The 111731-nt window shown below is 72.4% G+C and carries 103 protein-coding genes, 3 tRNA genes and 9 pseudogenes (1 of these 115 running past the window's edge); 57 read left to right on the forward strand and 58 right to left on the reverse strand.

Features of this window, described 5'->3' with window-relative positions; translation table 11 throughout:
• Positions 1–404: 404 nt before the first annotated feature.
• A pseudogene (locus tag V1L54_RS09845) lies at positions 405–788 on the forward strand (TetR/AcrR family transcriptional regulator); the annotation flags it as partial.
• Between the two features lie 305 nt (positions 789–1093).
• A pseudogene (locus tag V1L54_RS09850) lies at positions 1094–1452 on the forward strand (transposase); the annotation flags it as partial.
• Positions 1453–1470: 18 nt separating this feature from the next.
• On the opposite strand, the pseudogene V1L54_RS09855 reads toward V1L54_RS09850, so the two are convergent.
• Positions 1471–2562: pseudogene (locus V1L54_RS09855) on the reverse strand (IS110 family RNA-guided transposase); the annotation flags it as partial.
• A 1-nt stretch (position 2563) separates the two neighbouring features.
• Here V1L54_RS09855 and V1L54_RS09860 point away from each other — a divergent pair.
• From V1L54_RS09860 to V1L54_RS09890, 7 genes and pseudogenes are all read left to right on the forward strand, one after another.
• Positions 2564–2971 (forward strand): annotated as a pseudogene (locus tag V1L54_RS09860) (IS5 family transposase); the annotation flags it as partial.
• 447 nt (positions 2972–3418) lie between these two features.
• Positions 3419–4276, forward strand: a complete 858-nt coding sequence (locus V1L54_RS09865; protein WP_330117540.1) for an alpha/beta fold hydrolase — start codon at positions 3419–3421, stop codon at positions 4274–4276.
• A gap of 61 nt (positions 4277–4337) precedes the next feature.
• Entirely contained in the window at positions 4338–4895 is a 558-nt protein-coding gene (locus V1L54_RS09870) for a TetR/AcrR family transcriptional regulator (RefSeq protein ID WP_330117541.1), read from the forward strand.
• Positions 4896–4991: 96 nt separating this feature from the next.
• Complete coding sequence (locus V1L54_RS09875) at positions 4992–6083, forward strand: alkene reductase (protein ID WP_330117542.1); 1092 nt, start codon at positions 4992–4994, stop codon at positions 6081–6083.
• 625 nt (positions 6084–6708) lie between these two features.
• Positions 6709–6945, forward strand: a complete 237-nt coding sequence (locus tag V1L54_RS09880; protein WP_330117543.1) for a hypothetical protein — start codon at positions 6709–6711, stop codon at positions 6943–6945.
• 814 nt (positions 6946–7759) lie between these two features.
• Entirely contained in the window at positions 7760–8947 is a 1188-nt protein-coding gene (locus V1L54_RS09885) for a cytochrome P450 (RefSeq protein ID WP_330117544.1), read from the forward strand.
• Positions 8948–9109: 162 nt separating this feature from the next.
• Positions 9110–9845: pseudogene (locus tag V1L54_RS09890) on the forward strand (transposase); the annotation flags it as partial.
• Between the two features lie 482 nt (positions 9846–10327).
• Here V1L54_RS09890 and V1L54_RS09895 read toward each other — a convergent pair.
• The 4 genes from V1L54_RS09895 to cseB all read right to left on the reverse strand — a co-directional run bounded on the left by V1L54_RS09895 (position 10328) and on the right by cseB (position 14531).
• Positions 10328–11245, reverse strand: coding sequence for an endonuclease/exonuclease/phosphatase family protein (locus V1L54_RS09895; RefSeq protein WP_443076582.1), 918 nt, complete (start codon positions 11243–11245; stop codon positions 10328–10330).
• A gap of 82 nt (positions 11246–11327) precedes the next feature.
• Entirely contained in the window at positions 11328–12353 is a 1026-nt protein-coding gene (locus tag V1L54_RS09900; RefSeq protein ID WP_330117546.1) for a D-alanyl-D-alanine carboxypeptidase family protein, read from the reverse strand.
• Between the two features lie 137 nt (positions 12354–12490).
• Positions 12491–13747 (reverse strand): ATP-binding protein, encoded by a 1257-nt coding sequence (locus V1L54_RS09905; RefSeq protein ID WP_330117547.1) that lies wholly within the window; start codon positions 13745–13747, stop codon positions 12491–12493.
• A gap of 1 nt (position 13748) precedes the next feature.
• Entirely contained in the window at positions 13749–14531 is a 783-nt protein-coding gene (gene cseB / locus V1L54_RS09910; RefSeq protein WP_330117548.1) for a two-component system response regulator CseB, read from the reverse strand.
• Positions 14532–14790: 259 nt separating this feature from the next.
• Between cseB and V1L54_RS09915 the strand changes: the two are divergent.
• Positions 14791–15070: pseudogene (locus V1L54_RS09915) on the forward strand (helix-turn-helix domain-containing protein); the annotation flags it as partial.
• 12 nt (positions 15071–15082) lie between these two features.
• Here the strand turns inward: V1L54_RS09915 and V1L54_RS09920 are convergent.
• Positions 15083–15817 carry a S1 family peptidase gene (locus tag V1L54_RS09920; protein WP_330117778.1) on the reverse strand — a complete coding sequence of 245 codons (735 nt, stop codon included), beginning with the start codon at positions 15815–15817 and terminating at the stop codon, positions 15083–15085.
• Positions 15818–16727: 910 nt separating this feature from the next.
• Here V1L54_RS09920 and V1L54_RS09925 point away from each other — a divergent pair.
• On the forward strand, positions 16728–17051 hold the full coding sequence (locus V1L54_RS09925; RefSeq protein ID WP_330117549.1) for an AlbA family DNA-binding domain-containing protein: 324 nt from the start codon (positions 16728–16730) through the stop codon (positions 17049–17051).
• Positions 17052–17077: 26 nt separating this feature from the next.
• Here the strand turns inward: V1L54_RS09925 and V1L54_RS09930 are convergent, their stop codons facing one another.
• Positions 17078–17551, reverse strand: coding sequence for a cupin domain-containing protein (locus V1L54_RS09930; RefSeq protein WP_330117550.1), 474 nt, complete (start codon positions 17549–17551; stop codon positions 17078–17080).
• Positions 17552–17755: 204 nt separating this feature from the next.
• Here V1L54_RS09930 and V1L54_RS09935 point away from each other — a divergent pair, with 204 nt between their 5' ends.
• Complete coding sequence (locus V1L54_RS09935; RefSeq protein WP_330117551.1) at positions 17756–18406, forward strand: TetR/AcrR family transcriptional regulator; 651 nt, start codon at positions 17756–17758, stop codon at positions 18404–18406.
• A gap of 21 nt (positions 18407–18427) precedes the next feature.
• Here V1L54_RS09935 and V1L54_RS09940 read toward each other — a convergent pair whose 3' ends face one another.
• Together V1L54_RS09940 and V1L54_RS09945 are read right to left on the reverse strand one after the other, a co-directional pair.
• Positions 18428–18574, reverse strand: coding sequence for a hypothetical protein (locus tag V1L54_RS09940; protein ID WP_330117552.1), 147 nt, complete (start codon positions 18572–18574; stop codon positions 18428–18430).
• A 245-nt stretch (positions 18575–18819) separates the two neighbouring features.
• Positions 18820–19488 (reverse strand): annotated as a pseudogene (locus V1L54_RS09945) (MerR family transcriptional regulator); the annotation flags it as partial.
• Positions 19489–20039: 551 nt separating this feature from the next.
• On the opposite strand from V1L54_RS09945, the gene V1L54_RS09950 reads away from it, so the two are divergent.
• Complete coding sequence (locus V1L54_RS09950) at positions 20040–20219, forward strand: hypothetical protein (RefSeq protein WP_330117553.1); 180 nt, start codon at positions 20040–20042, stop codon at positions 20217–20219.
• Between the two features lie 375 nt (positions 20220–20594).
• Positions 20595–20867, forward strand: a complete 273-nt coding sequence (locus tag V1L54_RS09955; protein WP_330117554.1) for a GntR family transcriptional regulator — start codon at positions 20595–20597, stop codon at positions 20865–20867.
• A gap of 3 nt (positions 20868–20870) precedes the next feature.
• Here V1L54_RS09955 and V1L54_RS09960 read toward each other — a convergent pair whose 3' ends face one another.
• The 3 genes from V1L54_RS09960 to V1L54_RS09970 form a co-directional block, all read right to left on the reverse strand.
• Entirely contained in the window at positions 20871–21170 is a 300-nt protein-coding gene (locus V1L54_RS09960) for a hypothetical protein (protein WP_330117555.1), read from the reverse strand.
• A 212-nt stretch (positions 21171–21382) separates the two neighbouring features.
• Positions 21383–21456, reverse strand: a tRNA-Ile gene (locus tag V1L54_RS09965).
• Between the two features lie 246 nt (positions 21457–21702).
• Positions 21703–21775 (reverse strand) — tRNA-Asn (locus V1L54_RS09970).
• Positions 21776–21975: 200 nt separating this feature from the next.
• Here V1L54_RS09970 and V1L54_RS09975 point away from each other — a divergent pair.
• On the forward strand, positions 21976–22287 hold the full coding sequence (locus V1L54_RS09975) for a YtxH domain-containing protein (RefSeq protein ID WP_330117556.1): 312 nt from the start codon (positions 21976–21978) through the stop codon (positions 22285–22287).
• A 51-nt stretch (positions 22288–22338) separates the two neighbouring features.
• Here the strand turns inward: V1L54_RS09975 and ligD are convergent, their stop codons facing one another.
• On the reverse strand, positions 22339–23298 hold the full coding sequence (gene ligD, locus V1L54_RS09980; RefSeq protein WP_330117557.1) for a non-homologous end-joining DNA ligase: 960 nt from the start codon (positions 23296–23298) through the stop codon (positions 22339–22341).
• Positions 23299–23480: 182 nt separating this feature from the next.
• Here ligD and V1L54_RS09985 point away from each other — a divergent pair, with 182 nt between their 5' ends.
• The 3 genes from V1L54_RS09985 (at position 23481) to V1L54_RS09995 (ending at position 26175) form a co-directional block, all read left to right on the forward strand.
• Entirely contained in the window at positions 23481–24260 is a 780-nt protein-coding gene (locus V1L54_RS09985) for an IclR family transcriptional regulator (RefSeq protein WP_330117558.1), read from the forward strand.
• A 43-nt stretch (positions 24261–24303) separates the two neighbouring features.
• A complete protein-coding gene (locus tag V1L54_RS09990; protein ID WP_330117559.1) occupies positions 24304–25185 on the forward strand; it encodes an SMP-30/gluconolactonase/LRE family protein in 882 nt (293 codons plus the stop codon).
• A 78-nt stretch (positions 25186–25263) separates the two neighbouring features.
• Entirely contained in the window at positions 25264–26175 is a 912-nt protein-coding gene (locus V1L54_RS09995; RefSeq protein WP_443076569.1) for an SCO2400 family protein, read from the forward strand.
• A 29-nt stretch (positions 26176–26204) separates the two neighbouring features.
• On the opposite strand, the gene V1L54_RS10000 is transcribed toward V1L54_RS09995, so the two are convergent.
• A complete protein-coding gene (locus V1L54_RS10000) occupies positions 26205–26678 on the reverse strand; it encodes a MarR family winged helix-turn-helix transcriptional regulator (RefSeq protein ID WP_330117561.1) in 474 nt (157 codons plus the stop codon).
• Between the two features lie 85 nt (positions 26679–26763).
• Here V1L54_RS10000 and V1L54_RS10005 point away from each other — a divergent pair, with 85 nt between their 5' ends.
• The gene (locus V1L54_RS10005) at positions 26764–27780 is read left to right on the forward strand and encodes an NADP-dependent oxidoreductase (protein ID WP_330117562.1); all 1017 of its coding nucleotides are present in this window, start codon (positions 26764–26766) and stop codon (positions 27778–27780) included.
• Between the two features lie 482 nt (positions 27781–28262).
• On the opposite strand, the gene V1L54_RS10010 is transcribed toward V1L54_RS10005, so the two are convergent.
• From V1L54_RS10010 to V1L54_RS10030, 5 genes are all read right to left on the reverse strand, one after another.
• A complete protein-coding gene (locus V1L54_RS10010; RefSeq protein WP_330117563.1) occupies positions 28263–29438 on the reverse strand; it encodes an aldose epimerase family protein in 1176 nt (391 codons plus the stop codon).
• A 521-nt stretch (positions 29439–29959) separates the two neighbouring features.
• Entirely contained in the window at positions 29960–30967 is a 1008-nt protein-coding gene (locus tag V1L54_RS10015) for a hypothetical protein (protein WP_330117564.1), read from the reverse strand.
• A gap of 103 nt (positions 30968–31070) precedes the next feature.
• Positions 31071–32108, reverse strand: a complete 1038-nt coding sequence (locus V1L54_RS10020; RefSeq protein ID WP_330117565.1) for a zinc-dependent alcohol dehydrogenase — start codon at positions 32106–32108, stop codon at positions 31071–31073.
• Positions 32105–32938 carry an enolase C-terminal domain-like protein gene (locus tag V1L54_RS10025; RefSeq protein WP_330117566.1) on the reverse strand — a complete coding sequence of 278 codons (834 nt, stop codon included), beginning with the start codon at positions 32936–32938 and terminating at the stop codon, positions 32105–32107. The genes V1L54_RS10020 and V1L54_RS10025 overlap by 4 nt, the downstream gene beginning before the upstream one ends.
• 133 nt (positions 32939–33071) lie before the next feature.
• Positions 33072–34055: an SGNH/GDSL hydrolase family protein gene (locus tag V1L54_RS10030; protein WP_330117567.1), complete on the reverse strand. Its 984-nt coding sequence runs from the start codon at positions 34053–34055 to the stop codon at positions 33072–33074.
• Positions 34056–34496: 441 nt separating this feature from the next.
• Between V1L54_RS10030 and V1L54_RS10035 the strand changes: the two genes are divergently transcribed.
• Positions 34497–34991 carry a DUF3145 domain-containing protein gene (locus V1L54_RS10035; RefSeq protein WP_330117568.1) on the forward strand — a complete coding sequence of 165 codons (495 nt, stop codon included), beginning with the start codon at positions 34497–34499 and terminating at the stop codon, positions 34989–34991.
• A gap of 375 nt (positions 34992–35366) precedes the next feature.
• Here the strand turns inward: V1L54_RS10035 and V1L54_RS10040 are convergent, their stop codons facing one another.
• From V1L54_RS10040 to V1L54_RS10080, 9 genes are all read right to left on the reverse strand, one after another.
• On the reverse strand, positions 35367–36629 hold the full coding sequence (locus V1L54_RS10040) for a beta-ketoacyl-[acyl-carrier-protein] synthase family protein (protein ID WP_330117569.1): 1263 nt from the start codon (positions 36627–36629) through the stop codon (positions 35367–35369).
• A gap of 104 nt (positions 36630–36733) precedes the next feature.
• Positions 36734–36982 (reverse strand): acyl carrier protein, encoded by a 249-nt coding sequence (locus V1L54_RS10045; protein WP_330117570.1) that lies wholly within the window; start codon positions 36980–36982, stop codon positions 36734–36736.
• A gap of 66 nt (positions 36983–37048) precedes the next feature.
• Positions 37049–38053 (reverse strand): ketoacyl-ACP synthase III, encoded by a 1005-nt coding sequence (locus V1L54_RS10050; protein ID WP_330117571.1) that lies wholly within the window; start codon positions 38051–38053, stop codon positions 37049–37051.
• A gap of 10 nt (positions 38054–38063) precedes the next feature.
• The gene (locus V1L54_RS10055; RefSeq protein ID WP_330117572.1) at positions 38064–39020 is read right to left on the reverse strand and encodes an ACP S-malonyltransferase; all 957 of its coding nucleotides are present in this window, start codon (positions 39018–39020) and stop codon (positions 38064–38066) included.
• 100 nt (positions 39021–39120) lie between these two features.
• Positions 39121–40323 (reverse strand): PucR family transcriptional regulator, encoded by a 1203-nt coding sequence (locus V1L54_RS10060; RefSeq protein ID WP_330117573.1) that lies wholly within the window; start codon positions 40321–40323, stop codon positions 39121–39123.
• Between the two features lie 14 nt (positions 40324–40337).
• A complete protein-coding gene (locus V1L54_RS10065) occupies positions 40338–41306 on the reverse strand; it encodes a hypothetical protein (protein WP_330117574.1) in 969 nt (322 codons plus the stop codon).
• Complete coding sequence (locus V1L54_RS10070; protein WP_330117575.1) at positions 41264–41641, reverse strand: MFS transporter; 378 nt, start codon at positions 41639–41641, stop codon at positions 41264–41266. The genes V1L54_RS10065 and V1L54_RS10070 overlap by 43 nt, the downstream gene beginning before the upstream one ends.
• 49 nt (positions 41642–41690) lie before the next feature.
• The gene (locus V1L54_RS10075; RefSeq protein ID WP_330117576.1) at positions 41691–41948 is read right to left on the reverse strand and encodes a DUF397 domain-containing protein; all 258 of its coding nucleotides are present in this window, start codon (positions 41946–41948) and stop codon (positions 41691–41693) included.
• Positions 41945–42769 carry a helix-turn-helix domain-containing protein gene (locus V1L54_RS10080; protein WP_330117577.1) on the reverse strand — a complete coding sequence of 275 codons (825 nt, stop codon included), beginning with the start codon at positions 42767–42769 and terminating at the stop codon, positions 41945–41947. The genes V1L54_RS10075 and V1L54_RS10080 overlap by 4 nt, the downstream gene beginning before the upstream one ends.
• A gap of 202 nt (positions 42770–42971) precedes the next feature.
• Here V1L54_RS10080 and V1L54_RS10085 point away from each other — a divergent pair, with 202 nt between their 5' ends.
• Complete coding sequence (locus tag V1L54_RS10085) at positions 42972–43646, forward strand: pirin family protein (protein ID WP_100204976.1); 675 nt, start codon at positions 42972–42974, stop codon at positions 43644–43646.
• A 44-nt stretch (positions 43647–43690) separates the two neighbouring features.
• Positions 43691–44392 (forward strand): maleylpyruvate isomerase family mycothiol-dependent enzyme, encoded by a 702-nt coding sequence (locus tag V1L54_RS10090; RefSeq protein WP_330117578.1) that lies wholly within the window; start codon positions 43691–43693, stop codon positions 44390–44392.
• A 99-nt stretch (positions 44393–44491) separates the two neighbouring features.
• Here the strand turns inward: V1L54_RS10090 and V1L54_RS10095 are convergent, their stop codons facing one another.
• Positions 44492–45820: an SGNH/GDSL hydrolase family protein gene (locus V1L54_RS10095; RefSeq protein WP_330117579.1), complete on the reverse strand. Its 1329-nt coding sequence runs from the start codon at positions 45818–45820 to the stop codon at positions 44492–44494.
• A 184-nt stretch (positions 45821–46004) separates the two neighbouring features.
• Positions 46005–46826 carry a serine hydrolase domain-containing protein gene (locus V1L54_RS10100; RefSeq protein ID WP_330117580.1) on the reverse strand — a complete coding sequence of 274 codons (822 nt, stop codon included), beginning with the start codon at positions 46824–46826 and terminating at the stop codon, positions 46005–46007.
• 289 nt (positions 46827–47115) lie between these two features.
• Here V1L54_RS10100 and V1L54_RS10105 point away from each other — a divergent pair, with 289 nt between their 5' ends.
• Positions 47116–47625: a MerR family transcriptional regulator gene (locus tag V1L54_RS10105; protein ID WP_330117581.1), complete on the forward strand. Its 510-nt coding sequence runs from the start codon at positions 47116–47118 to the stop codon at positions 47623–47625.
• Between the two features lie 115 nt (positions 47626–47740).
• On the opposite strand, the gene V1L54_RS10110 is transcribed toward V1L54_RS10105, so the two are convergent.
• Entirely contained in the window at positions 47741–48658 is a 918-nt protein-coding gene (locus V1L54_RS10110) for a DUF4429 domain-containing protein (protein ID WP_330117582.1), read from the reverse strand.
• 232 nt (positions 48659–48890) lie between these two features.
• The gene (locus V1L54_RS10115) at positions 48891–49586 is read right to left on the reverse strand and encodes a TetR/AcrR family transcriptional regulator (RefSeq protein ID WP_330117583.1); all 696 of its coding nucleotides are present in this window, start codon (positions 49584–49586) and stop codon (positions 48891–48893) included.
• Between the two features lie 304 nt (positions 49587–49890).
• Here V1L54_RS10115 and V1L54_RS10120 point away from each other — a divergent pair, with 304 nt between their 5' ends.
• Positions 49891–50295 carry a peptidase inhibitor family I36 protein gene (locus tag V1L54_RS10120; protein WP_443076571.1) on the forward strand — a complete coding sequence of 135 codons (405 nt, stop codon included), beginning with the start codon at positions 49891–49893 and terminating at the stop codon, positions 50293–50295.
• Here V1L54_RS10120 and V1L54_RS10125 read toward each other — a convergent pair.
• Positions 50276–51082 (reverse strand): potassium channel family protein, encoded by an 807-nt coding sequence (locus tag V1L54_RS10125; RefSeq protein ID WP_330117584.1) that lies wholly within the window; start codon positions 51080–51082, stop codon positions 50276–50278. The two genes, V1L54_RS10120 and V1L54_RS10125, sit on opposite strands and share 20 nt — an antisense overlap.
• Before the next feature lie 60 nt (positions 51083–51142).
• On the opposite strand from V1L54_RS10125, the gene V1L54_RS10130 reads away from it, so the two are divergent.
• Positions 51143–51436, forward strand: coding sequence for a small hydrophobic protein (locus V1L54_RS10130; protein ID WP_330117585.1), 294 nt, complete (start codon positions 51143–51145; stop codon positions 51434–51436).
• A gap of 155 nt (positions 51437–51591) precedes the next feature.
• Here V1L54_RS10130 and aceE read toward each other — a convergent pair whose 3' ends face one another.
• Positions 51592–54324 (reverse strand): pyruvate dehydrogenase (acetyl-transferring), homodimeric type, encoded by a 2733-nt coding sequence (aceE, locus tag V1L54_RS10135; protein ID WP_330117586.1) that lies wholly within the window; start codon positions 54322–54324, stop codon positions 51592–51594.
• A 418-nt stretch (positions 54325–54742) separates the two neighbouring features.
• Between aceE and V1L54_RS10140 the strand changes: the two genes are divergently transcribed.
• From V1L54_RS10140 to V1L54_RS10165, 6 genes are all read left to right on the forward strand, one after another.
• Positions 54743–55183 (forward strand): DUF3052 domain-containing protein, encoded by a 441-nt coding sequence (locus tag V1L54_RS10140; protein WP_100204990.1) that lies wholly within the window; start codon positions 54743–54745, stop codon positions 55181–55183.
• 114 nt (positions 55184–55297) lie between these two features.
• Positions 55298–55756, forward strand: coding sequence for a peroxiredoxin (locus V1L54_RS10145; RefSeq protein WP_330117780.1), 459 nt, complete (start codon positions 55298–55300; stop codon positions 55754–55756).
• A 105-nt stretch (positions 55757–55861) separates the two neighbouring features.
• Entirely contained in the window at positions 55862–56437 is a 576-nt protein-coding gene (locus tag V1L54_RS10150; RefSeq protein WP_330117587.1) for a TerD family protein, read from the forward strand.
• 173 nt (positions 56438–56610) lie between these two features.
• The gene (locus V1L54_RS10155) at positions 56611–57189 is read left to right on the forward strand and encodes a TerD family protein (RefSeq protein WP_330117588.1); all 579 of its coding nucleotides are present in this window, start codon (positions 56611–56613) and stop codon (positions 57187–57189) included.
• Positions 57190–57262: 73 nt separating this feature from the next.
• Positions 57263–58420: a DUF475 domain-containing protein gene (locus V1L54_RS10160; protein WP_330117589.1), complete on the forward strand. Its 1158-nt coding sequence runs from the start codon at positions 57263–57265 to the stop codon at positions 58418–58420.
• A gap of 135 nt (positions 58421–58555) precedes the next feature.
• Positions 58556–59311, forward strand: coding sequence for a Tellurium resistance (locus tag V1L54_RS10165; RefSeq protein WP_330117590.1), 756 nt, complete (start codon positions 58556–58558; stop codon positions 59309–59311).
• A 40-nt stretch (positions 59312–59351) separates the two neighbouring features.
• Here V1L54_RS10165 and V1L54_RS10170 read toward each other — a convergent pair whose 3' ends face one another.
• Positions 59352–60278 carry a TerD family protein gene (locus V1L54_RS10170; protein WP_330117591.1) on the reverse strand — a complete coding sequence of 309 codons (927 nt, stop codon included), beginning with the start codon at positions 60276–60278 and terminating at the stop codon, positions 59352–59354.
• A 189-nt stretch (positions 60279–60467) separates the two neighbouring features.
• Between V1L54_RS10170 and V1L54_RS10175 the strand changes: the two genes are divergently transcribed.
• The 6 genes from V1L54_RS10175 (at position 60468) to V1L54_RS10200 (ending at position 68812) form a co-directional block, all read left to right on the forward strand.
• Complete coding sequence (locus V1L54_RS10175; RefSeq protein WP_330117592.1) at positions 60468–61628, forward strand: HpcH/HpaI aldolase/citrate lyase family protein; 1161 nt, start codon at positions 60468–60470, stop codon at positions 61626–61628.
• A complete protein-coding gene (locus V1L54_RS10180) occupies positions 61625–64288 on the forward strand; it encodes a phosphoribosyltransferase (protein ID WP_330117593.1) in 2664 nt (887 codons plus the stop codon). The genes V1L54_RS10175 and V1L54_RS10180 overlap by 4 nt, the downstream gene beginning before the upstream one ends.
• Positions 64285–65121 carry an HAD family hydrolase gene (locus V1L54_RS10185; RefSeq protein WP_330117594.1) on the forward strand — a complete coding sequence of 279 codons (837 nt, stop codon included), beginning with the start codon at positions 64285–64287 and terminating at the stop codon, positions 65119–65121. The genes V1L54_RS10180 and V1L54_RS10185 overlap by 4 nt, the downstream gene beginning before the upstream one ends.
• A gap of 14 nt (positions 65122–65135) precedes the next feature.
• Complete coding sequence (locus V1L54_RS10190; RefSeq protein ID WP_330117595.1) at positions 65136–65807, forward strand: O-methyltransferase; 672 nt, start codon at positions 65136–65138, stop codon at positions 65805–65807.
• Between the two features lie 167 nt (positions 65808–65974).
• The gene (locus tag V1L54_RS10195) at positions 65975–66523 is read left to right on the forward strand and encodes a TetR/AcrR family transcriptional regulator (protein ID WP_330117596.1); all 549 of its coding nucleotides are present in this window, start codon (positions 65975–65977) and stop codon (positions 66521–66523) included.
• A 123-nt stretch (positions 66524–66646) separates the two neighbouring features.
• Entirely contained in the window at positions 66647–68812 is a 2166-nt protein-coding gene (locus V1L54_RS10200) for an MMPL family transporter (RefSeq protein WP_330117597.1), read from the forward strand.
• A 106-nt stretch (positions 68813–68918) separates the two neighbouring features.
• Here the strand turns inward: V1L54_RS10200 and V1L54_RS10205 are convergent, their stop codons facing one another.
• The 3 genes from V1L54_RS10205 to V1L54_RS10215 form a co-directional block, all read right to left on the reverse strand.
• Positions 68919–69146: an FmdB family zinc ribbon protein gene (locus V1L54_RS10205; RefSeq protein ID WP_330117598.1), complete on the reverse strand. Its 228-nt coding sequence runs from the start codon at positions 69144–69146 to the stop codon at positions 68919–68921.
• Positions 69147–69231: 85 nt separating this feature from the next.
• Positions 69232–70491, reverse strand: a complete 1260-nt coding sequence (locus V1L54_RS10210; protein WP_330117781.1) for a coiled-coil domain-containing protein — start codon at positions 70489–70491, stop codon at positions 69232–69234.
• An 87-nt stretch (positions 70492–70578) separates the two neighbouring features.
• Positions 70579–71370, reverse strand: a complete 792-nt coding sequence (locus V1L54_RS10215; RefSeq protein WP_330117599.1) for a DUF4097 family beta strand repeat-containing protein — start codon at positions 71368–71370, stop codon at positions 70579–70581.
• 223 nt (positions 71371–71593) lie between these two features.
• Between V1L54_RS10215 and V1L54_RS10220 the strand changes: the two genes are divergently transcribed.
• Together V1L54_RS10220 and V1L54_RS10225 are read left to right on the forward strand one after the other, a co-directional pair.
• Positions 71594–71665 (forward strand) — tRNA-Val (locus V1L54_RS10220).
• Positions 71666–72044: 379 nt separating this feature from the next.
• On the forward strand, positions 72045–72413 hold the full coding sequence (locus V1L54_RS10225) for a hypothetical protein (RefSeq protein WP_330117600.1): 369 nt from the start codon (positions 72045–72047) through the stop codon (positions 72411–72413).
• Positions 72414–72498: 85 nt separating this feature from the next.
• On the opposite strand, the pseudogene V1L54_RS10230 reads toward V1L54_RS10225, so the two are convergent.
• Positions 72499–72914 (reverse strand): annotated as a pseudogene (locus tag V1L54_RS10230) (GNAT family N-acetyltransferase).
• Complete coding sequence (locus tag V1L54_RS10235; protein WP_330117601.1) at positions 72866–73408, reverse strand: HAD domain-containing protein; 543 nt, start codon at positions 73406–73408, stop codon at positions 72866–72868. The pseudogene V1L54_RS10230 and the gene V1L54_RS10235 overlap by 49 nt, the downstream one beginning before the upstream one ends.
• Positions 73409–73627: 219 nt before the next feature.
• Between V1L54_RS10235 and V1L54_RS10240 the strand changes: the two genes are divergently transcribed.
• Both V1L54_RS10240 and V1L54_RS10245 read left to right on the forward strand, forming a co-directional pair.
• A complete protein-coding gene (locus tag V1L54_RS10240) occupies positions 73628–73873 on the forward strand; it encodes a hypothetical protein (protein ID WP_330117602.1) in 246 nt (81 codons plus the stop codon).
• Positions 73874–73882: 9 nt separating this feature from the next.
• Positions 73883–74596, forward strand: coding sequence for a class I SAM-dependent DNA methyltransferase (locus V1L54_RS10245; protein ID WP_330117603.1), 714 nt, complete (start codon positions 73883–73885; stop codon positions 74594–74596).
• Positions 74597–74751: 155 nt separating this feature from the next.
• Here V1L54_RS10245 and V1L54_RS10250 read toward each other — a convergent pair whose 3' ends face one another.
• On the reverse strand, positions 74752–75132 hold the full coding sequence (locus V1L54_RS10250; RefSeq protein ID WP_330117604.1) for a hypothetical protein: 381 nt from the start codon (positions 75130–75132) through the stop codon (positions 74752–74754).
• A 205-nt stretch (positions 75133–75337) separates the two neighbouring features.
• Positions 75338–76363, reverse strand: a pseudogene (locus V1L54_RS29450) (sensor histidine kinase); the annotation flags it as partial.
• On the opposite strand from V1L54_RS29450, the gene V1L54_RS10260 reads away from it, so the two are divergent.
• The gene (locus V1L54_RS10260) at positions 76247–76720 is read left to right on the forward strand and encodes a hypothetical protein (protein WP_330117606.1); all 474 of its coding nucleotides are present in this window, start codon (positions 76247–76249) and stop codon (positions 76718–76720) included. The pseudogene V1L54_RS29450 and the gene V1L54_RS10260 sit on opposite strands and share 117 nt — an antisense overlap.
• Here the strand turns inward: V1L54_RS10260 and V1L54_RS10265 are convergent.
• The 7 genes from V1L54_RS10265 to V1L54_RS10295 form a co-directional block, all read right to left on the reverse strand.
• On the reverse strand, positions 76690–77409 hold the full coding sequence (locus V1L54_RS10265; protein ID WP_330117607.1) for a response regulator transcription factor: 720 nt from the start codon (positions 77407–77409) through the stop codon (positions 76690–76692). The two genes, V1L54_RS10260 and V1L54_RS10265, sit on opposite strands and share 31 nt — an antisense overlap.
• Positions 77410–77515: 106 nt before the next feature.
• The gene (locus V1L54_RS10270; protein ID WP_330117608.1) at positions 77516–79717 is read right to left on the reverse strand and encodes an MMPL family transporter; all 2202 of its coding nucleotides are present in this window, start codon (positions 79715–79717) and stop codon (positions 77516–77518) included.
• Positions 79718–79999: 282 nt separating this feature from the next.
• On the reverse strand, positions 80000–80350 hold the full coding sequence (locus tag V1L54_RS10275; RefSeq protein WP_330117609.1) for a DUF4387 family protein: 351 nt from the start codon (positions 80348–80350) through the stop codon (positions 80000–80002).
• Positions 80343–81728 (reverse strand): acyclic terpene utilization AtuA family protein, encoded by a 1386-nt coding sequence (locus tag V1L54_RS10280; RefSeq protein WP_330117610.1) that lies wholly within the window; start codon positions 81726–81728, stop codon positions 80343–80345. Before V1L54_RS10280 ends, V1L54_RS10275 begins: the two co-directional genes overlap by 8 nt.
• Positions 81729–81787: 59 nt before the next feature.
• Positions 81788–82774, reverse strand: coding sequence for a phosphoglycerate dehydrogenase (locus tag V1L54_RS10285; protein ID WP_330117611.1), 987 nt, complete (start codon positions 82772–82774; stop codon positions 81788–81790).
• 95 nt (positions 82775–82869) lie between these two features.
• Positions 82870–84147 (reverse strand): MFS transporter, encoded by a 1278-nt coding sequence (locus V1L54_RS10290; protein ID WP_330117612.1) that lies wholly within the window; start codon positions 84145–84147, stop codon positions 82870–82872.
• 244 nt (positions 84148–84391) lie between these two features.
• Positions 84392–85528: a tartrate dehydrogenase gene (locus tag V1L54_RS10295; RefSeq protein ID WP_330117613.1), complete on the reverse strand. Its 1137-nt coding sequence runs from the start codon at positions 85526–85528 to the stop codon at positions 84392–84394.
• Positions 85529–85719: 191 nt separating this feature from the next.
• On the opposite strand from V1L54_RS10295, the gene V1L54_RS10300 reads away from it, so the two are divergent.
• The 7 genes from V1L54_RS10300 (at position 85720) to V1L54_RS10330 (ending at position 95047) form a co-directional block, all read left to right on the forward strand.
• Positions 85720–86640 carry a LysR family transcriptional regulator gene (locus tag V1L54_RS10300; RefSeq protein WP_330117614.1) on the forward strand — a complete coding sequence of 307 codons (921 nt, stop codon included), beginning with the start codon at positions 85720–85722 and terminating at the stop codon, positions 86638–86640.
• A gap of 278 nt (positions 86641–86918) precedes the next feature.
• Positions 86919–89165, forward strand: coding sequence for an MMPL family transporter (locus V1L54_RS10305; protein ID WP_330117615.1), 2247 nt, complete (start codon positions 86919–86921; stop codon positions 89163–89165).
• A gap of 130 nt (positions 89166–89295) precedes the next feature.
• Positions 89296–90654, forward strand: coding sequence for a sensor histidine kinase (locus V1L54_RS10310; RefSeq protein WP_330117616.1), 1359 nt, complete (start codon positions 89296–89298; stop codon positions 90652–90654).
• Positions 90591–91271, forward strand: a complete 681-nt coding sequence (locus tag V1L54_RS10315; protein WP_330117617.1) for a response regulator transcription factor — start codon at positions 90591–90593, stop codon at positions 91269–91271. The genes V1L54_RS10310 and V1L54_RS10315 overlap by 64 nt, the downstream gene beginning before the upstream one ends.
• Positions 91272–91399: 128 nt before the next feature.
• Complete coding sequence (locus V1L54_RS10320; protein WP_330117618.1) at positions 91400–92068, forward strand: hypothetical protein; 669 nt, start codon at positions 91400–91402, stop codon at positions 92066–92068.
• Positions 92069–92244: 176 nt separating this feature from the next.
• A complete protein-coding gene (locus tag V1L54_RS10325) occupies positions 92245–94350 on the forward strand; it encodes a restriction endonuclease (RefSeq protein WP_330117619.1) in 2106 nt (701 codons plus the stop codon).
• A gap of 109 nt (positions 94351–94459) precedes the next feature.
• A complete protein-coding gene (locus V1L54_RS10330) occupies positions 94460–95047 on the forward strand; it encodes a tellurite resistance TerB family protein (RefSeq protein WP_330117782.1) in 588 nt (195 codons plus the stop codon).
• A 91-nt stretch (positions 95048–95138) separates the two neighbouring features.
• Here V1L54_RS10330 and V1L54_RS10335 read toward each other — a convergent pair whose 3' ends face one another.
• The 3 genes from V1L54_RS10335 to V1L54_RS10345 form a co-directional block, all read right to left on the reverse strand.
• Entirely contained in the window at positions 95139–95339 is a 201-nt protein-coding gene (locus V1L54_RS10335) for a DUF4236 domain-containing protein (RefSeq protein WP_330117620.1), read from the reverse strand.
• A gap of 186 nt (positions 95340–95525) precedes the next feature.
• Entirely contained in the window at positions 95526–96026 is a 501-nt protein-coding gene (locus V1L54_RS10340; protein ID WP_330117621.1) for a hypothetical protein, read from the reverse strand.
• Positions 96027–96344: 318 nt separating this feature from the next.
• Positions 96345–97532 carry a helix-turn-helix domain-containing protein gene (locus V1L54_RS10345; protein ID WP_330117622.1) on the reverse strand — a complete coding sequence of 396 codons (1188 nt, stop codon included), beginning with the start codon at positions 97530–97532 and terminating at the stop codon, positions 96345–96347.
• A 121-nt stretch (positions 97533–97653) separates the two neighbouring features.
• Here V1L54_RS10345 and V1L54_RS10350 point away from each other — a divergent pair, with 121 nt between their 5' ends.
• Positions 97654–98262, forward strand: coding sequence for a flavoprotein (locus V1L54_RS10350; RefSeq protein ID WP_330117623.1), 609 nt, complete (start codon positions 97654–97656; stop codon positions 98260–98262).
• A gap of 43 nt (positions 98263–98305) precedes the next feature.
• On the opposite strand, the gene V1L54_RS10355 is transcribed toward V1L54_RS10350, so the two are convergent.
• Positions 98306–98767 carry a hypothetical protein gene (locus V1L54_RS10355; protein ID WP_330117624.1) on the reverse strand — a complete coding sequence of 154 codons (462 nt, stop codon included), beginning with the start codon at positions 98765–98767 and terminating at the stop codon, positions 98306–98308.
• Positions 98768–98938: 171 nt separating this feature from the next.
• On the opposite strand from V1L54_RS10355, the gene V1L54_RS10360 reads away from it, so the two are divergent.
• Positions 98939–99805: an AraC family transcriptional regulator gene (locus tag V1L54_RS10360; RefSeq protein WP_330117625.1), complete on the forward strand. Its 867-nt coding sequence runs from the start codon at positions 98939–98941 to the stop codon at positions 99803–99805.
• Between the two features lie 149 nt (positions 99806–99954).
• Here the strand turns inward: V1L54_RS10360 and V1L54_RS10365 are convergent, their stop codons facing one another.
• Complete coding sequence (locus V1L54_RS10365) at positions 99955–100398, reverse strand: ATP-binding protein (RefSeq protein WP_330117626.1); 444 nt, start codon at positions 100396–100398, stop codon at positions 99955–99957.
• 170 nt (positions 100399–100568) lie between these two features.
• Here V1L54_RS10365 and V1L54_RS10370 point away from each other — a divergent pair, with 170 nt between their 5' ends.
• From V1L54_RS10370 to V1L54_RS10380, 3 genes are read left to right on the forward strand one after another with little or no spacing between them, the layout of a single operon-like run.
• Positions 100569–101408: a Sco1979 family transcriptional regulator gene (locus tag V1L54_RS10370; protein ID WP_330117627.1), complete on the forward strand. Its 840-nt coding sequence runs from the start codon at positions 100569–100571 to the stop codon at positions 101406–101408.
• 3 nt (positions 101409–101411) lie between these two features.
• On the forward strand, positions 101412–101648 hold the full coding sequence (locus tag V1L54_RS10375) for a DUF397 domain-containing protein (protein WP_330117628.1): 237 nt from the start codon (positions 101412–101414) through the stop codon (positions 101646–101648).
• 41 nt (positions 101649–101689) lie between these two features.
• Positions 101690–102511: an SAM-dependent methyltransferase gene (locus V1L54_RS10380; protein WP_330117629.1), complete on the forward strand. Its 822-nt coding sequence runs from the start codon at positions 101690–101692 to the stop codon at positions 102509–102511.
• Positions 102512–103034: 523 nt separating this feature from the next.
• Here the strand turns inward: V1L54_RS10380 and V1L54_RS10385 are convergent.
• From V1L54_RS10385 to V1L54_RS10395, 3 genes are all read right to left on the reverse strand, one after another.
• Positions 103035–103679, reverse strand: coding sequence for a DedA family protein (locus V1L54_RS10385; protein ID WP_330117630.1), 645 nt, complete (start codon positions 103677–103679; stop codon positions 103035–103037).
• A gap of 605 nt (positions 103680–104284) precedes the next feature.
• The gene (locus V1L54_RS10390; RefSeq protein ID WP_330117631.1) at positions 104285–106069 is read right to left on the reverse strand and encodes an alkaline phosphatase D family protein; all 1785 of its coding nucleotides are present in this window, start codon (positions 106067–106069) and stop codon (positions 104285–104287) included.
• 101 nt (positions 106070–106170) lie between these two features.
• Positions 106171–106842, reverse strand: coding sequence for an HNH endonuclease family protein (locus tag V1L54_RS10395; protein ID WP_330117632.1), 672 nt, complete (start codon positions 106840–106842; stop codon positions 106171–106173).
• Between the two features lie 488 nt (positions 106843–107330).
• Between V1L54_RS10395 and V1L54_RS10400 the strand changes: the two genes are divergently transcribed.
• Positions 107331–107912: a TMEM165/GDT1 family protein gene (locus V1L54_RS10400; RefSeq protein ID WP_330117633.1), complete on the forward strand. Its 582-nt coding sequence runs from the start codon at positions 107331–107333 to the stop codon at positions 107910–107912.
• 305 nt (positions 107913–108217) lie between these two features.
• On the opposite strand, the gene V1L54_RS10405 is transcribed toward V1L54_RS10400, so the two are convergent.
• Complete coding sequence (locus V1L54_RS10405) at positions 108218–109111, reverse strand: peptidoglycan-binding domain-containing protein (RefSeq protein ID WP_330117634.1); 894 nt, start codon at positions 109109–109111, stop codon at positions 108218–108220.
• A 253-nt stretch (positions 109112–109364) separates the two neighbouring features.
• Between V1L54_RS10405 and V1L54_RS10410 the strand changes: the two genes are divergently transcribed.
• Positions 109365–111428 (forward strand): MDR family MFS transporter, encoded by a 2064-nt coding sequence (locus V1L54_RS10410; protein WP_330117635.1) that lies wholly within the window; start codon positions 109365–109367, stop codon positions 111426–111428.
• Positions 111429–111576: 148 nt separating this feature from the next.
• Positions 111577–111731 carry the 5' portion of a bestrophin-like domain gene (locus V1L54_RS10415; RefSeq protein WP_330117636.1) on the forward strand. Its footprint extends 637 nt past the window's final position, so only the first 155 of its 792 coding nucleotides appear in the window; it begins with the start codon at positions 111577–111579; its stop codon lies beyond the right edge, outside the window.

Raw genomic sequence — 111731 nt, forward strand, 5'->3', positions numbered from 1 at the left:
AATGAAAACAGCTCAATGTCTCGTGTCCGGTGAGCCGGATGACGCCCTCGTCCTTGCGAACGACGAAGCGGCCGCAGACCTCCAGACCGGATCATCCTTGCCGGGGAGCGGTACGCGGAGAGTCATGATCATGATCCTTTCTCGCGACGTCGCCGGTCGGCCGACCGCGGCGCATGTTGAAGATGATTCATTGAAAAAGAATCAATCAATGGTGCCGACGCGGGGACCATCCCGCCCTCGCCTACGCTGCGGACGACATCGACCACTGCTGGGAAGGGGCCGACGTGACCGCACCCGAAGCAGGGAAACCGCCGACCCGGCGGCAGGCGGCAGCACAGGAGACGCGCCAGAAACTGCTGATCGCCGCACTGGAGTAGTTCTCCAAGCCCCAGTACGCCGAAGTCACCGTCGGGGACATCGCGCAGGCAGCGGGCGTCGCGCACGGATTGCTGTCCCACCACTTCAAGGACAAGGAGAACCTCTACGCCGAGGTGGTACGGAGGGTCGACCAGCAGCTCGGAGAAGCCACGAGGCTGGCCTCCGAAGGGCCCGTCACCGAACGGCTGCGATGGCACTTCACCGCACATCTGTGTTTCCTGGCCTCGTACGAGAACGCCGCGCTCAACCTCATCCTGAGCCGCGCTCGGGGAACCGACGCAGCGGCAGCGGCCTTCGAAGCAACACGGGAGGAAGGCACCCGGGCCGTCTGCGCGCTGCTCGGCCTCGACGCCGACGACCCCGGACTGCACCTGTCCATGCGGGGTTCAGTGCCGCCTGCGACGAGATGACCCTGCTCTGGCTGCGCTACGGGCGCCCGGTCGAGATCGCGCACTGGCCGATGCCTGGATCACCCTGCTCACGGGCGCCGTCCGCGCCGCGTACGGCTTCACCCCGACCCCCGAACTGGGTGAGGCCCTCGGCGCCCTGGACCAAGCCCCCCAGCCCGGGGCTGAACTGCGGGGAGAGGTGGCCGGGCGCTGCCGCCGACCGCATCACCGCTCACAGCCTTGCCCACCTGCCCAGCAGATACCGGCGTGGGACGGTGAACGGATTTACCGGCTATCTCATTTGACTTGTTCGATAGTCGGCCGGTGTGGGGATCGTGGAGCGGCTGGCGCCGGATGAGCTGTGGGAGTTGTTCCAGCGGGAGGTGCCGGAGGCGCCGACCCGTCCGCAAGGAGGTGGCCGGCGCCGGCACGGAGACCGGGAGGTGCTGGCCGCGATCGTGTTCGTCGCGACGTCGGGTTGTACGTGGCAGCAGGTGCCGTCCGCCTCGTTCGGTCCGTCGGGGGCCACAGCCACCGGTGGTTCACGGAGTGGTCGAAGGCCCAGGTGTGGGCCAAGCTTCAGCGCCTGGTCCTCGACGAACTCGGTTCCCGTGGCGAGTTGGACCGGTCCCGCTGTGCAATCGACTCGGTGAACGTGCGGGCCCTGAAAAGGTGCCTCTATGGCTTTCGTCAAGCCGTTGCCCGGTGTGGGCGTCTGGTAGAAGGTGCCGTCGCGGGGCACGGCGAAGAGGATGTCGATGCGGTGTCGTGCCAGCGCGATGAGAGCGGTGATGTGGTGTTTTCCCTCGCGGCGTTTGCGGTCGTGGTGGGTGCGTGACTCGGGCTGGGAGAGCGAGGCGAACGCGGGAGGTAGGAGGCCCTCTTCAGCTGTCTGTTACCGCGCTCGGAGGGGTGTTCGCCGCGGATGGAGGAGCCGGAGTCGCGGGTTACGGGCGCAAGGCCGGCGTAGGCGGCGAGATGGCCGGCGGTGGCGAAGCCGCTGGCGTCTCCGACGTCGATGAGGATGCGGGCTGCGGTCCTGATCCCGAGGCCTGGCATCGGGATCAGGACCTGGGAACGAGGGTGGGTCTCCAGCAGTTCCCCGATTCGGGCGGCGAGGAGTCTTCGCTGTTCAAGAACGGACCGGAGCGAGGCTGGGGACGATCAGCGCGGCAGCCTCGGTGCCCGGAACGACGACGGTCTGTTCGTCGAGTGCGGTGAAGAGGTCCTCGACCAGCCGCTCGGCCATCCGCGGCGCCTCGGGACGTATCAAGGTCAGGACGCGACGGCGTCCGGCTTTGCGGATCTGGGCGGGTGAGCCGGAACTGGTCGAGCAGTCTGAGCACGGCTGGGTGCTGGACGCGCGGGCCCAAGACCCGTTCCAGGGAGGGGTGGATCTGGGTGAGCAGGCCGCGGAGCCGCTTCGCCATCCGGGTGGACTCACCCGCAAGGTCGTCGTCGAATCCTGCGATCACCGCGAGCTCGGCGACGGTCTCGTCAGTGGGATCGATCGTCCTCAGGGTATGGGGCATCGCTCTGGCGGCATCCGCGATGACGAATGCGTCGCGGGCGCCGGTTTTGGCCTCACCGGGGTAAAGATCGGCGATCCGCCGCATCGTCAGTCCGGGCAGGTAGGCGACCTGACATCCCGCATCCCGGGCGACCGCCAGCGGCAGGGCCCCGATGGAAGCCGGCTGGTCGAACGACCACCAGCACCGTTCCGTGCATGGCCCGGAGCTTGTCGAACAGCTCTCGCAACTTTCGGTTCGCTGTTGAGCAGAGGCTTGTCCAACAACGGCTCGAAGATCCACTTGATCACCGAGCGGAGCGGTCTATCCCTGTCCGTCGGCATCTCGGGTGGCAACGTCCGTGACAGCCAGGCCCTGATCCCGTTGGTGCAGGGCATACCGCCGATCCGCTCCCGGCGCGGCCGACGACGGCGCAGGCCCGGAAAGCTTCACGGCGACAAGGGCTACGACTACAACCACCTGCGGCGATGGTTACGCGACCGACTCGTCACACCCCGGATCGCCCGCAAGGGGACGGATTCCAGTCAGCGGCTGGGCCGGCACCGCTGGACCATCGAACGCACCATGGCCTGGCTCGCCGGATGCCGACACCTCCACCGACGCTACGAGCGGAAAGCCAGCCACTTCCTGGCCTTCACCAGCATCGCCTGCACCCTCATCTGTTACCGCCGGCTCGTCAGATGCGGTGACCTGTTATGCAGCGCCAGGCGTCGATCAGATCCTTCAGCTCCCGTCCTGCCGCACCCTCGCCCCTCCGCCTCCCCCTGGCGCCGTGGCTGCTGGTTCCTGCGAGAGGCAGCCGCTTGGTCCTGCCGTACGGCGCGCCCGCCGAGTGCGACTGTGCCAGCGCTGGCGCTGGCACCGGCCGAACCTCCGGGGCGGTCGGCGCCTTTGCGAGTCCGGGATCCCGCACGTCGCCACCTGGAGCGGGATCACCTGCGTTGTGGACACCTTCTCTCGGGACAGGCCTTGACCCTGCCCAAGAATGCAATATATTGCATGTTGTACTCATGGTCGCCTCATTGACTGGACCGGCGCGGCAGCATCGGACCGGCGCGACCTGGATGCACGGCTGTCCAGCCCGCCCCCAGAACCGCCTCTCATTCCGGAAGGAAATCCGCCATGAACAGGACCTCACCGCATCGTTCCCTCGCCAGGCGCGCCGCCGTCGCCGCCAGCGTCGCGGGCGGCATCGCGGCGACCGCTCTCCTCGCAACCGCCGGCGCCTCCGCCACCAGCGCCACCCACCACCACCGCCCGGCGGCCGAGAAGCCGACGATTGTCCTGGTGCACGGCGCGTTCGCGGATTCCTCGAGCTGGAACGGCGTGATCAAGAACCTCCAGCGTGAGGGATATCCGGTCATCGCTCCCGCCAACCCCCTGCGCGGCCTGCACGAGGACGCCGCCTACCTGCGCAGCCTCCTGGACAGCACCCCCGGCCCCGTCGTCCTCGTCGGCCACTCCTACGGCGGCTCCGTCCTGAGCGAAGCCGCGGACGGAGCCGACAACGTCAAGGCACTCGTCTACATTGCCAGCTTCCAGCCCGACGTCGGCGAAAGCACCTCCGCCCTCGCCGCCAAGTTCCCCGGCGGCCAGCTCGGCGAAGCTCTCCACAGCGTGACCGTCCCCCAGCCCGACGGCGACACCGCCACCGACCTCTACATCCAGCAGGACAAGTTCCGCGCCGTCTTCGCTGCCGACGTCTCCAGGAACACCGCGAAGCTGATGGCAGCCACCCAGCGGCCCATCACCTCCGCCGCCCTCGACGACACGGCCACCAAGACCGCCTGGAAGACCATCCCCTCCTGGAGCCTCATCACCACCCAGGACCTCGCGATCCCCGCCGACTCGATGCGCTTCATGTCGAAGCGCGCCAACTCCCACACCACCGAAATCGACGCCTCCCACGCCGTCACCGTCTCCCACCCCCGCGCCGTCTCCAAGCTCATCGACGCGGCGGCCCGGGACACCACCGGCTGACCGCTGAGAGTCGCAGCACACAGGGAAACAGATCTGTTTCCAAATGTGTTATGGTTACATCATGCCGACTGAGGACACCAGGACTCGTTTGGTGGCTCACGCCACCAGCCTGTTTCATCGCGAGGGGTTCCATGCTGTGGGCGTGGATCGCCTGGCCGCCGAACTGGGCATCTCCAAGAAGACCCTCTACAAGCAGTTCCGTTCCAAGGACGCGCTCCTCGCGGAGGTCCTGGACCGTTGCGACGACATGGCCGTGCGGGATTTCCCCGACGAAAGCGATGACGCCTCACCGCAGGAGCGGCTGCTGGGAGTCTTCGACGCGCAGCGCGCCTACTGCGAGGCGCCGGAGTTCTCCGGGTGCTTCTTCGTGAACATCGCCACAGAGTTCCGGGACCCCTCGCACCCGGCGGTGCGGCAGGCGTGCTTCCACAAGAGCCAGTTGCACGCCTACGTCCGGCGCCAGGCAGAAATCGCTGGAGCCCTCGATCCGGAAGCGGTGGCTGAACAGCTCGTGGTTCTGCACACCGGCGCCGCCGATTACGCGCTGCTCACCGGCCGCTACCCGGCCGCGGTCCGAGGGGCGGTAGAGGCGCTCCTCGACGCTTGGGGCGTCCGCTGAACCGCTGACGTCACACGGCCTCTGTCACAACCCCCAAACGACACCGATCACGGACGGTCGGCACTTTCGGAGTCGGCCCCGTCCGAAGGGACAACCATGTCTACTCTGCGTGACCCACTCACCCTGCCGGCTTTCACCACGGCCAACCGCGTGTTCATGGCTCCCATGACCCGTATGCGCGCCGCCCAACCCGGCGACGTTCCCACCGACCTGATGCGCGAGTACTACACCCAGCGCGCCGGGGCGGGCCTGATCGTCACCGAAGGCTCACCGATCAGCCCCCAGGCCAAAGGATACTTCGCCACGCCCGGTATCCACACCGCCGAGCAGATCGCCGGATGGCGCCGGATCACCGATGCCGTTCACGAAAAAGGGGGAAAGATCACTCTGCAGCTGTGGCACGTGGGCCGCGTCACCCACCCCACGTTCCAGGGCGGCGAACCGGGCGTCTCCGCCAGTGCCCTGCCCTTCAGCGGAACCACCACCATCGAAGGCCCCGATGGAACACTCATCACGGCCGACTCCCCGACCCCGCGTGCCCTGGCGACCGAGGAACTGGCCGGTATCGTCGACGACTTCCGCCGCGCCACCGTCAACGCCCGCAGCGCCGGATTCGACATGGTCGAGATCCACGGCGCCAACGGATACCTCCTGCAGCAGTTCATGTCCATCAGCAGTAACCACCGTGACGACCAGTACGGCGGCAACCTCGTCAACCGTGCCCGCCTCGCCCTCGAAGTGGTCGACGCCGTCGTGGACGCCTGGGACGCGGCCCATGTCGGCATGCGGATCTCCCCCATGATCAAGTTCGGTGGACTCGACGACTCCGACGGCCTGGAGATGGGATTGCACATCGCCAGCGAACTCAGCCGCCGGGAGCTGGGCTACCTCCACCTGTGCGAGCCCGACTGGGCGGACGGTCCCGAACTCGACGACGACTTCCGCATCAAGCTCCGGGAGGCGTTCAACGGTGTCATCATCGCCGCCGGAAACTACACGGCCGACAAGAGCGCCCGCGTCCTGCGCGCCGGCTGGGCCGACGCCATCGCCTTCGGCCGACCCTTCATTGCCAACCCCGACCTCCCCCAACGCCTGTTCGACGACGCCCCGCTCAACGAACTGCGGCCCGAACTCATCTACGGCGGCGACGCCGCCGGCTACACCGACTACCCCGCCCTCACCAACTGACAGCGACAGACCGGGCCCATCTGCCAGTCCATCGACGGTGACGCCGACGGGCTACGCACCTCGCGAGGTTGCCGTCAGTCGGGTGAGGTACTCAAAGTCGCAACCCGCAGGCGCGGGGGTCACGATGCTCCCCCATCGTTGCCGCACTCGACCGGACCCACGTCTTGGTCGAGCGCGGCACGATGCTCATCGTCACCCCGCGAGGGGACCGCCGCTTCGGGAGCCCATCCCGCAGGTGTTCTCTGGCCGACCGGCCGCACCGTCGACATGCACGGCGGAGCGGCCCGGTACCAGCGAGGTGAGGCAGTCGCCGAGTCAGGCACGGCGCGTACGAACAGAGGGCAACCAGGAGTGATCTTGGGTTCGCCGACCGTTGTAAGCCGGTGAGAGTGCCGTACGTGCGACACCGTGTCCGCTCCGTCGACGACTTTCGGCTGACGGGTGGTCGGCGACGACGGGGGGAGGCGGCGTTTGCCGTGAGTCGAACCCTCGATCGGGGATGTTACTCAGGTTACCCACAGCATGTTCCCCGCGGGTCGCCTCCTGCTTGATGCGCCGATGGAGTGGCCTGGGCGCGCCGGCAATCGGTATGCCTGCCCGGCGGCCGACGGCTCACGTCCCCGAAGTGCGCCCTAGAGCTGCGATACGCTCCGCCTTCCCGCTGGCCAGTCTGGCGGAGGAATTGCGCGAGGGATGGGGAAGCCTCGATTCCTTCACCGATGCGGAGCCCGGCAGCACGACTGACGTACGGGCTGTGTTCACCTGGTCCTACAAGGCATTGACGCCCGCCACGGCTCGGCTGTTCAGACTGCTGTCCCTGCACCCGGGCCCCGACATCTCGCTGGCCGCGGCGGCGCGGTGAGTTGCCGGACATCGGTATCGCGCCCGAGACGCACGCTGGCAACTGCCGGTCCGCCGTTGGGTAGTGGCGCAGTGGCGTTACGGAGTGGTCGTCCTATCGATGACGTATCCCAGAATTGCGTCGCGAACGCGGTCGGACAGCGACCAGTCCACGGTGCCGTTCAGTTCCTTGATCATAGTGACGGCCACGCCACTGCTCGCGGCCATGATTGTCCTCACCGCGTCGGGCGGCGAGAGGGTGAGCTGGTCGGCAGCGCTTCGAGCACAGCAAGTACGCGGGAACCCCTCGCTGAGAGGGAGGCGGGGGGTGGTCGCGGGCGAGTTCTTGATGCCGCATTCCCCCGTCTTCAGAACAGGCGGGGATACGGCGACACCGGCGAGCTTTCTCCATGACAGGGGGCGTCGTGTGTTGCGGAACGTCGGCCCGGCAGGACCGTGGGCAGCCATGGCGTGGTCCCCTCGAAAGGGGCCGCCGTCCCAGCTGTCCGGTACCCGCCGGCTGGGAACGGTGAGTCGGATACTCCTTGACGTTACTGATTCGTATGCAATATATTGCATATTGCACTATCGATGCGACTGAAGCACTCGCGCGGCCGAGTGCATCCGGGCCGGTGAGCGGCCACTGTCCCGGTTGCTGCACCAAGACCGGGAGAACCGAAAACCACTGACGGAAGTCGCCGTAGCCGTCGGGAAGACACCGGTCGACCGGTCCTCGAGCAACTGTGACCGTGTCGCGGTCTGCCGCGCACGGTCGGCCGACGAAAATCCGCCGTATCAGCCCCTCTCGTGATTCACGATGCAACAAGGATTAGCTCATGACAGCCGAAGTGTTTCCGCTCGATCACACAGGTCGTTCTCTCCGTGAAGACGCTGCTGAACTTCAGTCGCTCGGCCCCGCGGTCCGGGTTGAGCTGCCCGGTGGCGTGATCGCCTGGTCGGTGACGAGGTATGAGCTGCTGAAGCAGCTTTCCGACGACGGACGACTGTCGCGGGACGCGCAGCAGCACTGGCCTGGGCTCCCGGACATTCCCGAGGGCTGGCCCCTCGCTCCCTTTCTCATCTCGCCCACCGTCCTCAACGCCTATGGATCGGATCGCCATCGACTGCGGGAGATCATGGAAGGGGCGTTCACACCCGAGCGTCTGGAAACGCTGAGGGAAAATCTCGGTCGGAGGGTGCCGCTGCATCTCGGTTCCCTTGGAGCGCCCGGCTCCCTGGTTGACATCCGCGCGAAGTATGCGCAGGTCATCGCCTACGACACCCTGTGTGACCTTTTCGGCGTTCCGGAGGCGGAGTGGCCGGAAGCCACGGGCGCCATGCGGAACCTCCTCAGCCCTACCGAGGACGCAGACCAGGCGAATGCCCAGCTCGAGTCCGCGATGGGATACCTCGCGAGGCTGCTTTCGGGGAAGAAGAACGCCCCCGGAGAGGACATGGCTACCACGCTGGCTCAGGCAGACATGACAGATGAGGAGCGAGTGCTGGCTCTGGCTGTCACCATTGCCGGCGGCGTTCCGGCGACCACCGAACTCATCACGAATGCCGTGTACAACATGCTCCGCAATCCGGAACAACTGGCCGCGGTCAAGAGTGGCGAGACGACATGGTCCGCAGTCGTCGAGGAGACGCTGCGCTTCGATGCCCCCGTGCAGCACATGCCTCTCAGGTACGCCGTCGAGGACATCGATCTCGGCGAGGGCGCAGTGATTCGTCAGGGCGATCCTGTGATCATGGGATTCGGGGCCGGGGGACGCGATCCGAAGGTCCACGGAGGCACGACCGAAGTGTTCGACGTGCACCGCGTGAACAAGGAACATGTGGCATTCGGCCATGGAGTGCACCACTGCATCGGCGCACCCCTGGGACGCATCGAAGCCTCCGTGGCACTGCAGGCTCTGTTCAGCTACTTCCCGTACATGAAGCTGGCCGAATCGCCCGCAGATCTGCAGCCGCTGCCCACCTTCATCTTCAATGGGAAGGCCGAACTGCCGGTTCGCCTGTGACGTCGCCGATTCGGCGGCCGCAAGCGGTGAAGGGCCGGCTCGCCCGTCGAACGACGGGCGAGCCGGCCCCGCTCTGGACAGGCTCACCGGACACCGCGACGGCCGCGAACCGACGCCTCCTGGCCGCAGTCGTGATCTGCCGGACGGCGTCCGGCAGCGGCCCTGCTCACCCAGTTCCACCCCAGCCTGGAACGCGTCCTGCGCCCCCGTCTCGACCACCAGGCCGTCACCTGGCTGCTGGAACGTACGGATCCCCGGACGCCCTGCGCAAAGCCGGCCGCCGCAGACACATCGAGCTCATCGCCCCAAGGCCCCGCGCATGGCCACCCGACTGGTCGACGACGTCTTCACCGCCCTCGACGAACAGACCGTCGTGGTCCCTGGGACCGCCACCCTCGACATCGTGGTCCCCTCCCTGGCCCGCTCGCTCGCCGCCGTCCATGAACAGCGCCGAGCTCTGGAAGCACAGATCAACACCCTCCTGGAGGCCCACCCTCTTTCCCGGGTCCTGACCTCGATGCCCGGAGTCGGCGTCAGGACCGCCGCAGTCCTGCTGACCACCGTCGGTGACGGCGCCAGCTTCCCCGCCGCCGCCCACCTCGCCCCCTACGCGGGCCTGGCCCCCACAACGAAGTCCTCGGGAACCTCGATCCACGGCGAACACGCACCCCAGGGCGGAAACCGGCAGCTCAAACGGGCCATGTTCCTGGCCGCCTTCGCCTGCATGAACGCCGATCCCGCCTCCCGCACCTACTACGACAAGCAACGCGCCCGCGGAAAGACCCACACCCAAGCCCTTCTCCGCCTCGCACGCCAGCGCATCAGCGTCCTGTTCGCAATGCTCCGCGACGGGACCCTCTACGAACCCCGAACCCCCGCCGTCACCCTCGCCGCATGACCAAGACCGACAGCACAGGATTGACGAACGATATAGAGGCACCCCCGCGACCTCGACGCCTACACCGCCACCGCCTACGAGCTGGCCGGCTTCACCGACCAGGACGACGCCTTCGACCCAACCGACCTGGAAAGCGAGGCGGATCTCGCCGGCGGCGACCTGGAGGCCGCCCTGTCCTGGGTCGCCGCCGCGGTCTACGTCCTGCAGCAGCCCCTCCCCTACCCCTTCCGCGACGTCCTGCTCCACGGCGACCTCGACAACCGGCCCGCGCACTGTGCCCTCTACACCTACGCGACGCTGCTGCGGCTGAAGCACCCGGAGCAGGCCGCGCCCTGGTTCACGGCGATGGTCTACCTCAGCCCGATGGACAAGACGGGTGCTCGCTTCCTCACCCCCGGTGGGCCTTCGCGCCACCGCTCACCCCCCGGACGCTGACCTAGCGCGACAGCGAGGAGCGCGGCTGCCGTTCCGGAAGCCCGCGCTCACACCCGCACCGACGCCGCCACCGGCAGGTGGTCGCTGCCGGTGGCTGGGAGGGCCCAGGCGGACCGCGGCTCCACACCGCGTACGAGGATGTGGTCGATCCGGACCACCGGGAACGAGGCCGGCCAGCTGGCGCCGAACCCCGCGCCCGACTCGGCCTGAACTGAACGCAGTTGGGAGGTGAGCCCGGACAGTCCCCGGTCGCCGGTCGTGCCGTTCAGGTCGCCCACGAGGATCGTGCGGGGAAGTGGCTCGGCGCGCACGGCGGCGGCGAGTCGCCGCGCGGCCGCGTCACGTGCGTCGGAGGTGAACCCCGAGCCGGCGGTGAAGCGGACGGACATCAGATGGGCGACGAAGACCGCGACCGGTCCCTCGGGCGTGCGGACGGTGGCGCGCAGGGCACGTGGCCAGGGCGCGATGTCGACCGCACGGGCGTCGGCGACCGGATACCTGCTCCACAGACCGACCGTGCCCTGCACGGAGTGGTACGGGTAGGTGTCGGCCAGCGTCCTCTCGTACGCCGCTGTCGACGGGCCGCCCAGCTCTTCGAGAGCCACCACGTCGGCGCCGGATGCGGCCAGGGCACGGGCGGTGCGCACCGGCCTCGGATTGCTTTCGTTGACGTTGTGCGTCACGAGGGTCAGGTTGCCGCCGTCCTCCCGTTTGTCGACGAGTGTCCCGCCGAAGACCGAGCACCAGACGACGGCCGGCAGCAGCACGGCCACGGGCCCGGCGGCCCTGGACCGGCGAGCCAGGGCGCACAGGAGCAGCAGCGGCACGGCCAGGCCCGTCCAGGGCAGGAAGGTCTCGACGAGGCTGCCGAGACGGCCGACCCGGTTGGGGATGAGGGCGTGGCCCATCATTACCAGCGTGGCCAGGACCGCGAGCGAGCCGAGGACCAGCGGCGGCCGCCGGATGCCGGTGCCCTGGTCCCGCGGGCGGACGGAATCGGGTTCCGGCCGGGCGGGCGCGGTGTCGAGGGAGTTTGTCACGGCTGTCTCACCGTGTTCCGGGCGAGGTCGTCGACAGCCATCGCCGTATGCCTTCGATCAGCGCGTGGCTCGTGGCGAGAGCGGCCCGCAACCCCTGTTGGGGTTCAGTGCCGCCGCGCTGGTGCAGCACCCCTCGAAGGGCCAACCGTTCCCGGCCGTCCTTGTCGGACGCGGTGGCCGCCCACATCAGGGCGCCGCTGGCGGGAGTGCCGGAGCCGGTCTTGAGGCCGACCACGCTCGCCGTGCCGAGCAGGGTGTTGGTGTTGCGGAACGTCCCGGGCGCACCGGGCGCGGTGGTGCTGGGCATGGCGACGACGGTCCGGGACACCTCGTCGCGCATTACTCGGCGGGCCAGCCTCACCTGGTTGGCCGAGGTGCTGGTGGTCGTGGGTTCGATGCCGCTGGCGCCGGTGTAGGTGGTGTGGCGCATGCCCAGGTCACGGGCGGCCCGGTTCATCTTCGTGACGAAGGCTTCCTGCGAGCCGGCGTTCCAGCGGGCCAGCAGCCGGGCGATGCTGTTGCCGGAGAGGAACAACAGCAGTTCCAGCAGCTGTCGTTCGCTCAACCGCATACCCTCTCCGACCGGCACGCTCGACTCCACGGCCGAGACGGACTCGTTCGCGGCGGTCCTGTCGACGGTGACGAGGGGGCCGTCCTCGCCCGCGCGCAGCGGACGGTCGCGGAGGATCACGTAGGCGGTCATCACCTTGGTGACGCTGGCGAGCGGCACCGGTGTCCGCTCGCCCCGCGTACCGAGGTCACCGTGGGCGCCGAGGCCCTTGACCACCACGCTCGTCTGCCCCTCCACCGGCCGTGGTAGCGAACCCGCGACGGTTCCCGGGCTGTTGCCGGAGGTGAGCACGTCGACGGCGAGGACCGCCAGGGCGACCAGTGCAGTGGCTCCGGCGGCGAGGCCGGCCGTGAAGCGCCGCCCGGACCGGTCGTACCGGCGGGGCGGGAGCCATGATCCGGTGGACCACGAGGGCTGGGCCTGGCCTGCGCCGGGATCTCCGGAAAAGGGAATCGGTGACATGGGGGGCACCTTCAAGGGGGCGGGTGCGCGGCGTTCACGCACGTCGACCACCTTCCGCGGGGCGGATCTCCGTGCGGCTTCGGCCACGGGTCGGGCACCGCTCGGCCGGGCATCCGTTCGGTATCGGCCGTTCGGCGTCAGCCCGCGGGCGGCAGCCGGAGGGTGGCGAGCGCCCCGCCGTCGGGAGCGTTCGCGAACTCCAGCGACGCCCCGATGACCCGCGCCTGCCCCAGCGCGATGGTCAGCCCAAGGCCGTGCCCGTGGCCGCGCTCCGACGCACCCGTTCGGAATCGCTGCGGGCCGTCCGCGAGCAGCTCCGCCGGGAAGCCCGGGCCGTGGTCCCGTACGGTCACGGCCGCCCCGGCCACCTCGACCTCGACGGGGGTGCGGCCGTGCCGGTGGGCGTTGACGACGAGGTTGGCGACGATCCGGTCGAGCCGGCGCGGATCGGTCTCCGCCGACAGGTCACCGGTGGCGGTGAACCGCGTGTCCAGCCCGGTGCGGGCCACGGACTCTCCGACCATCTCGGCGAGCGGTACGGGCCTGAGTTCGGCGCGCTCGGCGCCCGCGTCGAGCCGGGAGATCTCCAGCAGGTCCTCCACCAGCGTCCGCAGCACCCCCACCCGGTCACGCACCAGGTCGGTGGTCTCGCCCTCGGGAAGCAGCTCGCTCGCGGTCACCAAGCCCATGAGTGGCGTACGCAACTCATGGGCGACGTCGGCGGTGAAGCGCTGCTCGGTCAGCAGACGTTCGCGCAGACTGTCGGCCATCGCGTCGACGGTGGCCGAGATCTCGGTGATCTCGTCACCGCCTCGGCCACCGGCCGCGGTCCTGGCGGTCAGGTCGCCCCCGGCGATCCGGCGGGCGGTCCGCGCCACCCGGCGCAGCCTCCGGTTCGGCAACTCGGCGGCGAGCACCGACAGCGGTACGACGACCGCCAGCGCCGCAAGGGAGTACTTCCACATGTGCCGGTCCAGCGCCCGCCGGGTGAGCAGGTCGGAGGTCATGTCGGCGCTCACCGCCACGGGAGCGCCACGGAGGGTCTGCGCGGCCCACATCGAGGGGTGGTCGCCGGGGGTATCGCCGTCGTACCAGGTGACGGAGCCGACCGCCCTGCCCTGCCGGTCCTGGAGGCGGCGCAGTAGTTCTTCGGGCATCTCCCCGGGCGAGACGACCAGGCCGTCGGGCGGCACGCCGTCCCGTTCGTAGTCCTCCACAGCGACGGACAACTGGGTCAGTGCCTTGGCCGCACCATCGTTCATCGACCGTTCCAGGGTGCTGCGGTGGACCAGCAGCCCGACGGTCACCGCGACGGCACAGCACGCCACGGTGACGAGCAGCGCGATCTTCCAGCGCAGCGAACGCCAGTGCGGCAGCGCGTGTGCGGTCTCCACGTCAGCGCCGCAGCTTGTAGCCGAAGCCGCGGACGGTCTCGATCCGCTCGGCCCCGATCTTCTTCCGCAGGCGCTGCACGCACAGGTCGACCACGCGGCTGTCGCCGTCCCAGCCGTAGTCCCACACGTTGCGCAGCAGGGTCTGCCGGTCCAGCACGATGCCCGGGTTCGCGGCGAATTCCAGCAGCAGCCGCAGTTCGGTGGGGGCCAGCGCGACCGGTTCGCCGGCCCGGAACACCTCCAGGCCGCCCGTGTCGATGGCCAGGTCGCCGAAGAAGAGCCGAGCGTGCCGGTCACGGCCGGGCCTCCCCGACCGGTCCGACAGGCCCGGAGGATCGGCTACAGGCCCGGCCGCCGGGCCGGGGGCCGGGGTGAATGTGGCCCGCCGCAGCAGCGAACGGATCCGGGCCACCAGCACTGCGGTGTCGACGGGCTTGACCACGTAGTCGTCGGCCCCTGCCTCCAGGCCGGAGACGACGTCCAGGGCGTCGCCGCGCGCTGACATCATCAGGACGGGATCCACGCTGGTCTCCCGGATCCGGCGGCACAGCCCGATGCCGTCGAGACCGGGCAGCATCACGTCCAGCAACAGCACGTCGTGCCGGCCCTCCCGAAACAGTTCGAGTCCGGTCAGGCCGTCGGCGGCAGCGGTGACGCGGTAGCCATAGCGCTCCAGCGCCATCGTGACGGATCTGCGGATCACCTCGTCGTCCTCGACGAGCAGGATCGTCACGGGCGCGGGCATGGACACGGGCGCGCCCCCGTCGGCTGCTGAAGCGGGCATCTTTTCCGTCCGGAGGTAGGTTCGGGGGCTGCTCTCTCACCCTGCCAGAACCGTGCCTCCGCCCCGACTCAACCGTGTATCGGGCGCGTATCAGCGATCTCTGTTCCGGCCTCGTCCACCCGGATGGCGCAGAAGACGGCAGAGACCCCTCAATGACGACGGGCCGCCCGAATCAGCGGAGACGGGCCTGGATGTATTGATCACGAGCGTTATTGAAGCGCCGGGTCTTGATCATGGCGAAGACCTGAGGCGTGGTGGGGTGTCGAGGACTGAACTAGACGGTTTTCGTGTCCCACCGAACGTCCGTCTGACCGTTCACGGCAAACGACTGCTGGTCGAACGGGTGCGTTCCGGCCGTCCGGTCGCACATGTGGCGGCAGAGATGGGCATACCCCGACCCACGGCTCACAGTGGTTGCGCCGATTCGCTGCGGAGGGCGAGGCCGGTCTGCGTGACCGGCACAGCCGGAGAGCGCCGATCCATTGGGAGAAGCGAATCCAGGTGAAGCCCCCCGAGAGAGGCGCCTTCACCCAGCACGCCACCCGTGTGGTTCAGTCCGGGATGACGTGCCCGAGCCCATGAGAGGCGAGCGGGTCGTGGAACGGCTTCCAGATGGCGGGGTCGGCCAGGTTCGTGAAGAGCCCGGTGCAAGTGTTCGTGTCGCCGGTGACGAGCCCGTACACGACTGTTCTGCCGGAGGACTTCGTATCGAACAGTGGTCCCCCGCTGTCCCCGGGGCCGACCCGGGATTCGGCGGTGCCCGCGCAGATGAACTCCTTGTCCCAAGCACCGCCCTCCGTGTCGAACTTGTTGACGGGCAACTTCACTTCGTGCATACGGGACGGCTTGTTCGGATCGACGAGATTGGTACGTCCCCAACCGGCGGTGTGCACGAGAAGCCCCGGCCGCAGCTGGGTTCCCAGTGGTGGCAGGGCCGCGCGAGGCTGGCCGACCGCGCTGTCGAGCACGATGAGCCCCAGGTCCGTGTTGGTCGTGGGGTCGAAGGCGGGGTGGCTGTAGACGGAGAAGCGCTCGTCGGTCACCACCGTTCCGCCGGGCGTGTTCGAGTCGGCCCGCCCCAGGACCAGCCGGATCTTGACCCTGCCCTGCTCGGCGAACCTGGCGCAGTGCGCCGCGGTGGCGACAACGCGGCTGTGGATGAGTGTTCCGCCGCAGTAGTGTGACCAGGCCCCGTCGTCGCCCTGTTGCTCGATCTGTACGACGAAGGGCCGCTCGCCGTCCGGTACCGGCACTCCACCGACGATCGCCGAGGCGGCGGGCGCCATGGCGAACACGGTTCCCAACGTGAAGACACCCGCGAGGGACCTGACCGCCCGTCGGCTCACTGACTTGCGCAAGGTGGACTCACTTCCGTCTGCCACCGGGCGCGGCCCCGGCGGACTCGTGGGACGGCCGACGCCCGGCCGCCCTTTCCGACGAGGATCATGAACCCGTCATTCCTCCGGCAGGCCTCCGTCCCGTATCGGGCCGATCGCGGTCTCCCCTCGGCTGTGTAGCAGCGCGAGGGCAGGCGAGAGGGATTACTCCCTGCGAGACCGTGTAGGAGCCCATCGCTGTATTGAAGTTCCAGTGATCCATCAGATCGCGCAGCATGTCGGGGGCGACCCCGGCGTCCGCAGGCCGCTGGGTATAGGAGTGCCGGAAGGATCGGCAAGCGGTCGAAACACAGCAGCGGCCAACCGTCAGGCCCAGGCATGGCGACACCACCGCGCTGCGCCGCCGCCTGCTGCGCCTGTCCGCGTGGCGGTGTCGGCGCCCGCGCTGGAGCACCACCCACTCGGTACCGGCGGCGCGCTCCGAACTGCGGCAGCTGGCCCCAGATTGGGCAGCGGTGCACGTGGCATGAGGCCGCGGGGTCACGCGGCCGCTGTGGGGGCTCCAGGTGTCGCGGAGGCGGATAAAGCGGATGGTGGTGTGGCGTCCTGTGTCACGCACACTTCAGCGGAGAGGGACTGGCTCAGCGGATGGAGCCGGCCGTGGTCGAGGGCGCCCGGCAGCGGTGATGTGGTGACGCCGGGTCGGGGTCAGGGTGGGTCTGAATCACAGGGCGCGGCCGTCACGGATACCGGACGGTAGGCGTCGTGTGCTTGCATATCAGAGGTTACGTTGTGCCCGGCATCACCCGGAAGTGAGATTCCTGAGCGGCGCAGCGATCGACCTTTCTATGCTGGGGCGATGGCCGGCTCATGGACCCGTGTCCAACAAGAACTCAGCCTTCCGCCAGGGCCTTCAACGTTCGAGATGATCGAGCGGGCTGCGCGAGGGATCGACGGAGAGGGAAGCGATCTCGACTGGAAACGTGTCCTGCCGACGAAGCCTGAGGCTGGTCTCTGGTCGGAGTTCGCCAAGGATGTCACCGCCATGGCCAACGCCCGTGGCGGCCTCCTCGTCTACGGCGTCCGCAACGATCGAGTCATCGAAGGGGGCGGTGCCGTTCGGCGCGCGTTCCACGGCGCCTTGCATCCGAGTGTTCTGTTGGTGGTAGGAGAGCGTGACTGATTTCCGACAGCGCCGTGGCTAGGAGGTCAGTGCCAGTCATCTCCGGGCAGGAGCGCCATGTTGTGCGCGCCGATGGCATCAATCATTTCATCGAGCTCCTCCTGGGCCCAAGGCTCCGGGGGGCCGTCCGTCGAGCCGTAGTTCAGGAAGAAGGCCTCGGGCCCTGCTGGGGTGTAGAAGACGAGCAGGCGGGCCGGTTCCTGCGCCACGTTTCGAAAGGCGTGCCGGGTCCCTTTGGGTATGTAGATGAATTCACCGGGGTATGCAGTGAACCTCTGGTTTCCGTTGAGGAATTCGAACTCCCCGGTGAGCACGTAGAACGTCTCGTCCTCCTTCGAGTGAATGTGCGACACCTTGCCGTGCCCCGCTTCGACGAGCCCGCTCATGAACACGCGAGCACCGTCCGCCGCCTCGCCAGTGACCTTGACGGCGAACGTCTCGTGCTCCGTGAGCCGAGTGACGCCTTCGTCCTTGCGGCAAAGCCGTTGGTGGAACTCCAAACCGGATCATCCTTGTCGGGGAGCGGTGAGCTGGGAGCCATGATCGCGGTCCCTTCTCCGCGGCGCCGCCCGAGTGGCCCGCCGCAGCAATGTGTTGAATGCAAGTCATTGAATGTTAGTCAAGAAATACTGCCGATGTAGGGCCCTGCTCACCCCCTCACATACGCTGCAGGACGACATGGCCGCCGCCGAGAAGGGGTCGACGTGACCGCACCCGAAGCAGAAAAGCCGCCGACCCGTCGGCAGGTGGCAGCTCAGGAAACGCGCCAGAAGCTGCTGCGCGCCGCGCTGGAGCACTTCTCCCGGCGCCCTTACGGGGAGGTGACCGTCGGGGACATCGCCCGTACGGCGGGTGTCGCTCACGGGCTGCTGTCCCACCACTTCAAGGGCAAGGAAAGCCTCTACGCAGAGGTCGTGCGCGAGGTCGACCAGCAGCTCAAGGCGGCAACGAAGTTGGAGTCGGACGGGCCCGTCCCCGACCGGCTGCGTCGGCACTTCGTCGCGCATCTACGCTTTCTGGCCTCGCATGAAGACGCCGCGCTCAATCTCGTCCTGCGTCGTACGCAGGGAACCGACGTGGCGTCGACGGCCTTCGAGGCGACACGGGAGGAGGGGGTCCGGGACATCTGCGCAGTGCTCGGCCTCGACGCCGACGACCCCGTTCTGCTGCTGTCTATACGGGGGTTCGGTGCCGCCTGCGACGAGATGTCCCTGCTTTGGCTGCGTAACGGCCGCCCGGTCGAGATCGACGCCCTCGCTGATGCCTGGATCACCCTGCTCGTGGGTGCTGTCCGCGCCGCGTACGGCTTCACACCTACCCTCGAACTGCGCGAGGCGCTCGTCACCCTGGGGTGAGACCATGCCGCCCCGGTCAGCTCACGCCGGGTGGTTCCGTGCCTGTTCCATCGCCTTCTCCCGATGGCGGCTGGCCTCAAGGGCGCCTTCCCCCTGGGGCGCCGTCACGACCACTTCCGTCACCAGGCGCGCCTTGCCGTTGGAATGCTGCGAGATCCGCACCAGCATGTCTCACGCCTCTGCAGCTACACCGGCTCTGGCCTGGGCAAAAAGGCCGATCCCGTGGGGTGGGAGGGTTCACCGGAATTTCACGGCCGATCCCGCCTGGCGGGCGCTCTCGGCGAGGCCATACCCGTCAGACGAAAACCACTTCGGGCCAGGCGAATGCTGCGCGACGACGCCGCCGGCAGACGCCTCTACTGCCACAACGCGTACACCTACGTACCGGGGCGCGGGTCAGCGTGGCCTGGCGGTTACGAGTCCTTCCAGTTCGTGGTCGTTTCTCGGGTGAGCACGCGGCTCATCAGGGAGATCATCGCTTCGGAGCGGTGTGGGTGGGTTTCGTAATCGCGGGCGAGGCGGCGGTGGTGCATGAGCCGACCCAGGGTCCGCTCGACGACCCGGCACCGCGGCATCATATTGAAGCCCTTCTGGGCGGGGTCGCGGCGGGTGACTTCGACGTCGATGCCGAGAGTGGCGCCGTGATCGATGGCCTTGGTGCGGTAGCCGCTGTCGACCCACGCCTTCGTGACGCGAGGGCGGCCTTCGGCAGTGGTCGAGAGCAAGCGGATTCCGCCGGCGTTGTCGGAGACGCTGGCGGCGGTGACTAGCAGCGGCACCAGCTTCGACACCACGGTCATCTCATCCACGTGGCACAGGACCGACTCGTGACGCTGCTGTCGCACCTCCGTCACGTGCTGCCGCAAGAGGATCACTGCCTCGCCCGGTCGATCGAGAGCGCGTCGGACGAGCGTCACGCTCATACCCGTGCCGCGCAGGACAGTGATCAGCATGGCCCGTTCGACCTGCCCGAACGTGTAGGAGCGATAGCCGGTCCGCTCGTCGACACCGGCCGGGACGAGCATGCCTTCGGAGTGGTAGTACCGAAGTGTCTGTGTCGGCAGGTCGCACATCTCGCTGAAATCACTGATCGACAACATGCCGCCATCCTCGGCCTTGCAGCGACTGCAAGGTCCAGTACCGAGCCCGTGCCACGTGGAACGCGGCACGGGCCTGTCATTCCGCGCCATGTCGAGGTGCCCACGGCGAACGGTGTGCACGACGGGCCCTCGCCCGTGATCTCCACTCCGATACCGGCCGGTGTGTCTGGTGCCCCGCCTCCATGCCCCGGACCCGGCCCATGCCGTCACCGGCGAGACGCCCACCCGACCATGTGAGTGGGGGGCGTCTCGCAGAGTGTCCGGCCGGCCGACGACCCTGCCCGGCTGACCGGTCAGGTGCCGCCGTGGTGCGCGTCGACCACTGTCGTCGGCTCGACGACATGTTTCGCGCGGCTCACGGTCCTGCCGTGCAGCAGCGGGAGTACGGCTCAGCTTCCCGCGGCGTCGGTCGTGGCCAGAAGGTCCGTGTCCGGCTTGACCGTGACGGACGTACCGGACGGCCCGCGTGGACGCCTGGGTCTCGACCGGGCCAGAGACCGACTCCGCCGTAGCGTTTCTCGGAGGAGGTGATCATGACAGCACGGAAGATCGGCCCCGGAGCGTGGAGGGACTACGAACCCTCTGAGTTCGGCACCGACGCACACAGGACCCAGGAGACCTACCGTCCCGTGTCCGGCGAGACGCCCGAGGAGCGGCCCCCGGCCCGGCTGCGGGACGCGCTGTCCGGCAGGAACGGACAGCGGCTGAGCTAGGCGGCCACGTAACGAGCGAACCCCCGGTCCTGAGGCAAAGGGACCGGGGGTTCGCTGCTCTCTGGCCGTAGAGGCGTCTACCGGCTACTTGCGGGTTGCGCGGTGTACCTGCTGGAGGGCTCGGCCCATGTCGCAGGTGTTGTTGGTGCACGGCCGGCAGTCCACGGCGTGCTCACAACGGACGCACATGCGTACGGGTGGCTGTCGATAGAGTCACTCATGTCGTCAGCTCCTGTGTAGCTGGTGGCCATGCCCCCGGCCGGTCCGCCCCGGCGCGGGGGTTCTTCCGTTCGGCCTAACCATATAGGGCACTATAGGAATCATGGGAGCCCTACATGTGTCTTTGCAGGTCAGGGGCGCAATATGGTTGCCGCTATGGACGAGAACGACAAGCCGGTGATCGACCCGCGCGGGGCTCAGCTCGTGTACATGGTGATCGCCGACCACATCGCGGGGCGCATCTCCAAGGGAGAGCTGCAACCCGGGATGCGGATTCCTGGCGAGTTGGATCTCGCCGCGTTCTACGGGGTGGCGAGGATGACAGCCGCTCGTGCTGTGAGAGAGCTGCGGGAGCGCGGGCTCGTGATCACCGTGCGCGGCAAGGGCACGTTCGTGGTGGAGCAGCCGCCTACGGCCGACGAGGAGTAGGTCTTACTGCTGCACGGCGTCGAGGAACGTCTGGACGGTGGCCCGAGTCTTCGCGTCGAAGCACTCGGGGTTCTGCAGTACGACGTTCGCGGCGATGCTGGCATGGTGCCGTGCCTGGTCTGGATCGGCGTCCCTGTAGGGGTCCTCGGGGTCAGGCTGATACCGCTGAGCCTCTTCGAAAGCATCCATGAACGCCTGCTCCGCGTCTTCGCAGGCGGCTGTGCCGCTGTCGGCCTCAGAGCCTACTGCTGTCAGGCGACCTGCGGTGAACGCCCCAGCGGTAACAAGCACAACTGTTGCCACGCTGACCGCCCAGACCAGGGCCCGGCGACGTCTCTGTGGTGGCTCCTCCGGCACAGGGCTCATCGTCTCATCTCGGAAGCCGCTGCGTGACCTGCTTCACAGCCTCCAGGATGATCTTCTCCACCCCGGCTGGGAGGGGCGCGGAGGGGATTCGGAGGGGATCGCTCCGTCGCTCGGAGACCCGTCGGAACGTTACCGCTGGTCGTCGTGGGTGGGGCGGGTGGGACTCGAACCCACGGCCGACGGATTATGAGTCCGCTGCTCTAACCGGCTGAGCTACCGCCCCGGGACGGCGCGCCACGCACAACTGTGCGCGCCGTCTGCCGCAGCATAGCCGCTCATACGATCTCCCGCCCGTGCCGGGGTGGGGCCGGGCCGGACCGGGCCCGCGGGCACCGGGGGAACGGGCGCCACCCGGACGGGCGAAGGGGAGAGACGCGGGTCGGCCGGTGCGGGAGAACACGGCGGGGGCACAGAAGAAGAACACGGAAGAAACTGAAGAAGAGGCCCCTCGCGGGGCCTCTTCGAGGTGCTCCCCCGACTGGACTCGAACCAGTAACCTGCCGGTTAACAGCCGGCTGCTCTGCCAATTGAGCTACAGGGGACTGCTCTGCCGGGAGGCCCGGCCGGTCTCCCGGGGGCGCTCCCTCGCTGTGGGCAATACAGTAGCGCATGCCGGGGGGTGCTCCGAAATCGGTATTCGCCCCGTGCCTTGGGGTACTCGTGGGATGTCCGCCGCAGACCGGCAGTGCGCGTCCCGGGAGAAGGGGCGCGCAGGGAGATACCTGAGGAAGAGGGTGGAGCCATGCGCTACCGGCTCACGTTCGTCGTAGGAGTGGCCGTCGGGTACGTGCTCGGCACACGGGCCGGGCGCGAGCGGTACGAGAAGCTGCGCAAGAGCGCCCGGCAGTTCGCCGAGAACCCCGCCGTGCGCAACGCCTACGAGACCGCCACGCACAACGGGCGGGAGATGGCCACCAAGGCCTTCGGCACGGTGTCCGAGCGGATGGGCGACCGGCTGCCGGGCACGGTGTCCGACAAGGTGCGCACCCTGCGCGGCAGCCGGGTCGAGCAGCGCACGCCGTTCGACGACGACTGGGGCACGAGCAACACCTAGCGGCACCTGAGGCCGTTCCCCGGCCCGGCCCGGCCCCGGTCCCCGGGGCGCTCAGCCGCCGTTCGGCAACCGTCCCGCGCGGGCGGGGTCGAGCAGCGGGGCGAGCAGGTCGCCGTACCGGTCCAGCCGGGCGGGGACGTCGCCGGCCGTGTGGACGAGGTCGCCGGGCTGTGCGCAGCCGGCGACCTCGTCCCATGTCACCGGGGTGGAGACGGTCGGCCGGGACTTCGCGCGCAGCGTGTACGGGGCGGCCGTGGTGCGCGTCCAGGCGTTCTGGCTGTGGTCGATGAAGACCCGCCCCGTGCGGAGGTGCTTGGGCACCCGGTGCACGGCCAGCTCCGGCAGGGCCCCGGACACCTCGCGGGCCAGCCGCTCGGCGTAGCCGGCCACCGCCGCGGCGTCGGTGGGCCGCAGCGGGACGAGGAGGTGCAGCCCCTTGGCGCCGGAGGTCTTGGCGTACGACTCCAGGCCGTCCGCGGCCAGTTCGTCGCGCAGCCGGAGGGCCACCTCGCAGCACTCGACGACCGTGGCGGGCGCGCCGGGGTCGAGGTCGAACACCAGCCGGTCCGCCCTTCCCTCGTGGGGGAGGCGCCACTGCGGGACGTGCAGTTCCAGGGCGGCCAGGTTGGCCGCCCACCGCAGGGTCGGCAGATCCTGCACGACGACCTGCCGGTCGGTGCTCCCGTCCACCCGGTGCACCTCGCACACGGTGACCCAGTCCGGGGTGCCGGGCGGTACGTGCTTGGCCATGAACGGCCGGCTGGTCACACCGCCGGGGGCACGGACGAAGGAGACCGGGCGGTCGCGCAGCTGGGGGAGGAGCACCTCGGCCACGGCGGTGTAGTAGTCCACGACGTCGCCCTTGGTGAAGCCGGTCTCCGGATAGAGGACCTTCTCCGGGTGGCTCAGGGGGACATGGCGGTCCGCCGCGGCGGGCCCCGGCCCGCTCCCCGGGGCCTTGCCCGGTTTCCCCGGCTTCTCGGGCGGCCTGCTCGACGCGGTCTCCGGCATGGCTTCACGAATCCCACGTCCGGCGCCGTTCATGCCTGCCGGCGGAAGGCGATACGGCCGCGGGTACGTTGCCGCCCGGTTCGGGCTGTGACTAGCCTGTGTCCGTCATTCCGGTCGTTCTTCGGGATGTCGAACGCCGAAAGGCCCGGACCGTACGGCCCGGGAGAAGGGGGAGGACGGCGATGGGGCGTCTCGTACCGGCCGTGAACAGGGCGCTGGACATCCTGGAGCTCTTCCTCGACGGGGACGGCGTCCTGTCCGCGCCGGAGATCACCCGCAGGCTGGGGCTGCCCCGCACCACCGTCCACGAGCTGGTGACCACCCTGGCCGCGCGCTCGTACCTGGTGCCCGTGCCCGAGCAGCCCGGACGTTACCGGCTGGGGGTGCGGAACTACCAGCTCGGGAGCCGCTACGCCGAGCAGCTCGACCTCGCGGCCGAGGGCCGGCGGGTGGCCGGTGAGGTCGCCGAGACCTGTGACGAGACCGTGCACGTGGCCGTTCTGGAGGGCACGGACGTCATCTACATCGCCAAGGTGGACAGCACCCGCGCGGTGCGCATGGTCTCCGCCGCCGGGCGGCGGCTGCCCGCACACTGCACCGCGGTGGGCAAGATGCTGCTGGCCTCGCTGCCGGAGGAGGAGCTGGGCACGCGGCTGCCCGGCCCCGGTGGTGAGCCGCTGAGGGCGATGACGGAGAACTCGATCACCTCGCCGGACGAACTGCGCGAGGCGCTGGCGCGGATCCGCGCACGCGGCATCGCGGTCGAGGAGCGGGAGTCGAACCCGGACGTGAGCTGTGTGGCCGCGCCCGTGCGCGACAGCGCGGGCCGGGTGGTCGCGGCGCTGAGCATCTCGGTGCCCACCATCCGGTGGAACGGCCGGCGGCGTGCCGAACTGGAGGCCCTGGTGGTCCGCGGCGCCGCCGATCTGTCGGCGCGGCTCGGCCACCGCGGCGCCGCCTGAGCGCCGGTGCGCGGGGAAGAGGCGAGCGAGAGGGGGACCGGGTATGACCGGAACGGGCACGACACGGGCGGCGAGGAGGGCGGGACCCGAGATCGCGGTGCGCCATGACGCGCTGCTGGGTGAGGGACCGACCTGGGACGCGGCGCGCGGGCGGCTGATCTGGGTGGACGTCCTCTCCTGCCGGGTGCACGCCTGGGACCCCGCCGACGGGCGCCGCACGGTGCTGGCGACCGAGCAGCACGTGGGCGCGGCCAAGCCGCGCGCGGGCGGCGGCCTGGTGGTCAACCTCCGTGACGGGGTGGGGCTGTACGACGCGGCCGGCGCCTTCTCCTGGCTGCACCGCGACCCCGTCCCGGGCCGCCGCGGCAACGACGCGGCCGTGGCCCCGGACGGCGCGCTGTGGGCGGGCACGATGGCCTACGACGAGGCTCCGGGCGGGGGCACGTTCAGCCGGATCGCCCCGGACGGCACGGTGGCCGAGGTCCTGCCGGACGTGACGATCAGCAACGGCACGGGCTGGAGTCCGGACGGGCGGCTGATGTACTACGTCGACACCCCCACCCGCCGCATCGACGTTTTCGACGTGCGCGGCACCGAGGTGAGCGACCGCCGGCCGCTGGCGGAGATCGAGGAGGGGGCGGGCTTCCCCGACGGGTTGACGGTGGACGCGGACGGCTGTGTCTGGGTCGCCCTGTGGGGCGGCGGCGCGGTGCGGCGCTACACCCCCGACGGCCGGCTGGACCGCACGGTCGCCGTTCCGGCCGCCAACACCACGGCGTGCGCCTTCGGGGGCCCGGGACTGCGGGACCTCTACATCACCACGGCCCGGGTGGGCACCGACCCCGCGGCGCAGCCGCTGGCCGGTTCGCTCCTGGTGCTGCCGGACGCGGGGCAGGGGCTGGCCCAGCGGCCCTTCGCGGGGTGACGCCGCGCGGGCCGACACCAAACCTTCACGGCAAGGCCCTTTCGTCCTATGTTCCGGTAACCGTATTCTGCCGACCCCATGATCTACTGCGTCACGTGCCGACGGCACCTGAATGGCGCCCTGTCCTGTCCGGGGTGCGGTGTCCCCAGTGAGCGTCTGGCGCCGGTGGACATGTCGGTCATGCCGGGTACCGGGACGGGCCCTTCCGGGGCGGGGGCCGGCCCGTACGATCCGTACGGCGGTGACGCGTACGGCGGCCACGCGGGACACGGCGGGCACGGCGGTCACGACCGCCGGGACGCCCACGACACCCTCCGGCGTCCCGCTCCCGCGTACCCGGGCGGGCCCCCCGGGGGTGACGATCCCGCCGCGGACGGCGGTGCGGACGGTGCCGAGGACGCCAAGGACGCCAAGGACGCCGAGAACGTGGCCCCGCCCCCCGGGCGGCGCGGCCGCCGGGCCCGGGCGTATCCGGGGCGCCGGCGCCGCAGGATCGTCATGGGCGTGATATTCGGGACGGGGCTGGCCACGCTCGGCGTCGCGGAGTTCACCACGGAGGGCGTACTGAGGCAGCTGCCCGCCCTCCCGCTGGACGACGGGCCCGGCGACCCCGGGGGCGGTCCGTCCGGCGAGGAGACGGAGACCGGACGGCGGCCCGCCGGCGGCGGGACCCCGGACGGGGCGGCGTCCACGGAGCCGGGCTCGCCCCGGCCCTCGGCCTCGGTCTCCCCCTCGGCGCGGCCGTCGGACTCCGCCGGGCCCTCGGCCGAGCCGGACGCCTCCGCGTCGGCGGCCCCCTCGGCGAGTACGCCCGGGAACGGTGCCTCCCTGCCCGCGGAGCCCCCCGGGGCCACCCGGCAGCCGGAGCGTCCCGAGCCCGAGCCGGAGCGGCCCGATCCGTCGCCTCCGGGGCAGACCCGGGACCCCGAGCCCGAGCCCGAACCGGAGCCGGGCGAGACCTGCGACCGCTTTCTGTGGTGGTGCACCTAGCGCTCGGCGCTGTGACCGGTTCGGTGCCGTCAGTCCCGCCGGCCCCCGGTGTCCCCCGGCTGCCCGGTGTCCAGGACGCGCCTGAGCAGGTCGCGCAGGAGCGTTCGCTCCCCCGGGTCCAGTTCTGCCAGTGGGGCCCGCGCGAAGTCCAGCGCGGCGCGCAGCCGTCCGGCGGTCCGCCGGCCCTCGGCGGTGGCGGCGGCGAGCTTGACCCGGCGGTCGTCCGGGTCGGGGCGCCGCTCGACCAGCCCGCGGTCCTGCAGCCGGTCGACGATGCCCGTCACGTTCGACGGCTCGCACCGCAGCCGCCGGGCGAGCTCCCGCATGGGCAGGGGCCGGCGGGCGAGCAGGGTGAGCAGCCGGGCCTGGGCACCGGTGAGGGAGTGCCGGGCGGCCGCCTCGTCGTACTCCCGGTGGTAGCGGGCGACGGCCTCGCCGATCAGCTCGACGACCTCGAGGGCGACCGGGTCGGCGGGCTCGGGGCGGCCGGCGGCGGGGGACATGCCCGCAGCCTACCGATTTGCTTGACAGTGTGAAATATCAAGGGGACTGTTGTTTCACTGTCTGAAGTTTTTGGGAGGCGTTTCCGTGACTCTGCCCGCGACCGGACGTGAGTGGCATCTGACGGCCCGGCCGGAGGGATGGCCCGCCCCGGAGGACTTCGCGCTGCGCGAGGCACCCGTCGGGGCCCCCGGGCCCGGCCGGATCCTGGTGCGCAACCTGTACCTCTCGGTCGATCCGTACATGAGGGGCCGGATGAACGACGTCAAGTCGTACGTTCCGCCGTACCGGCTCGACGAGCCGATGGACGGCGGGGCGGTCGGAGTCGTCCTCGCCTCCGAGGCCGAGGGCTTCGCCCCGGGCGACCACGTACTGCACGGGCTCGGCTGGCGCGAGTACGCCACCCCGGAGGCGAGGCACGCGGTGAAGGTCTCCGCCGACGCGGCCCCGCTGAGCGCCTGCCTCGGGGTGCTGGGCATGCCGGGGCTGACCGCCTACGCCGGCCTGCTGGAGGTCGCCTCCTTCCGGGAGGGGGACGCCGTCTTCGTCTCGGGTGCGGCGGGCGCGGTCGGCAGCCTGGTCGGTCAGATCGCCCGGCTCAAGGGCGCCTCACGGGTCGTCGGCAGCGCCGGATCACCGGAGAAGGTGCGGCTGCTGACCGAGGAGTACGGCTTCGACGCCGCCTTCGACTACCACGACGGCCCGGTGGCCCGGCGGTTGAGGGAGGCCGCACCCGAGGGCATCGACGTCTACTTCGACAACGTCGGCGGGGAGCACCTGGAGGCCGCCATCGGCTCGCTCAGGACGCACGGGCGTGTCGCCGTGTGCGGGATGATCTCCCAGTACAACGCCACCGAGCCGCCCGCCGCCCCGCGCAACCTGACGCTGGTCATCGGCAAGCGGCTGCGGATCCAGGGCATGCTCGTGAACGACCACTCGGCCCTGCGCCCGCGGTTCACCGAGGAGGTCTCGGGCTGGCTCCGCTCCGGCGAGCTGAAGTACCGCGAGACGGTGGTGGAGGGGATCGAGAACGCGGTGGACGCCTTCCTCGGCATGCTGCGCGGGCGGAACGTCGGGAAGATGATCGTCAGCCTGGACGGCTGAGCCTGCCGGCCCGCGGCACACGATCGCGGACGCCGAGGCGGGTGAGCCCCGGCACCGGCCGGGCCCCGGCCTCGGTGTCCGCGGTCGTCTCCGTGCGGGCCGTTGACGCGGACGGTGTTCTGCTCCTGCTTTCCGTTCGGGAGAGCGAAAGTTATCCGGCATACCGAACGCCGGGGTGAGTGGTGTGCGCCGGGACTCCCGGCCCGGTCGTGCCACCGGCCGACGGCGTCCGCTGCGCGCGGCCGGCACCGTCCGTCGTCACCGCCGGGTTCCCGCTGCCGGTGGTCCTCGTCCTGTTCCGGCGGCAGGTCGTGCGCGGGATCGCCCACACGGCCCGGCCGGGCAGCGGGCCGGCGGCCCACGCTTCCGGGGCGTGCCCTACGGGGTCCGGGGCGCGCCCCGGAACGCGGGCGGGTCCGGCGGTCCGGGGTCACCTCCTTCCCCCGGGCCGCCGGCCCCGCCGGACGCGGGAGGTCCGGGCGCTACTCCGCGGCGAAGGAGTGCACGGTCGTGCTCCGGTACGTCTGCCCCGGCCGCAGCACGGTGGTGGGGAACGCCGGCTGGTTGGGGGAGTCGGGGAAGTGCTGGGTCTCCAGGCAGAACCCGTCGCTCTGCCGGTAGATCCGCCCCGAGGTGCCCGTCAGGGTGCCGTCCAGGAAGTTGCCGGTGTAGAGCTGCACCCCCGGCTCGGTGGTGGCGACCCGCATCACCCGCCCCGAGACCGGTTCGGTGACGGTGGCCACGTGCTCGGGCTCCGCGGTGATCCCCTTGTCGAACACCAGGTTGTGGTCGTAGCCCCGGCCGTACCGGATCTGCCCGTGCGCCTCGCGGATGTCCAGCCCGAGCGGCTTGGGCCTGCGGAAGTCGAACGGCGTGTCCGCCACCTTCGCCAGCTCACCGGTCGGGATCAGGGTCTCGCCGACCGGGGTGAAGCGGGAGGCGGCCAGCTCCAGGGTGTGGTCCAGGACGCTGCCCGAACCCTCCCCGGCGAGGTTGAAGTAGGTGTGGTTGGTGAGATTGACGACGGTGGGCCTGTCGGTGGTGGCCTCGTAGTCGATCCGGAACTCGCCGTCCGGGCCGAGCGTGTACTCCACCCGGACCTGGAGCGTGCCGGGGAAGCCCATCTCGCCGTCGGGGCTGGTGCGGGAGAGCACCAGGCCCGATGCGCCGCCCCGGGTGAACGGCTCCACCCGCCACACCCGCTTGTCGAACCCCTGGTCGCCGCCGTGCAGGGTATGGCCGTTGTCGTTGCGCGGCAGCTCGTACGCCTGCCCGTCGAGGGTGAAGGCGCCGTCCGCGATGCGGTTGCCGAAGCGGCCGATGAGCGCCCCGAAGAACGGGGAGCCGGCCATGTACGAGGCCAGGTCGCCGAAGCCGAGTGAGATGTTGGCGTACCGGCCCTTGCGGTCGGGCACCTCCAGGGACTGCACGATGCCGCCGTAGGAGAGCACCTTCAGCCGGGTGCCGCCTGCCGACAGTGTCCAGATGTCCACCTCCGTGCCGTCGGCCAGCTCGCCGAAGCGCTTCCGCCGCGGTGGGGACGGATCACCCGGCCCCCCGCCGTCGGCGTGCGCCGCCCCGGCACCCGGCCCCAAGGCCGCCGCCACCAGTCCCGCGGCCGCCGCGGCCGAGATCACAGTGCGTCTGCTGGTGCTCATGAACCACCTCTCCGTTCGTTTCCCATCCCGGATCCCACCGTCGTCGGCAGGACCGGGCCCTTGATCACCCACTGGCAGCCGGTGCCGGTGTCCAGTGGGGACGTGCCGTTGCCGGGCACACCGGGAGCCGGTCCGCGATACGGCGCCCGGTGCGGTACCCACTCCGTCGCTCGTCGGGGCACCGCCGGCGAACGCCGCGGCGATCGCCCCGGCCCGGAGCCGGCACCCGCCCGCGGGGACTCCGCCGAGCGGGTGGAACCGGCGGCCGGCGGCGCCGCGCACCGCGAAGGCGGGCCCGACCAGGATGCCGCACAAGATCAGCGGTACCACCGGGGCACCCCGGCAAACGGCTGGCCGGGGCCCGGTCCCCCTCAGCCGCCACCGGAACCCCGGGACGTTCCCGGGCGGCGAGCGTCCGGACCGCGCGGCCGTCGCGCGGGACGGTGACGGCGGTCGGCCAGCGCGGCCGACCCCGAGCTCCGGCGGTGTGGATACGGGCGCGGGTACTGCCGGGCATGCGGTCAGCTCCTTTCCGGGGCGGGGGGCGGCTCGTCGCGGAAGCGGCTGAGGGGGCCGGGCAGCCGGGAGCCGGGCGGCGACATCCCGGCGTCGGCGCCGAGCCGGGCGAGCAGGTCCAGGACGAGCCGGCCGCGCCGGACCCGCTCGCGCGCGGTGTCCACGGCGGCGTCGCGCAGCTGTGCGCCGTAGGGGTAGAGGGCCGGGGCCCTGCTGAGACCGAACTTGAGGTAGACCGGCGCGCCGCGCCGGACCAGCTCGGCCACGTCGTACATCCGCACGTAGCCGCCGAGGTCGTCGGGCGCCTCCAGATAGAAGTCCAGCGGCGCCCGGCTGACCCGGCGGATCTCGGTCAGGTGCTCCAGGGCCAGGTCGGAGGGCACGTTGACCGAGTCGGCGCCCAGCCGTTCGAAGACCGCGTACGAGGCCGGGTTGACCGGGCCGATCAGGGCCGAGACCTTGAAGGTGGTGTCGGCGGGCAGCACGCCGCGCGTCCGCAGCCGGTGCAGCGTCCACAGCACGCCCTCGTCGGCCACCAGCAGGCAGCGGACCCCGAGTCCGGCGGCGCGCACGGCGTCCTCGACGCATCCGGCGAGCGCGTCGTGGCCGCGGGCCCGCGGTCCCGCGCCGCCGGAGGGGGTGCGGGTTCCGGCACCGGTGTCCCAGGTGCCGCGCGGCCCGGTGAACAGGCACAGCTCGACGTCGTGCGCGGCGCACGCGTCGGCCATCCCGGCGATCTCGGCGTCGGTCAGCATCCACACGCCGCTGCCCTGGCTGACCCGGTGGACGGGGACGTCGAGGGCGGCGGCCTCCGTCAGCACGGCGGCCAGCGCCTCCGGCCCCTCGACGGAGGGGATCTCGGTGCGCCAGGTGCCCCCGTCGGGAAAGGTGTGCGGGGAGGTGTCGGCGGGGTCCCGGACCGGTACGGGGTGGCCGAGGGCGGCGAGGGCGGCCGCACCGGGGCGGCGGGGAGCGGCTGCCGGGCCGGGTGAGGAGAGGGGCGCGTCGGTCACGGTACTCCCGGTTCGGTGTCTCGTACGGATGCGGCGTTCCCCGGGCGGGGGCGGGGGCGGGAGACGCGGGAAGAGGGACGTGGGGAGCGGAGGGAAGGAGGAGTCAGGGCCGCAGCAGGACCTTGCCGACCTCCGGATCGCCGCCGCCGACCAGCGCGAGGGCCTCGGCGAACCCCTCCAGCGGCAGTTCGTGGGTGATCAGGGCGGCGGGTGCCAGCAGCCCCGCGGTGAAGGCCCGTACCGCCCGGGTCCAGGCGGCGGGCGGGGCGCCGAAGACGGTCCGGACGGTGAGCTGCTCGCAGGTCAGCAGCCCGGGGTCGAGTCCCCGGGCGCCCGGTCCGGGCAGCCCGGCCAGCACCACCCGGCCGCCGCGCCGGGCCAGCAGGCAGGAGTCGTGCGCGGTGGTGGACGCGCCCGCGATCTCCACCACCAGGTCGTAGCGGCCGCGCAGTGCACCGGTGTCCGCCGGGTCGCGCGCCTCGGTGGCGCCCATCGACAGCGCCCGCCCGGCCCGCTCGGCCCTGGGATCGACCACCAGCAGTCCGGCGGGGGAGACCGCGGCCAGCAACTGGACGGCCAGCAGGCCCAGGGTGCCCGCGCCGACCACGGCGATCAGCTCCCCGGGACGGGGCCCGCCCGCCGACACCGCCGCGGCGACCACGGCGGCGGGCTCCAGCAGGGCGGCCGAGCGCAGGTCGGCGCCGTCGGGCAGGAGGTGCAGCAGCCGGGCGGGGAGGGCCAGGGTGTCGGCGAAGGCGCCGGGCCGGGTGAAGCCGGTCTCGTCGTAGCCGCCGGCGCACAGGCTGGTGGCACCCTCCCGGCAGCGGTCGCAGACCAGGCAGGCGCGGAACCCCTCGCCCACCGCCTTCCGGCCCACCAGCGCCGGGTCCACCCCGTCCCCGACCGCCTCCACCGTGCCGGACCACTCGTGGCCGGGCACGACGGGATAGCGGACGTAGCCGGTGGCCCGGGTTCCGGCGTACACCTCGTGGTCGCTGGCGCAGACCCCCGCCGCGTGCACCGCCACCCGCGCCTCGCCGGGACCGGGCTCCGGACGCCCGGTGTCCACCAGCCGGTGGACACCGGGCCGTTCGACGAGGACGGCCCGGTTCCGCGCCCGGTCCCGTCCTCCGCCCGTCATGTCCGCGCCCCGCGCGGGGGCCGCTTCTCCCAGCCCTCCGCCCACAGGTCGAAGCGGGCCCGGCGGGGCGGGAACTCCGCCGCCGCGCCGGTGTCCGGCTCGGCCCCCGGCCCGGGGGCGCCGGGAAGCGTGAAGTAGCCGTCCACGACCTTCGGGGCCCCGGTGGCCACCTTCGTGATCTCGGCGTCCGCGAAGTCGTTGAAGCGTTCCAGGATCCTGAAGTTCGGTGTGCAGCCCGCCGGTTGGAGGGAGGCGGCGGTCAGCACCGGGCCGCCGGCGTTGTGCGGCGCGACCGTCAGGTAGTGGGTCTCGGCGGTGGCGGCGAGCTTGCGGGTCCCCAGGATGCCGCCGAGGTGGCCGGTGCCGAACGGGTCGAGCTCCAGCGTCCGGTAGCCGCGCTCGACGGCCTTCCGGGCCGCCGCGTGGAACGCCTCGGGGGTGCGCTCGGCGGTGTGCCGGCCGTTGGCGTACGCCTTGACCCGCTCGGCGACCCGTCCGCCCGGCAACTGCCGGACGGGCACGCCCGGCGCCTTGCCCTTGATGTCCCAGCAGGCCGTCTCCACCACCGCGATGCCGGACATCACGATCTCCCCGGCCCGCCCGTAGTCGCCGTACTTCATGCGCCGCACCAGGTCCTCGACCTCGAAGGGGCCGGAGCCCGCGATGTGGTTGGCCTCGGCCTCGCGCAGACAGCCGAGCAGCGCGTCGGTGTGCCCGGGCATCCGGGTCTCGCCCACCCCGGTGAGGCCCTCGTCGGTGTGCACCTGGACGTAGGCCAGGTCGCGCCAGGGGGTGCCGACGACATGAGTACTGATTCCGGTGATGCGCACAGCGGCCGCTCTCCCTGTTTTCGGCGTTGTTCGGCATTTCGTCATCCGTCCGAAATCCTGGCGTGAATGTAATGACGAGGCCGGGGGGCGTCAATGGCGCCCCTGGGAGCCCGCGGGACGGCTCCGGGTCCGCTCAGGCGGGCGGGCGTTCGGCCGTGACGTGGCGGTGGGCGATTCCGGCGAGCACCCGCTGGCCCGCCGTGCCGGGGTGGAACCAGTCCCAGGTGCTCAGCTCACGGGTGGTGAAGCGGTACTCGTGGACCGCCCCGCCGTCATGGCGGCAGCGCGGGTCGCCGGCGCACACCTCCCGCAGCGCGGTGTTGTACGCCCGCACCCGCTCGGCCACCGCGGCGCGGCGCTCCACCGCCACGGGATCCTCGGCGGCGGGATCGGCCAGCATCGACGGGCAGATGCCGAGCCGCCACACCTGCGGGGCCAGCGGGTGGTCCCGGCCCACGGACCACAGCCGTTCCAGGTCCGGGACACCGGCCACGTACACCTGGGTGTCCGGCGAGGCCCGGCGCAGGGTGCGCAGCGCCTCGGCGAAGTCGGCGCGGAACTCGTCCACCGGGGTCATCTCACCGATGCTCGGCCGGCAGGCGTCGTTCGCGCCGACCAGCACCGTCACCAGCTCCGGCCGGTGCGCCGCGGCCCGTTCGGCCTGGGCCGGCAGGTCTGCCATCAGGGCACCGGAGCGGGCGAGGTTCCACCGGGCGGCGGTCGGGATGTCCAGTCGTTCCGCCAGGCTGTCCACCTCGGGCGAGGTGCCGGTGGCCCAGGACACCGCCGGGCAGTCGGCCAGCAGCGAGCAGGCGTCGTAGCCGCGGGTGACGGAGTCGCCCAGGGCCGCCAGCGAGCCGGGGGCGGTGTCCCATTCGGGCGTGGGCGTGGGTGAGCCGGCGGGACGGGGTTCGGAGGCGGCGCCGCGGACACCGCCGGACCTCCCGTCGGCGTCACCGTCGCTCCCGCTGTCACAGGACACGGCGAGCAGGATGGCTGCCACGACGGCGGCGACGACGGCGCAGGCGCCGGCCAGGACCCCGCGGTGCCGGGTACGGCCGGCCGGCGTGCCGCTGCGGCCGTCGCCGCCGTCCCGGCCGTTTCCCTCGTCCCCCACGGTCCCCTCCTGTGTGTCCCGGTGCCCGCAGTGTCTCCCCGGCTGTCTCTTCGCCGCTTTTCCGGCCGTTCCGCGGCCGTGTTACCGGCCGGCCCCCGGCCGTCGTCCCCGCGCCGCCGTCCCCCGTCTCCCGTCGGGGTGATGGTGCGGACGGGTGGGTTGACCGCTCCGATCGACGGTACGTCACCTTCTGCGTGGCATGGCGCGGTAGTTTTCTTCGCGGCGGTCCGAAAATGGTCGCCGGACACATCTGGCAGATTACATCGCGTCACTTGCTGTCTCTTTTAGGGAGAATCAGCTCGGACAGTGTTTACTGTTCGTAACATCGGGAGCTGGAGGACGTGTGACCGATGGGACAAGATGTCAAGTACTGACTCGGCGCATGACCAGGGATTCGAGGCCGCCACGGAAGGTCGCACTCGAACCGCACAGGAGGTCCCGGTGACGACACGTGGAGTTCTGTACGTGCACTCCGCCCCCCGCGCACTGTGCCCGCACGTCGAATGGGCCGTCGCGGGAGTGCTCGGCACCCGCGTCAGCCTCGACTGGATCAAGCAGCCCGCCTCGCCGGGCACCTGGCGTGCGGAGCTGTCCTGGCAGGGCGAGCCCGGCACCGCCTCCAAACTCGCCTCCGCGCTGCGCGGCTGGCGGCTGCTGCGCTTCGAGGTGACCTCCGAGCCGTGCGCCGCCGCCGAGGGCGAGCGCTACAGCTCCACCCCCGAACTGGGCATCTTCCACGCGGTGACCGGGCCGCACGGGGACATCCTCATCCCCGAGGACCGGCTGCGCGCCGCCCTGGAGCGCGCCACCCGCGGCGAGACCGAGCTGGAAGCCGAGATCGCGAGGCTGCTCGGCAAGCCCTGGGACGACGAACTGGAGCCCTTCCGCTACGCGGGCGAGGGCGCCCCGGTGCGCTGGTTGCACCAGGTGGTCTGACGGGCCCGGACCCGGACGCGACGGCCGTCCCGGAGCCCGCTCCCGGGGCGTACGGCCCAGGGGAGGGCCTCGCGGCCTGCCGCACGCCGGACTGCGGAGCCGCCTGTACCCCGCCCCCGCCGAACCGCCGGCCCCGCCGCCCCGGACACCGCGCGTGCCGCCGCCCCCGGACCCGGCACCGGGGGAGCGGCCCCGGTGCTGCGGCGGCGCGCGACGCGGTGGATTCCGGCGCCCCGGGCCGGGCCGGGCAGGCCACCGGCTGCCTCCGACGCTCCTGACACCCCGTCCCCGGCTGCCCGGGAACAGGCCGGGGAACGGGCGAGGGGGCCGCCGGGCGTGCTGCCCGGCGGCCCCTCGTGGCCGGCGACCGGTGTGTCAGACCGTGCGGAAGGCCAGGACGACGTTGTGGCCGCCGAAGCCGAAGGAGTTGTTGAGCGCGGCGATCCGGCCCTCCCCCAGCGGGCGGCCGGCGCCGCGCACGATGTCGGCGTCGACCTCCTCGTCGAGGTCCTCGAGGTTGGCGGTCGGCGGGGCCGTGCGGTGGTGCAGCGCCAGCACCGTCGCCACCGTCTCGACGCCGCCCGCGCCGCCCAGCAGATGGCCGGTCATGGACTTGGTGGCGGAGACGGCCACCCGGTCCAGGTCGGAACCCAGCACCTTGCGCAGCGCCTTGATCTCGGCGATGTCGCCCAGCGGGGTGGAGGTGGCGTGCGCGTTGAGGTGCACCACCTCCGACGGCTCCAGACCGGTGGCGTCCAGCAGGTTCTGCAGCGCCGTGGCGATGCCCCGGCCGGTCGGCTCGGGCTGCGCGATGTGGTGGCTGTCCGCGGACAGCCCCTGGCCCAGCACCTCGCAGTAGACCCGCGCGCCGCGCCGGGCGGCGTGCTCGGCCGACTCCAGCACGATCACGCCCGACCCCTCGCCGAGCACGAAGCCGTCCCGGGCCTTGTCGAAGGGACGGGAGACCTTCTCGGGCGGGCCGTCGTTCTTGGACAGCGCCATCATGTTGGCGAACGCCGCGACGGGCAGCGGATGGATGGCAGCCTCGGTGCCGCCCGCGACGACCACGTCGGCGCGGCCGGTGCGGATCATCTCCACGGCGTAGCCGATGGCCTCGGCTCCCGAGGCGCAGGCGCTCACCGGGGTGTGGACGCCCGCCTGGGCGCCCACCTCCAGCCCGACGTTGGCCGCCGGGCTGTTGGGCATCAGCATCGGCACGGTGTGCGGGGAGACCCGGCGGGCGCCCTTCTCCCGCAGGACGTCGTACTGGTCGAGCAGTGTGGTGACACCGCCGATGCCGGAGGCGATGACGGAGCCGAGCCGGTCGGGGTCCACCAGGCCGTTCTCCCCGGCCCTGCCCTCGTAACCGGCGTCGGCCCAGGCCTCCCGGGCCGCGATCAGGGCGAACTGCGCCGAGCGGTCCAGCTTGCGGGCGAGGGGGCGGGGCAGCACGTCCAGGGGGTCGGCCGCGGCCGGGGCGGCGATCCGCACGGGCAGCTCCGCCGCCCACTCCTGCTCCAGGGCCCGTACGCCGGACCGGCCGGCGAGCATGCCCTCCCACGTCGATGCGCTGTCGCCACCCAGCGGTGTGGTTGCGCCGATACCGGTGACGACCACGGTGCGGTTGGTCGCGTTCACAGGGATTCTGTCTCCACTGGTAGGGGATGTTCTGTCATCCGCCACCGCGAGCCGGGTGGCGACAAACGCCTCAACGAGTACCCGTGGAACGGGTGGCGGGCGGGTCAGCCCTGGTGGGTGGCGATGTAGTCCACCGCGTCGCCGACGGTCTTGAGGTTCTTGACGTCGTCGTCCGGGATCTTCACTCCGAAGCGCTCCTCGGCGGCGACGACGACCTCGACCATGGACAGCGAGTCGACGTCCAGGTCGTCGGTGAAGGACTTCTCCGGCTGGACGTCCTCGGCCGGGATACCGGCGATCTCGTTCACGATCTCGGCGAGACCGGCGACGATCTCTTCCTTGGTGGCGGCCATGCGTGGCGCTCCTTTGTGTTGTGTGGTGGTCCGGTGTGTTGCGGTGGAAATGACCGGTCCGGGGGACTAGGGAAGGGTAACGACCGTCGCGGCGTAGACGAGCCCCGCCCCGAAACCGATGACGAGCGCGGTGTCGCCGCTCTTCGCCTGCCCGGCCGCCAGCAGCCGCTCCATCGCGAGCGGAATCGAGGCGGCCGAGGTGTTGCCGGTGGTCTCCACATCGCGGGCGACCGTGACGTGCTCCGGCAGCTTGAGGGTCTTCACCATCGAGTCGATGATCCGCATGTTGGCCTGGTGCGGGATGAAGACGTCCAGGTCTTCGGCGGTGACGCCGGCGGCCTCCAGCGCGCGCTGGGCCACCTTCGCCATCTCGAAGACGGCCCAGCGGAAGACCGTCTGGCCCTCCTGCCGGAGCGCCGGGAACTTCTCGACCTCGCCGTCGCGGTAGTGGTCCCAGGGCACGGTCTGCGAGATGACGTCCGCCTTGTCGCCTTCGGAGCCCCACACCGAGGGACCGATGGCGGGCTCCTCGGACGGGCCCACGACCACCGCTCCGGCGCCGTCGGCGAACAGGAAGGCGGTCGTACGGTCCGTCAGATCGGTCAGGTCCGACAGCCGTTCGACACCGATCACCAGCACGTACTCCGCGCTGCCCTCCACCACCAGGCCCTTGGCGACGGTCAGGCCGTAGCCGAAGCCCGCGCAGGCCGCGGAGATGTCGAAGGCGGCGGCGTTGCCGGTGCCCAGCCGGTGGGCGATCTCGGTGGCGATCGAGGGCGTCTGCTTGAAGTGGGAGACGGTCGAGACGACGACCGCGCCGATCTGCTCGGGAGCGATCCCGGCGTTCGCGACGGCCTTGCCCGACGCGGCGAGCGACATCTCCGCGACGGTCTCCTCGGGGCCGGCCCAGTGCCGGGTGGCGATGCCGGAGCGGGAGCGGATCCACTCGTCGGACGAGTCGATGTGCTTGAGGATCTCCTCGTTCGGCACCACCCGGGTCGGGCGGTAGCCGCCGACGCCGAGGACACGCGCGTACGGGGCGCCCTTCGCGGGCCTGATCTTCGCGGTCATTCTCGGGCTCCTATCGGCTGCTGTCCGGCTGCCGGACCGTCGCGGCGGCCTGCTCGGCGAGCAGTTCACGTGCCGCGTCGAGCTGGTCGGGGGTCTTCAGGGCCAGTGTCCTGACCCCCGGCAGGGCGCGCCTGGCCAGACCGGTGAGGGTGCCGCCGGGGCAGAGCTCGACCAGGGCGGTGACGCCCAGTTCCCGGAAGGTCTCCATGCACAGGTCCCAGCGCACGGGGTTGGAGACCTGGTGGACCAGCCGCTGTACGACCTCGCGCCCGTCGGTGACCACCCGGCCGTCCCGGTTGGAGACGTAGCGGACCTTCGGGTCGTCCGCCCCGACACCCTTGACGGCCTCCTCCAGCACGGCGACGGCCGGGGCCATGTGCCGGGTGTGGAAGGCGCCGGCGACGGCCAGCGGCCGTACCATCCGGACCCCCTCCGGCTTGTCTCCGGCCAGCGCGGCGAGCTGCTCGGCGGTGCCCGCGGCGACGATCTGGCCGGCGCCGTTGATGTTGGCGGGGGTCAGGCCCAGCTTCTCCAGATGCGCGGTCACCGTCTCCGGGTCCCCGCCCAGTACGGCGGTCATCCCGGTCTCGGTGACGGCGGCGGCCTCGGCCATCGCCAGACCGCGGCGGCGGACGAGCGTCATCGCGCCCCCGGGAGTGAGCACCCCGCCGACCGCCGCGGCGGTCAGCTCGCCCACACTGTGGCCGGCGACCGCGCCGACGGCACCCTCGGGGGCGTCCGCCAGCAGTGCCTGTGCACAGACCAGCCCCGCGGCCACCAGCAGCGGCTGGACCACCGCCGTGTCACGGATCTGCTCGGCGTCCGCCTCGGTGCCGTAGTGCACCAGGTCCAGGCCGATGGCGGCCGACCACTCCCCGAGCCGGTCGGCGGCACCGGGGAGTTCGAGCCAGGGGGTCAGGAAGCCGGGTGTCTGGGCACCCTGGCCGGGAGCAACGAGTACGAGCACTCTCCCACTCTCTCCTGTCGGCATGGGTCACCGCCGGTGGGGACCGGCACGAAGAACGGTCAGGGGAATTGTGGGAGGACGACAAAACCGCTGGGCGTGACTATATCCGGTCGCTCCCGTCGGCCAGTCGGCCCAGGATCAGGGCGACGCGCAGGGTGAACGCCGAGCGGACGTCGGACGGCGACCAGCCGGTGACGTCCGTCACACGTCGCAGCCGGTAGCGAACGGTATTGGGGTGCACGAACAGCATCCGTGCCGCCCCCTCCAGACTGCTCGCCTGTTCCAGATAGACGCTGAGCGTCTCCAGGAGCGCGGCACCGGCCTCCTGGAGCGGTCTGTAGATCTCCTCCACCAGCAGCGCGCGCGCGGTGGGGTCTCCGGCCATCGCGCGCTCGGGCAGCAGGTCGTCCGCGAGCACCGGGCGCGGTACGTCCGGCCAGGCGGCGCACGCCCGCAGCCCGGCGGCGGCGGCCCGTGCCGAACGCGTCGCCGACAGCAGGTCGCCGACCACGGGCCCGGCCACCACCGGGCCGGACGCGTACGGCCCGATCAGGGCCTTGGCGATGCCCAGCGGATCGTCCGAGCCGCCCGCGACCACCACCAGCCGGCTGCCCAGCACCCCGGTGAGAACCTGGAGTCTGGCGTGCCGCGCGGCACGCCGTATCGCCTCCACCGTCAGTTCGCTGTCCCCGTCGGGCGCGGTGCCCAGCACCACGGAGACATGTTCGGGGGAACTCCAGCCCAGCGCGGCGGCCCGGGAGACGGTCCCCTCGTCGACCTCGCCGGAGAGCACGGCGTTGACCACCAGCGACTCCAGCCGGGCGTCCCAGGCGCCGCGGGCCTCGGCGGCCTGCGCGTACACCTGGGCGGTGGCGAAGGCGATCTCGCGGGCGTAGACCAGCAGGGCCTCGCGCAGCACGCCCTCGTCGCCGGGGGCGGCCACCTCGTCGATGGCGGACTCCACGACCTCGATGGTGGTGCGGACCATCTCCACGGTCTGCCGCAGGGTGACGGCCCGGGTCAGCTCCCGCGGCGCGGTGCCGAACACGTCCGTGCTGATCGCCTGCGGCGTCTCCGGGTGCCGGAACCACTCGGTGAAGGCCGCGATGCCGGCCTGCGCCACCAGCCCGATCCACGACCGGTTCTCCGGTGGCATGGCGCGGTACCAGGGCAGTTGCTCCCCCATCCGCGTGATGGCCGCGGCGGCCAGCTTGCCGGAGGACTGCTCCAGCCGCCGCAGCGTCTCGGGGTGCGGATGCGGGCGCTGCTTGTCGGATGCTGGGGTCTCGGTGGATTCGAGCACGGGACAAGACTGCCCTATTGGTACGGGCTTGTGGGGAGCGGGTGTCGGATTCGTACAATCCGCCGCCCGGGGAGCGGTGCGTCCCGGGCGCCGCGCACGGGGTCGGAGAGCCCGGTACAGCAGCGCCGCGGCGAGTTGGAGGACGGCGACCCCAGCAGGAGGAGGGGCGGGGGCAGCGCGGCGCAGACCCCGGCGAGAGCGGCTCCGCAGGCCGCCGCGGAGATCTTCAGCCCCGCCCCCACGGTGAAGACCTGGGTCCGCACCCGGGGCGGTGCGTGGTCGGCCCGGAGCCGCAGGGCGGCACCCGGCAGCGGGCCGTTGAACACTCCCGCCGCGGCGAACAGCGCCGCCCGCGCGGTGAACGACGGCACGGCCGCGGCGGCGGCCAGGAGAAGGCCGGCGCCGGCCAGACAGCCGGGCACCAGGTGCCGGGCGGGCAGGAAGCGCGGACGGCGGGCCGCCGCCAGGGCACTGGCGAGCGCTCCGGCGGCGAAGGCGGTCATCAGCACGCCCCCGGCGCCCGGACGGCCCTGACCTTCCGTCAGCAGCACGGCGGTGGTGGCCAGACCGCCGATGCCCGCGAAGGCCAGACAGGTGGCCGCGGTGATCGCGCGCAGCTCCCGGACACGCCACACGGCCGCCGTACCCGCCGCGAGATCGGCGCGCAGCGTCACCGGCCCGCCGGAGGCGGGCGCGGCCGGGGCGCGCCGCACGCGCGGCCCGTACGGCAGTCCGGCCGCCAGGGCGGCGGCACCGGCCGCCGCCGCGCCCAGCAGGGCCACGGCCGCACCGGACGAGACCCCGACGGCGACGCCGCTCACCACGGCCGGGGCGGCCACCGACACCGCGTTGTACGTCGCCGCGTCCAGGGCGTACGCGCGGTCGCGGTCCGCCCCCTCCGGGACCAGCCGGGACACCAGACCGGACAGCCCGCCGGTGGTCACCGGCCCGCAGCAGCCGCCGAGCGCGGCGACGGCCAGCACCACCGGCAGGGAGCCCGGCCGGGCAGTGCGGCAAGCGCGGTGATGCCCGCGGCCAGCCCGCCCAGCGCACCGCAGTGGAAGAGCCGGGGGCGGCGCGCCCGTTCGGCGAGGGCGCCGGTCAGCGGGGCGGCCAGGACGTGCGGCGCCATCCACGCGGTGAGCACGAACGCGCCCTGCGCCGAGCCGCCGGTGCGGTGCACCGCCAGGAGCACCACGGCCACCGCCATGCCCTCTCCCGCGAACCGCGCGAGGAGGGCGGTGGCCAGACAGAGGCGCAGCCCGGTGGCCGGACGCACACGCACCTCCGCGGTGTGCCGTTTCGCTGTCGCTGTCACGGAACACTTCCCCGGCGCGGACGGAACAGTACAGTGCCGGAAGGCCGGGTCAGCCCCGGGCGGTGCGGAGGAAGGCGGACCAGGCGCCGGGAGTGAAGGCGAGGGAGGAGGGGCGGCCCCCCTTGGAGTCGCGTATGTGGACGGTGCCCGGGCGGGCCGCCGCACCGGTGGGCCGCCCGTCCGCGGGACCGGTGCCGCCCCGTTCGCCGGAGCCCGGCGCGCGCCACTCCACGGCCACCTCCACGCACTCGCCGCCCTGGCTGCCGCTGTAACTGGACTTGAACCACGCCAGGTCTGCGGTGCTCATGACGCGCGGATCAGCTCCTCGATCAGCCGTACGGAATCCTTGGGGGCGAGAGCCTGTGTCCGGATCATCCCATAACGTGTCTGAAACTCACTCACCTTCTTCTGGTCATCGATGACGGAGCCCATGGCCTGTCCCTCCACGTACGCCACCCACTGCCGTTCCGGGGTCTCCAGAAGCGTGAAGGGACCGTCGAAGCCGGCGTGCGTCTCGTAGTGCGTGGGCATGAGCTGGATCGACACGTTGCGCATCCCGGCCAGCTCCAGCAGCCGTTCCAGCTGGGCCCGGCTGACGGCCTTCCCGCCGACGGGACGCCGGAGCACCCACTCCTCCACGACCAGCGACAGGGAGACCGCCGGCCGGCGCGTCAGCAGCGCCTGGCGGTCCAGACGGGTCCGCACCTGGCGCTCGAGCTCGTCCTCCTCCAGCACGGGGACGTACGCGCCCAGCACGGCACGGGCGTAGTCCTCGGTCTGCACCAGCCCGTGCACGACATGGGTGTTGAACGTCCACAGGCTCACCGCCTCCTGCTCCAGCCGGGCGTACTCGCCGAACCAGGCGGGCAGCCGGGTCCACCGCAGATGCGGCGCGGCGGCCAGCAGCGCGCCCCGGGCCTCCAGCAGCTCCTCGGCCCGCGCGATGAAGTCCGGGCTCGCCAGCCGCTCCCCGTACTCGATCTTGGCGACCATCGACTTCGAGTAACCGGCGTATCTGCCCAGCTCCTCCTGGGTCGTGCCGTGCGCCTCGCGCAGCGCGCCCAGCACCGCGCCGAAGACCTTCATCCCGTCCGAGCCCGTGCTCGCGTTGCCGGTCGTGGGTGTCACAGTGATCACTTCTTCCCCGCCCCGCTGGCGACGCGGGGCTGCGCTTCCGTCACTGCCGGTCACGCTAGGGGGCGGCGGCGGGGGCCGGAGGGACGATCGGCCAAACAACCACCGAAAGCGGCAAGCCGCCCGCGGGGAGGACGGAACCGGGGGCTTCCGGCCGCGGTGTGACGGCATGCGGGCAGCCGCGTACCGTGGAGGGATGCTGCGTGTATGGCGTGAGGTCGACCGCTACCGGGGCGGGGACGAGGCGGCCGGGATCGAGACGCGGCACGCCTTCTCCTTCTCGGGCTTCTACGACCCGGGCAACGTGCGCTTCGGGCTGCTGGTCGCCTGCAACGAGGAACGGCTCGCGCCGGGCGCGGGCTTCGCCGAGCATCCGCACGCGGATGTGGAGCTCGTGACCTGGGTGGTCGAGGGGGAGCTGACGCACGAGGACTCGGCCGGGCGCCGGGTGGTGGTCCGTCCCGGCGACGTCCAGCGGCTGAGCGCCGGGCGGGGCATCCGGCACGTGGAGCGCAACGCCGGCGCCGAGCCGCTGCGGTTCGTGCAGATGTGGCTGGTGCCGGGGGTGTTCGGCGGCGAGGCCGAGTACGAGGTGGTGCGCGGCATCGCGGACGGCACCCCGTACGCGCTGGCCCGCGCGGACGCGGTGCTGCACGTACGGAGGCTGGGCGCGGGGGAGCGCACGGCGGTCCCGGACGCGCCGTGGGTGTACGTCCATCTGGTGCGCGGCGGTCTGCGCCTCGGCGGGGAGTTGCTGGGGCCGGGCGACGCGGCGCGCGTCACGGACGCCGAGGGCCTGGAGGCCGCCGGGGAGGCGTCCGGGGCCGAGGCGCTGATCTGGGAGATGCACTCGGAGCCGTCCTACGGCTGACGGGGCGGGCCGCCCCGCGGGCCCGGACCCCGTAGGCTTCCGCCGTGGATCCCGACCTCCTCCTCGGCCGGCTGCGACGCGAACTCGGCGCCTTCCGGGCCTGCCTGGACGACGGCCACCGGAGCCTGTCCGCCCCGGTGACGCACTGCGGGGAGTGGACGCTGCACGACCTCGCCGCCCATCTGGGCCGGGGCAACCTGTGGGCGGCGGCCGCCGTGACCGAGGGCCACGGCGGGCTGCGGCCCCCGCCGGCGCCCGGGGAGCCGGCCGCCCTGGCGCGCTGGTTCGACGGGACGTGCGCGGTGCTGCTGGACGCCCTGGCGGCCGATCCGTCCGCCCCGGCCTGGACGTTCCACCCGCCGCACACGGTCGGCTTCTGGCGGCGGCGCCGCGCCCTGGAGACCCTGGTGCATCGCTGGGACGCCGAACACGCCCTGGGCGCGGCCCGTCCGCTGGACCCGGAGACGGCCGGCGAGGGCGTGGCCGAGGTGTTCGACACGATGGCCCCGCGCCAGCTCGCACGCGGCCGGGCCCGGCCGCCGGACCGCGCCGTACGGCTGACCGCCACGGACACCGGCGCGTCGTGGACGTACGGTCCGGGCACCTCGGCCGCCACCCTGTCCGCCCCCGCCGAGCGGCTGCTGCTGGTGCTGTGGGGGCGCCTGCCCGCCGACGGCGGCGCGGTGGCCTGGGAGGGCGACCGCGCCGCCGGGCTGCGGGTGCTGGCCGGTCCGCTGGTGCCCTGAGCAGAGGGCCCGGGACGCCTCCGGGTCCCGGAGAGGGCACCGCCCCCGGTGCCGCCGCGGGCGCGGCACCGGGGGCGGCGGCACGGTCTGCCGGACGGCCTACCGGAACAGCCTGCCGGGGATGGCGGCGGCCAGCATCCCGTAGCCCTCGGGGTTCAGGTGCAGCCAGTCGCCGTCGTGGACGTCCGGGTGCAGCCGGTCCGGGTTCCGCGGGTCGCGCACCACCCGGTCGAAGTCGAGCACCGCGTCGAACTCACCGCTGGTGCGGATCCACTCGTTGACCCGCTGCCGGGCCGCCTCGCGGTTGCCGGTGGGGTCGGCGTAGTAGTCGTTGCCGCTGAAGGGCAGCAGCGTCGCGCCGTACACCTTGATGCCCTGCGCGTGGGCGCGGGTGACGATCTGCTCGTAGGCCGCGATCAGGTCGTCCGCCACCTGCTTCTGGGCGGCCTCGGCCGGCTCCGCGGTGCCGATGTCGTTGATGCCCTCGAAGACGATCAGCCACTCGACGCCGCTCTGCGCCAGCACGTCGCGGTCCAGCCGGGCCAGGACGTTGGGACCCAGGCCGTCGTTCAGCACCCGGTTGCCGCCGGCCCCCTGGTTCAGCACGGCGATGCCGGAGGTGCTCCGGCGGGACTGCAGCCGGTCGAACCACTGGTCGGGCCAGCGGTTGTTCGCGTTGGTGGTGGAGCCCCGGCCGTCGGTCAGCGAGTCGCCCACGATGGCGACCGCCCTGGTGGACGGCCTGGACCACGCCTCGATGCCGCTGAGGAAGTACCAGTGGTCGGTGGGCGTCGCCCCGGGCAGGTCGGCCTCGCCGAGGTGGTTGCCCCGCAGCAGGTACGAGGTGGTCCGGGAACCGGGGTGCGAGGTGATCTCCTCGGAGGCCTGCCCCTCGGCCAGATAGACCGTCACGGTGAGGTTGGTCCCCGGTGCCACCTTCAGGTCGAGGGGATCGGAGACCATCTGCGCCCCGACCGGGATCACCGTGCCGGGGCGGCCGTTGAAGGTCAGCGGGCGGGACGTGCCCGGCTCGATCGCGCTGACCCCGGCCCTCCCGTCGAGCGGCAGCGCCACGGAGGCCGCGGTGATGGGCAGCGCCGTGCCGCCGAAGGCGTTGGAGAAGCGCAGCCGCAGCTTGTTCCCGCCGGTCGAGACGCGGACGGTCTGCCGCAGCGTGGTGTCCTCCATGACCAGGCCGTCCTGGGTGAACGGCTCCGGCGGCATGTTGTGCGGCTCCGTCAGCTGCGGCATCGAGACCCAGGTGTTGACCCAGTGCCCGCTCTTCTTCGACGGGTGGTGGGCGGCGGGGCCGGTCCCGGCGCGGTTCTCCTGGGGCCCCAGGGAGCCGGTCACGGCGGAGGCGGTGAAGACGGTGGCCGCGAGGGCCACCGCGGCCACCAGGCCGGTTAAGGGCGATCTCCTTCTCATGGGCTGCATGTCCTCCGATGGGATCGGTCGTCGCGTGCGCGTGCGACGTTAACCGGTCGTGCCGGAGGGACAAGAGTGCCTCCCGGGCGTGCGGTGTACGGCAGTGCTATGCGATGTACGGCGGTTCCGTGCGATGTACGGTGCCGACGCGCTCCGTGCGGTCGGGCCGGCCGTGCGGGCGCGTTCAGCCGTTCCGCCGCAGTTCCGCCAGCACCGCGTCGGTGAACGACGGCCAGGCGTCGATCGCCCAGGGCCCGAAGTCACGGTCCGTCAGCACCGCGCAGGCGGCGCCCGCGTCCGGGTCCACCCACAGGAACGTGCCCGACTGCCCGAAGTGGCCGAAGGTGCGCGGCGAGGAGGCGGAGCCCGTCCAGTGCGGCGACTTGCCGCCGCGGATCTCGAAGCCCAGGCCCCAGTCGTTGGGCCTCTGGTTGCCGTAGCCGGGCAGGACACCGGGCAGTCCGGGGAAGGCCACCGAGACGGCTCCGGCCACGGTCCGCGGGTCCAGCAGCCGCGGGGCCTGGAGTTCGGCGGCGAAACGGACCAGATCGGCCAGGGTGGAGACGGCGTCCTTGGCGGGGGAACCGGGCAGTTCGGTGGCGGTCATGCCCAGCGGCGCCAGGACGGCCTGGCGCAGGTACTCGGGGAAGGGGATGTCGGTGGCCTTGGCCAGATGGTCGCCGAGCACCTCGAAACCGGTGTTGGAGTAGATCCGGCGGGTGCCGGGCCCGGCCATGGTGCGCTGTTCGTCGAAGGCGAGACCGGAGGTGTGGGCGAGCAGGTGCCGCACCGTCGAGCCCTCCGGCCCGGCCGGCTCGTCCAGCTCGACCGCGCCCTCCTCGGCGGCGACCAGCACGGCGTACGCCGCGAGCGGCTTGGTCACCGAGGCGAGGGGGAAGCGCCGGTCAGCGGGGCCGTGCGTGCCGGCCACCGTGCCGTCGGCGCGTACCACGGCGGCCGCCGCCGTGGTGACCGGCCAGTCATCGATCGTGCGCAGGCTCTTCATATGCGTCCTAGTGGGGAACGAACCACCGGCTTCAGTCGGTGGGGGAATCACTTCCCTGATGTGCGGTAATTCTCCGTTCGTCCCGGAAGGGGGCGGTTCGGGCTGGACCGCGGCCTTCGGGCCGGAAGCCCCCTCTCGACAGGTGGGGGAGCGGAGTCACGCCCCGAGCCTAACGCGGGGCGGCACGGGGGAAGGGCGGGGGACCGACGGCGGGGTGTGCGGGGGAACCGCGGGCTCCGCCGCCGGTCCCCCTTGCCTGGAGTGCACTCTAACTCCGTAGCGTTGAGTCATGACCGTGACGCAGACGCAGACGCAGCCCCCCCAGCCCCAGCGGCCGGACGGCACCGTGGCCGGGATTCCGTCGGACCCCCGGTCGGCCCAGTGCGCGTCGGCGGAGGTGAGGCACCCGCGGCCGGACGGGCAGGACCGTTACCTGATCAGCGAGGTCGCCGCGTTCACCGGGTTGAGCGCCCACACGCTGCGCTGGTACGAGCGGATCGGGCTGCTGCCGGATGTCGACCGCTCGCACACCGGTCAGCGCCGCTTCACCAACCAGGACCTGGACTGGCTGTCCTTCGTCGGAAAGCTCCGGCTGACCGGCATGCCGGTCGCGGACATGGTGCGCTACGCCGAGCTGGTGCGGGAGGGCGACCACACCTTCGCCGAACGGCAGGAACTGCTGCGTGCCGCGCGCGAGGACGTACGGCGCAGGATCGCCGAACTCCAGGGAGCCCTGGCGGTCCTCGATTTCAAGATCGACTTCTATGCGGACGCCCGCCGGGCGTCGGAAAGGGCCTGAGGCCCGGCGAGCTCCGGGAGCGTCCGGACCACCGGGCCGGGGAGCGGTCCTGCCCGCCCGCGCACGGCGGCCCCGGGGGGGCCGCCGCCCGGTGGGCGACCGTACGCCGCGGCCGTCACAACTCGGCCAGCAGCTCGGCCTTCTTCGCGCCGAACTCGTCGTCGGTGAGCAACCCGGCCTCGTGCAGTTCGCCCAGCTGCCGGATGCGGTCGGCGACGTCGGAGGGGGCGGAGCGGGGCGGACCGTCCGGAAACACGGCCGGTCCGGCGGGGGCGGGGGGCGGGGCCGGATCCCGGGCGGCCGGGTCCGCTCCGGCCGCCCGTACCGCCGCCAGCACCGAGGCGGCCAGCGGCAGCGACTCGTGCACCAGGCCGTATCCCAGCCCGAAGACGACGGCCGCCGGATCCTGGTCCGGCTCCAGGGACTCCCGGCCGGGGTGCGGCCCGTGCTCGTCACGGCGGACCAGTCGCAGATGGCCGCCCACGACCTCGGGCGAGCGCCATACGACCCCCGTCAGCTCGCCGACGCCGAACCGCTGGTCGCCCGCCTTCCACTTCGCCGAGGAGGCCCCGGTCCAGAACCAGCGGAAGGACACCGTTCCTCTGTCGAAGGAGACCTTGCCGTCGTACGCCTTGAAGTGCAGCGGCGGTGGGGGCGCGGCGACCAGATGGCGGTCGGCGGGCTCGGCGGCCACCGGGCCGAGCGCGGCGCGCAGCTCGTCGGCCAGGGCGGCCGCCCGCTTCTCCCGGGAGGCCGGCAGCACCAGGCGGTAGGGGTCGCTGGTCTCCCTGAGCTGCCCGGCGGCCGCCTCCATGAGCGGATCGGCGCCCGGCCGCGGTTCGGCGCGCAGCACCACCGTCCCCCGCCGGGGGCCGGGCGTCAGCCCGACCGAGCTCAGCGCCTCGTACGGAACGCGCCGTTCACCCAGGACGTGGAACAGCTTCGGTGTGCGGATCCCCCGTTCGAAGCGGATGAGCACGGAGTCGGTGTCGAACTCCCAGGAGGAGTTGGTTCCGGCCAGTACGTCACCCATGCGGGTTATCGTATGCGGCGGCCGTGCGGTCGTCCTCCCCGCCGCGACTACGCGCGTCACACCGGCCGTGCCCGAGCCGTGCCGTGCCCGCCGACCGGCCTCCCGGCGGGGCCTCGCGGGGCACCCGCGCCCACGGCCGTCAGGACGGCCGGTGCCCGGCGCGAAGCAGCCGCCGCGGCCTTCGCCCCGGTGGTGGTCGGGCGCCCGGCGCCGGCGGCGGGGGAGACCGGAGTCACCCCTCTGCCGTCCCGGGGGAGGCGCGGAAGCGCCCGTCAGCCGTGTGGCCCGTCCCGCGTTCCTCCGGGGCCGGGCCCCAGTTCTCGGTCAGCGCCGGACCGAGCATGCCCAGGTAGCCCTGGAAGAGCCTTCTGGCGCCGTCGACGGTCACGTCGTCACCGGCGGCCCAGCGGCGTCCCGCGAGCTGTATCACTCCCGCGAACGCGGCGACCAGCACATGCGGCCGCGGGTCGCCCTCCGGATCGACACCGGCCCGTCGGGCGAGCTCGGCGGCGAGCCGGTCGCCCTGCTCGGCGGAGTGGCGCAGATGGACGGCGACCAGGGCCGGGGTCGTCTCGATGAGCTGCCACATCCGCATGTACAGCTCGATCGGCACGACCTCCCGGATGGCCTCCCTGATGCCGTGCCAGGAGTTGCCGAGCGCGTTGCCCAGCACCTGTATCGGCGTCTCGTGGCCGGGACGCTCGGCGACGGCGGCGAAGAAGCGCTCCTCGACCATCCGCTGGAGGACGAAGGCCACCTCCTCCTTGTTCGCGAAGTAGCGGAAGAAGGTCCGCTGGGAGACCTCCACGGCGTCGGCGATCTCGTCGACCGTGGTGCGTTCGTACCCCTGGGTGACGAACAACTCGTGGGCCGTGCGGATCAGCGCGTCCCGGGTGCGCTGCTTCTTGCGTTCACGCAGTCCGGTCACTCCGCTCACCTCCCGCCGACCGTGTCGGTGCAGGGCACCCTACCCGTCCGGGCAGGTCGTCCGGGGGGAAGCACACGAGCTGTGGACGACAGAGCGGTTGTGGACAACTCCGTTACCCGTCCTGGTGAATCAGGCGGTCCGCCCTTGGCGCGCCAACCGGTCCGCGCCGAAGCTGATCACACGACCGACACGGGGAGTGATCCACATGTACCGCACACAGGACGACCGCGACACCCGGAGCCACGGGATCAGCCGGGAAGTCCGTCACGGCCGGTACGGCCGAGGCGTCCGGGGAGCCCGCGCGGTGGCCCGTCCCGCGCCGCCGGCCCTTCCGGCGGCCGCCACTCTGCTCCTGGTGCTGCTGACGGCACTGGCGCTGCTGGCGGCGCTGGCCCCGCGGACCGCCGCCGCGCCACCCGGGGCGGTACGGCTGGGGGCGTGCGCGGCCGGGCAGCTGTGCCTGTGGGAGGTGGAGGACTTCCGCGGGCAGCGCCACGCCCGCGAACTGGCGGACACCGACATCGAGAGCTGTGTGCCGCTGCCCCGCGGCGCGTCCGTCGCCTCGCTGGCCAACCGCACCGGCAGGCCCGTGACGGCCTATCAGAGTGCGGAGTGCGCCGAGACCGGGGAGTTCGAGACCTACCCGTCCGGCTCCTGGTCCCCCCGGATGCCCTACCGGGTGCGGGCCGTCAAGATCTGGGAGAACTGAGGTGCCCGGCCGTGCCGGAGGCGGGACCGGCGTCGGGACCCCCCGGGGCCGCCCGCTCCTCCCGCAGCTCCGCGACCTCTGTCCGCAGCGCCCGCACCTCGGCCGTGAGCGCCTCGATCGCCGCCGTCTGCCGTTGCTCGATGGCCTCCTCCTCGTCGAACCGCGCGATGAACCAGGCGGCGATGTTCGCGGTGACCACGCCGAGCAGGGCGATTCCCGAGAGCATCAGCCCGACGGCCAGCAGCCGGCCCACACCGGTGGTCGGCGCCAGATCGCCGTAACCGACCGTGGTCATGGTGGTGAAGGACCACCACACCGCGTCACCGAGTGTCTCGATGTTGCCTTCCGGGGCCTTCCGCTCCACCTCCAGCACGGCCAGCGAACCGAACACCAGCAGTCCCGCGCAGGACCCGGCCACATAGGTGGTCACCCGTACCCGGGAGACCATACGTGCCCGCTGTCCCACCAGCAGCAGGGCGGACACCAGCCGCAGCAGCCGCAGCGGCTGGAGCAGGGGGAGGAGCACGGCGAGCAGCGCGAGCGGCTGCCCGCGGACGAACCGCCACCGCCGGGGGCTCAGCCAGAGGCGTACCGCGTAGTCCACGGCGAAGACCGCCCAGACACCCCACTCCACGGCCCGGCACGCGTCCTTGACCCACGGGGCGACATCCGGGCGCACGATCGGCACGGCATAGGCGACGGCGAAGAGCACCGACAGCAGCAGCAGTGGTCCTTGCGTCCGTTGCTCCCAGCGTTCCCGGGCCTGTATGTCCGCCATGCCCGGCATCGTACGGGGGACTCGGGGTATCCGGAGTCACAGCCCGACTCGACGAGCCCGGGAGGGAAGATGACGGGCACGCGGTACTTCGAAGGCAAGAAGCGCGGCGGTGGGGATCTCAGCGGCGACGAACGCTCGACGTTCGGGATCATCGGCCTGGTCTGCGCGGTCGCCGGATTCTTCGTGATGGGTTTCGTTCTCGGCCCCATCGCGATGGTCTGCGGCTGGCTCGCCATGGGCCGCCGCTGGATCGGGGCCCGGTCCAAGCCGGCCCTGGTGGCCATCGTCCTGGGCGCGATCGACACCGTACTCGCCCTGATATGGCTGGCCACCGCGCCCGCGCCGTGGGGGCTGTGGCCCTGACCGGGACACCGGTCCGGATCCGGCCCGCGGATCCGGACCTCGCGGACGGCCCACGGATCCGCCCCGCACAGGTCTGACCGCCGGCGGCGGCCGAGGACGGCCGGGGGCGGGACGGAGACCTCTCCGTCCCGCCCCCGGCCCGTCCCTGGAGTCCGTCAGGCGTCGCCGCCGGCGGAACCCGGGTCGGCGGCGGACACGTCGAGCAGCTGGTAGCGGTCGATGGCCTGCTTCAGCACGGAGCGGTCCACCTTCCCCTCCCCGGCCAGCTCGGTGAGCACGCCCAGGACGATCGACTCGGCGTCGATGTGGAAGTAGCGCCGGGCGGCGCCGCGGGTGTCGGCGAAGCCGAAGCCGTCCGTGCCCAGCGACTGGTACCGGTTCGGCACCCAGCGGGCGATCTGGTCCGGTACCGAGCGCATCCAGTCCGAGACGGCCAGTACCGGGCCCTCGGTGCCCTGGAGCTTGCGGGTCACATACGGCACGCGCTGCTCCTCCTCCGGGCGGAGCAGGTTGTGCTTCTCGGTCTCGACGGCCTCCCGGCGCAGTTCGTTCCAGGAGGTGGCCGACCAGACGTCCGCCCGGACGTCCCACTCCTCGGCGAGGATGCGCTGGGCTTCCAGGGCCCAGGGCAGCGCCACACCCGAGGCGAGGACCTGGGCCGGGATCGACCCCGCCTCGCCCTCCCGGTAGCGGTACAGGCCCTTGATGATGCCCTCGGCGTCCACGTTCTCGGGCTCGGCGGGCTGCCTGATCGGCTCGTTGTAGACGGTCAGGTAGTAGAAGACGTCCTCGGCGTTCTCGCCGTACATCCGGCGCAGACCGTCCCGCACGATGTGGGCGATCTCGAAGCCGAAGGCCGGGTCGTAGGAGACGCAGGCCGGGTTGGTCGAGGCCAGCAGCTGGGAGTGGCCGTCCGCGTGCTGCAGCCCCTCGCCCGTCAGCGTGGTGCGGCCGGCGGTGGCGCCGAGCACGAAGCCGCGCGCGAGCTGGTCGGCCATCTGCCAGAACTGGTCGCCGGTCCGCTGGAAGCCGAACATCGAGTAGAAGACGTAGACCGGGATCAGCGGCTCGCCGTGGGTGGCGTAGGCCGATCCCGCGGCGATCAGCGAGGCCGTGCAGCCTGCCTCGGAGATGCCGTCGTGCAGCATCTGGCCGTTCGGGGCCTCCTTGTAGGCCAGCAGCAGCTCGCGGTCCACCGACTCGTAGGTCTGGCCCAGCGGGTTGTAGATCTTGGCCGAGGGGAAGAACGAGTCCATGCCGAAGGTGCGGTACTCGTCGGGCGCGATCAGCACGAACCGCCTGCCGATCTCCTTGTCCCGCATCAGGTCCTTCAGCAGCCGCACGAAGGCCATCGTGGTGGCCACCTGCTGCTGGCCGGAGCCCTTCTTCACCGTGGCGTAGGTCTTGTCGCCCGGCAGCGCCAGCGGCTTGGCGCGGACCACGCGGGTGGGCACGTAGCCGTCCAGCTCCCGCCGCCGGTCGTGCATGTACTGGATCTCCTCGGAGTCCCGCCCCGGGTGGTAGTACGGGGGCAGGCCGGACTCCAGGTCCTTGTCGGAGATCGGCAGGTGCAGCCGGTCGCGGAAGCGCTTGAGGTCCTCGACCGTCAGCTTCTTCATCTGGTGGGTGGCGTTGCGGCCCTCGAAGTTCGGCCCCAGCGTCCAGCCCTTGACCGTCTGGGCCAGGATCACCGTCGGCTGGCCCTTGTGCTCCCGGGCCGCCTTGTAGGCCGCGTACACCTTGCGGTGGTCGTGGCCGCCGCGGCCCAGGTGGAGGATCTGCTCGTCGGTCATGTCCTCGACCATCCGGCGCAGCCGGTGGTCACCGCCGAAGAAGTGCTCGCGGATGTACGCGCCGGTCTCGGTGGCGTACGTCTGGAACTGGCCGTCGGGGGTGGTATTCAGCTTGTTGACCAGCACACCGTCGCGGTCCTGCGCCAGCAGCGGGTCCCAGGAGCGGTCCCAGACCAGCTTGATCACGTTCCAGCCGGCACCGCGGAAGTACGACTCCAGCTCCTGGATGATCTTGCCGTTGCCGCGCACCGGGCCGTCGAGCCGCTGGAGGTTGCAGTTGACGACGAAGGTCAGGTTGTCCAGGCCCTCGCGGGCGGCGATGGAGAGCTGGCCGAGCGACTCCGGCTCGTCCATCTCGCCGTCGCCGAGGAACGCCCACACGTGGCTCCTGGAGGTGTCGGCGACGCCGCGCGCCTCCATGTAGCGGTTCATCCGGGCCTGGTAGATCGCGCTGATCGGGCCCAGGCCCATGGAGACCGTCGGGAACTCCCAGAAGTCCGGCATCGACCGCGGGTGCGGGTAGCTGGACAGCCCCTCGGGGTACTTCGACTTCTCCTGGCGGAACCCGTCGAGCTGGGTCTCGGTGAGCCGGTCGAGAAGGAAGGCGCGGGCATAGATGCCCGGGGAGGCGTGACCCTGGAAGAAGACCTGGTCACCGCCGTCACCGGCGTCCTTGCCGCGGAAGAAGTGGTTGAAGCCCACGTCGTACAGCGAGGCCGAGGAGGCGAAGGTGGCGATGTGGCCGCCCACCCCGATGCCCGGCCGCTGCGCTCGGGACACCATCACGGCCGCGTTCCAGCGGGTCGCGTTGAGGATCTTGCGCTCGATCTCCTCGTTGCCGGGGAAGAACGGCTCGTCCTTGGTGGCGATGGTGTTGACGTAGTCCGTGCTGCGCATCTCGGGCACGGCCACCCGCTTCTCGCGGGCCCGCTCGATGAGGCGGAGCATCAGGTAGCGGGCACGTTCCCGGCCCCGCTCGTCGACGGCCGCGTCGAGCGAGTCGAGCCATTCCCGGGTCTCCTCGGGATCGAAGTCCGGGACCTGGCTGGGAAGGCCACCAATGATGATCGGGTTGCGATCGGATCCGGAAGCCACGCTGTTCCTTCGCTGTTAGGTCTTGCTCTGTCGGGGTGTCGCGCCGTCTCCCATCGTGTACCGCAGGGGCGGATACGTCATCTCTACCGAGGGGTAACACCACTTTGTGAGATGTCCGGACGCCCGGGCCGGCGCGGCCGGGACGTTGACCGGCCGAACGGCAACCCTACGCCTGTCGCGCATGTGATCCGGGTACGGCCGTTCGACCCCGTCATACTCGGCACCCAATGGGGCAAAATAGGCATACAGTTGTGTCACGCGCCGCGCCGGTTGAGGCGGTGTGCGGCGACAAGTCAACGTTTGGGCTGGCTCGGCGGCGGGGTACTTGCGCGATCGGTCCCGCACGTGTGGACTACGCCCAATGCTTCGCGCGTATGCGCGGGCACCGTACTTTTCGAAAGATGACAGGAGGCAATCCGTGAGCGCGACCGCGGACCACGCGGAGGAGCGGACCAACCCTGCCGCAAGGCTGGGTTTCCAGCCCGGGCAGGTGGTCCAGGAGCTCGGCTACGACGAGGATGCCGAGCAGGCACTCCGTGAGGGAATCGAGGCCATCACGGGCCAGGAGCTCGTCGGTGACGACTACGACGACATGGCCGACGCCGTGGTCCTGTGGTTCCGCGAGGAGGACGGGGATCTGACGGACGCGCTGGTGGACGCCATCACGTTGATCGAGGACGGTGCCCCGGTCTGGCTGATGACCCCCAAGACCGGACGGCCCGGGTACGTCGAGCCGAGCGACATCGGCGAGGCGGCCCAGACCGCGGGCCTGGCCCAGACCAGCACCGTCAACGCGGGCAAGGACTGGACCGGCAGCCGGCTGGTCACCCCCAAGGCCGCCCGTACCGGCAAACGCTGATCATCGCGGCCTCGTGAGCCGCCGAGCCCCCGTACGGCACCCGCCGTACGGGGGCTCGACATGTGGGGACGCGTAGGGTGGATGCGCGGACTTCCAGCGAGGGGACACATGTCCATGGCGATCGAGGCGGGCGTCCGGGCCCCGGGGTTCGAGCTGCGCAGCCAGCACGGCGAGGCCGTGCGGCTGGCGGACTTCGAGGGCCGGCGGAACGTCCTGCTGCTCTTCTACCCCTACGCCTTCACCGGGGTGTGCACCGGCGAGCTGCGCGCCCTGCGCGACGAGCTGCCCCGCTTCGTCAACGACGACGTCCAGCTGCTGGCCGTCTCGTGCGACTCCCCGTTCTCGCTGCGGGTCTTCGCCGAGCAGGAGGGGATCGGCTTCCCGCTGCTGTCGGACTTCTGGCCCCACGGCGAGACCGCGCGGGCGTACGGCGTCCTCGACGAGGAGAAGGGCTGCCCGCTGCGCGGCACCTTCGTCATCGACCGGGCGGGTGTGGTGCGCTGGACGGTGGTCAACGCGATGTCCGACGCGCGGGACCCGGGCGAGTACGCGAAGGCACTGGAAAGCCTGTGAGAACCCTGCCGGGGCAGGGAACCGATCACTAGGATCGACTCGTTGTTTACCGACATCCGATGATACGGGGCACACGGTGCTCCTTACGAACAACCGGGAGGACTCGTGGGAGTCAGCCTCAGCAAGGGTGGCAACGTCTCGCTGACCAAGGAGGCACCCAACCTGACCGCCGTGATGGTGGGTCTCGGCTGGGACGCCCGCACCACCACGGGTGCGGACTTCGACCTGGACGCCAGCGCCCTGCTGACGAACGCCGAGGGGAAGGTCTCCAGCGACCAGAACTTCGTCTTCTTCAACAACCTCAAGAGCCCCGACGGTTCCGTCGAGCACACCGGCGACAACCTCACCGGTGAGGGCGAGGGCGACGACGAGGCCATCAAGGTGAACCTGGCCGGGGTGCCGGCGGACGTCGCGAAGATCGTCTTTCCGGTGTCGATCTACGAGGCCGAGGCCCGCCAGCAGAGCTTCGGCCAGGTGCGCAACGCCTACATCCGCGTGGTGAACCAGGCCGACGGCCGGGAGCTGGCCCGCTACGACCTGAGCGAGGACGCCTCCACCGAGACCGCGATGGTCTTCGGTGAGCTGTACCGCCACGGCGCGGAGTGGAAGTTCCGGGCCATCGGCCAGGGCTACGCCTCCGGCCTGCGCGGCATCGCCCAGGACTTCGGGGTCAACGTCTGATCCTCGTCCGATCTCCCAGGGGCCCGCGGGTCCCGGGGACGTCGTCCGCCGGCGAGCGGTTCCACCCGGTCCCGGCAGTGTCCGGCGCCGCAGACTTCCACAACCGGGAGGTGTGCGGCGCCGGGCGGTTTGATCACACTGGGCGCACCACACCGGGGAGAGGAAGCAGGAACATGGGCGTCACGCTCGCCAAGGGGGGCAATGTCTCCCTCTCGAAGGCCGCACCGGATCTGACCCAGGTCCGGATCGGTCTGGGCTGGAAGGCCCGTTCCACCACGGGTGCCGCGTTCGACCTGGACGCCAGCGCCCTGCTGTGCGCGGGCGGGCGGGTGCTCGGCGACGAGTACTTCGTCTTCTACAACAACCTCACCAGCCCCGAGGGCGCCGTCGAGCACACCGGTGACGAACTGGTCGGCGGAACGGGGGATGACGACGACGAGACGATCATGGTGGACCTCCCCCGGGTGCCCGAGCGGGTCGACAAGGTGGTCTTCGCGGTGTCGATCCACGACGCCGACGCCCGGCGCCAGGCCTTCGGCCAGGTCACCGACGCCTACATCAGAGTGGTCAACCAGGCGGACGGCAACGAGCTGGCCCGCTACGACCTGAGCGAGGACGCCTCCTCGGAGACGGCCATGATCTTCGGAGAGCTGTACCGGTACGGCGGCGAGTGGAAGTTCCGCGCGGTGGGACAGGGGTACGCGTCGGGCCTGCGGGGCATCGCCCTAGACTTCGGAGTCAACGTTTCGTAAAGCGGGCCCGCGGAGTGTCTTCCGCCGCCCAGGACGCGGGGGGATTCCCACGCGAGAGAAGATTGGGTAACCAGTGGTTCTGAGGACATTCGGCTGGTCCTTCGGCGTCACCGCCGCCGGGCTCGTCGCCGCCTTCTTGTTCGGGGGGTGGGAGGCGTTCGCCCTGGTGGCGATCCTCTCCATCCTGGAGATCTCGCTGTCGTTCGACAACGCGGTCGTGAACGCCGGTGTGCTGAAGAAGATGAACGCCTTCTGGCAGAAGATCTTCCTCACCATCGGCATCCTGATCGCCGTCTTCGGTATGCGGCTGGTCTTCCCCATCGTGATCGTGTCCGTCTCGGCCCAGCTCGGGCCGATCGAGGCGGTCGACCTGGCGTTGAACGACCAGGAGCGCTACGAGCAGCTGGTCACCGACGCCCATCCGTCGATCGCGGCCTTCGGCGGCATGTTCCTGTTGATGATCTTCCTCAACTTCATCTTCGACCAGGACCGCGACATCCACTGGCTCAAGCCGATCGAGCGCCCGCTGGCCCGCTTCGGCCAGGTCGAGGGTCTGGCCGTGGTCATCGCCCTGATCGTCCTGCTGGTCTCGGGCAGTGTGCTGGGCACGAACGCCGTGCTCTACGAGGGCCACGCGGACGAGTCCGCGGCGGTCTATCTCGCCGGCATCGCGGGTCTGCTCACCTATCTGATCGTCAACGGGCTCTCCAGCCACTTCGAGAACAAGATCGAAGAGGAGGAGGAGCAGGAGCACGAGGCGGAGGAGGCCGCCAAGCGCGCCGGCCGGGAGCCCTCGCCGGTGCTGCTCGCGGGCAAGGCGGCGTTCTTCATGTTCCTCTACCTGGAGGTCCTGGACGCGTCCTTCTCCTTCGACGGCGTCATCGGCGCCTTCGCCATCACCAACGATCCGGTCATCATCGCGCTCGGCCTGGGCATCGGCGCGATGTACGTCCGGTCCATGACCGTCTACCTGGTCCGCCAGGGCACCCTGGACGAGTACCGCTACCTGGAGCACGGTGCCCACTACGCCATCGGCGCCCTGGGAGTCCTGCTGCTCATCACCATCAGGTGGCACGTCAACGAGGTCGTCACCGGCCTCATCGGCGTCGCCCTGATCGGTGCGGCCTTCTTGACCTCCATCCGCCACAACCGCGCCGACGCCGCCGGCAGCGGTGAGGGCGGCGAGGGCGGCGCCCCGGCGCAGAAGCCGGAAGTGCCCTCCGGGGTGTGACGGCGGCCCGATTGCGGAACGCTCTGTGCGGGGCGGCCACGCGGTGGAACCGCGCGGCCGCCCCGCGGCGTTGGGAACGGGGGACGTGACAGGAACGGCAGCGGACGATCCGGCCGGAGCTGGGGGTGGGAAGAGATGGTCTCCCTGTGGGAGAACTGGCGCGGCGGCATGCGCAGAGGCCCGAGGTTCGACACCGTCGGCGGCTCGTCGACGTACGCGACGGAGCTGACCAGACGGCACCCGACGGTCTCGCTCACCCGGCAGGGCGCCGACAGCGGCCATCTGCAGATCAACCTCTCCTGGCGGGCGAGGACCTCAGACCTCAACGGCCGGCCGCGGCGCGGCCGGCTGCCGCGCAATCCGCTGGAACTGTTCAAGCCCGTCCCGGTGCAGGGCCACACCCAGGGCGTGGTGACGGTGGACCTGGACCTGGCCTGTCTGTACGAGCTGACGGACGGCAGCAAGGGCGTGGTCCAGCCGCTCGGCGGGCTGCTGGGGGAGATCAACGCGCCGCCGTACGTCAAGCTCAGCGGCGACGACCGGTTCGGCGGGACATCGGGCGAGACCATCTACGTCAATCTCGACCACAAGGACAAGATCAAGCGGCTGCTCGTCTTCGTCTACATCTACGACGGCACCCCGGCGTTCGACCGTACCCAGGCCGTGGTCACACTGATCCCCAGCAGCGGCCCCCGCATCGAGGTCGGCCTGGACGAGCGGGAGCCCGACGCGCGCTCGTGCGCGGTGGTGCTGATCGAGCGGGACGGCAAGGGACAGCTGGTGGTGCGCCGGGAGGTCCGGTACGTCTACGGCTTCCAGTCCGAGCTCGACCGGCTCTACGGCTGGGGCCTGCAGTGGGGACGCGGCTTCAAGAAGAGCGGCCGGTCGTGACGCCGGCCCGCCCCCGCTCCGGACCGGTCCCCGTGCCGGTCTAGCGCCCCACGAACTGCGGCCCCTGCGGAGGGAGCGTGAAGCCCGGGCCGGGCTGCGGGTAGCCGTACGCGGGCCGGGGCGGCGGACCCGGTGGCTGCGCGGGCGGCCGTACGGGCGGGGGCGGCGGTATCTGCGGGTAGCCGTACGCGGGCGGGGCCGGTGGCTGCGGGTGGTCGTACGCGGCGGGCCGGTCGGGTATCCGGGCGGTGCCGGCCGCCGCCGCGGCGGGTTCGGGGCCCGGTCCGGGCTCCGGCCCGGGCTCGGGAAGGGGACGCGGGCCGGGACCGGGCTCCGGCGGGGGTGCCGGCACCGGGTCCGGCTCGGGGAGGTCCGGCTCCGGCGGCGGCTGCGGAACCGTCCCCGACGGCTCCCCGGAGGCGGCCGGCGAGCCCTCCTCCACCGAGACCCCGAAGTCCGTCGCCAGTCCGGTCAGCCCGGTGTCGTAGCCCTGTCCCAGCGCGCGGAACTTCCAGCCGTCCCCGCGCCGGTACAGCTCGCCGCAGATCAGCGCCGTCTCCGAGCCCGTCTCGGGGTGGATCTCGAAGTGCGCCACCGTCTCCCCGCCGGTGGTGTCCACCAGCAGCAGCACCAGATCGCGCACGTCCGCGAAGGTGCCGCCGTCCGCCGAGGCGGTCAGCAGCACCCGGTCCACGGACGGCTCCAGTCCGGCCAGCTCCACCTCGACGGAGTCGGTCAGTCCTTCGGGCTCGCGCCTCTTGGGCAGGTGCCGGACCAGTCCGGACGGGTGGCGGGGCTGGTTGTAGAAGACGAAGTCCTCGTCGGAGCGCACCCGGCCGTCCGCGCCCACCAGCAGTGCGGAGGCGTCGACGTCATGCACGCCCGTGCCCGGCGTCCAGCGCAGCACGGCGCGCACGGCCGTCGTCTGGAGCTGGATGTTCGACCCCTTCAGCATCGCGTGCGTCATGACCGCCATCCTGCCTTCCCGGGCGCACCGGGACAACGCGAGTGCTCAGGAGCGTCCGGTTTGCTCGTGGGTAATGTTTTGTTCATGTATTCGGGCAGCGATTGAGTCGTGTTCATGCTTATTGTGCATATGACAAATGGCCGGATCTAGTTCATGACAGGCATGAGACCGGCGAGGATCGGGGGATCTGTGCGGCACTTCGGGCACCTTGCGCCGGATGTCCGGCATGAGCTGTTCCATCGGGAACCGGTGGAGTTCTTCCCGGATTCCCCGGCCCGGCTGCTGTCGGCCGCCCTCGGCGCGACTCTCTACTGTCCGGCCACCCGCCCCCGGCTCGCCGACGACGTCCGCAAGCAGACCCGGCGCGGGGTGGTCTCGATGGTGCTCTGCCTGGAGGACTCGATAGACGACGCGGACGTGCCCGGCGCCGAGGAGAACCTGGTCGGACAGCTCGCCGAGCTGGCCGCGTCCGGTACCGGGGAGCTGCCGCTGCTGTTCGTCCGGGTCCGCGACCCCGCCCAGATCACCGACCTGGTCCGGCGGCTGGGCCCCGCCGCCGGGCTGCTGTCCGGCTTCGTCCTGCCGAAGTTCACCGAGGAGCGCGGCATCCCCTTCCTGGAGGCGTTCGACGGCGCCGAGGAGGCCTGCGGGCGTCGGCTTTTCGCCATGCCCGTGCTGGAGTCCCCCGAGCTGCTCCATCTGGAGACGCGCCTGGAGGCGCTCACCGGGATCGCCCGGACCGTCGACAAGTACCGCGAGCGGGTCCTGGCGCTCCGGCTGGGCGTCACCGACTTCTGCGCCGCCTACGGGCTGCGCCGCAGCCCCGAGATGACCGCCTACGACGTGCAGATCGTCGCCTCCGTCATCGCCGACGTGGTCAATGTGCTCGGCCGGGCCGACGGCACGGGCTTCACGGTCACCGGGCCGGTGTGGGAGTACTTCCGCCTCCAGGAGCGGATGTTCAAGCCGCAGCTGCGCCGCAGCCCCTTCACCGGCCGCGCCGAGGAGCTGCGCACCGCGCTGATCGCGCACGACATGGACGGGCTGCTGCGCGAGATCGAGCTGGACCGGGCCAACGGACTGCTGGGCAAGACCTGCATCCATCCCTCGCACGTCGCCCCCGTGCACGCCCTGTCCGTGGTCAGCCACGAGGAGTTCAGCGACGCCAGCGACATACTGTGCCCCGAACGGGGCGGCGGCGGCGTGCTCCGCTCGGCGTACACCAACAAGATGAACGAGGTGAAACCGCACCGCGCATGGGCCGAGCGCACCCTGCTGCGGGCCGAGGTCTTCGGCGTCGCGCGCGAGGGTGTGGGCTTCGTCGAGCTGCTGGCGGCGGCGACCGGATGAGCGGTGGCGGCGACGGCAGCGGCTACCGTGACGGACACGGCGACGGCAGCGGCAGCGGTGAGGAGCACGGCACGGTGACACGGCAGGCGGCCAGGGACACGGGGACGACCGGACAGGCGGACACCGGGACGCGGGGCGCGCCCGGCCACGGGCGGCGCCCGGAGGACCCGCCGGACGGCCTGCCGGGGGAGGAGTGGTCCGGGGAGTGGGTCGCCCGCCGGCTCGGCGTCCGGCTGGAGCCCGCGCCGGGCGAACCCGACGGGCGGCTGCGCGGCCTGCTGGGCCTGGCCCTGCGGCGCAACCCCCGCCGGGCCCATCTGCTGGTCTCCCAGGTGCTGGGCAAGCACGTCCCCCAGCTGCCCCGGGTCGTCCACGGCACCGGCCTGGCCCTGGGCGAGCGGGTCCGCGAGCTGCTGGGGGCCGACGCCGACCGCGCGGTCGTCCTGGGCTACGCCGAGACCGCCACCGGGCTGGGCCACAGCGTCGCCGACGGGCTGCGCACCGCGCCCTACCTGCACTCCACCCGCCGCGCCGTTCCCGGCGCGGTGCCGGTGGGCGGTTTCGAGGAGGAGCACTCCCACGCCACCTCCCACCTGCTGCTGCCCGAGGACCCGGCGCTGCTGGCCGGGGACGGCCCGCTGGTGCTGGTGGACGACGAGTTCTCCACCGGCACCACCGTCCGCAACACGATCACCGCCCTGCACCGCGCCTTCCCGCGCGAGCGGTACGTGATCGTCGCCCTGAGCGATCTGCGCGGCGCGGCCGACCGCGCCCGGCTGGAGAAGTTCGCCGCCGAACTCGGCGCCCGCATCGACGTGGTGGCGCTGGCCACCGGCACCGTCCGCCTTCCCGCGGACGTGCTGGAGCGCGGCGCCGCCCTGGTCGAGGCCCACGACGGCCCACCGCCGGAGCCAGCCGGGGAGCCCGGCGAGATACGCCGGGTGGAGCCGGGCTGGCCGCTCGGCCTGCCCGACGGCGGCCGGCACGGCTTCACCCCCGCCCACCGCGCCCGGCTGGAGGCCGCGCTGCCCGCGATGGCCGGCCGGCTCGCCGCCGCGCTGCCGCCGGGGGCGCGGCGGGTGCTCGTACTGGGCTGCGAGGAGCTGATGTACGCGCCGCTGCGGCTGGCCGGTGCCCTGGCCGACCTCCTCGCCGACGGCTCTGCCGACGGCACGGGCGGGCCCGGTGCCGAGGTCCGCTTCTCCACCACCACCCGCTCGCCCGTCCTGGCGGTCGACGAACCCGGCTACGCGATACGCACCCGGCTGGTCTTCCCCGCCCACGACGATCCCGCAGACGCCCCCGCGGGCGGTACGGGTCCGCGCTACGCCTACAACGTCCACAGCACCACCGGCGCCGGCTTCGACGCGGTGGTGGCCGTGGTCGACTCCGCCGCCGACACCCCCGCCCTGCACGCCCCCGACGGCCTGCCGGCCCAGCTGGCCGCGCACACCGGCAGGGTGCTGCTCGCCGTGATCCCCTCCCACCGCCCGCTGCCCGCCCCGCTGCGCGGCCCCGCCTTCTCCTCCTACGCGCCCGGGGAGGTCGGCTGGCTGCTCCAGGACCTCTCCGAGGCCGCCCTGGAGGCGCCGACGGAGGAGCGCGAGGAGGCCATCCAGTCCGGCGGCGCCCACTACGCCGAGTCGCTGCCGGTGGAGTACCAGCCGAGCGAGGCGTACCAGAAGCTGTTCCACCAGGCGCTGGACGCCTCCGCGGCCCGGATCGCCCGCGCGGTCGGCACCGTCACCGACACCCTGCTCGCCGAGCGCGGGCGGCGGGACGGCGGCGGCGGTGGTGACGGCGGCGGTGGCGTCGTGCTGGCCTCCCTGGCGCGCGCCGGCACCCCGGTCGGGGCGCTGATGCGCCGCTGGGCACGGCAGGTCCACGGCCTGGAGCTGCCGCACTACGCGGTCTCCATCGTCCGCGGCCGCGGCATCGACACCACCGCCCTGCGCTGGCTGGCCGCCCACCACGACCCGGCCGACGTGGTCTTCGTCGACGGCTGGACCGGCAAGGGCGCCATCACCCGCGAGCTCGCCGACGCCCTGCGCCCCTTCCCCGGCTTCGACCCCGAGCTCGCGGTCCTGGCCGACCCCGGCGGCTGTGTGCGCACCTACGGCACCCGCGAGGACTTCCTCATCCCCTCGGCCTGCCTGAACTCCACCGTCTCCGGACTGGTCTCGCGCACCGTGCTCCGCGCCGACCTCGTCGGGCCGGACGACTTCCACGGTGCGAAGTTCTACCGCGAGCTGGCCCCCTCCGACGTCTCCGGACTCTTCCTGGACACCGTCACCGCCCGCTTCGACGAGGTGCGCGAACAGGTCGCCGCCGACGTCCGCGCGCTGCTCGCCGCCGACCGCGCCCCCACCTGGGCCGGCTGGCGGGCGGTGGAGCGCATCAGCGAGGAGTACGGCATCGGCGACGTCAACCTGGTCAAGCCCGGAGTCGGCGAGACCACCCGGGTGCTGCTGCGCCGGGTGCCCTGGCGGGTGCTGGCCCGGCGCGGCGCGGGCGCCGACCTGGACCACATCCGGCTGCTCGCCGAGCAGCGCGGCGTACCCGTCGAGGAGGCCGACGACCTGCCGTACTCCTGTGTCGGCCTGATCCACCCCCGCTACACGCGCGGCGCGACCGGCGCCGACGGAAAGGCCGCGCGATGAGCTCGCCCGCCCCCGCCCCCGCCGCGCCGGTGCTGGTGGCCAGCGATCTGGACCGCACCCTGATCTACTCCGCCGCCGCCCTCGGCCTGGCGATGCCGGACGCCGAGGCGCCGCGGCTGCTGTGCGTGGAGGTCTACCGGTCCCGGCCGCTGTCGTACCTCACCGAGACCGCCGCCGCGCTGCTGGCCGAGCTGGCCGGACGGTCCGTCCTCGTCCCCACCACCACCCGCACCCGCGAGCAGTACGGCCGCATCCACCTGCCCGGCCCGCCCCCGCGGTACGCGATCTGCGCCAACGGCGGCCATCTGCTGGTGGACGGCGAGTCCGACCCCGGCTGGCACGCCCGGGTGCGCCGCGCCCTGGACGCCGACTGCGCCTCCCTGGCGGAGGTCCGCGCCCGGCTGACCGCCACCGCCGACCCGGCCTGGCTGCTGAAGGAGCGCGTCGCCGAGGACCTGTTCGCCTACCTCGTCGTCGACCGCGCCGAACTGCCCGAGACCTGGGTCAAGGAGCTGGCGGACTGGGCCGGGCCGCGCGGCTGGACGGTCTCCCTCCAGGGCCGCAAGATCTACGCCGTGCCCCGCCCGCTCACCAAGAGCGCCGCCGTCGCCGAGGTCGCCCGCCGCACCGGCGCCGGACGCGTACTGGCCGCCGGGGACTCCCTCCTGGACGCCGACCTGCTGCTCGCCGCCGACGCCGGCTGGCGCCCCGGCCACGGGGAACTGGCCGAGCTGGGCTGGAGCGCCCCGCACATCGCCGCCCTGCCCGAGCGCGGGGTGGCCGCCGGTGAGCGGATCCTGCGGGAGGCGCTGCTGCACACCGGCCGGGGCTGAGTGAGGATGCCGGTATGACGACACCGGCACCACACGACAAGCGCCCGCCCCAGACCCCCGAGCTGTACCAGTACGTCCTGGACCACAACCCGCCGCTCCACCCGGTGCTGAGCGAACTGGTGGAGACCACGTACGCCCGCTTCCCCGAGCGGGCGAGTCTGCAGTCCGCCCGGGAGCAGGGGCCGCTGCTGGCCTTCCTGATACGGCTGACCGGCGCCCGGCGGGTGGTGGAGGTCGGCACCTTCACCGGCTTCTCGGCCCTGGCGATGGCCCTGGCGCTGCCGCCGGACGGGAAGCTGATCGCCTGCGACATCTCCGAGGAGTGGACGGCCCTCGCCCGCGAGGCGTGGGAGAAGGCCGGGGTCGCCGACCGCGTCGAGCTGCGCATCGCCCCCGCCGTCGAGACGCTGCGCGCCCTGCCCGCCGAACCGGAGCTCGACCTGGTCTACCTCGACGCGGACAAGGGCGGCTACGTCGACTACTGGGAGGAGGTCGTGCCGCGGCTGCGTCCCGGCGGGCTCGTCGTCGCGGACAACGTCCTCCTCCACGGCGAGGTCACCGACCCGGACGCCACCGGCGCCGCCGCCGCTATCCGCGCCTTCAACGAGCATGTCGCCGCCGACCGGCGGACCGAGGCGGTCATGCTGACGGTCGCCGACGGCCTGACGATCGCCCGCCGGCTCTGAGACGCCTCCGCGGCTCCGCACCGTGGCTCCGCACCGAGACCCCGCGCGGCGGCGGAGCGGGACGACGGGCACCCGACCCGGCGCCGGGGAGCGGTGTGAGGCAGGACACAGCCCGTTGACTGTCCGATCGGTCAGTCCTGACCGATCGGACAGTTAGGCTGGAGCGCATGGCACGCTCCGCTTCCGCGCTGCGCGGACAGATCCTGGAGGCGGCCCTCGAGCTGTTCGCCGCCGGCGGCTACCGGGGCACCTCCCTGCACGACATCGCCGTCCGGGTGGGCTGCTCCAAGGCGTCCCTGCTCTACCACTTCACCAGCAAGGACGCGATCCTCACCGAGTTGCTGGCCCCGGCCGGCGAGGCCCTGGCCGCGCTGGACGCCGAACTGGACGGTCTGCCGGACGACCGGGCCGCGACAGCCGCCGTCACCGGATACGTCGACCTCGCCCTGCGTTTCCGGCGCGAGGTCAAGGTCCTCTTCCAGGACATCAACGAGATGACCGCCCATCCGGCCCTGGCGTGCATCCCCGAACTGGCCGACCGGCTGACGGCCACCCTGGCCGGCCGCTCGGCGGAGCCGAAGAAGCTGGTCACCGCCTACATGGTCCTCGGCGCGGTCTTCGTGACCTGCGCCAGCGACGTGGACGTGCCGGCCGGCGCACTGCGCGAGGAACTGATCCACGGCGCGCTGCGGACCCTCGGCGGCCCCGCCCGCTGACGCCCCGCCGGCCCGCCCCCGGCGGCCCGCCCCCGGCGGCCCGCCGCGACCCCGCCGGACCCCGACGAGCTCACCGAGAACTGCCCCGCACATCCGCCGAATCCGAGGAGAGACCCTTCCGTCATGGCGACCCTGCTCTACCGGCTCGGCCGGTTCTCCTTCCGACGGCGGCGGCACGTCGCCGCCGCATGGCTGCTCCTGCTCGCCCTGCTGGGCGGTGCGGCCGCCGCCTTCATGGGCACCACCACCGACAAGTTCTCGATGCCCGGCACCGAGTCCCAGCAGGCCCTGGATTCGCTGAAGCGGGAGTTCCCGCAGGCCAGCGGTGTCACCGGCACCATCGTCATCGCCGCGCCGGAGGGGGAGAAGCTCACCCCCGCCAAGGTGGCGCCGGTGGTGGCGGAGGCCGCGGACATACCCGGCGTCGTCGCCGCCGTCGATCCCTTCCAGGCCCGTTCCGTCTCCCAGGACGGCCGCTACGCCCTCGTCCAGGTCCAGTTCGGGAGCCCCGCCGAGGACATCACCGACGCCCAGCGGGAGGCCTACGAGGAGGTCGGCGAATCGGCCGACGGGCTGCGGGTCGAGCACGGCGGCGAGATCATGACCAGCAAGGTGGAGGTCGGCTCCACCGAGGCGCTCGGGGTGCTGGTCGCCGCGGTGGTCCTCGTCATCACCCTCGGCTCCCTGGTGGCCGCCGGCATGACCATGCTGAACGCGCTGATCGGCGTCGCGGCGGGCATGGCCGGACTGTTCGCCCTCAGCGGCGTCATGGAACTGACCTCCACCGCCCCCGTCCTGGCGCTGATGCTGGGCCTGGCCGTCGGCATCGACTACTCGCTGTTCATCACCTCCCGCTACCGCCAGTTCCTCGCCGAGGGCATGGCCGCCGAGGAGGCGGTCGGCCGGGCGACCGGGACCGCCGGCTCGGCCGTCGTCTTCGCCGGCGCCACCGTCGTCATCGCCCTGGCCGGGCTGTCGGTGGTCGGCATTCCCTTCCTGGGCGTCATGGGCCTGGCCGCGGCGGGCACCGTCGCCGTCGCCGTCCTGGTCGCCCTCACCCTGCTGCCCGCCTTCCTGGGCTTCATCGGCGGGAAGGTCCTGCACCGCAGGCACCGCACCGGGCACCAGGGCGTGTACGAGGCCCCCGAGGGAAGCACCTTCGGCTTCCGCTGGGGCCGGCTCGTCACCCGGCTGCGCGTCCCCGTCCTGCTGCTCGGCATCGTGGGCCTGGGCGCCCTCACCCTGCCCGCCCAGGACATGCGCCTGGCGCTGCCCGACGCCGGCACCGCGGCCGCCGGCTCCCCGGAGCGCGAGGCCTACGACCTGACCACCGAGGGCTTCGGACCGGGCTTCAACGGCCGGCTGCTGGCCGTGGTCTCCGGCGACGACGCCCAGGCCACCGGTGCGGCCGCCGAGGAGACCGCGAAGCTGATCCAGGGCACCGACGGCATCCTCGCCGTCTCCCCGCCGCAGTTCAACGAGCAGGGCACCACCGCGCTGCTGACCGTCATCCCCGAGACCGGCCCCACGGACGTCGCCACCGAGGAGGCCGTCGAGGACATCCGCGACCGGGTGGCCGGTGTGGCGGGCGCGGAGGTCGCCCTGACCGGTGTCACGGCCCTGGGCATCGACGTCTCCGAGAAGCTCGCCGACGCCATGCCGGTCTACCTGCTGCTGGTGGTCGGCCTGTCGATCCTGCTGCTGATGCTGGTGTTCCGCTCCTTCCTGGTGCCCGTCAAGGCGGCCCTGGGCTTCCTGCTCACCATCGGCGCCACCTTCGGCATCACCGTGCTCATCTTCCAGGAGGGCCACCTGGCCGAGCTGGTGGGCGTGGACGTCCCCGGCCCGCTGGTGAGCTTCCTGCCGATCCTGCTGATCGGCATCCTGTTCGGCCTGGCCATGGACTACGAGGTGTTCCTCGTCTCCCGGATGCGGGAGGACTTCGTCCACGGCGACACCGCGCAGCAGGCCACGGTCAACGGCGTCGGGCACAACGCCCGGGTGGTCACCGCCGCCGCGCTGATCATGACGTCCGTGTTCGGCGGGTTCGTGCTGATGCACGACCCGATCATCAAGTCCATCGGGTTCGCCCTGGCCGTCGGGGTGCTCATCGACGCCTTCGTCGTCCGCATGACCCTGGTGCCGGCCGTGATGTCCCTGCTCGGCCGCGCCGCCTGGAAGCTGCCCCGTCCCGTCGACCGGATCCTGCCCAACCTCGACATCGAGGGTGAGAGCCTGCGGGACCGGCCCGCCGAGGAGGAGCCGGAGAAGGCGTCCGCCGGGGTCTGACCTCCCCCTCCCACGGTCCACCGACACACGGACGCCGCGGCGCCGGGCTCCTCGCCCCGCGCCGCGGCGTCCGTACGTGTACCGGTGGGCCGTGCCCCGGTGGGCGTCAGCTGCAGCAGCCGCCCCCGCAGCAGCCCCCGCCGCCACCGGGCGCGGGGGCGGGCGCGGGGGAGGCGCCACGGGCCGCCGTACCGCCGACGGCCACCGTGGACAGCAGCTTCACCGTGTCGTCGTGGCCGTCGGGGCAGCTCGCGGGTGCGCCGGACTCGGCCATCGGACGGTTGACCTCGAACGTGGTGCCGCAGGAGCGGCAGCGGAACTCATAGCGCGGCATGGGAGCAGCATAACCGCGGGCCGGAGGCGTACGCCGGTGCTGTGCCGCGGCCCGCGCCGGAACGCGCCCGGCTCGGGGACCGGGCTCAGGCACCCGCGGCGCGCGCCTGCCGGATGTCGCGCACCACCTGCGCCACCGTCTCGCGGATCGCGTCCAGCTCCACCACGAAGTGCCACCAGTCCGGATGCCGGCCGGCCAGCCCCGCCACCGCCCGGTCCAGCCGCTCCACCGCGTTGTCCAGCGGACCCGCGTGCCGGGGATCGGGATGACTGCGCCCGGCCATCGCCAGCCGCTGGGCGTCGCGGATGGCGAAGCGCACCTTCTCCACCTCACCGCTGTGGTCGAAGGAGACCTCGTTCAGCCGCCGCAGCCGGTCACCGGCCGCCGAGACCGCCTCGTCGGCGTCGTTCAGCAGTGCCCGCACCGTCGACAGCAGCGCGGTGGCGTCCGCCCACCGCTGCTCCTGACGGGCCCCGCGCGCCTCGGCCAGCCTCTCCTCCGCCTGCCGCACCGCGCGCACCGCCTGCTCGGGAACGTGCTGCAGATCCTCCCAGCACGCCACCGTGAACCGCCGCCGCAGCTCGCTGAGCACCGGCTCGACCTGCCCCGTCCGGTTGTGCAGCGCCTCGGCACGGGTGCGCAGGGAGCTGAGCCGCCGGTCGATCTCCGCGGCCCGCTCCGGCAGCCGCGAGGCCTCCTCGCGCACCGTCTCCGCCTCGCGCAGCACCCGGTCGGCCCGCTGCACGGTCTCCCGCACCCCGTGGCGTCCGGCGCCCTCGTTGAGCCTGGTCAGCTCGGGGGAGAGGGCCGCCAGCCGGGCCGCCAGGTCGTCCGCCCGCAGCCCGGTGGCCCGTACGGTGTCCAGCGCGTTCGTCGCCGCCAGCAGCGCCTGCCGGGCCCGCTCCACGGCGGGCGCCAGCCGGGCCAGCTGGGTCTCGGCCTTCTCCAGCAGCGGCCCGAGCCCCCGCCCGAACCGCTCCAGGTCCTTCCGGACGCGCTCCAGATCGTCCCGGGCCCTGGTCAGGTCCTGCCGGGCGCGGCCGGCGGTGGCGGCGTCCAGATCGTCCCGGTCCAGGTCGTGGGCGTCCACGGCGGTGATGTACTCGTGGCTGACCTGGTCGATGCGCCGCCCGAACTCGGTGAACTCCGTGACGGCCCGGCGGGCGGCGGGGGAGTCGTCGACGGCGGCCAGGGTCTCGATGGAGATGCGCAGATCGCGCTGCGCGGTGTCCAGTTCGTAGAACGCGGCGGCCGCCTCGTCCTTGGCGGCCTGGGCCTCCGCCCGCTGGCTCTCGGCACGACCGCCGCCTCCCCAGCCCCAGCGGCGTGTGCCGCCGCCGCTCATCGCCGCCACGTGTGTCCTCTCCCCGCGTACGTGCTCGCCGGCCCGGCTGCCATTCTCCCACCCGGCACCGGCGAACACACGGGGCGATCAGTTCACGTTCCGTACCGTGACGTCCCCGTTGTCACTGTGGGCGCTGACGACGCGCTTCCCGGCCCGGTCCCTGTCCACCGCCACCTCCGTGTCCCCGTCGCCGGATGTGGCGTCCACCCGGTACGCGGCCCGGGGCAGCTCGACGGTGACGTCCCCGTTGTCACTGCGTGCCGCCACCCGGTCCGGCACCCGGGCCAGGGCCAGCTCGATCCCGCCGTTGTCGGACTTCGCGGACACCCGGCGGGAGCCGACGCCGGTGGCCCGCACGGAACCGTTGTCGCTGAACAGGTCCAGCGGCCCGGAGGAGTCCCGGACCCGGACGTCACCGTTGTCGGAGACGACGCCCAGCGCACCGCGGAACCCGCGCGCGGTGACGTCCCCGTTGTCGTTCTCGACCCGCAGCGCCAGCCCCTCCGGCAGCTCCACCCGGTGCCGGATGTCGCAGTTCGCGGGCCCCTTGCAGGCCGTCCGCAGGGTGAGGGTGCCGTCCTTGAGCGACCACTTCGCGCCCGTGCTGCCGCCGTAGGCGTAGCCCGCGAACCAGCGGGTGACCCGCACGTCGGAGCGGTCGGCGGCGACCAGCTCCAGATCGCCGTTCGTGTCGACGACCAGCGGCTTCCCCGCCTCCACCGCCTTCTCCGCCTTCTCCGGGTTTCCCAGCGCGAAGGTCCGGTGCTCGGGCTCCGCGTCTCCGGCGTCCGCGCAGCCGGCCGCCGCGGCGGTGACGGCGGCCGCGAGGACGACGGCGACCAGGACGCGTACGGCGCTGCGGCGGGCTTCGGTGGTCATGGGGTTCTCCGTCTCGGTCCGGAAGGGGGGGTGCGCGGGCTCCGCGCACCCTCCGACCGTATGGACCACCGCCCCCTCCCCGGCATCCCGGCGGCCACCGGATCAGTGGTGGGGCCAGCCCCCCTCCCGGGCCCCCGCCCGCCCCACCCGAGCCCACCTCCACGGCCTTCCCGCGCGGTTTGCGGCCGGGGGCGCGCGGCAGGGTACGCTGTGAGCCGTCCCCGGGCGCATAGCTCAGCGGTAGAGCGCTGCCCTTACAAGGCAGATGTCGGCGGTTCGAACCCGTCTGCGCCCACCGGCGGCAGCAGTGCCGATGCGATCAAAGCCCAGGTGAGAGGAATTCCTCCCCTGGGCTTCCGTGTTCGCGTGAGCTCGGAGGCATGGGCGTGGGTTCAGGGTGGGTGCTCGTCTCCCGCTCGGGGCCGACGACGGCCCGCAGACAGCAGGACACATCGGGACTACGCCACCTGGTCGTCTGGACAGGAGACGTCGAGGCGATCCTGGAGTGGCCGGGAACGCGGGCACCACGCCCACAGCTTGTGCCCCCGTCTGTATGAGCATGTGCCTGCGAGCGCGCGAGCCGGAACGAGCCGCGCACCGGGCAGGTGTGGTCGCGGAGCTTCCGCTGTCTGCCGGGAGCGGCCACTGTCAGCCTCTCCCGGCATGCTCTGCCCATGCTGACTGCGACTGACGGCCGGGGCCATGTGGTGAAGCGCCCCTCCAAGCCGACGACAGCCACGATGCTCGCCAGCCTGTGTCGAGGCAACGATCACATGATCCTCGACTGGCAGGACGAAGACCGCGAAGGCGACTGGTACATCCAGGTGCTGCTCCGTGACAACAACACCTACCAACTGGAGTACCGGAGCGGTGTCGCCGCGGAGCACTACCAGACGCTGACCGTCTCACAGGAGAAGGTTCTCCGGGCGCTCCTCGGCTGGGCGGCCGGAAATCCGGAGTGGCGGGACGGCTTCATGTGGAACAACATCAGCGCCATGTTCGAGCCGTCCGTCACCGAGGCCACGAGCCGGCCCGCCGTTTAGCGCTGCGCTCTTACGGGTCATGCACTTGTTACCGGCCTTGGGCCAAGGGCCGCGGACGGGCCGGGGGCAGGGGTGAGTGGTGGGCTCAGGTCAGGTTCTTGCCGAGCACCAGCATGACGTGCTCGTGATCGCCGTACCGGACCGTCTCGGTACGCCGGAAGCCGTGTTTCTCCAGCAACCGCATCGAGCCGGTGTTCCCGATGAAGGGATCGGCGTGCAGGGGACGGGTCGACGGGTCTTCTCCCGCTCCAGGAACAGCGCCAGTGCCCGCGTACCGATGCCCCGGCCCCAGTACCGCCTGCCGAGCCCGTACCCGGTGAAGCGCCGCCCCTCGTCCCACCACGCCACCACGTTGCCCGCCAGTTCTCCGTCGACGGTGACGGCCTGCACGAAGACGGTGGGATCGCCGAGAACCCTCGTCGTCCAGTGGGTCATGAAGGCCTCCGGGTTCTTCACGATCCAGCCCTGCCGGGGGTGGTTGGCACGATGGGGCGAAGCCAGTCGGTGAGCGCGTCGAAATCGTCGTCGGTGAGTCCCACGCCCGGGTCGACACGGTGGAGCAGTGACGGTCCCGGGTGCTGGGCAGCGACCCAGAGCCGGTCCATGTCGCTGATCTCGTCATCGACCCAGATGAAACGGCGGTGACCGGCCCACTCGACAAGGTGGCGGGTCTTCCAGTGCAAGCCGCGTGGTCCCTCGTCGGTGAACGTGTCCGGCCACCTGAGGACAGGCAGCGTCGGCAGTCCGAGCCGCGGGGCGGCGGCCTCGTTCGCGTCATCCATCCATGTCGAGGCCCACACCATGTCGCACCCCAGGGCGGTCAGGCGCGGCCCGACGGCGGGGTCGAGGCGGTCCAGCAGTGGATTCCCCCGGCGGTGAGGCTCCGCGGAACCGGAGGAGTCGCCCTCCTGGGGACGATGGAACGACGGCCCGAACGGAATCAGCGGTCCGTCGATGTCGAGGAAGAGGACGGGGCGCTCCGCCGAACTGGTCACAGCGGCACGATAGCTCCGCCGAGGCAGGAGGGACACCCGGTCCTGGGCCGTCTCCGGGCCGTGCGAGGGCGGCCGACGAAGACAGAGGACGGTCGCGAACGGCCACGGCACCGCCGCTCCGGCCTGGACTGTCGGAGTCGGCCTGCGACATCGGAGGGGTTACGCCTGCACCCGGAGAACTGGCATGACGAAGCCGGTCCGGCTGGCTACTGTGGTCCCGTGCCGGAAGACGACGGCGGCCTGACCGCCTGGCTGGAGTCGAAGCGGCTGCTCGTCAGCCCTGAGCGCCGCATCGACACGTTGCGAGGCCTCCTCGCCGAGGACGACGACGCGCTCCTGCTGCACGACTACGACCTGATCAGTGATCCGCAGACAGTTGCCATCGTGAGGGCCCAGCAGCGTGCAGCGGGACAACGCCGCCGCAGGTTGCGGCGCCTGGCAACGCGCCGACACTTCGCGAAGTGACATCAGCAGATGACATCAACGTCCCCGGACAGCAGCGGGACGAGGCAGCCGTACAAGGAGGCCGACCTGTTCCGGAGCCAGTTGTCGATCCGCGAGGCATACGACGCCGCCGCTCCCACCTATGCGCGGCTGTTCCGCGACGAGCTGCGTGACAGACCCCTGGACCGCGCGATCCTGGGTGCCTTCGCCGAGGCCGTACGCGCGGGTGGGGACGGGCGGGTCGCGGACCTGGGGTGCGGGCCCGGCCATGTCACCGCTCACCTGGATGAGCTGGGGCTGGCGGCGTTCGGTGTCGACGCCTCTGCCGCGATGATCGAGCTGGCCCGGCAGGCCTATCCGGGCCTGCGGTTCGACGTGGGCTCGATGGCCGCGCTGGACATCGCCGGCGGCGCGCTGGGCGGCGTACTGTCGCGGTGGTCCGTCATCCACACCCCGCCGCGCGAACTTCCCGTCATCCTGGCCGAGTTCCACCGCGTGCTGGCACCTGGCGGCCACCTGCTGATCGGTTTCTCGGCAACCGACGGCCCGTCTCACCCGACACAGGTCTTCGACCACGCGGTCGCACCGGCCTACCGGTGGTGGCCTGATCACCTCGCCGCGATGCTGCGCGAGTCCGGGCTGGCCGAGGTGGGCCGGATGATCCGCGAGCCCCAGCCCACCGACCGGCGGCAGTTCCAGGAGGTTCAGTTGCTCGCCCGCAAGGCCGGGGCAGAGGCTGTCTGACCGGACCACGTCCGCGTCCGGTTCGCCGGACGGGGAGCCGGCCGGCGTACGGACCCCCGGTCCCTCGCCCCACGGCGGCTCCCGTCCGAAGCCATGCGCCGCCCCTCCGCCGGATTCGCCGCCGGATCTCACGTCCGGAAGCCACGGACGGTTTCTCATCCGTTCGACTGCGTCCCCGAGCGCCCGAGCACCCGGAGGATCAGCGGCACTCCCACGGCGAGTGCCACCTCGATCGCCGCCAGAACGACGAGATCCCGGCCGGTGCCCGCGGACAGGGTGATACCCGAGGCGACCAGGGCGCCTGCGGAGATCCCCAGCGACGGACGCCAGTCGTCGGTACGGATCACCGTCCAGCCCAGCGGGGCCAACGAGAAGAGCGCGACCATGCAGGCGGCGAAGTACCGGCCGTAGCCGTCCGGAACCCCGCACCCCCTGGGGTTCCGGTCGCATCCGCCCTCGACGAGCCCGGTCAGTCCCCAGCCGAGCGCGAGAGCGAGGCACAGCCCGTAAAGAGTTCCCCATCCCTTGCTGTTCATGGCCGGAGCCTACTGGCGGTACGCCGGTCACGGCGGTGCCGCCGCGGCACGTCGGCCCTCGAGGGCGAGTGCCGGACGAGCAGCGGGAACCACCCCCTGCGAGGGGCCGGCTCTCGGCTGTGCGACCGCGTCGGCTCCGACGCGGTCTGCGGGGGAGGCGGATGGTGACCCTGGTCCCCACTCCCACCTCCGACTCCACGTGCACCTGGCCGTGGTGGGCGTGGACGATGGCTTCCACGATGGCCAGACCCAGGCCCGAGCCCCCGTAGGCGCGGCTGCGGCTCGCCTCGGCCCGCCAGAAGCGTTCGAAGACGCGGGGCAGGTCCTGCGGGGAGATGCCGGGTCCGTCGTCGATGACGGTCAGCAGGACGTCGTCACGCCGGTGGACGATCTCCACGAGGACGGTGGTCCGGGCGGGGGTGTGCTGGACGGCGTTGCCGACGAGGTTGCGCAGCACCTGTTGCAGGCGGTCGGCGTCGCCCACGACGGGAGCGGGCGGCGCGGGTGCCATGGTGATGCCGCGCTGCGGATAGATGATCTGGGCGTCCTCGATGACGCTGGCGGCCAGGACGGTGAGGTCGACGTCGTCCTGCTCGACGGGCCGGCCGGCGTCCAGGCGGGCCAGCAGGGCGAGGTCTTCGACGAGCAGGCGCATCCGTCCGACTTCGTTCTCGATGTGCGCGAGGGCTTTTTCGAGGTCGGGACCTGACAGGCCCCCTTGGCGGTGCAGGTCGAGCCACCCGGAGATCGTGGAGAGCGGGGTGCGCAGTTCGTGGGACGTGTCGGCCGCCAGGGAGCGCACGGTCGCCTCCGCCCGGGCCTGGGCGTCGAAGGCCCGGTTGACGGCTTCGGCGAGCCGGTCGACCTCGCTGCCGTTCCGTTCGGCCGGCAGGCGTTCCGTGAGGTGGCCCTCGGCGATGGCGTCGGCGGTGCGGGCCATCCGGTCCAGGGGCCTCATGCCCAGGCGCAGAACGATGACGGCCAGTGCCAGCAGCACCAGTAGCGCGCCGCCGACGAGGGCGAGTTGCCGCCCGATGAGTGAGCCGATCGCGCTGTCTTCGACGGAGGTGTCGATGGTGAGGATGAGGGCGGCGGGTTCGACGAGGCCGTCGCCGTGCCCGCGGTCGACGGTGAGTCCGGGGCTGGGGACGCGGACCGCCGCGAGGTCGTGCCCGCCTTCGCCTCCGTTGTGGGTGACGATGGCGCCGGCCGGTGCGGTGGCGCAGAGCACGGCGATCTCGTCGGCCGCCGCGGTCGCGGAGCCGGTGCTCTCCAGGATCCTGTCGTCCGTGTCGACCACGATGACCCCGAGCGGTGCGCCCAGGAGGGCGGCGAGCTGGTCGGCGTCGGCGGTCTGAGGTCCTCGGCCGATCACCTCGGCGACCCGGTCGGCGCTGGCTTCGAGGACCCTTTCGTGGCGTTTGTCGACGAAGTCCTCCAGGAGGAAGGCGCTGACGACCGCGCTCGCCGTCAGGCCGGACACGAGCAGGGCGGCCAGACCGGCCAGCAGGCGCAGGCGGACGCTGGAACGGGGCCAGGCGACGTAGCCGCGGAGATTCACTTGCGGGCCTGTTCCCGGAGGGTGTAGCCGACACCTCGGACCGTGTGCAGCAGCGGGGCGTGCCCCTGGTCGACTTTGCGGCGGAGGTTGGAGATGAAGCGTTCGACGACGACGGTGTCTCCGCCGAAGTCGTACCGCCAGACGGCCTCGAGGATCTGGGCCCGTGAGAGGACCTGCCCCTGGTGGGTCAGAAGGTGGTGCAGGAGGCGGTATTCGGTGGGGGAGAGCTCGACGGCCCGGTCCGCGCGGCGGACCTCGTGACGGCGATCGTCCATGACCAGGTCCGCGCAGCGCAGCGGTGCTTCCTCCGGGGAGGAGGCCCCGCTGCGCGCGCGGCGCAGGAGAGCCTGCAGGCGGGCGCCGACCTCGACGACGCTGAAGGGTTTGGTGACGTAGTCGTCCCCGCCCAGACGCAGGCCTCGTACGCGGTCCTCGACGGCGTCACGGGCGGTGAGGAAGAGGACCGGCACGTTCACCGCACGGGCTCTGAGCAGTTGGAGGATCTCGAACCCGTCGGCGCTGGGGAGCATGACGTCGAGGACGATGACGTCGGGAGGCCGGCGGTCGATCTGCTCCAGGGCTTCCGTCAGGTCACCCGCCACGTCGACCTCGAAGCCGGCGAAGCCGAGAGCCGAGATCAACAGGCGCCGGATACCGGGGTCGTCGTCGATCACCAGAACGCGGTCCGTGGTCTGTGGTGTGTCGACGGTGCTCATACGTGCTCCTTGAGTGGGCTGGGTGTGGTGCCCGGCATCCGCCACCGCTTGCGGCCGTGCGGCGGGAGCGAAGTGAGTCCCGGTACCGGCGTGCCTGTTCACCGGGTCACATGCCTACGGGGACCGAGGGGTGGACGGGAACCTGGGGTGCGGTGTCGGGGGCGTGGAAGTCGGTGCCCTCGACATCGAGACGGGGCAGGGCGCGGTCCAGACGGCGGGGCAGCCACCACGCCCGGTCACCGAGGAGGGCCATGACCGCGGGAACGAGGGTCATGCGGACCAGGAAGGCGTCCACCAGGACTCCGAAGGCCAGGGCGAAGGCGATCGGCATGATGTCGGCGTCGTGCGAGAACAGGAAGCTGATGAACACCGAGATCATGATAAGAGCGGCCGCGGTGACGACGCGGGCGGCGTTGCGGGCGCCCGTCACGATGGCGGCGCGGGCGTTGCGATGGTCGACGTAGTCCTCCCGCATGGCGGAGACGAGGAACACCTCGTAGTCCATGGCGAGACCGAAGAGCACGGCCATGACGATGATGGGCATGAAGCTGGCCACCGGTCCCTCGCCGCTCACCCCCAGCGGGCCTGCCAGCCATCCCCACTGGAAGACCGCCACCGTCGCCCCGAAGGCCGCGCCCACCGAGAGCAGGAACCCGATGGTGGCCTTGAGGGGGATGGCGACGGACCGGAAGGCGATCATGAGGAGGAGCAGCGAGAAGCCGACGACGACGATCGCGAAGGGGATCAGCGCGCCGTTGAGCTTGTCGGCGACGTCGATACCGACGGCGGTCATACCGGTGACGGCGATGTAGCTGCCGGTGGACTCCGCGAGGGGCCGCAGCTCGACGCGCAGGTGGGACACCAGGTCGCTGGTCTCCGTCGTCCGGGGTCCTGTGCCGGGGATGATCTGGATGCGGGCGGCTGCCCCGCCCTCGGCCACGTCGACGCCGCTGGTGTCCGCGATGCCCTTGACGCCGTCCAGCGTCCTCTCGACAGCGCTGGCCGTGGAGGCGATGGCGGCCGGGTCCTCGTCCTCGACGAGGATGACGAGAGGACCGTTCGCCCCCGGCCCGAAGGCGTCCGCGACGGCGTCGTAGGTCTGACGGCTCGATGATGTGGCGGGGCTGTTGCCCTCATCGGTGACCGTGGCCCTGAGCTGCAACGCCGGAAGGGCGAGGGCGATGATGCCGACGACTCCGAGGATCAGGGTGAGCACCGGCCGGCGCAGTACCCCCTCGGTCCAGCGCACGCCCAGCGGCGTCCGGCCGCTGCGCGCCTTCCCGCGGCCCATCCGGGTACCGGGCTTGGGGACGAGCCTGCGGCCGAGCATTCCCAGCAGCACCGGCAGCAGGCCCAGGGCCAGGACGACGGCGGCGACCGCTCCCGCGGAGGCGAGGCCCATGGAGGTCAGCACGGGGACGCCGGCGACCGAGAGGCCGGCGAGGGCGATGATCACGGTGGCGCCGGCGAAGACGACGGCGCTCCCCGCGGTGGCGTTGGCCCGGGCGACGGACTCCGTGACGGGCATGCCGGAGGCGAGCTGGGAGCGGTGGCGCGAGACGATGAACAGGGCGTAGTCGATACCGACGGCGAGTCCCAGCATGATCGCCAGGGTGGGCGCGTTGTCGCTCACGCCGAGTACCGTCGCCAGCCCCATCATCGCGGCCATGGATCCGGCGACTCCGAGGACGGCGGTGAGCAGCGGCAGTCCCGCGGCGGCGAGCGATCCGAACGTGATGACGAGGATGACCAGCGCCACACCCATTCCGATCAGCTCGGTGGGCCCGACGGGAGGGTGCGACTCCTCGTAGGCGTCACCACCGTAGATCGTCCTGAGACCCGCCTGCTCGGCCTGACCGCCTGCGGCTTTCACCGCGTCGAGCGTGCCGGCCGGTACGTCCTCGTCCGCCTTGGTGGTGAAACCGACCTCGGCCACCGCCGTGCGTCCGTCGTCGGAGACGGTGCCCTCCTCGGCCGGGTCGCTGACCTCGCGCACCCCCTCTATGCCACTCGTCGCGGCGAGGGTGGACGCCAGGGACTCCCGCAGACCGGGATCCGTCACCTTCTGGCCGGGAGGGGCCTGGAAGACGATCCGCGCGGACTGCGTGTCCGGGGAGGGGAAGTGGCGGTCCATCTTGGTCAGAGCCGTCTGCGCCGGTGACCCGGGAATGGAACCGCTGTCCTGGAAGGAGCCCGCGAACGAGAATCCGAGACCGATCACCGCGCCCAGGGCCAGGAGCCATGTGACCAACATCGTTCGCCATCGCCGAGCGCCGAACGCGCCCAGCCGGTACAAGAGCGTAGCCATGCCTGCATCCCTCATCGGTAGTGGAGTGATGCTCTGATCCTTCTCGGCGAACTTGACGGGTGCCCGTCGACGAACCTGAGGGTTTCCTGACGGTCCTGCCGCACTGCCCTCAACCGCGCCGCGGGCCCGTCACCGGGCGGGGAAGCGGTGTCCTGCGCTTCCCCGCCCGGTGACGGGCCCGGCCTGCAGTGGATCCGTGTCGTCGGTCAGTGCCACGAGCGCCCGTCCCCGCCCGGCCGTCCGCGGGCGGCCCTTCACCTCATCAGGGACCTGGCGCCGCGGTCAGCGGGGGAGCCGTCCGGCGGCCCGGTCCGGCACGGGCAGCGTCGCCAGCGGGACGTGGTGCTGACCGGAGTGGACGTCGCGGTCACGCAGCGAGGCCTGGCTGACGGGGCGCGGGAAGGAGATCTTGACGACGTTCAGGGACGGGATGCGGAACATCTGGATGTCGCTCTCGTCGACGCCGTAGAGCTCGGCGACCCTGCGCTCGTCGAGGAACGACTCGTCGGCGGCGACGGCGTAGGCGTCTGCGTCGCGCATGAACAGTTCCATGGTGACCCAGAAGGGCCCGGCGTTCTTGGACCGGACTTCGTACGCCAGGTCCGCGAGGGTGGTGGGGGCGTTGTCAGCCACGGTGCGGGGCCTCCTCGATCTCGATGCGGAACATGTCGGTGGGGGTGATGCTGTCGACGGTGTGGTTGAGCACGAACTCGTAGGCGGGTCCGCGCTCGGTCTCGGCCGGCGAGGTGGCGAACGCGAGGCTGGGCAGGTAGTTCATGTCCGGTGTCGGCAGGTGCAGCATCAACGGGTTGGCGATCTTCGCCACGGCGGTGGCGGTGCTCTGCTCCGGCGCGCTGACGAGGAGCATGACCCCCACCTCGCGCGGGGCGCCCTGGACCGGTTCGAGGTCCCCCAGGACGGCGTTGTGACCGTAGAGGCGTACGTCGAAGTCGTACTTGTCCTCACCCAGGCCGAGTGTCTGCGCCACGCGCTGCCTGATCATCGTGCGCAGGAGGTCCGACCAGTCGTCGATGTTCTCCAGGATGTGCGGATCGCGGATCGCGCTGAACGACATGGTCTCGTACCCGGTGATACGGGCGCCTTCGAGCTTGACGGTGTGCTGGTCGGCGACGTGGAAGCGGGAGCCCTCGACCCGCACCCGACGGTCGTCCAGAGCCGTGTAGGCGGCCTCCCGGACGTCCAGGGTGCCGTCGGGTTCACGCATCTGGAAGGGGTTCACCGTCTCGTAGAGCATGTGGGCGGCGACCAGGATCGGGGTGCAGGAGACCGCCGGGTCGAGCGGTTCGATGGTGAAGCCGTCGGCGTCGATCGTGGCCAGCACTCCGCCGGCCCGGGGGTCGGTGGTGCACTGCCCGCCGCACTCGATGATCTTGGAAGCGTGCCAGGTGGGTCCGGCAGGCATGCCCTTCATCAGGGGGTAGGCGGCCGCGACGGCCGTGTCGGTGGCCCGGCCGGCGAGTACCACCTGCGCGCCGGCCTCCAGGGCCGCGACGATCGGCTCGTGCCCCATCATGGCCACGATGTGCGTGCAGCTTTCCAGCGTCTCCGCCCGCAGCTCGCCCAGGGGCGGCAGGGCGCGGATCCGGCCCGCCTCCAGATGCTCGGTGAGCGTGCCGGCCTCCTGCTCGCTGTAGACGCGCGCGACCCTGAGATCGAGCCCTTCGTCGGCCAGGATGCCGGCGGTGATTCCCGCGATCCAGTCGACGCCGGCGTCGGTACCGCTGGTGCCGCACGACCCCACGATCAGCGGGATGCCGGCGTCCGCCGCGGCCCTGAGCAGGACGCGCAGGTCACGGGCGACCGCCGCGCGCGTGGTCTTGGGCTGCGCGGATCCGAGGTAGTACGGGCCCGAGTCGGTGCTGCCCGCGTCCACGGAGATCACGTCCGCGCCGAGCGCCAGACCGCGCTCGACGGTGGCCTCGGGGAAGCCGGCCCCGAGCATGCCGGTCGGCGCCAGCACCCTGACGCTGTCCATCCGTTCGTTGTCCATGGTCCTCGTCCTCTTCCTTCCCGACTTCCCCGGCGTCCGGCACGTGGTCGCGCCGGAGTTCATCCGATGTCGCCGGCGGCGGGGCCGCCCGCCGGCACAGGGGCGTTCACCGCGAACCGCGGCCGCCCTTCGAGGGCGGCCAGCAGTTCGGCCGCACCCGCCCGTCCCGCGGCCGCCCGGGCCTCGGCGGTCTGTCCCGCCATGTGGGAGTAGACGACGATGCCGTCGACGCCGCGCAGCGGGCTGTCGGCCGCCAGCGGCTCCTCGCTCACCACGTCGAGGGCCGCCCCGGCGATCTCGCCCGCGCGGACGGCGTCGGCGAGCGCCTGCTCGTCGACGACGCCTCCACGGGCGGTGTTGACCAGGACCGCTGTCGGTTTCATCCGCCGGAACGCGGCGGCGTCCAGCAGTCCCCGGGTCCGTTCCGTCAGCGCGGTGTGCACCGACACGTAGTCGGAGGCGGCCAGCAGTTCCGGGAACCCGACGAACTCCACCGAGGAGCCGGTCCGTTCGCTCTCGGGCACGCCGGTCGTGCAGAGGATCCGCATGCCGAACGCCTGTGCGAGCGGTACCACGGCGCGGGCGGCCGCCCCGTAGCCGATCAGCCCGAGCGTCGACCCGCGCAGCTCGTGGCCGTCCTCCCGCGGCCAGCCACCGGCCGCTACCCCCGTCGCGCTCTGCACCAGGCGCCGCGCCGCCGCCAGCAGCAGACCGAGGGTGTACTCGGCGACGGCGCCCGCGTTGACACCCGGCAGGTTGCTCACCGTGATGCCGAGTTCTTCCGCGGCGGCCACGTCGATCGAGTCGTACCCCACCCCCGTGCGCACGACGGCTCTCAGGCGGGGCGCGCGGGACAGGACGTCGGCGGTCAGGGGTTCGTTCGCGACGAGTGCCCCGTCGATTCCGTCGAGGGCGGCCACGAGTTCCGCGGGATCGCGTCGGCCGGTCAGCGGCGCGTGGACCGTGGTGTGGCCGTGCTCGCGCAGATACCGGTCGACCTCGTCACCGGGCCGCAGATAGTCCGTCGTGATCAGAATGCGGGGCACGGAAGGTTCCTCGTTTCTCGGCTGTTCCCGGGCTGTTCCCGGGCTGTTCCCGGGCTCCGCCCTCACCCGGTCCGGGAATCGCGGGGCGGGGCGCGTCACGGGGCGAGGGCCAGGCCGGAGGCGCGGCGCTGCAGCGCGGTGATCCTGATGACGACGGCGATCGCCAGTGTGGCGACGAGGGCGATGTCGAGGAGCATCAGGGACCAGCCGGTGATGTCGACCATGCCGCCCACCACCGCCGGGCCGAGGAAGCCTCCGCTGGCCCAGCCGACGGTGTACAGCCCGGCGTAGGTGCCGAAGACCCGGGCCGAGGGGGCGAGGTTCCACAGCACCACCACCGCGTTGACGAGGAAGCAGGCCGCGCCCGCTGCCGCGAGGCACAGGGCCACGACGGTGCCGGTCGGTGTCTGGACGATCGTGGCCAGCACCATGGCGGCGGCGAAGACCGACATGCCCCCGGCCATGACCCGCAGCCGTCCGTAGCGTTCGGCGAGAACCGCCGCGGGATAGGCGGCCAGGATGAAGGCGATGCCGCTGGGCAGCGTCAGGCCGCCGGCCGCTCCCCGTGACACGTCGAGCGCTTCCATCCCGTACGGCGTCATCAGGGTCCGCGACGAGGCCCACGCGCAGCCGAAGAGCAGGATCGCGACGAGGACGAGGAGCCGGCTGCGGTCGGTGTCCCTGAGGATCTCCACGAAGGTGTCCCGCACCCGCGGTTCCTCGCGCTTGACGCCCTTCGCCTCGCGGCTCTCCGCCAGCACGGTCCGGTAGGCCGGGGACCGGCTGTCGCGCACGGTGCAGGCGAGCACCACGACGGAGACCAGCATGATGACCGAGGGGATGGCGAACGCCAGATTCAGGTGGTGGTCGACCAGGAAGATGCTGATGAGTGCGGCGACGATGGCCGTGACACTGGAGGCGATCTTGACGGCGGCGTTGGCGCGGCTGCGTCTCTCGGGCGCGATGAAGTCCGGGACGAGCGCTTCGGCGATCGGTTTGAAGGTGTTGGCCACGAGTGCGTAGCTGAACATCACCGCGATCAGCAGCGGCAGTGTCGCCGCCGTGTGCGGGATGAGGACGAACAGCGCGGCGGCGACCGGCATCCCGACCACCAGGTAGGGCATCCGCCGGCCCCAGGAGGTCCGGGTGCGGTCCGACCGGTTGCCGATCCACGGCTGGATGAAGATGCCCAGCAGGTTGTCCATGCCCATCAGCAGGCCCACGACGGCGGCGCTGGCGAGGTGCTCCTTCAGGAGGGGAGGCACCTGTGACTCGTAGAAGTTCCACGTCGACTCTTGGGCGAAGACCGCGAGAGCGACCAGGAACGTGATGCGCCGTGTCCCTTGGCGCTGCCCTGCCGACATCGTCGTCATAGGGGTCGTCCCTTCGCGCCGCCACCGTACCGGAGGCTGCTGGATGAGGTGATGTGTGCGGGCGTACGGTGCGGCGCCGAACGCGGCTGCGTCCTGCCGGCACGGCTCTGGCCCGCTTGTTCTCAGGCCACGGCGGTCGGACGAAGTGGACGGGCCGCCCCGCGCACCCGGGTGCTGGGACCGCCTCGGTGCCCGGACGCTTCCCGGAAGGCCGCGCGCGTCGTGGTGTCGGTCACGGGCATGGTCATGACGCCGTTCCGGCCGGGCGGCCGGCCCGCCCGCGGGCGCCGTGCCCCTCGGGCGGGCCCGCGGCGATGCGGTCCGCGATCGCCTTGCCCAGGCCCGCCGTCGTGCCCGAGCCGCCGAGGTCGGGAGTGACCTCGTCGGGCTGCTCGTCGAGTACGCCTTCGATCGCCGCCAGGACGTGTGCGGCCGCCTCGGGCTCGCCGAGGTGGTCGAGCATCATCGCGCCGCTCCAGATCTGGCCGACGGGATTCGCGATGCCGAGGCCGGCGATGTCGGGAGCCGACCCGTGGACCGGCTCGAAGAGGCTGGGGTGGGTGCGGTCGGGGTTGATGTTGGCGCTGGGGGCGATGCCGATGGTGCCGGTGCAGGCGGGACCGAGGTCGGAAAGGATGTCGCCGAAGAGGTTGCTGGCGACCACGACGTCGTACTGGTCCGGCCGGAGCACGAACTTGGCGGTCAGGATGTCGATGTGATCCTTGTCCGCGGTCACCTCGGGGTACCTGGCCGCCATCTTCTCGGCACGCTCGTCCCAGTACGGCATGGAGATCGAGATCCCGTTGCTCTTGGTCGCCCAGGTGAGGTGCCTGCGCGGGCGGGAGGAGGCGAGGTCGAAGGCGTAGCGCAGTACGCGGTCGACGCCGGTGCGCGTCATCACGGTCTCCTGCATCACGGTCTCGCGGTCGGTGCCCTCGAAGATGCGGCCGCCGATGCTGGAGTACTCGCCCTCGGTGTTCTCCCGGACGACGAGGAAGTCGATGTCGCCGGGCCCGTGGTCGCGCAGCGGGCTGCGTACGCCGCGCAGCAGCCGGACCGGGCGCAGATTGACGTACTGGTCGAACCCCCGCCGCAGCTGCAGCAGGCTGCCCCACAGCGAGACGTGGTCCGGGACGACCTCGGGCCAGCCGACCGCCCCGAAGAAGATCGCGTCGAAGCCACCGAGCACCTCCCGCCAGTTCTCGGGGAGCATCGTGCCGTGTTCGAGCCAGTAGTCCGCGCTGGCGAAGTCGAACTCGGTGACGGCGAGCCGGAATCCGTGGACGCCGGCGGCGGCGCGGAGGCTTCTGAGCCCTTCGGGGACCACCTCTCGTCCGATCCCGTCACCCGGGATCACGGCAATGCGGTAAGGGTTCGGCACAGGCCACTCCTCGGTTCACATGAGCTGTGCGCTCGTCGTCGGTGAACGCCTCGGCCAAGGGACCGGTCACCGCGTGGACCCACCATGGCCAGCTATGACATGCGGAACAAGACGCGGACCGGCAAGGTAGGCTTTCCGCCATGGAAAGTCCGCGGCCCTCCGGTCGGCGACCGGCCAGGAACCGTTCGCTCGTGGACGACCTGCAGTTCTTCCACGTGGTCGCGTCGAGCGAGACCCTGACGGCCGCTTCGCGGGAACTCGGCTGCTCCCTCCCGGTCGTCAGCAAGCGCCTCAGCGCGCTGGAGCGCCGCCTCGACGTCCGGCTCGTCCAGCGCGGCGCCCGGCGGCTGGTGCTGACTTCGGAAGGGGAGCTCTACGCGGCCCGTGTCGAGGCGATCCTCGACCAGGTGCGTGAACTCGAGGACACGGTCACCGACGGTTCCGGCGCACTGCGCGGCTCCATCGTCGTCGAAGCCACGCTCGGGCTCGGCCGTGCGCACATAGCGCCGCTGCTCGGGGATTTCACGGCGGCCCATCCGGGGCTGCACGTCCGGATGCAGACGTCCGCACTCCCTCTGCGGCCGCACCGGCGCGAGTTCGACGTGGCCGTCCACGTCGGCACGCCCCCCGATTCCTCCCTGCGCATGCGGCGGCTGGCCGAGAACCGGCGGTTGCCCTGCGCGGCGCCGTCCTACCTGGCCGAGCACGGCGCCCCGAGCAGCATCGAGGACCTGGTGGACCACAACTGCATCGTGCTGCGCGAGAACGAGAGCGACTACGCGCTCTGGCGGTTCGGGGACGCGGACCGGCCCCGGCACGTACGGGTGCACGGCAGTCTGTCGAGCAACGACGGTGACGTGGTGACCGGTTGGGCACTGGAGGGCCGCGGCGTGATCATGCGCTCGGAGTGGCACGTCAGGCCTCATCTCGACCGCGGCGAACTCGTCCGTGTCCTGCCGCACGTGCCCACGCCCGCCGCCGACATCTACGCCCTGCTGGAGGACGACGGGCATGTCCCCCGGCGGGTCAGCGCACTCATCGACCACCTCGCCGCGCGTCTGCCCGGGCGGCTGCGGCCCGCGCCCGATTCCTCTTCCGCGCCGGGGGAGTAGCGCCTCTCGCCGGCCGTGACCGACCGCGCTGCGCGCGCCTCGCCACATCCCGCGGTCGGCGTTCCTCGTCGCCCACGGCCGGAGCCCGCCGGTCGCCGGGCGGTTCGCGGACGGTCTCAGGGTTCCGGGCGGGCCCGTCGTACCAGCGGCTGATCCGCCCGGCCGGTCCGTACTGCGTTCTCAGTAGGGGAACTGTCGACGGGCGCACGACGACAGGGCGGCCTGCCGCGGAGAGCCTGGGTGGACAGTCGGCACCGAGAACCTGGAGACCCCCTGTCGTGGCTACCTTCCTTTACCGAGTGGGCCGTCTGGCCTTCCGGCGGCGCTGGTACGTCGCCCTGGTCTGGGCGGCCGTCCTGGCCGCCGTCGGGCTGGGCGCCCTCCGGGCACCGGAGGCCCCCGACGAGGGGTTCTCCATGCCTGGCATCGAGTCCCAGAAAGCCTTCGACCTGATGGAGGAGCGCTTCCCCGGAGCCGCCGCCGACGGCGCGACCGCCCGGGTCGTCTTCGTCGCGCCGGACGGGGAGAAGGTCACCGCCGCCGGGAACAGACGGGCCGTCGAGGAGGCCGTGGCCGACCTGGCCGACGGCGCGCAGGTCGCCGACGCCGTCGACCCGTTCCGGGCGAGGACCGTCAGTGAGGACGGCACGACGGCGTACACGACCGTGACCTACGAGGTCGCCGTCCAGGACCTCACCGACGACGGCAGGACCCAACTGGAACAGGCCCTCCACGCGGCCCGGGACTCCGGGCTGACCGTCGAGGCCGGCGGAACCGCGATGGAGGAGAACGAAGCGGCCGGCAGCGCGGCCGAACTGATCGGTGTCGCGGTGGCCGCCGTCGTGCTGCTCATCACCTTCGGTTCGCTGGCCGCCGCCGGACTGCCGCTGCTGACCGCCCTCATCGGCGTCGGCGTGAGCATGGCCGCCATCACGGCCCTGGCCGCCGCGCTGGGCCTGTCCACGACCACCGGCGTCCTGGCGATGATGCTGGGTCTCGCGGTCGGCATCGACTACGCGCTGTTCGTCGTCTCCCGCTACCGCGAGGAGCGCGCCGGGGGCCGTGCGCCGCAGGAGGCGGTCGGGCTGGCGGTCGGCACGGCCGGCTCCGCGGTCGTGTTCGCCGGGCTCACCGTCGTCATCGCGCTGGCCGGGCTCACGGTGGTCGGCATCCCGATGCTCACCGAGATGGGGCTGGCCGCGGCGGGCGCGGTCGTCGTCGCCGTACTGATCGCGCTGACGCTGGTCCCGGCGTTCCTCGGCTTCTGGCCGAACGCCGTGCTCCGGCGGCGGGCCCGCCGAGGCGGGCGGACGGGGAAGGCCGGGGAGGCCGGGGAGACCGGGGCGGAAGCCGTCCGGGACAACGGGGGAAGCCGCTGGGCGCGGCTCGTGCTGCGGCGCCCGCTGCCCGTGCTGCTGCTCGGCGTGGTCGGCCTCGGCGTCCTCGCGGTACCGGTGGCGGGCCTGCAACTCGGCATATCCGGGGACGAGGCCAAGCCGGTCTCCGCCACCGAGCGCCGGGCCTACGACGCGCTCGCCGACGCCTTCGGGCCGGGCTTCAACGGGCCGCTGACCGTCGTCGTGGACGCGGAGGGCGAGGCCGATCCGGAGGGTGCCGCCGAGACGGTCGCGGAGCGGATCCGCGATACCGACGGGGTCGTCTCCGTCTCCCCGGCCACCTTCAACGAGGCCGGTGACACGGCCGTCCTCCAGGTCGTGCCGGCCACGGCGCCGACCGACGAGCGGACCGAGGAACTGGTCACGGCCATCCGGGACGAACGGCCCGGGGTCGAGTCCGAGACCGGGGCGACCTTCGAGGTCACCGGCGTCACGGCGCTGAACATCGACATCTCCGACAAGGTGCAGGCCGCCCTGATCCCCTACCTGGTCATCGTGGTGGGCCTGGCGGTGCTGCTCCTGATGGTGGTCTTCCGGTCCCTGCTCGTCCCGCTGAAGGCGGCTCTCGGCTTCCTGCTGTCGGTGCTGGCCTCCCTCGGCGTGGTCGTCCTCGTCTTCCAGCAGGGCCACGGGGCCGGACTCCTGGGTGTGGAGCAGACCGGCCCGATCATGAGCCTGATGCCGATCTTCCTGGTGGGCATCGTCTTCGGTCTGGCCATGGACTACGAGGTGTTCCTCGTCTCGCGGATGCGGGAGGCGTACGTCCACGGCGAGGGGCCCGGTCAGGCGGTCGTCTCCGGCTTCCGGTACAGCGCCCGGGTCGTGGCGGCCGCCGCGCTGATCATGACCGCGGTGTTCTCCGGGTTCGTCGGGGAGAGCGATCCCATCGTCAAGACGATCGGGTTCGGGCTCGCCGCCGCCGTCCTGTTCGACGCCTTCGTCGTGCGGATGGCGATCGTGCCAGCCGTGCTCGCCCTGCTCGGCGACCGCGCCTGGTGGCTGCCGAAGTGGCTGGACCGGCTGCTGCCCGGCGTCGACGTGGAGGGCGCGGCGCTCAGCCGCCGGCCGGAGGCGGACCCGGAGGCGGGAGCGGCCGGGGCGGCCGAGCCGGAACTGGTCCGCACCTGACAGGGCTTGACAGGGCCTGACAGGTGCGGTTCCCGCCGGGCCGCCCGTGGCGGAGGGCACGGGCGGCCCGGGGCGGGCGTTCACACGGGGGACGGCCGACGACGGCCCAGAGCACCGACGGGGGAGCCCGATGAACCACACCGGCCTTGAGCGCTGCGCGACCCGCTTCGAGCGGTACGCCGACCGCCATCCCCGCGTCGTCGACGTGTTACTGGTCCTGACGGTGACGGGCTGCGCGATCCTCGGCGACAACCTCTCCTGGCACGACGCCGGTTCGCCCGACCACGACCAGGCCGCCGCCGCCCTCCTGGGCGTGTCCTGCCTCGCCCTGCTGAGGTACCGCAGCCGCCCGCGCACCGCCGTCGTCGTGACCGCGGTCTGCGCCGTGGCCGCGGCCGCGCTGGGGTACCAGTTCACCCCGCTGCTGCTGGCCCCCCTCATCGCGGCGCTCTACTGGCTGGCCACACTCACCGAACTCACCGACCGCAGGACCACCCGCGTCTACGGCGTCCTCGTCATCGTGGCGGCGCTGGTGGCGGCGTCGGCGGTCGCCGGCCCCGCGGACGGTCACTCTCTCGTCCTCAGGGCAGTCAGCTACCTGTTCTGGCTGCTGCTGCCGCTCGCCGCCGGCAACATGACCCGGCTGCGGCGCGCCTACCTGGCATCGGTGCAGGCCCGCGCCGAACACGCCGAACGCACCCGGGAGGAGGAGGCCCGGCTGCGCGTCACCGAGGAGCGCATGCGCATCGCCCGCGAACTGCACGACGTCGTGGCCCACCATCTGGCACTGGCCAACGCCCAGGCCGGTACGGCCGCCCATCTCGTGCTCACCGATCCGCCCAAGACGAAGGAGATCCTCACCGACCTGACCGGCACCACGTCCTCCGCGCTGCGCGAACTGAAGGCCACGCTGGGACTGCTGCGCCAGAACGACGGCCCGGCCGCCGCCCCGCTGGAGCCGTCCCCCGGCCTCGCGCGCCTGCCCGAACTGGTCTCGGCGTGCGCGTCCGCGGGGCTCGCCGTCACGGTCACCACCACGGGGGAGCCCCGCCCGCTCTCCCCCGGGGCGGACCTGACCGCGTTCCGGATCGTGCAGGAGGCGCTCACCAACGTCACCAAGCACGCCGCCGCGGACTCCGCGCACGTGCACCTCGCCTACTCGGGACCGCGCCTGCTGATCACGGTCAGCAACGACGGTCCGGACGCGGCCGGCACGACCGGCGCCGCGGCGGCCGCCGGGGACGGGCCGGTCCGGGGCTTCGGCATCATGGGCATGCGGGAACGCGCCCACACCGCCGGCGGTGAACTCCGGGCGGGGCCCCGTCCGGAGGGCGGCTTCGAGGTCACCACCGCACTGCCGCTCCAGCCCTCGGAACCCGGGGCGGCCGGGCACGCCACAGACGCTCCGGAAGGAGGAGCACAGCCATGGCCGTCAAGGTACTGCTCGCCGATGACCAGGCCCTACTACGGGCCACTTTCCGGGTCCTGATCGACTCCTGCGAGGACATGACGGTGGTCGGTGAGGCCTCCGACGGCGCGGAGGCGCTGGAACTGGCCCGTGTCCACCACCCCGACATCGTCCTCATGGACATCCGGATGCCGGGCACGGACGGCCTCGCCGCCACCTCCGCGATCTGCGCCGACCCGGAGCTGACCGCCACCCGCGTCCTCATCCTGACGACGTTCGAGACCGAGGACTACGTCGCCCAGGCGCTGCGCGCCGGTGCCAGCGGCTTCCTCGGCAAGGACGTCACCGCCGACACCCTGCTGGCCGGCCTGCGCACGGTGGCCTCCGGCGAGGCGCTCCTGTCACCCGCCGCGACCCGCACCCTCATCACGAACTTCCTCATGGCCCCCGCCCCCGAGGCGCACCTCGCGCCCCCGGGGCACCTGGCGGAGCTCACCGTCCGCGAACGCGAGGTGATGGGCCTGGCCGCCGAGGGCAAGTCCAACACCGAGATCGCCGAGGTGCTCACGCTCAGCCCGCTGACCGTACGCACCCACATCCACCGCGCGATGACGAAGCTGGGCGCCCGCGACCGCGCCCAACTGGTCGTCATCGCCTACCAGACGGGACTGGTGCGGGCGGCCCCGCCCGCACCGTGACCGCGGCCGCCGTGGTCCGGGACGTGAACTGCCGCGGCCACGGGCCGGGACGGATCTTTACGGAGCCGTTGCCGGGCGCTACCGTCGGCTCCGTCGTATCCGCCGGGGGCCATCAGCTTGGAGTGCTCATGCGTCGATCCGTGCTCGCGGCGGTTCTGGCCTCGTTAGTGCTCACCGGATGCGGTTCCGGGGACGACTCCGCCGCTCCCGAACCCTCCGTCCCGGTCAGCACCGCACCGTCCGCCGAGGTGGCTCCCGCGCCGACACCGGTGCCGGTGGGGAAGACCTTCACCTGGCCGGACGGTCTGGAGGCGACGGTGACCGTGCTGGGGGAGCTCCGCCCGGGCAGCCGTACGGACCTCGAGGGCGGCACGGTGGAGAAGGCGCGGCTGGCCGAGGCCCGCAAGGCGGCGCTGGACCAGAGCGGCGAGCCGATGGGGCTGCGGGTGAAGCTGGCCAACACCGGTGACGCCCCCGTCGATCTGGACAAGATGGCGGTCCAGTGGGTGGGCGTCGAGGTGGGCGGCATGGCCCAGCGGGCCGCCGACGACGGCGCCTTCGAGGGCGAGCTGGCACCCGGCGAGAGCACGACACAGCTGAGCGCCTGGTACGTACCGGACATCGTGACCGTCGGCTACCGCGTGCTCGTCTGGCCCCAGGGTGAGCAGAAGGGCCAGGTCGGGCAGTTCTCCGGCGCCGTGCCGAACGCGTCCGTCCGCCCGCCGGAGCACGGGCACGGCGGCCACTCCGGCAGCCCCTCCGAGGACCACGGCTCCGGCGGACACTCGGGTCACTGATCCGGGCGCTCCGGGCGTCGGAGTCCGGCCTGTCCCCTCCGTCCGTCACCGATCACATCCCCGAAGTAACCATTTGGATGCGATCGGTGACGGGCCGGGTCGCGAAGCGATACCGTCAATCTTTCAACAAACGGTGTGTTTCGGGGCCTTGAGGGCTCGGGGAGGGCAACGCGTACATGAGCCGCCGTTCTCGCGGACTGGTCGCCACCTGGGCGGAGATCCAGCGTCAGCAGCAACGTCAGGAGGAGGCGCAGCGCCGCGCCTGGGCACAGCACCAGCGTGAGCAGGAACGTCAACAGCGGGCCGCGGAGCGGGCGGCCGCACGCAGCCGGCGGGAGCAGCAGGCGGCCTACCGGGAGCGGCGGGAGGCCGACGCACGGCACCGCACCGACAAACTCGACCGCCAGGTCCGGGTGTTGCGCGACCTGCTGGTGACGGGCTGCGCCGCCCCGGCCTTCACCCCCGAGACGCTGAAGCGCTCCGAGCGGGTGGAGCCGTTCAGCCCCGGGCAGCTCGGCGTCCCCGTTCCGATGCCGGACCCCGCCGCGTACCAGCCGCGGCAGGGCGGCTGGGGATTCGGCGGGAGCTGGCAGGCACAGGAACAGGCCCGGGCGCGGTACGAGAGCGACTGGCACGCCGCCCAGGCCGCCGAGGCCCAGCGGCAGCGCCAACTCGCCGCGTACCGGCAGCAGTACCAGCGGTGGGCGGACGAGCGGCTGGCGGAGATCAGGGGACACAACGCCGGTGTCGAGGAACTGGTCGCGGGACTGAGGCGCGGCGAGCCCACCGCGGTCGTGGAGTACTTCACCGCCGCGCTGTACGCCTCCCGGGGCTGGCCGGACGACTTCCCCCGCCAGGTGTCGGCCTCCTTCGACCCCGCCTCCCGCCTGCTCGTCCTCAACTGGGAGCTGCCGGGCACCGCCGTCGTGCCGGAAGTCTCGGCGGTGCGGTACATGCCCGGCGCCGACCGGGACAAGGAGGTCCGGCGCCCGGTCACCGAACGGCGTGCCCTGTACCGCGACGTGCTCGCGCAGTGCATGCTCCTGGCGGTGCGCGAGCTGTTCGCCGCGGACCGGTTCGGGGTGCTGGAGGCGGTCGCCCTCAACGGATTCGTGGACGACACCGATCCCGCCACCGGCCACCGGACGCAGACCTTCCTGGCCACCGTGATGGTGTCGCGAGCCGACTTCGACCGGCTGAACCTCACCCAGGTCACCGCTCCCGACTGCCTGGTGGACGGCCTGCGCGGTCAGCTCTCCGACCGCCCGGACCGCCGCGCCGGGGTGCGTCCCGCCCGGCTGCCCGGCGACGCCGGCCGCGCCGTGGTCACCCACGGGGACGACGACGAGCCGGACCTGTGCGCCATGGACCCGGTCGAGTTCGAGGACCTCGTCGCGGAACTCTTCCGGGCGATGGGCATGCAGGCCGTGACCACGAGCCGGTCGGGCGACGGCGGGGTGGACGTGGACGCGCTGGACCCCGACCCGATCCGGGGCGGGAAGATAGTCGTGCAGGTCAAGAGGTACCGCAACACCGTGCCGCCGAGCGCCGTACGGGACCTGTACGGCACGGTCCAGAGCGTCGGCGCCAACAAGGGCGTACTCATCACCACCTCCGCCTTCGGTCCCGGCTCGCACGCCTTCGCGGGCGGCAAGCCGCTCACCCTGGTCCAGGGGACCGAACTGGTGGACCTCCTCCACCGCCACGGTCTGAACGGCCGGCTCGGAGGCGGGCCCGGCTCCGAGCCGGACACCGCTTCCGGCGCGCAGCCGGACGGTGGACCGGGGGACGAACTGGACGGCACCACCGTCCTGGGGCTGACCTGGTCCGGCGGTGCGGCCCTGGACGTGTGCGCGCTCGTCTGCCGGGGGCAGCGGGTGCTCGGGGAGGAGTGGTTCGTCTTCTACAACAACCCGGCCGCCCCGGACAGCAGCGTCCGGATGATGCCGGGCCACGGTGAGGACAGGGCGGCGGTCTGGGTGCGTTTCGGGGAACTGCCCCCGCCGGCGGACCGGCTGGTCCTGGTCGCCGCCGTCGACCCCGAGGCCGATCCCGGCGCCGACCTGTCCTGCTTCACCCGCGCCCGGATCCGTCTCTCGGAGCCAGCGGGCACGGCGGCCGACGAACTGGCCGTCTCCGACGGCCGCCCCGGCGAGACCGCCCTCGTCCTGGGCTCGTTCCGCAGGCGCGCCAACGGCGACTGGGAATTCGTCCTCGGGGGCAAGGGCTACGAGGAGGGGCTGGTGCAGCTGGTGGAGGAGTACGGGATCGAGGTCGGCTGACCCGCGCCCCCTGGGGCGGCCACGCCGATGGAACGGATGGCCACCCTGGGGCGTTGGGAGGAGACAGGCCGTCACAGGACGGGCAGTGAGCGAAGCCGAGGTGGCACCAGTGGCGATGTGGAACCGGATCAAGGACCAGGCCGTGAGCCAGGCCAGGAGTCTCCAGCAGTCCCGGGGCACGGGAGGAGCGGGTGGCCGGGCTCCGGCCCCGGGGCACGGCCCCGGCCAGGGCGCGGGCCCGCGGTCCGGCGGGGGGTCGCGCGCCCAGCTGGTCGGCATGCTCAAGGCCCAGCTCACCTCGGCGAAGGCGGAGTTGAAGAGCGGCGCCTACCGGGACGCGAGCATGGCGATGTGCGCGCTGGTTGCCGCGGCCGACGGGCATGTGGACCCGGCCGAGCGGCAGCACGTGGAGTCGCTGATCGTCGGCAACGACGTCCTGCGGAACTTCCCGCCGGACCAGCTCCGCCAGCGGTTCAACAAGCATGTGGACCGGCTGACGGCCGACTTCCAGGCGGGCAGGGCGGAGGCGATGCAGGAGATCGCCAAGGCCGCCAAGAAGCCGGCGGAGGCCAGGGCGGTGATCCAGACCGGCATCGTCACCGCCGGTGCCGACGGCGACTTCGCGCCGGCCGAGCAGAACGTCATCCGGGAGGCCTGTGCCGCGCTCGGGCTCTCGCCCACGGAGTTCGGCGTCTGAGCACCGGCCGGACGGCCTGGCGGCTTCCGGCCCGGACGGGCCGGCCCCACCGGAACCCCGGCCGCTCACGGTCCGTCAGCGGCCGGCCGGATCAGCCGCCGCGCCTGCTCGTCGTCCGCTTCCGGTAGCCGAAGGGGCCGGGGAGGTTCATGGACGTGGTGCGGTGGCCGGCCGAGTTGAGCGTGTGCTTCGGTCCCTTGCCCTGGCCCAGGGTGACCGACCAGGAGCGGCGGTTGATGTTCAGCCGGACCCCGGGCAGGATGCGGAAGCTCTTGCGGAACGTGACGGCCATGGCGTCCTCTCGGTGATCCTCGGGGCGGTGGTTCCCCGCCCTCGGTGATACGGGGGCGAGGTACGCGTTCCCCCTGCCGCACCGGACGAACGCGGCGGGTCAGCCGTTCGCGGGCACGGGGCCGGGACCGCCGGGAGCGGCCGTCCGGGGCGGGGCCGGCGGACCCCGCCCGCGGTGGAGGGGCCGTTATCCGGCGCTGTCCTCGGGCAGGTTGGCCAGGGCCTCGGTGTAGGCGTCCCGCAGGTCCGCTCCCCAGGTCAGGGTCCGGTCGTCCGGCCTGACGAGCCAGCAGCGGTCGGAGACGCGGCACGGATCGGCGGACCGCGGGTGCGGCAGCAGGGCCAGCCTGCCGCGGGGGAGGAGGGAGGCGCCGGGGACGGTCCAGCCGTCCGCCGAGCCCAGGGAGACGAAGAACTCCGCGCCGAAGGGGGTGGCGATGACGGGACCGATCGGCGCCCGGGCGGCGGTCAGCAGCCGCAGTGTCTCCTGGACCGTCACGGCCGGGACGCGGACGACGTCCCAGGCGATTCCGGTGGGGACCTCGGCCAGGGCGTCGCGTCCCCAGGCGGCCAGCACGTCGGGAACCCGGCCGGTGGCGCGCAGCCAGCCGGTCGGCAGCCGGGTGTCGGTCCCGTCGGACAGGACGGTGCCCAGGGACCGGTCCGTCCGGTGGGGGGTGATGGTCACGGTGTCGCCTTCCTGTCCGGTCCGGGGGACCGCCCGGGCAGCCCGCCGGCGTCACGGGCCGTCCGGTGGACGGTGGCCGTCCGGGCCGGCCCCCCGCCCGCGTGGTGGGGGAGCGGGCGGGGGGTGCGGGGCGTCGGCTGCACGGGCGGTCTCCCGGACATCGGTGCTCGACTGATCGCTTACGGCCCCAGAGTGGCGGCGCGACAACCCCTCAACTGTCACTCTTCGGTGACACACTCTCCGAGCACGGTGTCTTCCGGGTGAGAGATGACGGAGAACAGCGGGCGGGTCGCGGGCGGGGGGCGGCGGGCCCTGCTCTCAGACCCCGATCCAGGTGGCCAGCCGGGTCAGGGCGTCCGGCGACCGGCGCCGTGACTGCAGCAGATCCAGCACCGTCTCCCGCACCCGGGGGTGGAAACGGGTCTGCTGGGGCGCCAGTCTGCGGGCCTTCAGCAGCGAGGCCAGCGCCGCCTCGTTCCGGCCGGTCGCCAGCTCCGCGCGGGCCACGTCCACCAGAAGGGCGGCCTGCCGGGACGCCGCCCAGCCGCGCGGCGGGCGGATGGCGCGGGCCGCCGCCAGCGCCTCGTCGTACTGCCGCAGTTGCAGCCGGGCGAACACCTCGTGCGCCCCGACGTTCGAGGGGCCGAAGGACAGCCAGTGCACCGTGCCGACCTCGCCGGTGCGCGCGGCCGTCTCGGCGGCCCGCGCCAACTGCTCCTCGACGGCCGGCCGGTCGCCCGCGCGGGCGGCGAGCACCGCGCCGCCCAGGTGCAGTTGCCCGGCGACGGCCAGTTTCCCGGTGCTCTCCCGCGCCTGTTCCAGCAGCCGGTGGCCGTACGCCACCATGCGCAGGCCGATGCCGTGCTCGGCGTCCGGACTGCGGTAGGACAGGGCCCGCTTGTACTGGCGGATCGCGCCGAGCAGTGGGTCGCCGGCGTGCTCGGCGGCCCAGCCCATCCGGTCCAGCGCGATGACCGCGAGGTCGTGGCAGCCCAGCTTCACCGTCACGTCGTGGGCGCTGCGGCAGGCGGAGGCCATGGCCCGCCACAGTTCCGTGCTCGGGCGCTCGTGGCAGGCGGCGGTCAGGTCCGTGAGCAGATCCGGCAGGCCCGCCGCCGCCTGGTACAGCCGGGCCTCGCGCACATCGCGGCACAGTGCGTCGGCCGAGGCGATCAGGTCGGAGGGCGAGGCGGTGGCCGTACGGGGGTCGGTGGGCAGGTCGTACAGGTCGAGCGCCTCGCGGATGGGCCGGACGAGGGCGGCGACGCGGTCGGGCCGCAGCGGGTGCTCGGACGGCTGGCCCGTCAGGGCGGTGACATCGACGCGCAGAGCCCGGGCGACGGCGTCGACCAGCTCCGGGGAGGCCTTCTTGTGGCCGCTCTCGACATGGCGCAGCAGGCTGTAGGAGTAGGGGATGCGCTGGGCGAGGCCGCGCTGGGTGAGTCCGGCGCGTTTCCGCTGCACGGCGATCCGGTTGCCGATGTGCTCGTCGTCCGGCAGGTGCATCCCGGGTCCCTCCGTTCCTCCCGGTTGGTGGGAACGTTACCCGCAATCCGTTCCCCCGCCCCTTTCACCAGGCCGGTCGCCGGGGCTTGTCGGGGCTCGTGTCCGTGGTGAACCTTCCGTTATGAAGAACCGAGTGCTGTATCTCCTGGGTTGCGCCGCCCCGCCGGTCGTATACGCCGACCGGGCGGTCCGCGAGGCCCAGGCACGGGGATGGGACGTGTGCCTGGGGGTGACGCCGACCGCGCGCGACTGGCTGGAGGGCCGGCTGCCGGAGCTGGAGCGGCTGACCGGGCACCCGGTGCGCAGCGCCTACCGGGCCCTGGGCACCCCGGACGTCTGGCCCCGGGCGGACGTGGTGGTGGTGGCCCCGGCGACCCTGAACACGGTCAACGCCTGTGCGCTGGGCATCGCCACGACGTTCGTCGCGGGCTTCACGATGGAGGCGATCGGCAAGCGCATCCCGCTGGTGGTGATGCCGTGCGTGAACTCGGCGTACGCCCGGCACCCGCAGTTCGGGCGGTCGCTGGAGACGCTGCGCGAGGCGGGGGCGCGGGTGCTGTACGGGCCCGGCGGGTTCGTGCCTAACCCGCCGGGGCAGGGACGCCCGGAGGAGTACCCCTGGCGGCTCGCGCTGGCGGCCGCCGGGCAACTGGCCGGTGCCGGTGCCGACACCGGTGGGGACACCGGTGGGGACGGTGGCGGTGACGGGACGGCCGGGCCGGCGGAGTGACGGGTGCGGCGGCCGGTGCCGCGCCGCGCTTCCCGGTACGGCACTAGCGGTCCCCGCGCTCGCCGTTCCCGCTGTCCCCGCTGCCGCCGGGGTCCTCGTCGGGGCGGCCGGCGAGTGCCCGGGCGGCGGCCACCTCCTCGTCGTCCAGGCCCCGGTGCCCGCTGTCCGGGTGCCGCCGGGCCTGCTCGTCGATCCACCGGTTGTGCGCCTCCCAGGCGGCCTGCTTGCTGGTGCCCAGGGCCGCGCCGATCCGGGACCAGGAGGCCCCGGCCCGGCGGGCGGAGCACACCGAGAGCTGACGCCCGTGGGCCGCCTTGCGGATGATGACCTCGCCCAGTGCGAGCAGTTCCAGTGCCTCCTCGCGGGACAGCGGCCGGCCGTCCCCGCCGTCGCCGTCGTCCTCACCGCCGTGCGGGGCCAGGGTGTCGCGGGCGCGCAGGGCGTCATGGCGCGCGGTGGCGGTCAGCAGGGTGTGCCGTTTCTCGAGTTCGTCCGGAGTCGTCATGTCCCCACCTTCTCGTCAAGGTGACTTGACGTCAAGGCAGCTTGACGGCATGCGGCCGCGGACCGACCGGAGCGGGCACGGGAAGTCGGGCGCGGCGGCTTCGGCCCTCCCTAGCGTGGGGTCTGTCAACGGAGGGAACCGAAGGGGCCGGACGAGCGGGAGGAGGACCTGGTGCTGGACCGGCTGAACCAGGCACTGGAGCACATCGAGCGGAACCTCGGCGGGCCGGTCGAGGTGGCCGAGCTGGCGCGGATCGCCGCCACCTCGGAGTACCACTTCCGGCGGCTGTTCGCGGCGCTGGCGGGCATCGGGCTGTCCGAGTACGTCCGCCGCCGGCGGCTCACCGTCGCCGGTGCCGAGGTGCTCGCGGGGGAGCGGACACTGCTCGACATCGCGGTGCGGTACGGCTACGGCTCGGGCGAGGCGTTCGCCCGCGCCTTCCGCGCGGTGCACGGCGTCGGGCCGGGCGAGGCCCGCAGGACCGGCGCGGCCCTGCGCTCCCAGCCCCGGATGTCCTTCCGGCTCGTCGTCGAAGGGAGTGCCAGCATGGAGTACCGAGTGGTGGAGAAGGGGGAGTTCCGGGTGGTCGGGCTCAACACGCGCGTCCCCCTGGTGCACGAGGGGGAGAACCCGGCCATCGCGGAGTTCGTCCGCGGTGTCGGCCGGGAGGTGAACCGGCGGCTGGCGGAGCTGTCCGACCAGGAGCCGGACGGCATCGTGGCCGCGGTCGACAACCTCGCCGGGGACCGCGCGGAGGGCAGTGAACTCGACTACTGGCACGGGGTGGTGACCGGCGCCGAGGCGCCGGAGGGCCTGGCGTCCCTCGCCGTCCCGGCCGGACTCTGGGCGGTCTTCGAGAGCTCGGGCGAGTCCCCGCGGGCGGTCCAGTACCTGTGGCGGGACGTGTTCACGCAGTGGTTCCCCGCCAACCCGTACCGCACCCGGCCGGGCCCGGAGATCCTGCGCACCCGGCTGTCGGAGGACGGGGAGTGGGCACGGTCGCAGCTGTGGATCCCCGTGGAGCGGATCACGGAGTAGGGCACGGGGGTTGAGCGGGTGGGGCGGCGGCGAGGGGGCCCGAGCCGCCCCCACTCGGCTCGAGCCCCCCGCTTGTGTGCGGCCCGGGTCCCGTCCCCTCGCCGGGACGGGTCCCGGGCCCCTCGCGCGTCATCCGGCCGCTGGACGGCTCAGGGACGGATGACGGCCCAGACGATGTGGCCCAATCCGGGGCCGGCGGATTCGACACCCCACGTCTGGGCGATGGTCTCGATCAGCAGCAGACCGCGGCCGCGCTCCTCGTCGGAGCGCGGGAAGTGCAGCATCGGCGTGCTCGCGTAGCTGCCCTGGTCGCGCACCTCGATGCGGATCTGGTCGTCGGCGACGTGCAGCAGACAGCCGATCCGGTCGCTGTCGGTGTGCAGCACGGCGTTGGTGAACAGTTCGGACACCACCAGCCGGGCGGTGCTGCAGGCGTCCGGCGCGATGCCCCACTGGCGCAGCCGCTGGTAGGCGCGGTTGCGGGCGTCGGCCACGGAGACGGCCTGGGCGGGGAGTTCGAAGGTCTCCTGGCGCAGGTCGGGGCAGAGTCCGACCCGGTTGGGGATCGTCATCGTGCCTTGGGGTAGCGCCACGGCTTCCGCCTTCCAGTCCGTCCGTCCTCCTGCGGGGACCCTCACTATCCTCGCTGCGGTAGGCAGAAGGCAAGAGGCGTCTTGCAAATTGCAGAATATCGACGGCAAGCTGTTAGCGTCACCGACGGTGTGTCAGACTCGCTGTTCAAAAGCCTTGTGAGGGAGGGAACGTGACGACCGTCGGGCGGATAGTGCTCGGCCTGAGACTCCGCGACCTGCGGGAGAGGGCCGGCTGCTCGTACGAGGAGGCCGCCCGCGCCCTCAGCGTCAACGCCGCCACGGTCCGCCGCATGGAGAAGGCCGAAGTCGGCCTCAAGCCGCTCTTCGTGGAGAAGTTGCTGGAGACCTACGAGGTCGCGCGGCCGGAGATCGACGCGTTCCTCTCCCTGGTGGAGGAGTCCCGCAGACCGGGCTGGTGGCACCGTTTCCGGGACGTGCTGCCGGACTGGTTCGGCCTGTACGTGAGTCTGGAGAGCGCCGCGAACACCCTCCGCGGCTACGAGCCCCACTGCGTCCCCGGTCTGCTCCAGACCGAGGACTACGCGCGTGAACTGCTGCGCACCGGCTTCCCCACCGCTCCCGAGGAGGAGTTGGACCGCCGTGTCGCGCTCCGCATGAAACGGCAGTCGCTCCTCGGCGGAACCGGGGCGCCGCGGCTGTGGGTCGTCATGGACGAGACGGTGCTGCGCAGACCCGTCGGGGGACCCGAGGTCATGCGGGCCCAGATCGACCGGCTGCTGGAGGTGATGGTGATGCCGAACGTCACGGTCCAGGTGCTGCCGTTCGAAGCGGGGCCGCATCCGGGCATGTTCGGGCCCTTCCAGTTGTTCCGCTTCGACATACCGGAACTGCCGGACATCGTCTACAGCGAGAGCCTCACCGGCGCCGTCTATCTCGACGAGCGCCCCGACACGGCCGCGTACCTGGAGGTCCTGGACCGGATGGTCGCGCAGGCCGTATCAGTACGACGCACCGGGGAGTTCCTCGATGCCATTCGCAAGGAGTTCTGACCGATGGGCCACATTTACAACGGCATGCCCGCCAGGGAGCTGGGAAACGAGGGCTGGCACAAGCCCTGGAGCGGCACCAACGGCGGCAACTGCGTGGAAGTGATGAAGCTCGGCGACGGCCGCGTGGCCCTGCGGCAGTCCAGCGACCCCGACGGTCCCGCCCTGATCTACACCTACCAGGAGATCGAGTCCTTCATCCGGGGCGCCAAGCTCGGTGAGGCCGACTTCCTGCTCGCCTGAGCCGCCCAGCCGACCACACCCACCCCACGGGAGACCGACAGATGACCGCCCAGGGCTTCTCCGCCGACGACATCGACACCAGCAGGCCGCACTCGGCCCGCATGTACGACTACTTCCTCGGAGGCAAGACCAACTACCCGGCCGACATCCAGGGCGCCGAGGCCGTCATCGGCATCTGGCCCGGGGTGCGGACCGGGGCCCAGGTCAACCGGGCCTTCATGCACCGGGCGGCCCGCTGGCTGGTGCGCGAGGCGGGCATCCGGCAGTTCCTGGACATCGGCACCGGCATACCGACCGAGCCCAACCTGCACCAGGTCGTACAGGGCGTGGCGCCGGAGGCCCGGGTCGTCTACGCCGACAACGACCCCATCGTGCTGCGCTACGCGCAGGCACTGCTGCGCAGCACGCCCGAGGGCCGTACCGCCTACCTGCACGCGGACGCGACCGACCCGGACTCCATCCTGGCCCACCCCGAGCTGCTCGAGACGCTGGACATGAGCCGGCCGGTCGCGCTCTCCCTCAACGCGCTGCTCCACTACATCAACGACGCGAAGAAGCCGTACGAGCTGGTGGCCCGGCTGGTGGACGCGCTGCCCTCCGGCAGCTACCTCACCCTCAGCCACTGCACCCCCGACCTGGACCCCGAGACCTGGGACCGCCTGCACCAGATGTCGATGTCCGGCTCCGCGGCCTCCGCCCAGGACCGCACCCGCGAGCAGATCCTGCGGTTCTTCGACGGGCTGGAGTTCGTCGAGCCCGGCCTGGTCGTCCCGCACCGCTGGAAGCCGGAGCCGGACCAGCCGTACGCGGACGTCACCGACGCCGAGGTGTCCATGTTCGCGGGGGTGGCCCGCAAGCCCTGACGCCGCCGTGTCCCGTCCCCGTGGTCCCGCCTCCGGCCCGTGCTCCGTCGCGCCGCGGAGGCGGGAGCGCGTAGCATGCCGGCCACAGGTGACCGGACGGGGGTGGCGGTGCGCACGTGGGCGGCCCCGGTGGTCGGGCTGGCACTGCTGGGGGCGGTCGCCGGCACGCTGCGGTACGTCAACGCGTCCCCGGACGGTCTCGACCGGGCCGAGCTGCGGCGGGTGACGGAGGAGGCCGCCCGGCGGCTGGACCTGCCGGTGCCGCGTGTGGACGTCGTCCGGTCCACGCTCCCGGAGCACGGCCGCCGGGTCTACCGGTTCCAGCTCGTGGACGAGGAGAGCGGGCTCCGGACCTGTCTGACGCTGAACGAGAGAAGGACCCCCGGGAGGGCCGCTCCGGCCTGGCGGCCGGCATCGCCGAGGGGGAGTGCCGGCCCGGCCGGGCACGGGAGTGAGGGGAGTGCCGCACCCGGCACGGCGGACCGGGCACGCTGGCCGCCTACCTGGTGCGGGGCGGCCGGACTCAGGACGCCTGCGCCTGCGCGGGCCTGCGCCGCACCAGGTAGGCGGCCAGCGTGCCCGTCCCGAACAGGGCCAGCACCGGGACCGCCGTGGCGAGCCAGCCCGCTCCCAGCCACTGCCCGCCGAAGTAGCCGACGCCGACGCCGTATCCCGCCCAGACCAGGCCCGCCAGGGCCGACCAGGGGAGGAAGTCCACGGCCCGCCGGTGAGCCGCGCCGGCCGCCAGGCTGATCACCGAGCGCCCGGCCGGGGCGAACCGGGCCAGTACGACCAGGGGGCCGCCGCCGGAGGTCAGGACATGGCCCAGCCGCCGCTGGGCGGCCGTCAGCCGGCGGGAACGGGCGACGGCCCGGTCGAAGCGCGCGCTGCCGCGCCAGGCGAGCCGGTACAGCACCAGGTCACCCAGGACGGACGCGGTGGTGGCGCACAGCACCAGCGCGCAGATCTCGGGGAGCGGGGCACCGGCGGGCGGGGTGGGCAGGCCGGTCGCGCCCGCGGCGGCGGTCGATCCCGTGGCGGCGGTCGCGGCGGCGATCACGATGACACCGCTGGGCAGCACGGGCAGGAAGACGTCCAGCAGCACGGACAGTCCTATGAGCACGTAGATCCACGGTGCGTGGATCAGCTCCCCCAGTATCTCCTGCACTTCCTGCTCCCCCGGCCGGCCCTGGTCTGGGCGGTATCCCGCCGTCAGCGTACGCCCGTGATCCCCGTGCGGATCGGCCGGGGTGCGCGCGGCACCTTCCTCTCCCGGGAACAGCGGGACCTGACGGAGCATAGGGGAGCGGACCGACAGGCCACGACGGCCTGTAGTGGTACTTCCCGGGTCCCCCCGGAGGACGATGCGTCCCGGGGCGGGACATGCCGTGGTGTGCGGCGCGGCCCGCGGCGTCGGCCGTCGCGGCGGTGAAGGCGCTGGTGAGGACGCGGACGGCGGACGCGGCGGCGTCCCGGGCGGCCGCGTGGCGAATGAGACCTGAGGGGGAGGGCGGGTGGAGCGCGCCGCACCGGCGGGGCGAACGCCGTTGCCCGGCACACCGGTGGCGAGGGGCGCGACGGGGCCGCGCCCCCTGCGCGCCCCGGAGGCGGGACGTCACCGCGGGGCGCGCTTCCGGGCCGGCCTCCGGGACCGCCGTGCCGGACCGCGGCCGGCGCTTCCGTCCGGGCGGGCGCGGTCCGGTGGTGTCCGCGCGGATACGCCGCCCACCCGGAACCGGGGCCGGACCGGGCCGGGCGCGCGGGCGGACCGTCTCACCCCGGGCGGCCGGGCGGGGCGAGACGGTCCGGGACGACGGCGCCGCCGCTGCCTTCACCGGGGCGGGAGGCGGGGCCGGGACCGCTCAGCTCCCGGTCGAGGACCGTCTCCAGGACGGGGCCCCCGTCCTCGCCGCCGTCGTGCGTCCGGTCCAGCCGCAGCCGGGCGCGGCGGCCGTGCAGGGCGAGCGTCATCAACTGGTTCCCGAACCACGGACCGCCGGTCCTCCGCCAGTCGACCGGCGGCCGTCCGGCCCGCCCGTGCCGGGTCAGGATCCGGCCGAGCAGCCGTCCGGCGCGGCTCCAGCCGAAGCGGAAGCCCCAGCGCATCACCGCCGGAACGCTGTTGTGCATCGGCGAGCAGGTCAGCTGCGCCACCCGGGCGTCCACCGGTTCCCCGAAGTCCGGCTCGGCGGTGTACGCGTGGTGCACGTCGCCGGAGAGCACCAGCACCGTCGCCGGGGCCGCCGGGCCCCGGCCCGCCGCCGCGAGCAGTTCGCCCAGCCGTCCGAAGGACTCGGGGAAGGCCGCCCAGTGCTCCAGGTCGGCGGCCTGCCGCACCTTCTCGCCCAGCCGCGCCCAGCGCGGCCCCCGGGTGCCCCGGCACAGCGCGGCGTTCCAGGCCTCGGCGTCGTGGACGGCGGGCGGCAGCAGCCAGGGCAGTGACGAGCCGATCAGCAGATGGTCGTACGAGCCGCGCCCGTCGAACACCTGCTCGCGCAGCCACCGCCCCTCGTCGGCGTCCAGCATCGCGCGGTCGTCCTCGGCCAGGACACGGGCGGCCCGGGTGTCCACCATCAGCAGCCGGACCCGGCCCAGATCGCGGCGGTAGCTCCAGCGGGCGGTGGTCGGGTCGGCGTCGGCACGCTCGGCGAACTCCCGCAGCGCGCCGACCGCGTCGCCGTCCGTGCTCCGCACCGCCGCGTACAGCCCGTCGGCGGCCAGCTCGGCGGGGGAGAGGTTGCCCAGGTGCTGGTGGACCCAGTAGGAGGTCAGCCCGCCCAGCACCCGCTCGCGCCACCAGGAGGTGGCGCGGATCTCCCGGCGCCACGCCTCGCTGGTGTTCCAGTCGTCGATCAGATCGTGGTCGTCGAAGATCATGCAGGTGGGGACGGTGGACAGCAGCCAGCGCACCCGGGGGTCGAGCCAGGACTCCTCGTACAGCCAGGTGTACTCCTCGTAGTCCGCCACCTGTCCCCAGGGCGGTTCCGCCAGGTTCCGGCGGGCGGCGATCCGGCGGCGCATCACCTCGGAGGTCTCGTCCGCGTACACCTGGTCGCCCAGGAGCAGCAGGACGTCGGGGCGCTCGGCGGTGCCGGCCAGGACCTGCCGGGCGAGGGTGTCCAGGGCGTCGGGCCCGATCGCGGCGTGCCCGGCGGCGGAGGGCCGGGCGGCCCAGCGGCAGGAGCCGAAGGTGACGCGCAGCGGCGGCCCGTCCGGTCCGCCGCCGGCCCCGTCCGGCGGCGGGAGGGTGCGGACGACGGGGGGCGGGAAGGGGGAGTCGGGCGGCGGCCAGACCTGTTCGCCGTCCAGCAGCACGCGGTAGGGGGTCTCGGTGCCGGGGCGCAGCCCGGTGACGGGGACCAGGGCGTAGTGGTGCCCGGCGACCTGCCAGGTGCGGCAGGAGGCGCGCGGCCCCCCGCCGTCCCGTGGGGCCTCGCCGCCGCGCGGTTCCGGTCCGCACCGCACCTCGGCCTCGCAGGGCCGGTCGGTCTCGACCCAGACGGTCGCGGAGTCGGTGTCGGCGTACCGCAGCAGCGGTCCCAGGCGCAGTCCGGCCATGCGGGCGGCCCTCCCTCCGTCGTTCGGATGTGTCGCTCCGGTTCTGGATGCTACGTCGGTCCCGGAGCGGCGGGGGAGGGCCGCGGGGGCGGGGAGGCGGTTCAGCAGCCGCCGAGCACGCTGCTGAGCTTGTTCTTCTCGGCGGAGTCCACGGACAGGCCGTAGTCGTACTTCACCCACACCCACATCCGGGCGTAGGTGCAGTGGTAGGCGGTGCGCGGCGGCATCCACTCCGCCGGGTCCTTGTCCCCCTTGGCCTGGTTGACGTTGTCGGTGACGGCGATGAGCTGCGCGATGCCCAGCTCGTTGGCGAACGCCTGGCGCTTCGCGGTGGTCCAGGAGCTCGCGCCCGAGCGCCAGGCCTCGGCGAGCGGCACGACGTGGTCGATGTCCACGTCGGAGGCGGCGTACCAGGTGGCGCCGTCGAAGGGGGAGTACCAGCGGCCGCCGGTCGCCGCGCAGCTGCTGTTCTGCACCACGTCCGCGCCGTCCCGCTTCAGGACGACCTCGCGGGTGTTGCAGCTGCCGCTCTGGGTGATCCAGTGCGGGAACCTGTCGCGGCTGTAGCCGCTGGAGGAGCCCTCGGCGCGGACGGTCAGGGCGTTCAGGTAGGAGCGGGCGGTGGCGGCGCTCGGCGGGGTGGGCGGTGCGGCCTGGGCGGTGGGGCCGGTCAGGAGCAGCAGGCCGGCGCAGAGGGCGAGGAGGGCGCCGAGGACCGTGGCTTGACGCGCGTAGAAGCCGTGCCGTGCGAGGGCGCCGCGGGTGCGGTGCATGCGATCTCCCTTGGGTGGGGTGGTGAGGGAACGGCGTGGGGCGGGGGCGTGACCTCCGTCAGGGTGGCGGCGGAAGGTTTCCTCCCGGTGGGTGCCAGGTAACAGAGTGAGGACATGGACACGTCATATCAAGGGCGCGGTCCGGGGTTTCCGTCCGCCGGGCGCCCGCCCCGCGCGCGGTGGCGCGGTACGGCGCCGCGGGCGGTGCCGCGGGGCGGCCCGGGCCGGGGTTTTGGGGAGGCGGAGGGGATCCCGTAGGGTGAGTGGCGTCTGAAGGGGAGTAGCTCTTCGCCGGACCGTCGACATACTGGCCGGCCCGCCGTCAGGTGGTCCGGCCCGGCGCCCGGAGCCGGTGCCCGCGCACCGTGCCAGCGAGACCTTCGGCCGCAGTGTTCATGATCTTTTCCGTGACGCTGCCGTGCCGAAGTGTGTTCGCTCCCCGGCGGGCCCCCTCGGTTCCGGCGGCCCGACCGAACCAGGAGCCCTCCGTGCTCAGCCTCACCGTCTCGGCCGTGACCTTCGGGGTCGTCTTCCTCGCCGAGCTGCCCGACAAGACCGCCCTCGCGGGCCTGGTGCTGGGCACCCGCTACCGCGCCTCGTACGTCTTCGCGGGCGTCGCCGCCGCCTTCGCCGTCCATGTCGCGCTCGCCGTCGCCGCGGGCAGCGTGCTCACCCTGCTCCCGCAGCAGCTCGTCCAGGGGATCACCGGCGCGCTGTTCCTGGGGGGCGCGCTGGTGCTGCTGCTGAAGCGGGACGACGGGGAGGAGGAGGTGCGCAGGCCCGCCGACCAGTCCTTCTGGAAGGTGGCGGCCAGCGGCTTCATGCTGATCCTGGTCGCCGAGTTCGGCGATCTCACCCAGATCATGACCGCCAACCTCGCCGCCCGCTACGAGGACCCGTTCTCGGTGGCCCTCGGCGCGGTCCTCGCCCTGTGGGCGGTCGCGGCCGTCGGCATCGTGGGCGGCCGCGCGCTGATGCGCCGGGTGCCGCTGAAGATGATCACCAGGGTCGCGGCCGGGGTGATGCTCGTGCTGGCGGCCCTCAGCTTCCACGAGGCGCTGACCGCCTGAGCGCGGGGCGCGTCCTCGGCGGCGCCGGACGGATCCGGCGCCGCCGGAGGCGGCCGCGCCCCGTCCCCGGGCCGGCGGGGAGGAAGGCCCGGTGCGGGGCGCGGGTCTGTGGGGACCGCCGCTCGGGCCGCTCCGGGAACGGGGTCCGGGTGCGGGCGCGGGCGGGGGACAGAGTGGCCCGCCCGCCGGTCAGGGAACCCCGTTGTCAGGTACGGGGAACGGGCGGAACCACTTTGTTCTTCCACCATACAAAATGGTCCGCCTTCGCGCCACCCCGCCGCGGGGCGTCCGGTGCCGCCCCCGGATCAGCGACCGCCGCCGGTGGCCCTCTCCAGCGCCCGCCGGGTGTGGGGCCCGTACACGCCCTCGGGGTCGCCCCGCACGCCGTACCAGGTCTGGAAGCGGGTCACGCCGTCCCGGACCTCGCGGTCGTACACGCCGTCCACGTCGCCCCGGTAGGCGTTGGTGTGGCGCAGCCTGATCTGCAGTTCGTAGACCTCCGGGCCGGTGTCGCCCTCGCGCAGTACGGGCTCCTGGCCGCCGTTCTGCCCGTCGTCGCCGCGGCCGTCCCAGCCGCCCCGGCCGTCGCCGTCACCGTCGTTCCACCAGTCGTGGTCGCCGCCGTCCCGGTCCTCGTCCCGGGGCTCCCCGGAGGGCGAGGCCGCCGGAGGCTCCTGCCCGGCGGGCGGGGCGGAGGAGGCGGGGGCGGTGGACGGCGAGGGGGTCCGGGACGGGCTCGCCGAGGGAGAGGAGGACGGCGAGGGCGGGGCGGAGGAGGGCGCGGTGGACGGGCTCGCCCCCGCCCCCTGCCCGTCGTCGGGCGGCGGGGCGTCCGAGGTGGCGGTCCGGCTGTCGAAGCGGGCCTCGTCGAAGGGGTCGTCGTTCTGCGCGAACATCCCGATGACGAGCACGCTGGAACCGATCACGGCCAGCGCGGCACCGCCCATGGCGAGCGCCGTGCCGCGGCCCACGCGGCGCCCCGGCCGCCGCCGCGGCGCGCCGTCCACGGCCTGCAGGACGACCGTGTCGTCGTCCCCGCGCCGGGCCCGCTCGAACATCGCCAGATCGGCCGGGTCCGGCCCCTCGTCGGGCACGGCCGCCCGCCCGGGCAGCACCTCCACCTCGGCGCACCGGCAGGTCGCCCGGCCGGAGGCGTCGGCAGGCCTCCGGCATATGGGGCAGATCGGCGTATCCGCCACTGGGGGCTCCCCTCCCTCAGAAGTGCCACCTCTCGAAACGTCACAGAGGTTACCAACGGTTCCTGTGTGACGACTCAGCCCTTCGGGACAGGACCGGCGTGTCCCCGCGCCGGGCGGCGTGCGACGGCGCCGCACGCTGCTTGGCCCGCCGTTCCCTGGGCACCCGCCCCCCGTGACGCGCCCCGCGGACCGCCCGGGACGCCCGGCGCCGCGGCGCGCGCACCCGGATCCGTACGCCGGTGAGGAGGCGTCCATGCCGCAGCACGCACCGAACGCCGCCGCCCCGCCCACCGGACCGGGGGCCGGGCAGCCGCGGCGCGCCGTGTGGCCGGCGATCGGCGCTCTGCTGCTGGGCATGCTGCTCGGCGCACTCGACCAGACGATCGTCGCCACCGCCCTGCCCACGATCGCCAGTGACCTCGGCGGTCTGGAGCACCTGTCCTGGGTGATCACCGCCTATCTGCTGGCCGCCACCGCGGCGACCCCGCTGTGGGGCAAGCTCGGCGACCAGTACGGGCGCAGGCGGCTCTACCAGCTCGCGATCCTCGTCTTCCTGGCCGGTTCCGTGCTGTGCGGACTCGCCCGGAACATGCCCGAGCTGATCGCCTTCCGCGCCGTCCAGGGCCTGGGCGGCGGCGGTCTGATGGTGCTGTCGATGGCGATCGTCGGCGACCTCGTGCCACCCCGCGACCGGGGCCGCTACCAGGGGGCGTTCGGCGGTGTCTTCGCCGCCACCAGCGTGCTGGGGCCCCTGCTGGGCGGACTGCTCACCGAGTACCTGGACTGGCGGTGGGTGTTCTACGTCAACCTGCCCGTCGGCGCGGTGGCCCTGGCCGTCGCCGCCGCGACCCTGCGCATCCCGGCCCGCCGCGGCAGGCACCGCATCGACTACCTCGGCACCCTGCTGATCGCCTCCGTCGCCGCGTGCGTGGTGCTGGTCACCTCGCTCGGCGGCACCGCCTGGGCATGGGGGTCGGCCCTGGTGATCGGTCTGGGAGCGCTCGGCGCCGTACTGCTGGCGGCCTTCGCGGTCGTCGAACGGCGGGCCGCCGAGCCGGTGCTGCCGCCCGGCCTGTTCCGGGTGCGCACCTTCACGATCTGCTCGGCGATCGGCTTCGTCGTCGGCTTCGCCCTGTTCGGGGCGCTGGCCTACCTGCCGACCTTCCTCCAGGTCGTCCACGGGATCTCACCCACCATGTCCGGTGTGCACCTGCTGCCGATGGTGCTCGGCGTGCTGGTCTCCGCCACCGGCTCCGGCCGGATCGTCAGCCGCACCGGCCGCTGGAAGGTCTTCCCCCTCGTCGGCACCGCCGTCACCGCGGCCGGCCTGCTGCTGCTCCACGGCCTCGACGAGAACAGCACCGACTGGCGGATCTCCGTGGCCTTCCTCGTCTTCGGCCTGGGCCTCGGCCTGGTGATGCAGGTGCTGATCCTGGCCGTGCAGAACGCCGTGCCCTACGAGCACCTGGGAGTGGCCACCTCCGGCGCCACCTTCTTCCGCTCCATCGGCGCGGCGGTCGGCGTCTCCGTCTTCGGCTCCCTCTTCGCGGGCTCCCTCGCCGACCGGATGGCCGGTGCCCTGCGGGGCGAGCCGCTGCCGCCCGGGGTCACCCCGGAGGGGCTGCGGGCCGACCCGCGCGCCGTCGGCGAACTGTCCCGGACGGCGCGGGAGAAGGTGCTGGGCGTCTACTCCGACGCCATCACGGACGTCTTCCTGTGGGCGGTGCCCGTCGTGCTGGTGGCCTTCGTCCTGGCCTGGTTCCTGGAGGAGGAGCCGCTGCGGACCGGTGTGCGGTCCCCCGACCCCAGCGAGGTCGTACCGCCCAACCCCGTCGAACGCTCCTCCCTGGAGGAGGCCGCCCGCGTCCTGTCCCTGCTCGGCAGCCGGCAGGGGCGGCGCGACCTGTACCGGCGCGTGGCCGAGCGGGCCGGGACGGACCTGGCGCCCGCGTCCTGCTGGATGCTGCTGCGCGTCCACCGGTACGGCTCGGTGGAGCCCGCCCTGCTGGCCGACCGCGGCACCGTGCCGCTGAGGGTGATCACGGCGGCGGCCCGCGAACTGGAGGCGCGGGGCCTGGCCGCGCGCGAGGGGCTGGCGCTGGTGCCCACCGGCCGGGGCCGGGCGCTGGCCGACCGGCTGGCGGGCGCCCGCGAGGAGTGCCTGGCCGAGCTGCTGGGCGACTGGTGGACGCCCGGCCGGCCCACCGACCTGGCCGCGCTCGTCCACGAGCTCAGCGAGGAGACGGGCGGTACCGAGGACGAGTACCCGCGCGCCGGGACGCACCGGAAGGCGGGGAAGGGCGACTGGCCGCCCTGACCCGGCCCGGCGCCCGCGGGCGCCGGGCCCGGCGGCTGCGCCGTCCGGGCGAACCTATCGGCACGGCACACTCCGGCGGGCGTGCCGTCCGGCCGGATCCGCCCGGAGCGTCCCGGAGACTGCGGCGGAGGCCGACGGGAGGGTGTCCGTGTACCACTTCGCCATCGCCGACCTGCCCCTGTGGGCGACGGCGCTGATCATCCTCGGCGGACTGCCCGTGCTGGCCGTCGCCCTGCAGGCGCTGACGCGCAGGGTGCTGCCGCCCGCGAGGGCGAAGGACCACAACGACGTCGCGGGCTTCCT

It is taken from the genome of Streptomyces rubellus (assembly GCF_036323805.1).
Classification (GTDB): Bacteria; Actinomycetota; Actinomycetes; order Streptomycetales; family Streptomycetaceae; genus Streptomyces.

What these genes read in the sequence shown, in the direction of transcription:
- V1L54_RS09870 (WP_330117541.1), top strand. Translation starts at nt 4,338, where the DNA reads ATGCCGACTGAGGACACCAGGACTCGTTTGGTGGCTCACGCCACCAGC.
- V1L54_RS09995 (WP_443076569.1), top strand. Translation starts at nt 25,264, where the DNA reads ATGATCTACTGCGTCACGTGCCGACGGCACCTGAATGGCGCCCTGTCC.
- V1L54_RS10170 (WP_330117591.1), bottom strand. Translation starts at nt 60,278, where the DNA reads ATGACGCACGCGATGCTGAAGGGGTCGAACATCCAGCTCCAGACGACG.
- V1L54_RS09990 (WP_330117559.1), top strand. Translation starts at nt 24,304, where the DNA reads ATGACCGGAACGGGCACGACACGGGCGGCGAGGAGGGCGGGACCCGAG.
- V1L54_RS10335 (WP_330117620.1), bottom strand. Translation starts at nt 95,339, where the DNA reads ATGGCCGTCACGTTCCGCAAGAGCTTCCGCATCCTGCCCGGGGTCCGG.
- V1L54_RS10075 (WP_330117576.1), bottom strand. Translation starts at nt 41,948, where the DNA reads ATGAGCACCGCAGACCTGGCGTGGTTCAAGTCCAGTTACAGCGGCAGC.
- V1L54_RS09875 (WP_330117542.1), top strand. Translation starts at nt 4,992, where the DNA reads ATGTCTACTCTGCGTGACCCACTCACCCTGCCGGCTTTCACCACGGCC.
- V1L54_RS10250 (WP_330117604.1), bottom strand. Translation starts at nt 75,132, where the DNA reads ATGAACAGCAAGGGATGGGGAACTCTTTACGGGCTGTGCCTCGCTCTC.
- V1L54_RS10395 (WP_330117632.1), bottom strand. Translation starts at nt 106,842, where the DNA reads ATGCACCGCACCCGCGGCGCCCTCGCACGGCACGGCTTCTACGCGCGT.
- V1L54_RS10180 (WP_330117593.1), top strand. Translation starts at nt 61,625, where the DNA reads ATGAGCGGTGGCGGCGACGGCAGCGGCTACCGTGACGGACACGGCGAC.
- V1L54_RS09900 (WP_330117546.1), bottom strand. Translation starts at nt 12,353, where the DNA reads ATGTCACCGATTCCCTTTTCCGGAGATCCCGGCGCAGGCCAGGCCCAG.
- V1L54_RS10205 (WP_330117598.1), bottom strand. Translation starts at nt 69,146, where the DNA reads ATGCCGCGCTATGAGTTCCGCTGCCGCTCCTGCGGCACCACGTTCGAG.
- V1L54_RS09885 (WP_330117544.1), top strand. Translation starts at nt 7,760, where the DNA reads ATGACAGCCGAAGTGTTTCCGCTCGATCACACAGGTCGTTCTCTCCGT.
- V1L54_RS10195 (WP_330117596.1), top strand. Translation starts at nt 65,975, where the DNA reads ATGGCACGCTCCGCTTCCGCGCTGCGCGGACAGATCCTGGAGGCGGCC.
- cseB (WP_330117548.1), bottom strand. Translation starts at nt 14,531, where the DNA reads ATGCCCGCTTCAGCAGCCGACGGGGGCGCGCCCGTGTCCATGCCCGCG.
- V1L54_RS09950 (WP_330117553.1), top strand. Translation starts at nt 20,040, where the DNA reads ATGACAGCACGGAAGATCGGCCCCGGAGCGTGGAGGGACTACGAACCC.
- V1L54_RS09955 (WP_330117554.1), top strand. Translation starts at nt 20,595, where the DNA reads ATGGACGAGAACGACAAGCCGGTGATCGACCCGCGCGGGGCTCAGCTC.
- V1L54_RS10215 (WP_330117599.1), bottom strand. Translation starts at nt 71,370, where the DNA reads ATGACCACCGAAGCCCGCCGCAGCGCCGTACGCGTCCTGGTCGCCGTC.
- V1L54_RS10390 (WP_330117631.1), bottom strand. Translation starts at nt 106,069, where the DNA reads ATGGCCGGACTGCGCCTGGGACCGCTGCTGCGGTACGCCGACACCGAC.
- V1L54_RS10315 (WP_330117617.1), top strand. Translation starts at nt 90,591, where the DNA reads ATGGCCGTCAAGGTACTGCTCGCCGATGACCAGGCCCTACTACGGGCC.
- V1L54_RS10105 (WP_330117581.1), top strand. Translation starts at nt 47,116, where the DNA reads ATGACCGTGACGCAGACGCAGACGCAGCCCCCCCAGCCCCAGCGGCCG.
- V1L54_RS10190 (WP_330117595.1), top strand. Translation starts at nt 65,136, where the DNA reads ATGACGACACCGGCACCACACGACAAGCGCCCGCCCCAGACCCCCGAG.
- V1L54_RS10000 (WP_330117561.1), bottom strand. Translation starts at nt 26,678, where the DNA reads ATGTCCCCCGCCGCCGGCCGCCCCGAGCCCGCCGACCCGGTCGCCCTC.
- V1L54_RS09865 (WP_330117540.1), top strand. Translation starts at nt 3,419, where the DNA reads ATGAACAGGACCTCACCGCATCGTTCCCTCGCCAGGCGCGCCGCCGTC.
- V1L54_RS10225 (WP_330117600.1), top strand. Translation starts at nt 72,045, where the DNA reads ATGCTGACTGCGACTGACGGCCGGGGCCATGTGGTGAAGCGCCCCTCC.
- V1L54_RS10320 (WP_330117618.1), top strand. Translation starts at nt 91,400, where the DNA reads ATGCGTCGATCCGTGCTCGCGGCGGTTCTGGCCTCGTTAGTGCTCACC.
- V1L54_RS10130 (WP_330117585.1), top strand. Translation starts at nt 51,143, where the DNA reads ATGACGGGCACGCGGTACTTCGAAGGCAAGAAGCGCGGCGGTGGGGAT.
- V1L54_RS10145 (WP_330117780.1), top strand. Translation starts at nt 55,298, where the DNA reads ATGGCGATCGAGGCGGGCGTCCGGGCCCCGGGGTTCGAGCTGCGCAGC.
- V1L54_RS10185 (WP_330117594.1), top strand. Translation starts at nt 64,285, where the DNA reads ATGAGCTCGCCCGCCCCCGCCCCCGCCGCGCCGGTGCTGGTGGCCAGC.
- V1L54_RS10165 (WP_330117590.1), top strand. Translation starts at nt 58,556, where the DNA reads ATGGTCTCCCTGTGGGAGAACTGGCGCGGCGGCATGCGCAGAGGCCCG.
- V1L54_RS10155 (WP_330117588.1), top strand. Translation starts at nt 56,611, where the DNA reads ATGGGCGTCACGCTCGCCAAGGGGGGCAATGTCTCCCTCTCGAAGGCC.
- V1L54_RS10200 (WP_330117597.1), top strand. Translation starts at nt 66,647, where the DNA reads ATGGCGACCCTGCTCTACCGGCTCGGCCGGTTCTCCTTCCGACGGCGG.
- V1L54_RS10280 (WP_330117610.1), bottom strand. Translation starts at nt 81,728, where the DNA reads ATGGACAACGAACGGATGGACAGCGTCAGGGTGCTGGCGCCGACCGGC.
- V1L54_RS10355 (WP_330117624.1), bottom strand. Translation starts at nt 98,767, where the DNA reads ATGACGACTCCGGACGAACTCGAGAAACGGCACACCCTGCTGACCGCC.
- V1L54_RS10270 (WP_330117608.1), bottom strand. Translation starts at nt 79,717, where the DNA reads ATGGCTACGCTCTTGTACCGGCTGGGCGCGTTCGGCGCTCGGCGATGG.
- V1L54_RS10310 (WP_330117616.1), top strand. Translation starts at nt 89,296, where the DNA reads ATGAACCACACCGGCCTTGAGCGCTGCGCGACCCGCTTCGAGCGGTAC.
- V1L54_RS09925 (WP_330117549.1), top strand. Translation starts at nt 16,728, where the DNA reads ATGGCCGGCTCATGGACCCGTGTCCAACAAGAACTCAGCCTTCCGCCA.
- V1L54_RS10325 (WP_330117619.1), top strand. Translation starts at nt 92,245, where the DNA reads ATGAGCCGCCGTTCTCGCGGACTGGTCGCCACCTGGGCGGAGATCCAG.
- V1L54_RS10010 (WP_330117563.1), bottom strand. Translation starts at nt 29,438, where the DNA reads ATGAGCACCAGCAGACGCACTGTGATCTCGGCCGCGGCGGCCGCGGGA.
- V1L54_RS10290 (WP_330117612.1), bottom strand. Translation starts at nt 84,147, where the DNA reads ATGACGACGATGTCGGCAGGGCAGCGCCAAGGGACACGGCGCATCACG.
- V1L54_RS10265 (WP_330117607.1), bottom strand. Translation starts at nt 77,409, where the DNA reads ATGAGCACCGTCGACACACCACAGACCACGGACCGCGTTCTGGTGATC.
- V1L54_RS10345 (WP_330117622.1), bottom strand. Translation starts at nt 97,532, where the DNA reads ATGCACCTGCCGGACGACGAGCACATCGGCAACCGGATCGCCGTGCAG.
- V1L54_RS10380 (WP_330117629.1), top strand. Translation starts at nt 101,690, where the DNA reads ATGACCGCCCAGGGCTTCTCCGCCGACGACATCGACACCAGCAGGCCG.
- V1L54_RS10210 (WP_330117781.1), bottom strand. Translation starts at nt 70,491, where the DNA reads ATGAGCGGCGGCGGCACACGCCGCTGGGGCTGGGGAGGCGGCGGTCGT.
- V1L54_RS09985 (WP_330117558.1), top strand. Translation starts at nt 23,481, where the DNA reads ATGGGGCGTCTCGTACCGGCCGTGAACAGGGCGCTGGACATCCTGGAG.
- V1L54_RS10350 (WP_330117623.1), top strand. Translation starts at nt 97,654, where the DNA reads ATGAAGAACCGAGTGCTGTATCTCCTGGGTTGCGCCGCCCCGCCGGTC.
- V1L54_RS09940 (WP_330117552.1), bottom strand. Translation starts at nt 18,574, where the DNA reads ATGCTGGTGCGGATCTCGCAGCATTCCAACGGCAAGGCGCGCCTGGTG.
- V1L54_RS10375 (WP_330117628.1), top strand. Translation starts at nt 101,412, where the DNA reads ATGGGCCACATTTACAACGGCATGCCCGCCAGGGAGCTGGGAAACGAG.
- V1L54_RS10110 (WP_330117582.1), bottom strand. Translation starts at nt 48,658, where the DNA reads ATGGGTGACGTACTGGCCGGAACCAACTCCTCCTGGGAGTTCGACACC.
- V1L54_RS10410 (WP_330117635.1), top strand. Translation starts at nt 109,365, where the DNA reads ATGCCGCAGCACGCACCGAACGCCGCCGCCCCGCCCACCGGACCGGGG.
- V1L54_RS10100 (WP_330117580.1), bottom strand. Translation starts at nt 46,826, where the DNA reads ATGAAGAGCCTGCGCACGATCGATGACTGGCCGGTCACCACGGCGGCG.
- V1L54_RS09975 (WP_330117556.1), top strand. Translation starts at nt 21,976, where the DNA reads ATGCGCTACCGGCTCACGTTCGTCGTAGGAGTGGCCGTCGGGTACGTG.
- ligD (WP_330117557.1), bottom strand. Translation starts at nt 23,298, where the DNA reads ATGCCGGAGACCGCGTCGAGCAGGCCGCCCGAGAAGCCGGGGAAACCG.
- V1L54_RS10125 (WP_330117584.1), bottom strand. Translation starts at nt 51,082, where the DNA reads ATGCCGGGCATGGCGGACATACAGGCCCGGGAACGCTGGGAGCAACGG.
- V1L54_RS10245 (WP_330117603.1), top strand. Translation starts at nt 73,883, where the DNA reads ATGACATCAACGTCCCCGGACAGCAGCGGGACGAGGCAGCCGTACAAG.
- V1L54_RS10020 (WP_330117565.1), bottom strand. Translation starts at nt 32,108, where the DNA reads ATGACGGGCGGAGGACGGGACCGGGCGCGGAACCGGGCCGTCCTCGTC.
- V1L54_RS10050 (WP_330117571.1), bottom strand. Translation starts at nt 38,053, where the DNA reads ATGACCGCGAAGATCAGGCCCGCGAAGGGCGCCCCGTACGCGCGTGTC.
- V1L54_RS10045 (WP_330117570.1), bottom strand. Translation starts at nt 36,982, where the DNA reads ATGGCCGCCACCAAGGAAGAGATCGTCGCCGGTCTCGCCGAGATCGTG.
- V1L54_RS09920 (WP_330117778.1), bottom strand. Translation starts at nt 15,817, where the DNA reads ATGGCGCCCGCCGCCTCGGCGATCGTCGGTGGAGTGCCGGTACCGGAC.
- V1L54_RS10085 (WP_100204976.1), top strand. Translation starts at nt 42,972, where the DNA reads ATGCTGCGTGTATGGCGTGAGGTCGACCGCTACCGGGGCGGGGACGAG.
- V1L54_RS10095 (WP_330117579.1), bottom strand. Translation starts at nt 45,820, where the DNA reads ATGAGAAGGAGATCGCCCTTAACCGGCCTGGTGGCCGCGGTGGCCCTC.